Source organism: Vibrio sp. CUB2 (assembly GCF_001557945.1).
GTDB classification, from domain to species: domain Bacteria; phylum Pseudomonadota; class Gammaproteobacteria; order Enterobacterales; family Vibrionaceae; genus Vibrio; species Vibrio owensii.
Genome location: NZ_LNRB01000019.1, coordinates 1 through 100,021, shown reverse-complemented (window position 1 = coordinate 100,021; position 100,021 = coordinate 1). Strand labels below are relative to the sequence as shown.

At 45.7% G+C, this 100,021-nt stretch carries 85 protein-coding genes, 2 tRNA genes, 2 rRNA genes and 1 riboswitch; of the genes, 56 read left to right on the top strand and 33 right to left on the bottom strand.

From position 1 onward, the window contains the following. The first annotated feature begins 167 nt into the window (after positions 1-167). Both rrf and ATB78_RS23540 read left to right on the top strand, forming a co-directional pair. A 5S ribosomal RNA gene (gene rrf, locus ATB78_RS23545) occupies positions 168-284 on the top strand. A 69-nt stretch (positions 285-353) separates the two neighbouring features. Next, positions 354-430 (top strand) — tRNA-Asp (locus ATB78_RS23540). Positions 431-1,325: 895 nt separating this feature from the next. Here the strand turns inward: ATB78_RS23540 and ATB78_RS23535 are convergent. Further along, positions 1,326-2,651, bottom strand: coding sequence for a sodium:proton antiporter (locus ATB78_RS23535; protein WP_009707674.1), 1,326 nt, complete (start codon positions 2,649-2,651; stop codon positions 1,326-1,328). A gap of 189 nt (positions 2,652-2,840) precedes the next feature. Between ATB78_RS23535 and metH the strand changes: the two genes are divergently transcribed. Then, on the top strand, positions 2,841-6,521 hold the full coding sequence (metH, locus tag ATB78_RS23530) for a methionine synthase (RefSeq protein ID WP_061010778.1): 3,681 nt from the start codon (positions 2,841-2,843) through the stop codon (positions 6,519-6,521). 67 nt (positions 6,522-6,588) lie between these two features. Here metH and lysC read toward each other — a convergent pair whose 3' ends face one another. After that, on the bottom strand, positions 6,589-7,941 hold the full coding sequence (gene lysC / locus ATB78_RS23525) for a lysine-sensitive aspartokinase 3 (protein ID WP_038896949.1): 1,353 nt from the start codon (positions 7,939-7,941) through the stop codon (positions 6,589-6,591). Positions 7,942-8,064: 123 nt separating this feature from the next. Then, positions 8,065-8,243, bottom strand: a riboswitch (Lysine riboswitch). Positions 8,244-8,466: 223 nt separating this feature from the next. Here lysC and ATB78_RS23520 point away from each other — a divergent pair. Further along, entirely contained in the window at positions 8,467-9,588 is a 1,122-nt protein-coding gene (locus ATB78_RS23520; protein WP_061010776.1) for an alanine--glyoxylate aminotransferase family protein, read from the top strand. Positions 9,589-9,644: 56 nt separating this feature from the next. On the opposite strand, the gene ATB78_RS23515 is transcribed toward ATB78_RS23520, so the two are convergent. The 4 genes from ATB78_RS23515 to ATB78_RS23500 all read right to left on the bottom strand — a co-directional run bounded on the left by ATB78_RS23515 (position 9,645) and on the right by ATB78_RS23500 (position 16,137). Continuing rightward, complete coding sequence (locus ATB78_RS23515) at positions 9,645-11,429, bottom strand: PglL family O-oligosaccharyltransferase (RefSeq protein ID WP_061010775.1); 1,785 nt, start codon at positions 11,427-11,429, stop codon at positions 9,645-9,647. 67 nt (positions 11,430-11,496) lie between these two features. Beyond that, positions 11,497-14,319, bottom strand: coding sequence for an excinuclease ABC subunit UvrA (gene uvrA / locus ATB78_RS23510; protein ID WP_061010773.1), 2,823 nt, complete (start codon positions 14,317-14,319; stop codon positions 11,497-11,499). A 138-nt stretch (positions 14,320-14,457) separates the two neighbouring features. Then, positions 14,458-15,330 carry a UTP--glucose-1-phosphate uridylyltransferase GalU gene (gene galU / locus ATB78_RS23505; protein ID WP_061010771.1) on the bottom strand — a complete coding sequence of 291 codons (873 nt, stop codon included), beginning with the start codon at positions 15,328-15,330 and terminating at the stop codon, positions 14,458-14,460. A gap of 162 nt (positions 15,331-15,492) precedes the next feature. After that, entirely contained in the window at positions 15,493-16,137 is a 645-nt protein-coding gene (locus tag ATB78_RS23500) for a LuxR C-terminal-related transcriptional regulator (RefSeq protein ID WP_005438104.1), read from the bottom strand. Positions 16,138-16,430: 293 nt separating this feature from the next. On the opposite strand from ATB78_RS23500, the gene ATB78_RS23495 reads away from it, so the two are divergent. The 26 genes from ATB78_RS23495 to tldD all read left to right on the top strand — a co-directional run bounded on the left by ATB78_RS23495 (position 16,431) and on the right by tldD (position 47,383). Next, on the top strand, positions 16,431-16,970 hold the full coding sequence (locus ATB78_RS23495) for a single-stranded DNA-binding protein (protein ID WP_005438106.1): 540 nt from the start codon (positions 16,431-16,433) through the stop codon (positions 16,968-16,970). Between the two features lie 247 nt (positions 16,971-17,217). Next, positions 17,218-19,227 carry an RNase E specificity factor CsrD gene (csrD, locus tag ATB78_RS23490; RefSeq protein ID WP_061010770.1) on the top strand — a complete coding sequence of 670 codons (2,010 nt, stop codon included), beginning with the start codon at positions 17,218-17,220 and terminating at the stop codon, positions 19,225-19,227. An 11-nt stretch (positions 19,228-19,238) separates the two neighbouring features. Continuing rightward, positions 19,239-20,687 carry a hypothetical protein gene (locus ATB78_RS29900; protein ID WP_061010768.1) on the top strand — a complete coding sequence of 483 codons (1,449 nt, stop codon included), beginning with the start codon at positions 19,239-19,241 and terminating at the stop codon, positions 20,685-20,687. Next, positions 20,684-21,334 (top strand): type II secretion system protein GspM, encoded by a 651-nt coding sequence (gspM, locus tag ATB78_RS23480; RefSeq protein ID WP_061010766.1) that lies wholly within the window; start codon positions 20,684-20,686, stop codon positions 21,332-21,334. Before ATB78_RS29900 ends, gspM begins: the two co-directional genes overlap by 4 nt. Then, complete coding sequence (locus ATB78_RS23475; protein WP_041060965.1) at positions 21,327-21,656, top strand: hypothetical protein; 330 nt, start codon at positions 21,327-21,329, stop codon at positions 21,654-21,656. The genes gspM and ATB78_RS23475 overlap by 8 nt, the downstream gene beginning before the upstream one ends. Positions 21,657-21,676: 20 nt before the next feature. Then, positions 21,677-23,311 carry a pilus (MSHA type) biogenesis protein MshL gene (gene mshL, locus ATB78_RS23470; RefSeq protein WP_038896958.1) on the top strand — a complete coding sequence of 545 codons (1,635 nt, stop codon included), beginning with the start codon at positions 21,677-21,679 and terminating at the stop codon, positions 23,309-23,311. A gap of 43 nt (positions 23,312-23,354) precedes the next feature. Then, complete coding sequence (locus tag ATB78_RS23465; protein ID WP_061010764.1) at positions 23,355-24,200, top strand: AAA family ATPase; 846 nt, start codon at positions 23,355-23,357, stop codon at positions 24,198-24,200. Further along, positions 24,185-25,282 (top strand): tetratricopeptide repeat protein, encoded by a 1,098-nt coding sequence (locus tag ATB78_RS23460; RefSeq protein WP_061010762.1) that lies wholly within the window; start codon positions 24,185-24,187, stop codon positions 25,280-25,282. The genes ATB78_RS23465 and ATB78_RS23460 overlap by 16 nt, the downstream gene beginning before the upstream one ends. Further along, the gene (locus ATB78_RS23455) at positions 25,279-27,003 is read left to right on the top strand and encodes a GspE/PulE family protein (protein WP_061010760.1); all 1,725 of its coding nucleotides are present in this window, start codon (positions 25,279-25,281) and stop codon (positions 27,001-27,003) included. Before ATB78_RS23460 ends, ATB78_RS23455 begins: the two co-directional genes overlap by 4 nt. 8 nt (positions 27,004-27,011) lie before the next feature. Next, positions 27,012-28,235, top strand: coding sequence for a type II secretion system F family protein (locus tag ATB78_RS23450; protein ID WP_061010758.1), 1,224 nt, complete (start codon positions 27,012-27,014; stop codon positions 28,233-28,235). Between the two features lie 4 nt (positions 28,236-28,239). Beyond that, positions 28,240-28,701, top strand: a complete 462-nt coding sequence (locus tag ATB78_RS23445) for a hypothetical protein (RefSeq protein WP_061010756.1) — start codon at positions 28,240-28,242, stop codon at positions 28,699-28,701. A gap of 289 nt (positions 28,702-28,990) precedes the next feature. Then, positions 28,991-29,464, top strand: a complete 474-nt coding sequence (locus ATB78_RS23440) for a type II secretion system protein (protein WP_061010753.1) — start codon at positions 28,991-28,993, stop codon at positions 29,462-29,464. 70 nt (positions 29,465-29,534) lie between these two features. Continuing rightward, positions 29,535-29,765: an MSHA biogenesis protein MshA gene (locus ATB78_RS23435; protein WP_005432800.1), complete on the top strand. Its 231-nt coding sequence runs from the start codon at positions 29,535-29,537 to the stop codon at positions 29,763-29,765. Between the two features lie 118 nt (positions 29,766-29,883). Further along, positions 29,884-30,369 (top strand): type II secretion system protein, encoded by a 486-nt coding sequence (locus tag ATB78_RS23430; protein WP_061010751.1) that lies wholly within the window; start codon positions 29,884-29,886, stop codon positions 30,367-30,369. Then, positions 30,366-30,932, top strand: coding sequence for a type II secretion system protein (locus tag ATB78_RS23425; protein WP_061010749.1), 567 nt, complete (start codon positions 30,366-30,368; stop codon positions 30,930-30,932). Before ATB78_RS23430 ends, ATB78_RS23425 begins: the two co-directional genes overlap by 4 nt. Continuing rightward, positions 30,932-31,645, top strand: a complete 714-nt coding sequence (locus tag ATB78_RS23420) for a prepilin-type N-terminal cleavage/methylation domain-containing protein (RefSeq protein ID WP_061010746.1) — start codon at positions 30,932-30,934, stop codon at positions 31,643-31,645. Before ATB78_RS23425 ends, ATB78_RS23420 begins: the two co-directional genes overlap by 1 nt. Next, positions 31,635-32,069 (top strand): hypothetical protein, encoded by a 435-nt coding sequence (locus ATB78_RS23415; RefSeq protein WP_061010744.1) that lies wholly within the window; start codon positions 31,635-31,637, stop codon positions 32,067-32,069. The genes ATB78_RS23420 and ATB78_RS23415 overlap by 11 nt, the downstream gene beginning before the upstream one ends. Before the next feature lie 6 nt (positions 32,070-32,075). Then, positions 32,076-36,401, top strand: coding sequence for a DUF6701 domain-containing protein (locus ATB78_RS23410; RefSeq protein ID WP_061010742.1), 4,326 nt, complete (start codon positions 32,076-32,078; stop codon positions 36,399-36,401). Positions 36,402-36,553: 152 nt separating this feature from the next. After that, positions 36,554-37,597 (top strand): rod shape-determining protein, encoded by a 1,044-nt coding sequence (locus ATB78_RS23405; RefSeq protein WP_005381144.1) that lies wholly within the window; start codon positions 36,554-36,556, stop codon positions 37,595-37,597. Between the two features lie 147 nt (positions 37,598-37,744). After that, complete coding sequence (gene mreC, locus ATB78_RS23400) at positions 37,745-38,635, top strand: rod shape-determining protein MreC (protein ID WP_009707647.1); 891 nt, start codon at positions 37,745-37,747, stop codon at positions 38,633-38,635. Beyond that, on the top strand, positions 38,625-39,113 hold the full coding sequence (gene mreD, locus ATB78_RS23395; RefSeq protein WP_020195896.1) for a rod shape-determining protein MreD: 489 nt from the start codon (positions 38,625-38,627) through the stop codon (positions 39,111-39,113). The genes mreC and mreD overlap by 11 nt, the downstream gene beginning before the upstream one ends. 4 nt (positions 39,114-39,117) lie before the next feature. Then, positions 39,118-39,687, top strand: coding sequence for a Maf family protein (locus tag ATB78_RS23390; RefSeq protein ID WP_061010740.1), 570 nt, complete (start codon positions 39,118-39,120; stop codon positions 39,685-39,687). Between the two features lie 18 nt (positions 39,688-39,705). Continuing rightward, entirely contained in the window at positions 39,706-41,175 is a 1,470-nt protein-coding gene (gene rng / locus ATB78_RS23385) for a ribonuclease G (protein WP_005438152.1), read from the top strand. A gap of 11 nt (positions 41,176-41,186) precedes the next feature. Continuing rightward, positions 41,187-45,065 carry a YhdP family protein gene (locus ATB78_RS23380; RefSeq protein ID WP_061010738.1) on the top strand — a complete coding sequence of 1,293 codons (3,879 nt, stop codon included), beginning with the start codon at positions 41,187-41,189 and terminating at the stop codon, positions 45,063-45,065. A gap of 39 nt (positions 45,066-45,104) precedes the next feature. Next, the gene (locus ATB78_RS23375) at positions 45,105-45,926 is read left to right on the top strand and encodes a carbon-nitrogen hydrolase family protein (protein WP_061010736.1); all 822 of its coding nucleotides are present in this window, start codon (positions 45,105-45,107) and stop codon (positions 45,924-45,926) included. Between the two features lie 11 nt (positions 45,927-45,937). Further along, positions 45,938-47,383: a metalloprotease TldD gene (tldD, locus tag ATB78_RS23370; protein WP_061010734.1), complete on the top strand. Its 1,446-nt coding sequence runs from the start codon at positions 45,938-45,940 to the stop codon at positions 47,381-47,383. Between the two features lie 168 nt (positions 47,384-47,551). Here the strand turns inward: tldD and ATB78_RS23365 are convergent, their stop codons facing one another. Continuing rightward, positions 47,552-48,928, bottom strand: a complete 1,377-nt coding sequence (locus ATB78_RS23365) for a PhoH family protein (protein WP_005438161.1) — start codon at positions 48,926-48,928, stop codon at positions 47,552-47,554. A 536-nt stretch (positions 48,929-49,464) separates the two neighbouring features. On the opposite strand from ATB78_RS23365, the gene rapA reads away from it, so the two are divergent. After that, positions 49,465-52,374, top strand: a complete 2,910-nt coding sequence (rapA, locus tag ATB78_RS23360) for an RNA polymerase-associated protein RapA (RefSeq protein ID WP_061010732.1) — start codon at positions 49,465-49,467, stop codon at positions 52,372-52,374. A 98-nt stretch (positions 52,375-52,472) separates the two neighbouring features. On the opposite strand, the gene ATB78_RS23355 is transcribed toward rapA, so the two are convergent. After that, positions 52,473-53,738: a divalent metal cation transporter gene (locus ATB78_RS23355; RefSeq protein ID WP_009707642.1), complete on the bottom strand. Its 1,266-nt coding sequence runs from the start codon at positions 53,736-53,738 to the stop codon at positions 52,473-52,475. Between the two features lie 240 nt (positions 53,739-53,978). Here ATB78_RS23355 and rluA point away from each other — a divergent pair, with 240 nt between their 5' ends. Beyond that, on the top strand, positions 53,979-54,731 hold the full coding sequence (rluA, locus tag ATB78_RS23350) for a bifunctional tRNA pseudouridine(32) synthase/23S rRNA pseudouridine(746) synthase RluA (protein WP_061010730.1): 753 nt from the start codon (positions 53,979-53,981) through the stop codon (positions 54,729-54,731). Between the two features lie 32 nt (positions 54,732-54,763). Then, positions 54,764-55,726, top strand: coding sequence for a D-2-hydroxyacid dehydrogenase (locus ATB78_RS23345; RefSeq protein ID WP_061010727.1), 963 nt, complete (start codon positions 54,764-54,766; stop codon positions 55,724-55,726). A 65-nt stretch (positions 55,727-55,791) separates the two neighbouring features. Here ATB78_RS23345 and yjgA read toward each other — a convergent pair whose 3' ends face one another. After that, on the bottom strand, positions 55,792-56,319 hold the full coding sequence (yjgA, locus tag ATB78_RS23340; protein WP_061010725.1) for a ribosome biogenesis factor YjgA: 528 nt from the start codon (positions 56,317-56,319) through the stop codon (positions 55,792-55,794). Positions 56,320-56,429: 110 nt separating this feature from the next. Between yjgA and pmbA the strand changes: the two genes are divergently transcribed. Further along, complete coding sequence (pmbA, locus tag ATB78_RS23335; protein ID WP_061010723.1) at positions 56,430-57,773, top strand: metalloprotease PmbA; 1,344 nt, start codon at positions 56,430-56,432, stop codon at positions 57,771-57,773. Between the two features lie 83 nt (positions 57,774-57,856). Here the strand turns inward: pmbA and mgtE are convergent, their stop codons facing one another. From mgtE to ATB78_RS23280, 11 genes are all read right to left on the bottom strand, one after another. Next, positions 57,857-59,212, bottom strand: a complete 1,356-nt coding sequence (mgtE, locus tag ATB78_RS23330; protein WP_005432861.1) for a magnesium transporter — start codon at positions 59,210-59,212, stop codon at positions 57,857-57,859. A gap of 166 nt (positions 59,213-59,378) precedes the next feature. Next, positions 59,379-59,654, bottom strand: coding sequence for an HPr family phosphocarrier protein (locus tag ATB78_RS23325; protein WP_005442213.1), 276 nt, complete (start codon positions 59,652-59,654; stop codon positions 59,379-59,381). 2 nt (positions 59,655-59,656) lie between these two features. Beyond that, a complete protein-coding gene (gene rapZ, locus ATB78_RS23320; protein ID WP_061010721.1) occupies positions 59,657-60,520 on the bottom strand; it encodes an RNase adapter RapZ in 864 nt (287 codons plus the stop codon). Positions 60,521-60,534: 14 nt separating this feature from the next. Next, the gene (ptsN, locus tag ATB78_RS23315) at positions 60,535-60,981 is read right to left on the bottom strand and encodes a PTS IIA-like nitrogen regulatory protein PtsN (RefSeq protein ID WP_020195889.1); all 447 of its coding nucleotides are present in this window, start codon (positions 60,979-60,981) and stop codon (positions 60,535-60,537) included. A 2-nt stretch (positions 60,982-60,983) separates the two neighbouring features. Further along, a complete protein-coding gene (gene hpf / locus ATB78_RS23310) occupies positions 60,984-61,271 on the bottom strand; it encodes a ribosome hibernation promoting factor (protein WP_005432838.1) in 288 nt (95 codons plus the stop codon). A 24-nt stretch (positions 61,272-61,295) separates the two neighbouring features. Then, positions 61,296-62,771 carry an RNA polymerase factor sigma-54 gene (locus tag ATB78_RS23305; protein ID WP_005442216.1) on the bottom strand — a complete coding sequence of 492 codons (1,476 nt, stop codon included), beginning with the start codon at positions 62,769-62,771 and terminating at the stop codon, positions 61,296-61,298. A gap of 50 nt (positions 62,772-62,821) precedes the next feature. After that, positions 62,822-63,547 (bottom strand): LPS export ABC transporter ATP-binding protein, encoded by a 726-nt coding sequence (gene lptB, locus ATB78_RS23300; protein ID WP_005432855.1) that lies wholly within the window; start codon positions 63,545-63,547, stop codon positions 62,822-62,824. A 1-nt stretch (position 63,548) separates the two neighbouring features. Beyond that, a complete protein-coding gene (lptA, locus tag ATB78_RS23295; protein WP_005432860.1) occupies positions 63,549-64,043 on the bottom strand; it encodes a lipopolysaccharide transport periplasmic protein LptA in 495 nt (164 codons plus the stop codon). Further along, positions 64,024-64,587: an LPS export ABC transporter periplasmic protein LptC gene (lptC, locus tag ATB78_RS23290; protein ID WP_005436380.1), complete on the bottom strand. Its 564-nt coding sequence runs from the start codon at positions 64,585-64,587 to the stop codon at positions 64,024-64,026. The genes lptA and lptC overlap by 20 nt, the downstream gene beginning before the upstream one ends. Before the next feature lie 90 nt (positions 64,588-64,677). Beyond that, on the bottom strand, positions 64,678-65,649 hold the full coding sequence (gene kdsD / locus ATB78_RS23285) for an arabinose-5-phosphate isomerase KdsD (RefSeq protein ID WP_005436381.1): 972 nt from the start codon (positions 65,647-65,649) through the stop codon (positions 64,678-64,680). Positions 65,650-65,684: 35 nt separating this feature from the next. Continuing rightward, the gene (locus ATB78_RS23280) at positions 65,685-66,650 is read right to left on the bottom strand and encodes a calcium/sodium antiporter (protein ID WP_009707637.1); all 966 of its coding nucleotides are present in this window, start codon (positions 66,648-66,650) and stop codon (positions 65,685-65,687) included. A gap of 399 nt (positions 66,651-67,049) precedes the next feature. Here ATB78_RS23280 and mlaF point away from each other — a divergent pair, with 399 nt between their 5' ends. From mlaF to ATB78_RS23240, 8 genes are all read left to right on the top strand, one after another. Further along, positions 67,050-67,853, top strand: coding sequence for a phospholipid ABC transporter ATP-binding protein MlaF (gene mlaF / locus ATB78_RS23275; RefSeq protein WP_038896979.1), 804 nt, complete (start codon positions 67,050-67,052; stop codon positions 67,851-67,853). Beyond that, positions 67,843-68,634 carry a lipid asymmetry maintenance ABC transporter permease subunit MlaE gene (gene mlaE / locus ATB78_RS23270; RefSeq protein WP_005436385.1) on the top strand — a complete coding sequence of 264 codons (792 nt, stop codon included), beginning with the start codon at positions 67,843-67,845 and terminating at the stop codon, positions 68,632-68,634. Before mlaF ends, mlaE begins: the two co-directional genes overlap by 11 nt. Before the next feature lie 2 nt (positions 68,635-68,636). Then, positions 68,637-69,134: an outer membrane lipid asymmetry maintenance protein MlaD gene (mlaD, locus tag ATB78_RS23265; protein WP_005436386.1), complete on the top strand. Its 498-nt coding sequence runs from the start codon at positions 68,637-68,639 to the stop codon at positions 69,132-69,134. Positions 69,135-69,137: 3 nt separating this feature from the next. Beyond that, on the top strand, positions 69,138-69,776 hold the full coding sequence (mlaC, locus tag ATB78_RS23260; protein ID WP_005436387.1) for a phospholipid-binding protein MlaC: 639 nt from the start codon (positions 69,138-69,140) through the stop codon (positions 69,774-69,776). Continuing rightward, complete coding sequence (locus ATB78_RS23255; protein WP_039987857.1) at positions 69,776-70,096, top strand: lipid asymmetry maintenance protein MlaB; 321 nt, start codon at positions 69,776-69,778, stop codon at positions 70,094-70,096. The genes mlaC and ATB78_RS23255 overlap by 1 nt, the downstream gene beginning before the upstream one ends. A gap of 3 nt (positions 70,097-70,099) precedes the next feature. After that, positions 70,100-70,354 (top strand): BolA family iron metabolism protein IbaG, encoded by a 255-nt coding sequence (gene ibaG, locus ATB78_RS23250; RefSeq protein ID WP_005432865.1) that lies wholly within the window; start codon positions 70,100-70,102, stop codon positions 70,352-70,354. Positions 70,355-70,363: 9 nt separating this feature from the next. Next, complete coding sequence (gene murA / locus ATB78_RS23245) at positions 70,364-71,629, top strand: UDP-N-acetylglucosamine 1-carboxyvinyltransferase (protein WP_061010718.1); 1,266 nt, start codon at positions 70,364-70,366, stop codon at positions 71,627-71,629. Positions 71,630-71,776: 147 nt separating this feature from the next. Then, positions 71,777-72,502, top strand: coding sequence for a 1-acylglycerol-3-phosphate O-acyltransferase (locus tag ATB78_RS23240; RefSeq protein ID WP_061010716.1), 726 nt, complete (start codon positions 71,777-71,779; stop codon positions 72,500-72,502). An 85-nt stretch (positions 72,503-72,587) separates the two neighbouring features. On the opposite strand, the gene ATB78_RS23235 is transcribed toward ATB78_RS23240, so the two are convergent. From ATB78_RS23235 to arcA, 6 genes are all read right to left on the bottom strand, one after another. After that, on the bottom strand, positions 72,588-72,977 hold the full coding sequence (locus tag ATB78_RS23235; protein WP_005432832.1) for a RidA family protein: 390 nt from the start codon (positions 72,975-72,977) through the stop codon (positions 72,588-72,590). A gap of 166 nt (positions 72,978-73,143) precedes the next feature. Next, positions 73,144-73,605, bottom strand: a complete 462-nt coding sequence (gene pyrI / locus ATB78_RS23230; RefSeq protein ID WP_009707632.1) for an aspartate carbamoyltransferase regulatory subunit — start codon at positions 73,603-73,605, stop codon at positions 73,144-73,146. Positions 73,606-73,622: 17 nt separating this feature from the next. After that, entirely contained in the window at positions 73,623-74,552 is a 930-nt protein-coding gene (gene pyrB, locus ATB78_RS23225) for an aspartate carbamoyltransferase (protein WP_061010714.1), read from the bottom strand. Positions 74,553-74,641: 89 nt separating this feature from the next. Next, positions 74,642-74,767: a hypothetical protein gene (locus ATB78_RS30320; protein ID WP_005432831.1), complete on the bottom strand. Its 126-nt coding sequence runs from the start codon at positions 74,765-74,767 to the stop codon at positions 74,642-74,644. Between the two features lie 69 nt (positions 74,768-74,836). Further along, positions 74,837-75,841, bottom strand: a complete 1,005-nt coding sequence (locus tag ATB78_RS23220; RefSeq protein WP_061010712.1) for an ornithine carbamoyltransferase — start codon at positions 75,839-75,841, stop codon at positions 74,837-74,839. A gap of 157 nt (positions 75,842-75,998) precedes the next feature. Next, positions 75,999-77,219, bottom strand: coding sequence for an arginine deiminase (gene arcA / locus ATB78_RS23215; RefSeq protein ID WP_061010710.1), 1,221 nt, complete (start codon positions 77,217-77,219; stop codon positions 75,999-76,001). A 584-nt stretch (positions 77,220-77,803) separates the two neighbouring features. On the opposite strand from arcA, the gene rraB reads away from it, so the two are divergent. Then, positions 77,804-78,220 (top strand): ribonuclease E inhibitor RraB, encoded by a 417-nt coding sequence (gene rraB, locus ATB78_RS23205; protein ID WP_005432867.1) that lies wholly within the window; start codon positions 77,804-77,806, stop codon positions 78,218-78,220. Positions 78,221-78,391: 171 nt separating this feature from the next. After that, on the top strand, positions 78,392-79,192 hold the full coding sequence (locus ATB78_RS23200) for a hypothetical protein (protein WP_017187889.1): 801 nt from the start codon (positions 78,392-78,394) through the stop codon (positions 79,190-79,192). A gap of 16 nt (positions 79,193-79,208) precedes the next feature. Here ATB78_RS23200 and ATB78_RS28670 read toward each other — a convergent pair whose 3' ends face one another. The 5 genes from ATB78_RS28670 to pepA form a co-directional block, all read right to left on the bottom strand. Further along, complete coding sequence (locus ATB78_RS28670; protein ID WP_081096649.1) at positions 79,209-80,114, bottom strand: bifunctional helix-turn-helix transcriptional regulator/GNAT family N-acetyltransferase; 906 nt, start codon at positions 80,112-80,114, stop codon at positions 79,209-79,211. 114 nt (positions 80,115-80,228) lie between these two features. Beyond that, positions 80,229-80,627, bottom strand: coding sequence for a DUF2061 domain-containing protein (locus ATB78_RS23190; protein ID WP_005432839.1), 399 nt, complete (start codon positions 80,625-80,627; stop codon positions 80,229-80,231). A gap of 226 nt (positions 80,628-80,853) precedes the next feature. Further along, positions 80,854-83,712, bottom strand: a complete 2,859-nt coding sequence (locus ATB78_RS23185) for a valine--tRNA ligase (protein ID WP_042606443.1) — start codon at positions 83,710-83,712, stop codon at positions 80,854-80,856. A gap of 94 nt (positions 83,713-83,806) precedes the next feature. Beyond that, entirely contained in the window at positions 83,807-84,256 is a 450-nt protein-coding gene (locus ATB78_RS23180; RefSeq protein WP_005432852.1) for a DNA polymerase III subunit chi, read from the bottom strand. Between the two features lie 115 nt (positions 84,257-84,371). Continuing rightward, the gene (gene pepA / locus ATB78_RS23175; RefSeq protein ID WP_005432840.1) at positions 84,372-85,880 is read right to left on the bottom strand and encodes a leucyl aminopeptidase; all 1,509 of its coding nucleotides are present in this window, start codon (positions 85,878-85,880) and stop codon (positions 84,372-84,374) included. Between the two features lie 200 nt (positions 85,881-86,080). Here pepA and lptF point away from each other — a divergent pair, with 200 nt between their 5' ends. Both lptF and lptG read left to right on the top strand, forming a co-directional pair. Then, positions 86,081-87,181, top strand: coding sequence for an LPS export ABC transporter permease LptF (gene lptF / locus ATB78_RS23170; protein ID WP_009707625.1), 1,101 nt, complete (start codon positions 86,081-86,083; stop codon positions 87,179-87,181). A gap of 3 nt (positions 87,182-87,184) precedes the next feature. Further along, positions 87,185-88,255 (top strand): LPS export ABC transporter permease LptG, encoded by a 1,071-nt coding sequence (gene lptG / locus ATB78_RS23165; protein WP_005441983.1) that lies wholly within the window; start codon positions 87,185-87,187, stop codon positions 88,253-88,255. Positions 88,256-88,347: 92 nt separating this feature from the next. Here the strand turns inward: lptG and ATB78_RS23160 are convergent, their stop codons facing one another. Next, positions 88,348-88,827 (bottom strand): RDD family protein, encoded by a 480-nt coding sequence (locus ATB78_RS23160; protein ID WP_005441982.1) that lies wholly within the window; start codon positions 88,825-88,827, stop codon positions 88,348-88,350. A gap of 245 nt (positions 88,828-89,072) precedes the next feature. Between ATB78_RS23160 and ATB78_RS23155 the strand changes: the two genes are divergently transcribed. Together ATB78_RS23155 and ATB78_RS23150 are read left to right on the top strand one after the other, a co-directional pair. Next, positions 89,073-89,738, top strand: a complete 666-nt coding sequence (locus ATB78_RS23155; protein WP_045482459.1) for an SDR family NAD(P)-dependent oxidoreductase — start codon at positions 89,073-89,075, stop codon at positions 89,736-89,738. Between the two features lie 178 nt (positions 89,739-89,916). After that, positions 89,917-90,001, top strand: a tRNA-Leu gene (locus ATB78_RS23150). An 838-nt stretch (positions 90,002-90,839) separates the two neighbouring features. Here the strand turns inward: ATB78_RS23150 and ATB78_RS23145 are convergent. Then, positions 90,840-92,123, bottom strand: coding sequence for a carbohydrate-binding protein (locus ATB78_RS23145; RefSeq protein ID WP_061010707.1), 1,284 nt, complete (start codon positions 92,121-92,123; stop codon positions 90,840-90,842). A 247-nt stretch (positions 92,124-92,370) separates the two neighbouring features. On the opposite strand from ATB78_RS23145, the gene ATB78_RS23140 reads away from it, so the two are divergent. The 8 genes from ATB78_RS23140 to ATB78_RS23105 form a co-directional block, all read left to right on the top strand. Beyond that, positions 92,371-92,676 carry a PTS sugar transporter subunit IIB gene (locus ATB78_RS23140; protein ID WP_061010705.1) on the top strand — a complete coding sequence of 102 codons (306 nt, stop codon included), beginning with the start codon at positions 92,371-92,373 and terminating at the stop codon, positions 92,674-92,676. An 86-nt stretch (positions 92,677-92,762) separates the two neighbouring features. Then, positions 92,763-94,097, top strand: a complete 1,335-nt coding sequence (locus ATB78_RS23135) for a PTS sugar transporter subunit IIC (protein ID WP_061010703.1) — start codon at positions 92,763-92,765, stop codon at positions 94,095-94,097. 48 nt (positions 94,098-94,145) lie between these two features. Next, complete coding sequence (locus tag ATB78_RS23130; RefSeq protein ID WP_005441971.1) at positions 94,146-94,457, top strand: PTS lactose/cellobiose transporter subunit IIA; 312 nt, start codon at positions 94,146-94,148, stop codon at positions 94,455-94,457. A 10-nt stretch (positions 94,458-94,467) separates the two neighbouring features. Next, complete coding sequence (locus ATB78_RS23125) at positions 94,468-95,790, top strand: 6-phospho-beta-glucosidase (RefSeq protein ID WP_061010701.1); 1,323 nt, start codon at positions 94,468-94,470, stop codon at positions 95,788-95,790. Between the two features lie 17 nt (positions 95,791-95,807). Further along, positions 95,808-96,563 (top strand): chitin disaccharide deacetylase, encoded by a 756-nt coding sequence (chbG, locus tag ATB78_RS23120; RefSeq protein ID WP_061010699.1) that lies wholly within the window; start codon positions 95,808-95,810, stop codon positions 96,561-96,563. A 103-nt stretch (positions 96,564-96,666) separates the two neighbouring features. Next, positions 96,667-97,665: a LacI family DNA-binding transcriptional regulator gene (locus ATB78_RS23115; RefSeq protein WP_061010697.1), complete on the top strand. Its 999-nt coding sequence runs from the start codon at positions 96,667-96,669 to the stop codon at positions 97,663-97,665. 139 nt (positions 97,666-97,804) lie between these two features. Next, positions 97,805-99,055, top strand: coding sequence for an HD-GYP domain-containing protein (locus ATB78_RS23110; protein WP_061010695.1), 1,251 nt, complete (start codon positions 97,805-97,807; stop codon positions 99,053-99,055). Positions 99,056-99,556: 501 nt separating this feature from the next. Next, positions 99,557-100,021 (top strand): 16S ribosomal RNA (locus ATB78_RS23105); the annotation flags it as partial.

Below are 100,021 nucleotides of genomic sequence, written 5' to 3'. Positions count from 1 at the left end.
ACGTTGATAGGCAGGGTGTGTAAGCGTTGTGAGGCGTTGAGCTAACCTGTACTAATTGCCCGTGAGGCTTAACCATACAACACCCAAGGGGTTTTGATGGACTCAATGCAAGAACATTGAATGTGTATAAATAGAACTTAAAACAGCTTTCCGAATTAAAGAATTTGCTTGGCGACCATAGCGATTTGGACCCACCTGACTTCCATTCCGAACTCAGAAGTGAAACGAATTAGCGTCGATGGTAGTGTGGGGCTTCCCCATGTGAGAGTAGAACATCGCCAGGCTTGTATTTTATTTTCACTTTTTATGAAAAAGTGAAGACAAAAACTTAGACTTAAATGTCTAACCAGTGCGGAGCGGTAGTTCAGTTGGTTAGAATACCGGCCTGTCACGCCGGGGGTCGCGGGTTCGAGTCCCGTCCGCTCCGCCACTTATTTAAAAACCCAGTCTTCGGACTGGGTTTTGTCGTTTAAAAGCAAAGAAATTTTCCCTTTCAGGAAACTAGTCCCATAGCCACAACCCCGAACTAGACGTCCCCGCCGACTCTCCTATTTATTCCAGACTCCAGCAGAAGTGCTGGGGTCTTTCCGTATTTGCGATATTATTATGGTCTACGAGTAGTGAGTATTAATTGAGTGCAAGTTCAGTCGCTCTGCTACTTATTTAGATTATTTAGAAACCCAGCCTTTGGACTGGCTTTTGTTCTTTCTAGAGTATAATGACATTCCCTTTTAGGAAGCATATCCCCAAAAGACGTTCTCTTAGTCGAGTGCTCCTTCAAGCGTTTCCGATTTAATTTTTCTTACTCAGAAAAACACTAAATAACGATGTTAAAGAGCGCCTTGGACTTTTCGTATCTATGGGCTTGTTAATTCTCTAATAAAGCTTAGTTAGCATGTAATCTACGTTTCGGACTTATCAACTCATTTAGAATGCCCTATCTTAATCTAGTAATGATTTTGATGTTTGAGTCGATAAGCTCCATAGCTCTCGCTAGTCTCGTCTTCACTTATTCCTGTAAAGCAGGCCTTAATCAGAAGACCCTATATTCCATCATTCATTAACGGCTAAGCTTTGGAGTTGTTCTTATCGTATGGGGGAGGGAGAACTTCTTCTTTTCAATTTGGCAAGCTACTGTCGACTCTCCTCTTAGTGTTACATCGGTCTGTGTTCATGATTATGGATTAAGAAGCGCTGCATGAAATTACTAGAGCTAAGGGGGAGGGAAATAGGCTTTAGTTTATTGTTTTGGCTTTAGATACCCTAGATTTTAGGCATAAAAAAGGCAGCCAAATAGCTGCCTAGTTTGATAATTGTAGAAGTACTTACTCTTGAGAAGCTTTTGCTTCTTGTGGTTCAACTGAGCCTTCTGCTTCCATTTCTTTCTCAGCTTGTTTCGCTTTCTCGATCATTGGCGTAATGGTGGAGCCTTGAATCAGGATTGAGAATACGACCACCGAGTAGGTCATCACCATGATGATCTCTTTCACATCAATCAATTTCTCTGGAATAACCAAGATACCCGATGGGATTGATAGTGCCATAGCTAGAGCCAGACCGCCGCGCAAGCCACCCCAAGTTAAGATCTTGATAGACCAAGGATTATACTTTCTATAGCGCTTAAATCCGATGTAAGAAATGAACACGCTTAGATAGCGAGCAGCCAGCACTAGTGGTACTGAAATTGCCATCATGATCCAGTCTTCTTTGTGGAATTCGAACAGCAGCATCGACATACCAATAAGAAGGAATAGCACGCCATTTAAGAACTCATCGACCAATTCCCAAAAGTGGTCTAGATGATCTTCACTCTCTTTAGAGAAGCCAATAAAGCGTGTCCAGTTACCGATCATGATGCCCGATACCACCATTGCAAGCGGACCCGAAACATGAAGGTATTCAGCAAATGCGTAACCAGCGGTTGGCACACCAATAGTAAGCAATAGCTCCATTGAGTGGTCATCAGTAGCGCTGATTAAGTAGTGGAAAATAAGACCTAATACGAAGCCATAAACGATGCCACCAATCGCTTCTTGGACAAATAGAAGTGTCACACTACCAACGGTAGGAGCTTCAGTACCGAAGGCGATGGTGAATAGTGTTACGAAAATTACCAGACCAAAGCCGTCGTTAAACAGAGATTCACCTTCGATCTGTGTAGAGATTCGTTTTGGTGCATTAAGCTTTTTAACAATGGCGAGTACTGCAATCGGGTCGGTTGGGGAGATAAGCGCTCCGAAGAGCAGACAGTAGACGAGGTCAAATTGAATGCCGATAACTTGGCAGAAGCCGTAAAGTACAAAACCGATAAAGAAGGTTGAGAAGAGTGTTGCACCTAAAGCGAGTACAGTGATTTCCCATTTTTGATCTTTGAGGTTAGGGAGTTTGATACCCAAACCACCGGCAAAAAGTAGGAATCCGAGGATACCTTTAAGAAGAAAATCCTCGAAGTTAATGCTGGTAACCGTTTCGGTCGCTATCTCGGTGAGATGAAACCAATCATTTTGACCTGCGATTAGAATGAGGAGTGAAAGAATCATCGAACCGGCAGTGATTGCGATGGTGGTTTGCATCTTTCCTATCTTACTGTTTACAAAGGCAATAACCATTGCCGCTGCAGATAGAAAACATAAAGTATGATAGACCGACATAGAGCTCTCTATTTGTAACATTTTATGAATGGAATTCTCGGACGATGTTGACTAAATAGCAAACATTTTTTCGAGATTATTTTGTAACTCGACGGAGACAAAATAATCAGTAATTCGCATTTTAGACGTCTAGACTCCTTTAATTTGTGTGATAGGATGGAGAGATAACTAAAGGAATGAGGCTGTACTGTGGGAAGTAATGTAAGACAACAGATTGAAGCTCAATTAAAGCAACGTATCTTGCTGATCGATGGTGGTATGGGCACCATGATTCAGGGATATAAACTTGAAGAGCAAGACTATCGAGGAGAGCGCTTTGCGGATTGGCATTGTGATCTAAAAGGCAACAACGATTTGTTGGTGCTCACTCAGCCTCAATTGATTAAGGAAATTCACAGCGCTTACTTAGAAGCAGGCGCTGATATTCTTGAAACCAACACCTTTAACGCGACGACGATTGCGATGGCTGACTATGAGATGGAAAGCCTGAGTGAGGAAATCAACTTTGCCGCTGCAAAGCTTGCGCGTGAAGCCGCTGATGAGTGGACGGCAAAAACGCCAGAGCGCCCACGTTATGTCGCGGGTGTGCTTGGTCCAACAAACCGTACTTGTTCTATCTCCCCTGATGTAAACGATCCGGGCTATCGTAACGTCAGCTTCGATGAGCTTGTTGAAGCTTATTCAGAATCAACTCGAGCGCTGATCAAAGGTGGCTCTGACCTCATTCTGATCGAGACTATCTTCGATACACTTAACGCGAAAGCTTGTGCCTTCGCGGTTGATAGCGTCTTCGAAGAACTAGGCATCGAGTTGCCAGTTATGATCTCCGGTACCATTACCGATGCTTCTGGACGTACGCTTTCTGGTCAAACAACGGAAGCCTTCTATAACTCTCTTCGTCATGTTAACCCTATTTCATTTGGTTTGAACTGTGCGCTTGGTCCTGATGAACTGCGCCCGTACGTAGAAGAGCTTTGTCGTATTTCGGAATCTTTTGTTTCTACTCACCCAAATGCGGGTCTACCGAATGCATTTGGTGAATATGACCTTTCGCCAGAAGATATGGCGGAACACGTTAAAGAGTGGGCGGAGAGTGGTTTCCTCAACCTAATTGGTGGTTGTTGTGGTACCACGCCAGAGCATATTCGCCATATGGCAATGGCAGTTGACGGCGTGAAACCTCGTGATTTGCCTGAGCTTACGGTTGCTTGTCGTTTATCCGGTCTTGAGCCTCTTACTATTGAAAAAGAGACGCTGTTTATTAACGTAGGTGAGCGTACTAACGTTACTGGTTCTGCTCGATTTAAACGTTTGATCAAAGAAGAGCTCTATGATGAAGCGCTAGAGGTCGCCCGACAACAAGTTGAGAACGGCGCTCAGATTATCGACATCAACATGGATGAAGGCATGTTGGATGCAGAAGCGTGTATGGTTCGCTTCCTCAACCTATGCGCATCTGAGCCTGAGATCTCCAAAGTGCCTATCATGGTCGACTCTTCTAAATGGGAGGTGATCGAGGCGGGTCTGAAGTGTATTCAGGGCAAGGGCATCGTAAACTCTATCTCTTTGAAAGAAGGTAAAGAGAAGTTTGTTGAGCAAGCAAAACTGATTCGTCGATACGGTGCCGCAGTTATCGTTATGGCGTTTGACGAAGTTGGTCAGGCAGAAACACGTGAACGCAAGCTAGAAATCTGTACTAACGCTTACCGTATCTTGGTTGATGAAGTCGGTTTCCCACCAGAAGATATCATTTTTGACCCGAACATCTTTGCAGTTGCGACGGGTATCGAAGAGCACAACAACTACGCCGTGGATTTCATCGAAGCGGTTGCAGACATCAAACGCGACTTACCTCACGCGATGATCTCTGGTGGTGTGTCTAACGTTTCCTTCTCATTCCGCGGGAATAACTACGTTCGTGAAGCGATTCATGCGGTGTTCCTATACCACTGTTTTAAAAATGGTATGGACATGGGCATCGTGAACGCGGGTCAGTTGGAAATTTATGATAACGTTCCAGACAAACTGCGTGAAGCGGTAGAAGATGTGGTTCTTAACCGTCGTGATGATTCGACTGAGCGACTACTTGATATAGCCGCAGAATACGCTGGAAAGGGTGTCGGCAAAGAAGAAGATGCTTCTGCACTAGAGTGGCGTACTTGGGCGGTAGAAAAACGTCTAGAGCATGCGCTGGTTAAAGGTATTACTGAGTTCATTGTCGAAGATACCGAAGAAGCTCGCCTTAATGCCTCTAAGCCACTTGAAGTCATTGAAGGTCCATTGATGGACGGCATGAACGTGGTGGGTGACTTATTTGGTGAAGGTAAGATGTTCCTTCCTCAGGTAGTGAAATCTGCGCGTGTTATGAAGCAAGCCGTAGCGCACTTAGAGCCTTTTATCAATAAAGAGAAGCAAGCGGGTTCTTCCAACGGTAAGATTTTGTTGGCTACGGTAAAAGGTGACGTGCACGATATCGGTAAGAACATTGTTGGCGTGGTTCTACAATGTAACAACTACGAGATCATCGATCTTGGCGTCATGGTGCCATGTGAGAAGATCCTCAAGGTAGCCAAAGAAGAAAACGTCGACATTATTGGTCTTTCTGGTTTGATCACACCGTCTCTCGATGAAATGGTGCATGTCGCGAAAGAAATGGAACGTCTTGATTTCGATCTTCCACTTCTGATTGGTGGTGCAACAACATCCAAAGCGCATACGGCGGTTAAGATTGAGCAGAACTACAAACATCCAGTGGTTTACGTCAATAACGCTTCTCGTGCGGTTGGTGTATGTACATCATTACTTTCAGACGAACTTCGTCCTGGCTTTGTTGAGAAGCTGGACGTGGACTATGAACGCGTGCGTGATCAGCATAACCGTAAGAAGCCGCGCACTAAGCCTGTTACTTTAGAAGAAGCAAGAGCGAACAAAGTTGCGATTGATTGGGATAAGTATACGCCTCCTGCTCCTGTGAAGCCGGGCATCCATATCTTTGATGACTTTGAAGTGTCTACTTTGCGTAAGTACATCGACTGGACACCTTTCTTTATGACTTGGTCATTAGTCGGTAAATACCCAACAATCTTTGACCATGAAGAAGTGGGTGAAGAGGCGCAGCGCCTGTACAAAGACGCTAATGAGTTATTGGATCGTGTTGAGCGTGAAGGCTTACTCAAAGCGCGCGGTATGTGTGGTCTGTTCCCTGCTGCAAGCGTGGGTGATGATATTGAAGTTTACACCGACGAGTCGCGAACTGAAGTGGCGAAAGTGCTGCACAATTTGCGTCAGCAAACGGAGAAACCGAAAGGCTTCAACTACTGTCTGTCTGATTATGTTGCACCGAAAGAGTCTGGTAAGCGCGATTGGGTTGGTGCTTTTGCCGTAACTGGTGGTATCGGTGAGCGTGAACTTGCTGACGAATACAAAGCACAGGGTGATGATTACAATGCCATCATGATTCAAGCGGTAGCGGACCGTCTGGCGGAGGCATTTGCTGAGTATCTACATGAGCGTGTGCGTAAAGAGATTTGGGGTTACGCTGCGGATGAAGCTCTGTCGAATGAAGAACTGATTCGTGAGAAATACCAAGGTATTCGACCTGCTCCGGGCTATCCAGCATGTCCAGAGCATACTGAAAAAGGACCGCTTTGGGAGCTGATGAATGTTGGAGAAAACATTGGCATGTCACTGACATCGAGCTATGCGATGTACCCAGGTGCATCTGTATCGGGTTGGTACTTCTCGCATCCTGATTCTCGTTACTTTGCGATCGCTCAGATCCAAGAAGATCAGCTGCAAAGCTATGCTGATCGTAAAGGCTGGGATAGGATCGAAGCGGAAAAATGGTTAGGTCCCAACATTAACGGTTAACCAAACCGTCTTGAAACTAAAAGGGCTGCAATTTGCAGCCCTTGTTTATTAGTGAATGAAAGCAGTCTTATTGTTCAAACAACTCGGTATGCAGTTTTTGAATCGCTTGGCGAGATACGGACTCGTGAACAAGGAAGCACAGGTTATGTGGGCTTGCTCCGTAACAGATCATACGTAGGTTGAAGTCTTCTAACGTGCCAAATACTTGCTTCGCATAGCCTTTGCTTTCACTCATGTTGTTACCAATCAGAGCGACGAGACATAGGTCGTGTTCCACTTCTACTTTACACAGCTCTTCAAGCTCTTCACGCGCGGCTTGTGGTAACTGAGGAGCACCGCCAGACGTGTCTGTTTGATCAAGAGTGAGTGACACACTGATTTCAGATGTAGTTATCAGATCTACTGAGATTTTGTGCTTCGCTAGGATCTCAAATACTTTCGCTAAGAAGCCGTACGCGTGGAACATGTTAGCACTGCGTAATGTCACCATGGTTTGGTTGCAGCGCAGAGCAAGTGCTCGGAATAAAGGTGAGCTCTCTACTTGGTGGCGAATCCATGTACCGCCTTTTTCTGGCTCTTTAGATGACCCAACAAATACCGGAATGTCGTGACGAAGAGCTGGAACCAATGTTGAAGGGTGCAGGATTTTTGCGCCAAAGTTTGCCATCTCTGATGCTTCGCTAAAGCTGATCTCTGGGATTGGCGCTGCTTTTGAGGCGATACGTGGATCAGTGGTGTAGATGCCCGGAACGTCGGTCCAAATCTCTAGACCTGCAGCTTTCACGCCTTCTGCAATGAGTGCTGCACTGTAGTCACTGCCGCCACGGCCAAGCGTAGTGGTATTACCTTCTTCATCTGAACCAATAAAACCTTGGGTGATAACCACGTATTCTTGGCAAAGTGGGACTAACTTTTCTTGTGCTAGTTGTGCAATGGTCTCGACATTAGGTTCAGCTCGACCAAAGTTTCCATCGGTTTTTAGCACATCGCGAATATCAAAACGAATCGCATTCACACCACGCTCTCGCATTAATTGAGCAAGGATATGAGTCGACATTAATTCACCACAAGCGACTAAATGATCGGTCAGTTTGGTGCTTGCTTGGATTGAAGCGGCCTCTGCCAAACTTGTGACGGTATCAAGAATCGAATAAACCTCTGCCGCAGCTTCGGTTGCGTCCTCAAGTTGCGACAGAATCGATTCGTGGATGCCTGCTAGTTTCTGAAGTACTTCCGCACGATGTTCTTGGTCTTGAACACCATTTGCCAGTTCAACCAATAGGTTAGTGACACCTGAGCAAGCGCTGCTAACCACAAGGCGAGTATTTGGGTTGTTTTCTATAATAGTGGAGCAACGGCTCATTGCCTCAAAGTTGGCAACACTGGTTCCACCGAATTTTGCTACGTTAAATGCGCTCACTGCGTTCTCCCACGACTTCCTGAAAAAATTACAACAATTAATAGGTTGCCTAATACATCCAATGTTTGGTGAGGAAAGGAACAGAGCAAATAGAGAGGTAGTTAGAATGTAATTTGAAAATTTACCCTCAGAAGCTCTTCATCATACGGCGCTGATGACAGTTGATGGGATTCAACCCAAGTCAACCGACAAGTCAAATCCTGCAACTTTGACTTACCTCGGCACTACTCCCCCTGAGTGATTGGTATTGGAATTGCGGCTCCACAAATCACCTGCCTGGGCAGTGCTCCTCTTCTGCATAAAGCTTAAACATTGAACGGTTTTGCTGTCATATTGTCAACCAATATCTCAACCAGATTGAAAGTTTTTATTAACGAATTTGTGACAGTGGTTTGACCTCTATACTTAGGGCTAATTGCCGATAGAGGAAAAATCTATTAGGGTGAAAACTTCGATACCTGAGCCAACCTTTTGAATAGAACTTTTATAACGCTCAGGATGAATGACTGCAATCAAGGAGCTGACATGCCGATCCAAAGCTTTATTCCCCCACACCGTATTTTGATGGGACCTGGTCCATCTGATATTTCACCTCAGGTTTTGCAAGCACTAAGCCGCCCAACAGTTGGTCACCTAGACCCACTTTTCATTGCCATGTTGGATGAGCTCAAACAACTGCTTAAGTACGCTTTCCAAACGGAAAATGAATTTACCATCGCAGTTTCTGCGCCGGGCAGTGCGGGCATGGAAACGTGCTTCGTTAACCTGATAGAAAAGGGCGACAAGGTCATCGTCTGCCGCAATGGTGTTTTCGGTGAGCGTATGCGTGAAAACGTGGTTCGTGCTGGTGGTGAAGCGGTTGTCGTCGATGATGAGTGGGGAACCCCTGTATCTGTCGATAAAGTTGAAGAAGCATTAAAGCAGCACCCTGACGCGAAGATTCTTGCTTTTGTTCATGCAGAAACATCGACAGGCGCGGTAAGTGATGCACAAGCTCTGGGTCTACTCGCGAAGCAATACGGTCTGTTATCGATTGTTGATGCTGTGACCTCGCTTGGTGGTGTACCTCTTAAAGTTGACGAGTGGCAGTTAGATGCAGTGTATTCGGGCAGCCAAAAATGTCTTTCGTGTGTTCCAGGTTTATCGCCTGTGACGCTTTCTCCGGCAGCTATTGAGAAGATTCAATCAAGAACGACACCGGTTCAAAGCTGGTTCTTGGATCAAAGCTTAGTATTAGGTTACTGGAGTGGAGAAGGCAAACGCAGCTATCACCACACGGCGCCAGTGAACAGCTTGTATGCTCTGCATGAAGCTCTACTTATCCTTAAAAATGAAGGTTTAGAAAATGCATGGGCGCGTCACCAGTTAATGCACGAGAAGCTCAAAGCCGGTCTGCAAAAACTAGGCTTTGAATTTGTGGTAGAAGAAGAGTATCGACTACCGCAATTGAATGCGATTTATGTCCCTGAAGGAATTGATGAAGCAAAAGTGCGTAATCACTTACTCGCAACCTACAATCTAGAGATTGGTGCAGGTCTTGGTGCACTGGCTGGTAAAGCATGGCGAATTGGTTTGATGGGCTATGGTGCTCGACCTGAAAATGTAGCTTTGTGTTTGCGAGCTTTAGAAGAGTCACTGACTGAATAAATCGACTCGGTAATGAGCTAAAGAAAAGCGAAGGTTATTCCTTCGCTTTTTTGTATTTATTGCTCAGCACCTGAAGTCGGTGTTGGTGAAGCAGATATGGCTTGAGAAGGTGGCTGATAGTTGACGCCACTGAAATCAATTTTAGGGAACAGGAACTGTGCCTCTGCACGAATTTGTTCTGCCTTGCTTGTGTCATCCAACCCTTGATATGCCAGTATCAAGTTGTTGTAAAACGCTGGGCGTGGCTTGTCTTTAATGATTTCCAAAGACCAATCAATGTAAGGCTGAATCAAAGTTGGATCTTGCTTGTATAAACCGATGTTTAAGAAAGTACTGTATACATCCCAGTCGAAACGATCTTTCCAAACCACAGGGTTCGTCACTTGATTCAAGATATCCGGGTTGGTTGGGCGCGTAGTTTCAAACTTGGTTAAGACATAGTTAGTGTGCAATGCGCTAACCATATAGAAAGTAAACACTGCTGGAATGACTAGGCTACATACTCGCAATAAACTTTTGGTTACTTTGCTAAACGGTGCTTGGCGGTAACGAGAAACACGTTGGTCGACCCAATACAGCAGAATCACAAAGATCAGCCAATGCACCAATGAATGATAGAAGGGGTATTCTAATTGTGAGTGCAGCACGATTGGAATAAACAGAGCCAACAGTGCTAATCGAGTACCGCGTTTAGCTTGGTAGATGCGATATAGCACTAGCGCGATTGCCAAAAAGATCCCCAGAATTGGCAAAAGTCCGCCTTCTACCGCCCAGTACAACAACTCATTGTGTGGGTGATCCATCGATGGCAAGCCCGCAGGATAGCTTTCATTAAGTGCATGCTGACGTGCCGTATATAGCATGTATTCTGACTCAAACTTGCCGTAACCATAACCAGTGAATGGCTTCTCAATCACCATATCTAAGGTTTGAGGGAAGGTATAGGCACGTGGTGATTCCATGTTCACTTTTTCACTGGCTAATCCGCTTCCATCGGGAAAGGCTATCTGCATGATCACAATAGATAAAGCTAAACCTGTTGCCATTACGAGTGCCCAACGTACGAACCTTGCTTTGGTGGCGAAGCGGTACATATACGGAATAACTAATAAAATTGCGATGATAGAAGCAAGCCATCCCGTTCGAGATGCCAAGGCGACAATCAACGGTAGAGTCAGTACTGGCACAGCATAAAGCAGATAGATATCGCTAAGTTTACGCGAGTATTTATAAGGTTGACGGACAAGCAGGTAACTTGCGATAACTAAACCAGTTGCAAGGAAGCTCGCCATGACATTAGGTTGTTGGAAGATGCCATAAGGGCGGTTAGCGATTGTGTCATATCCAAATACGTTTCCTGGTTTAAGGTAAAGATATTGCGTTAAACCGAAAATCGCTTCGATAACGACGGCAAGCACAATAAACCACAATAACCGTTGACGATGCTTGTTACTGAAATGGAATTGCTGCAGCACGATGAAGAACAACATGCCGCACCACAGACCAATCAGCTTATTTGCCGCAAGCGCACTATCCGCATTGGGGTAGAAGATAGGCAGCGTCATGATGATACAGCTGATCAACAGACCAATTGTTAATTTGGAGTAGCGTAATACACGATTGGTCGCAAGTTGGTAGCAGCCAATACCAAGTGCAAAGCTGAACGCAATCCACGTGGTCGCATTAAAAGATAGTGCTAGTCCAGAGCCACCCGGATTAGGCATGAAGAAGTGCATCGCCAGCAGAAAGAGTGCTGCTAACGCGATGAGAAACTTGCGGTTAAGAGGAACTTGCACTTTACCTGGAGAAAGCTTAGTTCCACTGACGTGTATAGTAGCCATAGTTATTGTGTTGTTTTGAATGAAAAAAGACCAGCAATGGCTGGTCTTTGTACTTTACCTGTTTTTTCTACTTCAACATAGGCTTAAGGAAGCGAGCTGTGTGCGAACCTTCGATCTGAGACACATCTTCAGGCGTTCCTTGTGCGATGATTTCACCGCCGCCTTGTCCGCCTTCGGGACCTAAGTCGATAATCCAGTCTGCTGTCTTAATCACATCGAGGTTGTGCTCAATGACAACAACAGTATTCCCGTGGTCGCGCAGACGGTGCAGTACGGTTAATAATTGCTGGATATCGTGGAAGTGTAGACCGGTTGTCGGTTCATCCAAAATGTATAAGGTTTTTCCTGTATCACGCTTAGACAGCTCTCTAGCCAGTTTCACACGCTGAGCTTCACCACCTGACAGCGTAGTTGCTGCTTGACCTAAGCGAATGTAAGACAAACCTACATCCATCAGAGTTTGCAGCTTACGAGCAATCGCAGGTACTGGATCGAAGAAAGTACGTGCATCTTCTACCGTCATTTCCAGTACTTCATCAATGGTCTTGCCTTTGTAACGTACTTCAAGTGTTTCGCGGTTGTAGCGTTTACCTTTACATACATCACAAGGAACGTAGACGTCAGGTAGGAAGTGCATTTCTACTTTGATTACGCCATCACCCTGACAGGCTTCACAGCGACCACCGCGTACGTTAAAGCTAAAGCGCCCCGGTTTGTAACCACGAGATCGCGACTCTTGCGTGCCCGCAAACAGTTCACGAATCGGAGTAAAGATTCCAGTGTAAGTGGCTGGGTTTGAACGTGGTGTACGACCGATAGGGCTTTGGTCAATGTCGATCACTTTATCGAAGTGCTCTAACCCTTTGATTGCTTTATATGGTGAAGGGTGGGCCGTTGTTGCGCCATTCAACTGGGTATGAGCAATCTTAAAGAAGGTATCGTTAATCAGCGTTGATTTACCTGAGCCAGATACGCCGGTAATACAACTGAACAAGCCAACAGGAACGGAAAGGTCAACATTCTTTAAGTTGTTACCTGTCGCGCCAAGTAGCTCAACGGTTTTCTTTGGATCGCGTGGTGTACGCTCTTTTGGTACCGCAATCTCTTTCGCGCCACTGAGGTACTGACCAGTCAGTGAGTTTGGATTTGCGATGATCTCGTCCATCGTACCTTCAGCGACCACGTTACCACCGTGTACACCTGCACCTGGACCGATATCGATCACGTGATCAGCACAACGAATCGCATCTTCATCGTGCTCAACTACTAACACTGTGTTACCCAAATCTCTTAGGTGGGTCAGGGTTTTCAATAGGCGTTCGTTATCACGCTGGTGGAGGCCAATCGATGGCTCATCCAGTACGTACATAACACCTACTAAACCGGCACCAATTTGGCTCGCTAGGCGAATACGTTGAGCTTCACCGCCTGATAAGGTTTCCGCGCTGCGTGATAAGTTGAGGTAGTTCAAGCCTACGTTAACTAAGAACTGCAGGCGGTCGTTGATTTCCTTCATCACTTTTTCAGCGATCTGGGCGCGTTGACCTTCTAGCTGCAAGGAGTGGAAGAATTCCAATGCGTCGGCAATGCTGAGTTCAACAATCTCCGGTAGCGTCGTATCAGCAATAAAGACGTTACGTGCTTCTAGACGTAGACGTGTACCGCCACAGCTTGAGCAGGACTTAGTAGAGATGTATTTCGCAAGCTCTTCACGTACCGAGTTAGATTCGGTATCGCGGTAACGGCGTTCAAGTGTATTCAGGATCCCTTCAAAAGGATGGCGCTTAACGCGAATGTCACCACGATCGTTAATGTACTTAAATTCAACTTCAGTACGCCCCGATCCTTTGAGAATGATGTCTTTGGTTTTCTTTGGTAGAGAATTAAACGGTGCGTGAAGATCGAAGCCGTAATGATCCGCCAGCGCTGTTAGCATCTGGAAGTAGTAATAGTTCTTTTGATCCCAACCGCGAATCGCACCTTGTGCCAAACTCAGCGTTTCATCTTGAATGACTCGGCTTGGATCGAAATATTGCTGTACGCCCAAACCATCACAAGTGCCACACGCGCCAGCAGGGTTGTTGAACGAGAACAAACGAGGTTCTAGTTCCTGCATGCTGTAGCCACAAATAGGACAAGCAAAGTTGGCTGAGAAAATCACTTCTTCACCGTCGCCATCCATTGGTGCAACAACCGCAATACCACCAGAAAGCTCTAGCGTGGTTTCGAACGATTCAGCTAAACGTTGCTGCAAATCTGGGCGAACTTTAAAGCGGTCCACAACGACTTCAATAGTGTGTTTCTTGTGTAGCTCTAGCGGCGGTGGATCAGAAAGGTCACAAGTTTCACCATCGATACGTGCGCGGATGAAACCTTGAGCAGCTAGGTTCTCTAGCGTTTTAACGTGCTCACCTTTACGCTCTTTCACGATAGGAGCAAGCAGCATCATTTTGCTGCCTTCTGGTAACTCTAATACTTTATCGACCATCTGGCTGACAGTCTGCGCCGCAAGAGGTGTATGGTGCGTAGGACAGCGAGGCTCACCAACGCGTGCATAAAGCAGACGTAGGTAGTCGTACACCTCAGTAATAGTACCAACGGTAGAGCGCGGGTTGTGTGATGTTGATTTCTGCTCAATCGAGATCGCAGGAGATAAACCTTCGATGTGGTCAACATCTGGTTTTTCCATTAGAGACAAAAACTGACGTGCGTAAGCTGATAGCGATTCTACGTAACGTCTTTGACCTTCAGCGTACAAAGTATCGAATGCGAGAGAGGATTTACCAGAACCACTCAAACCAGTAATGACAATCAGTTTATCGCGGGGGATAGTGAGGTTGATGTCTTTGAGGTTATGGGTGCGGGCACCACGAACTTCTATTTTATCCATCGTTTTTGCTCTATGTATAACCAAGTGACGCAAGTATTACATAGTGTGAGAAATGTGCAAAGAAAATACTGGACAAAAAAACAGTAAACAAAAAGCCCAGCATTAAGCTGGGCTTTCTCATCAATCAGTTTGAGTTGGTTACGCTTCTTTCTTAGTTGCGTGTTTGCCTAGCTCAGACTTCTTTTCGTCTTTTAGGTACAGGTTTTCGAAGCAGTAGTTTGTTGCTTCGATGTAGCCTTCTACGCTACCACAGTCGAAACGCTGACCTTTGAATTTGTATGCCAATACACAGCCCGCTTTTGCTTGTTTAAGCAGTGCGTCAGTGATTTGGATTTCGCCGCCTTTACCTGGTTCTGTGTTTTCGATCAGCTCGAAAATATCTGGAGTCAGGATGTAACGACCAATGATCGCTAGGTTGCTTGGCGCAGTGCCTCGTTCTGGTTTCTCGACCATGTCGTCTACACGGTAGATGTCATCTTTGATCATCTCACCAGAGATTACGCCATATTTGTGAGTTTCTTCTTCTGGAACTTCTTGAACAGCAACGATTGAACAGCGGAACTGTTTGAAGAGCGCTACCATTTGAGCCAGTACGCCTTCTTGTTCATTCACACAAAGGTCATCAGCCAGTACAACAGCAAATGGTTCGTCACCTACAAGTTCACGACCAGTTAGGATTGCGTGACCTAGACCTTTCATTTCGCGTTGGCGGATGTAGGTGAAGTTTGCAGAGTCAATGATTTCACGGATATCAACCAACAGTTCTTCTTTGTTTGTACCGCTGATTTGGTGCTCCAATTCGTAGTTTTTATCGAAGTGGTCCATGATTGAGTGCTTACCACGGCCAGTCACGATACACATGCCGTTCATGCCAGCTTGGATCGCCTCTTCTACACCGTATTCAATCAGTGGCTTGTTCACTACAGGCATCATCTCTTTAGGCATCGACTTGGTCGCAGGGAGGAAGCGCGTACCATAGCCCGCTGCAGGGAACAGACATTTTTTAATCATCGGGGGAATATCCTTTCTCATTTTTTAATCAAGAATCTGGGCATCACTTTAACACGAGAGATGCATATGAATCATGAATTAAGTAGGAAAAAATCTGAGAATCGGAGCCTAAAGAAGCATGAGCAACTAATGTCTTTGTGAATTTGTGTCGCGCATCTAGTTTTATGACATCAGATTTTGGTCAGCCCAAGCAATGGCTTGTACGCGGTTTTTTACCGAGAGCTTCTTAAAAATTTGATACAGGTGTGACTTGATGGTGAACTCACTAACGAACAACTCTTCCGCCATTTGATTGTTCGATGCCCCCGCTTGAAGGCAGCGTAAGACTTGCAGCTCACGAATGGTCAAATCGACGGTGGCTGGCGCTGTGTGGGTACTGATGACATTGCGATAGTAATGCAGGAGTTGGCTGGTCACATTGCGAGGTAACCAGTTCTGACCGTTTACGATCTCTTTTAAACCCTCCCCAATTTGTTCTAAAGAACTATCTTGGTAGAAAATGCCTTTCAATTGCCCAAATGTCAGTAATTCATCCGTAGTCAAACGCTTTGGCACATTGAACACCACGGTTTCAAAATTTTTCCAGATCAACGGCAGATTTTTGATCGATTGAACCAGTTCTTTGTGTTCACTAAAGTCGATCAACAAGATTTTATTGCGGTGTTTCGGGTTGGCTTCCATCAAAGCTTGAGTCGAAATGACAGGGATGTTGATGTCAGTGTATTTTTCCAGAGCTTCGACCTTTTTCGCTGCATCATCTTCCATGCTGATCAGAAAAAGTTTTCTCGCATAAGCCGATTTTTTCACGCGCCTTAATCTCCTTGAGTAAAGTTTCTTGAGTTCGAAAACGCGGATACGTTGGCATCAATCATCACTCAGAGCTATAGGAAGGGAGGAGAAATGCGTTGAGATTCAAAGGTTCGCGAAACGATGTCTGCAAAACGAATCAAAAATGCTACGCCTAGAGGTTGAAGTGAGATTTCGATTCCACCAACTGTTGTCACAGAAGACAATGGGGATTAGGCTTTAATCAAAACATCAAAGCGTGTATTCTTATGCGCTAAAATTTTATATAGATCCAGAGTGAAACGGAGCACATCATGGCCAGCCGTGGAATTAACAAAGTTATTTTGGTGGGGAATCTAGGTAACGACCCTGAAATTCGTTACATGCCTAATGGCGGTGCAGTAGCAAACATCACAATTGCAACTTCTGAGTCATGGCGTGACAAAGGGACTGGCGAACAGCGTGAGAAAACAGAATGGCACCGTGTTGTGTTATTCGGCAAACTTGCTGAAGTAGCAGGTGAGTACCTACGTAAAGGTTCTCAAGTTTACGTTGAAGGCCAGCTTCAAACTCGTAAATGGCAAGACCAAAGTGGTCAAGACCGTTACTCAACAGAAGTTGTTGTTCAAGGCTTCAATGGCGTAATGCAAATGCTTGGTGGTCGTGCTCAAGGTGGCGCACCTATGGGCGGTGGTCAGCCACAACAGCAACAACAAGGTGGTTGGGGTCAGCCTCAACAGCCAGCTCAGCAGCAGCAATACAATGCTCCTCAGCAACAACAACAGGCTCCGCAGCAACCACAGCAGCAATACAACGAGCCACCAATGGACTTCGACGACGATATCCCGTTCTAAGTCGATTCAGTATTGAGTTTAAAAGGCCGCGAATTTCGCGGCTTTTTTATTATCTTCGCGCCTATATCGTGGGCTCAATCATTTCAATTTGTAATTAAAAGACAGTAACGCTCAAATATCGAATGATGTTTTGTTTCTTTCCGCCTCAGCTTCTCACATTCACACGAATGCGATTGTTTACTGAACGCTTATCAAGTATAAATATTTCAACAAGGTATATGATGAATAGAAAAGGAATTTGGTATTCATGAGGTATACCCCAACTCTTAAGCTAAGCACGCGGCTGGTGGCCTTTGTCACCATGATCGTTATTTGCGCAATGTTTATCTTGTTTGTCGGTGGCACCCTCTCTTTCAAACGACTAGGACAAGAGTATCTCAACCATTATTTGGAAGGGATCGTAGAAGTTGTTGATAAGGAGATGGAGGATCCTGACGCAGCGTATTCGATGCAACGTTGGATGCCAAAGATGCTGCAAGCAAGCAACATTGTTGAAATGACGCTCTCAACCAACAATGCTGTGGTTTATCGCTTCAAAGATACTTCCCATAAGATGGATAATTCCGTTTTGTTTGAGCACGAGTATCAGCTTAATCATAACCAAGATTACACCATCTATTTCAAAGCCATTCCTCCGTATCTAGGCTACGGTTATTCGATGCAAGCACTTTGGTCGATCACGCTAGCGGTCATTTTGATCATTTTCTGTTTAATGCGTGGTGTTAAATGGCTCAAAGAACAGCTAGCAGGATCGGAAATGCTTGAAGAGCGTGGACGCATGATCCTCGCGGGGCGAGTCGAACAATACGCCAAAGGTGATGAGCGAGAATGGCCATATACAGCTAGTGAAGCGCTAGATGTATTGATCGAAGAGCTTCAAGATGCGCGCCAAGAGCGTAGCCGCTTTGATACCTTTATTCGTACTCAAACCTTTCTTGATAAGCTCACTGGTACTGCAAATCGTGTGCTGTTTGATAGCAAGCTTGAATCTGCTTTGTTGGAAAGTGGTGCTCGTGGTTCAGTGATGCTGATTCGTATCCAAGATTGGAAGTCTGTCGAAGAAGAGCAAGATAAACAAACTTGTGATGAGTTTATTGTTGAAGTGGGCAGTTTGCTTTCAAACTTAGTTCAGCGTTATCCCGATGTTGTGTTCTCACGCTACTACAATGCTGATTTTGCCCTGTTCTTACCTCATCAAGCGGCAAAAGATGTCGCAAACTTGGCGTCTCAATGTATTCGCCAATTAGAAAAGCTTCATCCGCCTTACCCTCTCGATTCTGACAACTGGTGTCATATCGGTATCACCATGTACAAAGAGGGCGAACGTCATAGCCAAATCATTGATGAAGCTGAAACCGCATTGCGTAGTGCTCAGTTACAGAATAATAACAACTGGAGTCGTTTTAAGAAGTGGAACCACGACGAAGAAGCTCGCGGTAGTGTGAGATGGCGTACGCTATTTGATTCAGCACTCACACCTGAAAATGTGATACTCTACGCACAATCGGCCTATTCAATAAGTGATGTGGCGCATAAAAAACCATTACATGAAGAGTTAACATGTCGGATTCGCGATCCGGAAAATGGCATTGTTAAAGCGTCTCGCTTTATTTCTGCTGTTCGACAAGTTGGCTATGAAGCACAAATGGATCGCGCTGTTGTTCATAAATTCTTAAAAGATTTTAAACATAGCTTTGATAGTTCCAAGTGTTATGTCGTTAATCTGCATGTTGTGCCTTTTGGCCATCGAGAATACTTCAAATGGTTCCGTGATGAACTCTTACAGTTGTCACGTGAGCAAAGAAAGTGTCTCATTTTTGAGTTTGTGGAAGCACAATTTGTAAGACACTTAGACTTTATGCGACCAGTCGCTAAAATGCTGGCCGGTTTAGAATGTCACGTCATGATTGGGCAAGCGGGACGCACGATCGTTAGCACCCATTATTTAAAAGAAGTAGACATTCGTTACCTTAAGCTTCATCGCAGCTTGGTAACAAAAATCGATCAGAGACATGAGAACCAGTTGTTTGTTCGCAGTATGTTGGGTGCGGCCGCAAACAGTAAAACAAAAATAATAGCAGTGGGAATTGAGAATAAGCACGAATTGAACACCCTGAATGAATTAGGGGTTCATGGCGGGCAGGGACGTTATTTCTCTCCAGAAGAGCAGTATCTACCTAGATCCAAACCAACGGTCATTTCTCAATCTGAATCTCAAGTAAAATTGGGACGCAGAAATCGCTGGCGAAAAAAATAAAGATAATAATCATGGATTTTAAAGCAGTACTCGATAAGCTCAAGCGGTCATCGGTTGGTGGTCGTACGTGCTTTTTGGTCATTCAGCCAGACGCAGTTTATTTATCATCACCAACGAAAAGCAGTCGACCATCCAAATTTGAGATCACAGAATCAAATTGGGAACGAGCTTGTGAGCAAGCACTCAGTGTTGCTGCCAGTTCTTACGACTCGTTGGCAGTTGTGCTTTCTCACAACTATTACCAGATGTATCAGATCGACAAGCCTGCGATGCCGCGCAATGAGTGGCCGTCGGCGTTGCCGTTTCTGTTAAAAGAACTTATTTCTGAACGTGCTATCGACATTATTGCCGATGCCGCAGAGTTACCTAACTCAAATAAAGTTCAAGCTTATGTGCTTTCGCGCAAAATCCTCGACAAGATCGTACTGCTTGCAAACCGAGTTCAATTAACGCTTGAAGCAATCATTCCTGAAGATGATATCTGGGGGGATACCTCTGGTGAGCTAGGCAACTTCCTACTTCTACAACGCAGTGCGCGTGGTCACTTCCGTATTAGCGCATTCGTTGAGCACACTATTGCTTTCCATCGTTCTATTCGCAGTGTCACGCCTCCATTAACAGGTGTGCCGTCAAGCGACCTACAGATGGATAGCCTATCGCTTGAACTACAACGATCGATAGATTACCTCTCTTCTCAACTGCGTCATGTCCAATTGCATCAGCTTAAGGTCTGTTGTGATGATGAAGATGAAAAAGAATTGGTGGAGTCGCTTAACTATCGTTTAAGCACCAAAGTTTCGCCTTTGCTTGCCGAGGAGCATGAGCTATCAGGTCATGTATTGGCTGATACGGCATTAGCAACATCAAGTGCTCGACGTGTCAATCTCTACCCTGATTTTCTAAAGCCGAAGAAGAACCTGCTTACGTTAAAAAACGTCGCTATCTCTTGGGGTGTCGCTGCCGCGTTGATTTTCTTGTATTACGGTTATGTCACTTGGCAGAGCCAAGGCGTTGAGGATGAAATCGCGATTGTTAAAAGTCGTGGCGATATCATGAAATCAGAGCTGACACGCCAGCAAGCTAAGTTGCGTAAACACCAGCCGGATACCAACAAGTTGGCGGCGAAAGCACGTTTAGAGCGTGAGGTGAAAGCAAAACGTGACTCACTAAAAGCGGTCGGAAAATATGATGATTCACAACGCACTGGATACTCCGGCGTGATGGAATCTCTTGCCAAGCTTGGCAGCAATAACATTTCTTTGTCTGAAATTCGTATCGACAATACGACTTTAGATCTCAAAGGCTTGGCTCGTTCGCCAAGCTCAGTCCCAAACTGGGTGAGTCAATTTAAGAATGAAATAAGCCTTGTTGGACGTACTTTTGATGATGTGAAGATTGGTCGTAACGAAGACAACATTGTGACCTTTGAATTGAAGACGCGTGGAGACAAAGAGAAATGAACGAATTCTGGTCCTCGTTAAAAGAGCGCTTCGATGAGATGAGCGCACGAGAGAAGGTATTGATTGCCTTGTGTGGTCTTGTCACAGTCGTAATGCTGCTGTTTACCTTGGTGTTAGAGCCGAAACTGAATGAAGTTACCAGCAATGATAAACAGCTACGTAACTTAAAGCAGACTAATCAACAGACTGAAATCGAGATCTTACGCATCCAAGCGCAATTAAAGAAAGATCCGAACGCTGAGATTGATCAGGCTATTTCTCAATTGCTAACCGAAAGTCAGCACCTATCGATGCAGCTTTCTGAAATTATTGAACACTTGATTACGCCTTCTCAAATGGCGAACTTGTTAGAAAGTGTATTGGAGCAGCAAAGCGGTATTCATTTATTGTCACTTCAGACATTGCCTGCGGAGCCGATAACAGAAGATAAAGAAGCGTCGCAATACTCAGGTTACTACGTGCACCCAGTTCGAATGGAACTTACCGGTGACTACTTTGCAATTGCTAATTACCTAACAAAACTTGAAAGCTTGCCTGCAAGTTATTACTGGCGAAGCTTCAGCTACAAAGTCGAAGATTATCCAAAAGCAAAACTTGTATTGGAAGTCTACACCCTAGGTTCACGAGAGGAGTTTATTGGTGGTTAAGAAACTCATTATCTCATTGGCGCTTGTTTCTATTGCAGGCAGCTGTTGGGCGAACCAAGACCCAACTGCGCCGCTGGGCTGGACGAAACCAGCTACCGAGCAAGCAAAGCCAAAAGCGAAACAATATCGTCTGCCAACACTGAATAGCATCGTTTGCAAGCCAAACACGCCCTGTGTAGCGATTTTGGACGACCGTATTGTTGAGCCTGGGGCAAAACTTAATGGCTACCGAGTAGCTAGCATCAACAGTGAATTTGTAACTTTAAAGCGTGGTAACCGTCAGTGGAAGCTAGAGCTTTTTGGTTTAAACGTAAAAAAATAATAATCAGAGCCTGATCAGATATGCGCAAATTAGTTGTAGGAATTGTGATTGCTTCCTTAATGGGTTGTTCTATGGGTCACCGCGATCCAGTAGAAGTGAAGCAAGCACTGAATGAATCTATCAATGAAGCAAACAGTCGTGCCCTAGAAGACATTCCATCTTCAGTGGAAGCCGATCTTATGCCAAACCTAGACGCCAACATGTCGTCTCAGCAAGGAACATTGAAGCGTTTTAGAATCCAAGCCAACGCGGTTGAGGCGCGTAGCTTTTTTGCTTCTTTGGTTAAAGGCACCGAATACAGCGTGGCGATCCACCCTGCGGTACAAGGCAATATTACCGTAAACCTTTCTGATGTGACGCTAGATGAAGTGCTGAATGTTGTGCAAAACATGTACGGTTATGACGTCGTGAAGTCGGGTAAGGTAATTCAAATCTACCCAGCAGGTATGCGTACCGTAACAATCCCTGTGGATTACCTTCAGTTCAAACGTTCTGGTCGCTCGCTAACAAGCATCGTAACCGGCTCTGTAACCTCAGCAGGTACATCAAACTCAGGCGGCAGCTCTGACGATTCTGACTCTTCAGATTCAAATAACAACAATGGTGATAGCTCAACAACCTCAACGGGCGGCACTCGCATTGAAACCATCACTGAAAGCGATTTCTGGCCAATGCTACAGCAAGCGGTGGCTAACCTAATTGGCTCAGGTAAAGGCCAAAGCGTTGTTGTGACCCCACAAGCTGGCGTGATCACTGTGCGTGCTTTCCCTGATGAAATTCGCGAAGTTCGTGAGTTCCTTGGTGTATCGCAAAAGCGTATGCAGCGCCAAGTGATTTTAGAAGCGAAAATCTTGGAAGTGACATTGAGCGATGGCTATCAACAGGGTATCAATTGGTCAAACATGTCAGCCTCAATTGGTAACTCTGGCAGCGTTGTCGTGGATAGAAACCCAGTAACTCTGCCTTTGGATGCGATTGGTTCATTGCTAGGTGGACAGACGAATGTAACGTTTTCTGATGGTAACTTTGAAGCAGTGATGAACTTCATGGCTACGCAAGGTGATTTGAACGTACTATCGAGCCCGCGCATTACCGCGGCAAACAACCAGAAGTCCGTGATTAAAGTGGGTACTGATGAGTATTTTGTAACTGAGCTGTCGAGCAATGCAGGTAACGGTGAGAACTCCAATGCCGTTCCTGAAGTTGAGTTGACGCCTTTCTTCTCTGGTATTTCTTTGGACGTTACTCCGCAAATCGACGACAAAGGTAATGTGTTCCTGCACGTTCATCCTGCTGTCATTGAAGTAGAAGAAGAGATTAAAAACCTAAACTTGGGCGGTGATTTCCAAAACATTCAGTTACCTCTAGCTAAAAGCTCAATTCGTGAATCTGACTCTGTAATTCGCGCAAAAGACGGTGACGTAGTGGTGATTGGCGGCTTGATGAAGCAACAAAACCTAGAGCAGGTTTCGAAGGTTCCTTTCTTAGGTGATGTGCCTGCGCTTGGTAATTTATTCCGTAACATCAATAACGTAACGCAAAAAACTGAACTGGTTATTCTGCTTAAGCCAACCGTTGTTGGCGTGAACACATGGCAGAAAGAGCTAGAGCGTTCACGTGACTTGTTGCAAGAGTGGTTCCCTGACGCTGAGTAATCGGTGTTAGAACTGTCGTTAAACGTGGTTTTGTGATTCGACTATGTACTTGTCGCATTTTGGATTTCGAGTTCAACCTTTCTCACTGACCCCTAATACAGAAATGTTTCTGGGGTTAGTGCCTCACTACGAGGCCATTCAAACCATTATGGCTGCAGTCAAAATGGGGGAAGGGGTGATTAAAGTGACCGGAGAGGTTGGCACGGGCAAAACCATGGTTTGTCGTAAGTTAATCGAGCAAATTGAATCTGAAGTTGAACTCGTTTACTTACCCAACCCCGCTCTAAATGGCGAGCAGTTACAGTTTGCGGTCGCTCGTGAGTTGGGTATTGAAGATAGCGATCCGCTCAAGGTGGTTTCGCTGATCCAAGAGCGTTTAATTCGAATTCATGCGGTAGGTAAAAAGACGGTACTGATTGTTGATGAAGCACAGGCATTGTCATCAGAAGCTCTGGAAACGCTGCGTTTATTCGGCAATTTGGAAACGGAACAAGACAAGCTGATACAACTGGTCTTGTTTGGTCAGCCTGAATTGGATGAGCGACTTGGCACTCATGAATTAAGACAGTTCCGTCAGCGAATTACGTTTAGTTGCCAGCTTCGTCCTCTCTCGATTGAAGAGGGCGTCGCCTATATCAACAACCGTTTAGACAAAGCAGGAAATGGTGCCCATATCTTCTCGATTGAGCAGAAAAAAGCTATTTGGCGTTCGGCGATGGGTATCCCTAGATTGATCAACCAAATCAGCCATAAAGCCTTGCTGACGGCGTTTAATGACCGTTGCACCTTATTAAAGAATCAACACGTTTACGTTGCAATGCATGACACCTTTGATGCGCGTAAACCTAAGTTTAAAACTCCCAAATTTTGGGGATGGAGCCAGCCTTGAGTGCCATCAATAAAGCATTATCAGAACTTGCTGAAAAAGAATCGCCTTCTGCACTAACGAAAGCAGAGATTCCAAGTATCACACGAAGCAAACCGTGGCTGTGGCTAGTGGGTGGCTTCTCATTGAGCCTTGCTGTTGGAGGTTGGGCGGTCTCTCAAGGTCCGGCACCGATGGAAGACATTACATCTTCATCGAACATTTCAATGAATACCGTCAGTGTTGATAACTCACCAATCATGGCAGTGAATCACTCACCGACCAGCAAAGTGACGCCTCAGTTAGATAATGTGGTGTACACGCAAAGAATTGAGAAACCAAAGGTAACGGTTGAGCTGCCTGTGGCGAAGCCCACTCCGCAAGCAGAGCAATTCACTGCTAACGCAGAAGTGAACCAATCAGTAGAACAACCGATGTTGTTGGCGAGCGTGAATCAGAATGTGAATACCTCGTCGAATGTGTCACAAGATAGCTCAATGCGTATTGAGCAAGTTGAACTGACGCACCAACAGTTAGCAGAAAAAGCATTAGCACGTGCAGATAAAGCCATGGATGCGAATGATATGAAGACGGCTTTGTCTGCATTCGATGAAGCACTTCGCTATCAGCCAACGAATTTAGAGGCCCGTCAGAAGTTAGCGGCGTTGTATTTTGGAAAAGGGGATACGCGCAAAGCTTATGAGATATTACAGTCGGGCATCACACTAGACACCAATAACCAAAGCCTACGTCTTGCGCTATCAAAACTGTTGATGAAAGCGGAGCAAGCTGAAGCAGCATTAAGCCCACTTGTGCATCTACCGCCAGCACCAAGTCGCGAATATTTAGCCATGCGAGCCGCGTTGGCCCAAAAGCAAAAGCAAAATGAAATTGCTTTGGAAAGTTACCAACTATTGACTCAGCGCGAACCTGAGAATGCGCGCTGGTGGCTTGGTTTGGCCATTCAACAAGAGCGAGCATTAGCTTTCACTCCGGCGATCGCTTCTTATAAGCAAGCGCTGGGCAAAGTCGGTATTTCAAATCAATCTCAGGCATTTATTCGTGATCGCTTGAATATCTTAAAACAACTGGAGAGTGCGCAATGAAGATTCAGTTGAGAAAACGCTTAGGCGATCTGTTAATTGAAGAAGGTATTGTTTCTGAAGACCAAGTTCAGCAGGCGCTGAATGCTCAGCACAGTACTGGTCAAAAGCTGGGTGATGCGCTGATTGATCTTGGGTTTATCAGTGAAAAGCAGATGCTTGAGTTCTTGTCCCAGCAGTTGAGCTTGCCCTTAATTGATTTGAGTCGTGCTCCTGTTGATGCCGATGCGGTGCAAATTCTCCCAGAAGTACACGCGCGTCGTTTACGTGCCATGGTTGTGGCCCGTAATGGTGACACATTACGTGTTGCGATGAGTGATCCGGCGGACTTGTTTATTCAAGAGTCGCTGATGAACCTTCTTGGTCAATACGACTTAGAGTTCATCATCGCACCAGAACGCCAGTTAGTAGATAGTTTTGACCGTTATTACCGTAGAACCAAAGAGATCGCTTCGTTTGCAGAACAGCTTCAAGCAGAGCATCAAGACGTTGAAGGCTTCGACTACGGAATTGATGAAGGTGACAGCGAAGAAGTTACCGTTGTTAAGCTGGTTAACTCCATGTTTGAAGATGCGGTGCAAGTCGGTGCGTCGGATATTCATATCGAGCCCGATGATAAAGTGTTGCATTTGCGTCAACGTGTCGATGGTGTTCTTCATGAAACACTTCTAAACGAGGTGAACATTGCCTCAGCGTTAGTATTGCGTCTAAAGTTGATGGCACATCTCGATATCTCTGAAAAGCGTTTACCTCAAGATGGTCGTTTTAATATTAAAGTTCGTGGTCAATCGATTGATATTCGTATGTCGACGCTACCGACGCAATACGGTGAATCGGTAGTAATGCGTTTGCTAAACCAATCTTCTGGTTTACGTAAGCTTGAAGATTCCGGTTTGCCGCCTGAGCTACTTGCTCGTCTTCGTCGTCAGCTTTCTCGCCCACACGGAATGATCTTAGTTACTGGCCCTACAGGCTCCGGTAAAACCACCACGCTTTACGGTGCGTTGAGTGAATTAAACGAACCGGGTAAAAAGATCATCACCGCAGAAGATCCGGTGGAGTACCGCTTACCGCGTATTACACAGGTGCAGATCAACAGCAAGATTGATCTAACGTTTTCTCGCGTGCTACGTACCTTCCTACGTCAAGACCCAGACATCATCCTTATTGGTGAGATGCGTGACCAAGAAACGGTTGAAATTGGCCTTCGTGCTGCACTGACTGGTCACTTGGTATTAAGTACCTTACACACCAATGATGCCGTAGACAGTGCGCTGCGAATGATTGATATGGGGGCTCCTGGCTATTTGGTAGCAAGTGCTGTTCGTGCGGTTGTGGCTCAGCGTCTTGTTCGTCGTGTCTGCCCAGATTGTAAAACCACCGACGTGCTCGATGAGGCTCGTCAGCAGTGGCTTGCTGGGCGCTTCCCTAATCAAGTAGGGCAAACTTTCCATAAAGGTGCTGGTTGCCAAAACTGTAACCTAACCGGTTATCGCGGCCGAGTTGGTGTGTTTGAGATGCTTGAGCTTGAACATGAAATGATGGACAAGCTACGCGCGAATGATGCCGTGGGCTTTGCTCAAGCAGCACGCCGCTCAGAAAACTACAAGCCGCTATTGGCTTCTGCGATGGAACTTGCGCTGCAAGGCACTGTGAGTTTGGACGAAGTCATGACCCTGGGCGAAGGGGATGCTTCTGGTAAAAACGACCCAATTTTCATGTAGGTAAGTGAATGCCAACTTTTCGTTATCAAGGCCGCACTTTAGACGGCTCATCAACCAGTGGCAAAGTCGATGCGGTGAATTCCGAAGCGGCAGCGGAAGCATTGATGAATAAGGGGATCATTCCTCTAAACCTGCGATTAGAAAAAGAAGCGGTTAAAAGCAAAGTCAGCTTATCCAAGTTACTCGTGCCTGCGATTCCGCTTGAAGTGATTATCCTGTTTTCACGTCAGCTATTTAGTTTGACCAAAGCAGGCGTGCCATTGCTACGTTCAATGCGTGGTCTGCTGCAAAACTGTGAGAACAAACAACTTAAAGAGGCGCTTGAAGAAGTAGTCGCGGAATTGAGTAACGGCCGCGGCCTTTCCTCTGCGATGCAACCACATACCAAAGTGTTTAGCCCGTTGTTCGTTTCGATGATCAACGTTGGTGAAAACACCGGTCGCCTCGATCAAGCCTTGTTACAGCTAGCAAACTACTACGAACAAGAACTGGAAACGCGTAAGCGCATCAAAGCAGCCATGCGCTATCCAACTTTTGTGATCGTATTTATCACTATCGCGATGTTTATTTTGAACATTCTGGTTATCCCAGAGTTTGCTTCCATGTTTACACGCTTTGGTGTTGAGTTGCCGCTGCCTACCAGAATTTTGATCGCGACGTCGAACTTCTTTGTGAATTATTGGGGTTTGCTGATCGCGGCGATCATTGGTGCGTTTATTATTTTCAGATCTTGGGTGGCCACAGCTGACGGTCGAGAGAAGTTCGACAAACTGCGTTTAAGACTGCCTATCGTCGGCGATATCGTGAACCGTGCTCAGCTTTCTCGTTTCTCAAGAACGTTTTCGTTGATGTTGAAGTCCGGTGTGCCGCTTAACCAATCATTAGCTTTAGCTGGTGAAGCGTTAGGTAATAAGTTCTTAGAGAACCGAATTCTAGAGATGAAAGCGGCGATTGAAGCAGGTAGTACCATTTCAGTCACGGCAATCAACAGTAAGATTTTTACGCCTCTGGTTATTCAGATGATTGCGGTTGGTGAAGAAACGGGTCGTATCGATGAACTGCTATTGGAAGTGTCGGACTTCTATGACCGTGAAGTCGATTACGATTTGAAAACCCTAACCGCGCGAATAGAACCGTTACTTTTGGTCATTGTTGCAGGCATGGTTATGGTGTTGGCCTTGGGTATCTTCCTGCCAATGTGGGGGATGCTGGACATCATCAAAGGCGGCTAACGGCGTGGTCGAAAATCAAAGTCGAGCGACACTGATTCTAGCGGGTGTCGTCGGTATTATTGTGCTGGCAGCATTTATGCAAAAGTTGAAACCGATAGAGCAAGAAGCGCAAGCAACAGGAGCGAAACTTGCCAAGGTTTGGATGCAAGATAGCGTGCAGCGATACCACCAAGCATGGCTCGTCCATGGAGAGCCTAAGTTGCTGTTAATGGATGGTTTTGAGCTTAATATGACTGAAGGGGGCTTAGTGTCACCTTTCAGAACAAGCGGTGCACTCGATTGTGACTATTGGCTGACGGTCCATTACCCGCAACGTAAAATTATGGCGAGCGAGTTGTTAGAAATTCGTGGGGCAATTAAAAGTAATAGTTATACATGTAACTATACTTATGAAAATGGACAGAGAGTTGTTGTTATATCAGACGCTAATTACCTGAAAATAGACGTCGAAATGTCGGCGGAGTGAATTTTTTGACACTTAAGTACTATAAATAGGAATGAAAGTCGGTATAATGCAAACATTACCATAAGCAAAAGGTTGTAATAAAAAGTAAACCAAACTTGGGATATCTTTTTTGCACGACTTTAACTTAATAATGGCGAATCGTCATTCTGCTCAAGCGGTAGAAAAAGGGCTCAATGGATAAACCTTGGTTTATTGTTGAGATGCCACACCGTTTTGACATTATCCAAAATGGTCGCATGACCGATAAACTTTGCAGTCACTCTGCATGCTTACATAGAGAGAGTAAACAATGAAAAGACAAGGTGGTTTCACCCTTATCGAATTGGTAGTGGTAATTGTAATCCTAGGTATTCTAGCGGTAACTGCAGCACCACGTTTCCTTAACCTGCAAGATGATGCTCGTGATTCAGCACTTGATGGCTTGAAAGGTGCTATGACTGGTGCGGCTGGCATTACTTACGGTAAAGCAGCAATTGAAGGTCAAGAAGCTGCCGCTGACGGTGCAATTAGCATTGGTTCATCAACTCTAGGCCTTACTTACGGTTACCCGGACGCTACATCTGCAGCACTATCACTAGTTGTTGATGGTTTGTCTGAAGACTGGGTTGTAAAGCACTCTGTAGACACAGGCGCGAATCCATACATTTCATATGGTTTCGATAACTACGATTCGAAATGTGTGAAATACAGCCAAGCTACAGGTAAAGATACTCCTGCGACAGTTGTTGTTACTAGCACTGCTACTGAATGTGGTTCAAACTAACATTCTCAGGATAAAGGCCAGCTAGTCTGGCCTTTATCTCTTTATTTTGATTAATCTCGGAATAGTTCATATGCGTAAATCATCGGGTCTTAGTGCAATAGAGTTTGTGGTTGTGCTGATTATCTTAGGTGTTATCGGTTATGTGGTATTACCAAGATTTATCAGCTTTGAACCAGAAACTTACGAAGCAAAGTGGGAGCAAACCAAGCAAACCGCTGAGCACGTTTCTGAGACGCTAAGCAACAAAGAAACTTACGATCGAATTGAAGAAGAATTGGAGCGCTCAAAAGGAGAGAAATGACCTTTGGCGGTTATTTGTACACTTGCTCACAGTTCGAATTTAAAACTTATAAACCTATCATTATTCTCATAATTTCATCGTATACTTATTTCGCTTGTCCTAAGCCTAAGGTTGGGTTATGAAAATTCGCAGCTCTACATTAGGGTTTACATTAATGGAGCTGATCCTAGTGATCGTCCTCCTTTCCATTCTTTCTCTCTACGCTGCTAGCCGCTTTATGGGCAAAGGTAGTGTCTCCGCGTTTGCGCTTCAAGAGCAGGCTATTTCAGTGATTCGCCAAGTACAGGTGAATCGTATGCAGTCAAATACCTCAACCACCAATGATAATTTTCAGTTACAAGTCTCTTCTAATTGTATTGGTTCAGTGGAGGCATGTTCATTAACTGGTAGTGCGAAAGAGGCTCGAAGTGATTTAGTTGAAGATGACTCTGCAACGTTCAGTTTAACTGGAGCAACAAGCCCAATTAGCTTTGATTTGTTAGGGAATCCATTGAGTGTTGCTTCTGGTGGCGTGTCTATTCTTATCCGTGATGTAAACGGTCAAAGCCAATGTCGAGTGCTGATTAACTCTCAAGGTTATGTCTCTGAGGGTTCATGCTCATGAGAAAGCAACTCGGTATGACCTTAGCTGAAATGATCATTGCTATTGTCCTGATGGGCATAGCGATGGTTGCGTTTACCTCCTTTCTCGTACCTCAAATTCGCGACTCTGCAATGCCACATTACCAAACCCGAGCAACCGCGCTTGGGCAAAGTTTTATGTCGCAAATTTTGGCGCGCGGTTTTGATGAGAACAGCGACTTTGATGGCGGTCTATTACGTTGTGGTGAGGATTCGACTTCCTGCACTTTACCAGCCAATCTTGGTCCTGATTCTGGTGAGTCTATCCCCGAAAACTTTGACGATGTAGATGATTACATCGGTTGTTGGAGTACACCAACGACGGCGAGTCAATGCCAAGGGACGAACCGTGGCAATATCTCAGATATTTTGGGCACAAGTAGTGAAGACAAGTACCGAAACTTCCGAGTTGAAGTTGGTGTGGCATATGACAATCTGACAGCAACACCACCGACAGGAATCACTAACTATAAAAAAGTCACGATTACGATTTTTGCTAGTAACGCTCAAGCTCTGACATTAACTGCAATAAGAGGTAACTACTGATGAAAATTCGTGGTTTCACCTTAATGGAAATGATCGTCACCATCGTGATCGGCAGCTTCATCATGCTTGGTATTGCGGGTTACGTGCAACTAGGTATGAAGGGATACGCAGACACGATTGACCGCCAACGAATGCAAACGCAAGCGCAGTTTGTGCTAGAGAAAATGTCGCGAGAAATTCGTCACGCAGTCCCAAACAGCTTTCATGTCCCTACCGGAACGATTAACTGCTTGGAGTTTATGCCGATTGAATATTCTGGTTTTTACACGCTGACGAATAACAATTTAGAGTTTCTGCTAGGCAATGACTCTACATTGAATCCTATTCCAGCGGATCGTTGGATGGTGATCAATCCAAGCCGCTATGAAGATTTGCAATCTGCCTCTCCCCAGAGTTTGGCGGTTGGCAATCTAGCGAAAACTGGTGATGTTTTTGTTGTCAGTGGTGCAGCTAGTGCGATTGGAGGGTCTTCCATTTCTAGCCGTCATTATATCTATCAAGATAACTCTGAAGTTCGTTATTGCTTCGACAATGGTCGAATCATACGGAATGATATTACGGTCGCGGACAGTGTAGATACTTCCGCTAGCGATATGCATTACCTCGAGCCAACACTTCAACGTGGCGGTATCGTGCATATCAATTTAGAGTTCACTCAAAATGGGGAGCGTAGTGTTTACCAACAAGACGTACAGGTGCTAAATGTCCCATAAAAAAGCTCAGCAAGGTAATGTCCTGATCGTCGTATTGTTCGTCATTATTGTGATGGGTTATCTAGCCGCATCTTTAATGAAGGTGAGTTGGTCAAACCAAAGCACGTTAACCAGAGAATTCTTAGGAACGAAAGCTTGGTTTATTGCGCAATCTGCCAATGAGTGGGCACTAACTCAGCTTTATCCTTTAAACGACACTACTCCAGATGTGGCCGATTTTTGTGCCAATACGGTAAGTGGCGCTACACCAAATGTTACGCAAGGCACTGGTTGTCAATTACGTGCTATGACATGTTCAAACATTGGTACCTTTAACGCAGGTACCTCTGAAGCTGAATCTCTATTTAGGGTGCAAGCCACAGCAATTTGTGGTTCCGGGGTTGCACAAGTACAGCGACAACAAGAGATTTGGGTTAGGGAGTAAATAATAATGAAAAAACTGTTTAATTTGGTAGTGGCTACCATTGCTTGCTTACTTGTATTTCCTGCTTTCGCTGGGACGTGTGAGTTTTGGGGGAATAAAAGCTTTGAAGTTACTTTTGATGTCGTAGGTCCTGCGCATAATAGTTATGTGCTTCTTGAGCACAATGGTAATCACCCTGATGAAGTTCTTTGGTACACAACGGACCGTCTTTCCAATTCAAATCATTACTTTTATGAACCAAACTTGTTAGAAGGTCAGCGTTATAATATTCGTATTGACTACTCTGTATCATCTGCGACCCTGAAGTATTACCGCAAGTTTGCTAGTGAGAGTCACTGGCTACTTATTGAAACCCAATCTGGCGTTGATTTGAAAAATGGTAAACTTTCCCTTGTTCATTCTGGCAGCCCAAGCAACGTAGATTGTGGTGATGGTGACGAACCTAACCCTGTTGAGCCTGAAATCCCTGATAATGTCTGTCAGTATTTCCCAGAACCGATTCAAGGTATGAAAGGCGTTACAAATAACACTCTTGTTGTGCCAAACAAATCTGCGCGGGCGTTAGGTTGGTCAGAAGACTACAAGGCTTATTATACTGTTACAGATAAACAAGATTTATTTCGCTACTCAAGCTCAATGCCTACTCCGAGACAATCAAAATTTATTCTGGCGGGCTTTGACACGGTGAGTCAATTGGATGCTCAAGATCGTTTATATATGGAGCCAATGTGTGACTCAGATGCTGGCTGTGATGTGGGTAATAAAGATGGCTACCTAGAAAGCCGAAAAGCGAATGAACCACTGGGCGTGGCTACCAACTTTGGCGATGGTACATTACGTATTACTGCTGAAAATATAGGACAGATTTGTTCTAACAATAGTCTTTGTCGAGCTAATACGTATTCAGTTGATGGAAAAACAGGGATCGAAATTCAAGTTACATCGAATTTAGATACGCTAGATGTAAATCAATACAACTCACCTTATGATCAAGTGAAAGTCATTCTTCCAAATCAAACTAATATCAAGAAATTAGTTATGGAGGTCGGGACAAATGATGATGTGCGCCTAGTGATTCCCGAAGATGCAGAGGTAACTCTCGGGCAATGGAGTCATACTGGGCATGGTAAGTACACTTTTTTCAACCAGTCGAAAATCAATGTCAGTGGGGATTCTGTAATCTTCAATAACCCTATTGCGATAACTACTCATTACTATGTAACGATTTATGCTCCTGATGCGAACATAATTTTCAAAACTCGCAACCCTGATTTTTATGGCTTTGTATTAGCAAATCGCATTAGTTTTGAGAACCCAATAACTGTTCATGGCTCTGTGACGTCTCGACATCTAACCATGAAAAACGGTGTAGTTATTAAGAAGCCAGATTACTCTTGTCCAGTTCAGCCTCCAGTCCAACAGTGTAATCTATTACCGAAGGAAACGTTTAGCTCATCTAATGTAGATAACTGGTCTGTTATTGGTTACGGCAGCAGTGTTAAGCCACAAGTAATTAATGGGCGCTTCAGGTTAAATGATAATCGTGCTCGTCAAGCTACGGCTTCGGCATACAATTACTTGTTCCCATCCAAAGAGAATTATCTAGAAATAGAGTTTGATCACTATGCGTATGGTAGCTCTCGTAATGGTGCCGACGGTGTAGCTCTCGTGATTTCTGATGCTAATGTTCCTCCCCAAACAGGAGCGTTTGGTGGTCCACTAGGCTACGGTATGAAATTGAGAAAAAACCACTCACACGAAGTCTCACAAGATGTTGAGGGCTTTGCTGGTGGTTGGTTGGGTATTGGTATCGATGAGTACGGTAACTTTTATCGAGAAGGTGGAGAAAATCTAGCTCGCAATGGTATTCCTAACAATGTTGGTATTCGGGGCGCTGGTTTAAAAGATAGTGATGGGAAATGGTTACGCGGATATAAATACATTAAAGGTCAGCAGTTTAATGGTGATTTAGATAATCGTAAAAATAAGCGCCATCGCTATAAAGTTATTTTAAATTCACGAAAATCTGGCGTTATTACACTTTCTGTTCAACGAAAAATCAAGAATGGGCAGTGGAGTACGGTTATTCGTGACTTTGACGTCTTAACTGAGGGAGGTTTTAATTATACTCCGGAAAACTTCCGTATCTCGGTTACAGCCTCTACTGGTGATTATACTAATACTCACGAAATGGATAACTTCCAAGTTTGTGCTGATAAATACCAAAAAATTACGGACGGTATTCATCACTTTGAGTTTGATTACGCAGGGACAGGAAGTATTTGTCAGGCCTCTGAAGTTACGCTTCGTGCCTGCATGGATGAATCTTGTTCAAAAACTTATCCTTCTTCAATATTGAATGCGAATCCAGGAGCTGTAGTTGATCCAGTGACGGTCTCCTTGTTACCTCAATCTGATTCTCTTGTGGCATGGGAAGGTGGCGATCATGTTACGTTCTCTGACTCAGTGTCATTGAAGTTACAAGCATTCCAATCAGGCTCCGCAAAGCTTGGGATTGCAAGTAGCTCGGTTCCGCAGTTTGGTTTTGACGGTGCGAAGTGTCGTATCGCTGGTGGTCCGCTATCTGAACAAAACTGTAATATCTTGTTTAACTCTGCTGCATTAGGGGTCACTGTGCCGGATAAAGTCGCAGGTAAGCCATTCTTTAACACTGACGGAGATGCATTATATAGCAACCAAAGCTCACCATATTTAGAGTTTTGTAGCTTGCCAAGTCAGCAAGGTGGTAACGGCGAAAATCGAGATGTTCAGCTGTCTATCGAAAGAATAGAGCCGAAAAGTAACGTAGTATCAGTACCAGCTTACATTTCTTTCAAAAAACGAGATGGTAAGTTCAGTGATGAAGTTAGTGTTGGAACAACTGATGTTGATATCGCAAATGTTTATTTTAATAACCAAGGTAAAGCATATTTTAACCTGAGATACCCTGAAGCTGGCAAGGTTGCGCTGAAGGCAAGAATTAAAGATGAAAGTGATTCCTTGGGCCAGAATAGCTTTGTTAGTTTCCCTGCATACCTGACGCTGTCAACTGATGGGGGACTATGTAGTTCAGGTTCTTGTTCTCAAGGTTTTGTGGCTGCTGGTGAACCTTTCGATATGTTCGTAACAGCGTATCAATTTGGCGGAGCATTGGCGAAAAACTATCAGCAAGAAGGGCTATCTGTCGCTCATAAAGTGACTTATCCAACGACTGGCGCTTTGTCAGTCGGGGTTTTAGGTAAGGACGTGTATGATCATGATACGCCAACAAATGCAAAAGATTCAATTGAGCAAAGTGTTTCCGAGGTTGGGGCGTTTGAGTTTACAGTAACGCCACCAGAAACCTACTTGGGTAGTAAAGCATTTGTGATTGAGCCCGCGAAAGGAGTCATTGGTCGATTCTACCCTAAATACTTTAAAGTTTACCCAGATGAAAGTGTGGACTGGGATTATCCCAATGCGCAGAGCTTTGCTTATATGAATCAGCCGTTTGGAGTGAGTAAGTTCTATGTTGAGGCTCTAAACGCGGGGAAAGGTGCTTTAACTAACTACACATATTTTGATGACTCTTTACTGGCAAAGTTCAACCTATATGAGAATGGGGCGTACACGTCTCGTTTCTCTTCTGTTAAGACGTACAGCGGAGCATGGAAGGAAAACTCAGGTAAGTCGCTCGCGGATTCTAGAAGTGTAGGTATTTATACGGGCTCAAGTAGTGATGGTTTGTTTGTAGAGAAGGGAAATGGAGCTCATTACCCTGATGGGCCTTTCAACCTGTTTGAGCAAGGTAAGGACACATTAATTTCAATCACAGGCTCAAGTGCTAGTAAGGATCCTGTGACGGTAATCGAGAGTGATTCTGTTTTGGCTCCACAACCCGATATCCGCTTCGGTCGTGTCGACCTAGATGATGTTGGCGGTAACCAAGGTACGACATTGCGAGTACCACTTCGAGTTGAATACTGGAATGGCAGCCGTTTTATCGCCAACTCTGATGACAGTCAAACTAGTGTACTTGGGGAAACTGAAGATAGCTCTCAGGTACATATTTGGCCTACAGATAATACTGCTAAAGTTGTTTCTCTAGGGGCTGGTGGTCGAGTTAGTTCAGGTTATTCTCGTTCAGTTACTGCAATGGAGGCGGAGTCTTACCGTCAACAAACTCGTGTGTGGCTTCAGCTTGATGGTGTTCTAAATGCAATCCCATGGCTCAAATACGACTGGGATAAAGATGGCTCAGAAGAAAACCCATCATCGGTCGTCACGTTTGGTATTCACCGCGGTAATGACCGCGTGATTTATCGGGGTGAACCGGGGTTAACCGGACAATAACAAACTTCGGTTTCTTGCGTTAAGTAAGGAAACTGCAAGAAATTGAGGCTTTCTGCTCATGTTTGTGTACCAATGCCTTGCTGTGACAGCGAGGCATTGGTACATTTAGGACAATTTTTGTCTTCTAAATTTTTGCAGGATGAGCGAAGAATATGTTTAAAAAACTTCGTGGCATGTTTTCTAACGACCTATCTATCGATTTAGGTACTGCCAACACTCTAATTTACGTAAAAGGACAGGGCATCGTCCTTGATGAACCTTCTGTAGTTGCTATTCGCCAAGATCGTGTAGGTTCTGCAAAAAGCGTTGCTGCTGTAGGCCATGCGGCAAAACAGATGCTTGGTCGTACGCCGGGCAACATCTCAGCAATCCGTCCAATGAAAGACGGCGTTATCGCTGACTTCTACGTAACAGAAAAAATGCTTCAGCACTTCATCAAGCAAGTGCACGACAACAGCATCCTTAAGCCAAGCCCTCGCGTATTGGTTTGTGTTCCTTGTGGTTCTACTCAAGTTGAGCGTCGTGCGATTCGTGAATCTGCACTAGGTGCTGGCGCGCGTGAAGTTTACCTAATTGACGAGCCAATGGCGGCGGCAATCGGTGCTGGCCTTCGCGTATCTGAGCCAACAGGTTCTATGGTGGTCGATATCGGTGGTGGTACAACCGAAGTTGCGGTTATCTCACTAAACGGTGTGGTTTACTCTTCTTCTGTACGTATCGGTGGTGACCGCTTTGATGAAGCTGTGATCAACTATGTACGTCGTAACTACGGCAGCTTGATCGGTGAAGCAACGGCTGAAAAGATCAAACACGAAATCGGTTCTGCTTACCCTGGTGATGAAGTTCAAGAGATCGAAGTTCGCGGTCGTAACCTTGCAGAAGGTGTGCCACGTAGCTTTAGCTTGAACTCAAATGAGATCCTAGAAGCACTGCAAGAACCACTATCTGGCATCGTATCTGCAGTGATGGTTGCTCTTGAGCAATGTCCACCAGAGCTAGCGTCTGATATCTCTGAAAATGGTATGGTACTAACAGGTGGTGGTGCACTACTGAAAGACCTAGACCGTCTACTAATGGAAGAAACTGGTATTCCAGTAGTTATCGCTGAAGACCCACTAACGTGTGTGGCTCGTGGTGGCGGTAAAGCTCTAGAAATGATCGACATGCACGGTGGCGATCTATTCTCTGAAGAATAAAATGCAGGGTGAAGTCCACATGGGCTTCACCTTCATTTCCGCTCTCTGTAATTTCAATCTGCTCCATACCAAGAATCCACTTACATTAGATTCTCTGGTTGCCAAGTAAGGCTCAATAATCATGGTAGCAATCAGGTTAAAAACAAGATGAAACCGATTTTTGGCAGAGGTCCATCTCTGCAATTACGTCTGTTTTTTGCTGTCATCGTGTCGGCGAGCTTGATGCTGGCTGATAACCGTCTAGATACGTTTTCCAACGTCCGATACCTATTGAACAGTATGGTTGCGCCAATTCAATACGCAGCTAATTTGCCTCGTAGCATGTTCGATGGAATGTTCGAGAGTTTAAACACTCGTCAGGCACTGATTGAAGGCAATCGCAGTTTGAAGCGAGAAGTGCTTCGCCTGAAGAGCGAGCTGATCTTGCTCGACCAATATAAAGAAGAAAACCAACGCCTGCGTAAACTGCTCGGCTCTTCATTCGTCCGTGACGAAAAGAAAGTCGTTACAGAAGTGATGGCTGTAGATACCTCACCGTATCGTCATCAAGTGGTGATTGATAAAGGTCGTATTGATGGTGTTTACGTTGGTCAGCCTGTTATTAACGAGAAAGGCATCGTTGGTCAGGTAACGTTTGTTGCAGCGCACAACGCACGCGTATTGTTGCTAACAGATGCGAAAAATGCGATTCCTGTTCAAGTGATTCGTAACGATATTCGTGTGATCGCTTCCGGTAACGGTGAAGTGGATGAAATCCAACTGGAACACATCCCAACCAGTACAGATATTCAAGTGGGCGACTTGCTAGTGACGTCGGGGCTCGGTGGTATTTACCCTGAAGGCTACCCAGTCGCAACCGTCACGAATGTCGATCATGACACTCGCCAAGAGTTTGCATCGATCAAAGCGGAACCTGTGGTTGAGTTTGATCGCCTGCGCTACTTGCTGTTGATCTGGCCGAATGAAGACCGTCAACACAAAGTACTGCAATCCAATGTCGAAGAAGGTTCAGAGCAAGAGGTAACCGATGGCCAATAGTGTATTTAGAAGCCGAATGGTCATCGGCGTTAGCTTCTTTGTTGCGCTAGTCTTACAAACTATTCCATGGCCGGGCGTGCTCGATTTGCTGCGTCCGTCATGGCTATTTCTAGTGGCCTGTTACTGGGTGTTGGCATTGCCTCACCGTGTTAACGTCGGTACCGCTTTGATCTTAGGTTTATTGTGGGACATATTGATTGGTTCTACGCTCGGTATCCGAGGGATGATGATGTCGATCATTATCTACTTAGTAGCCTTGAATTTCTTGGTGATTCGTAACATGGCGCTTTGGCAACAATCTATCTTGATTGCCTTTTTTACCGTGCTACTGGAACTTCTCATATTCTGTGGGGAATATTTGAACCAAGACGTAGTATTTAATCCATTATCTCTGTGGACAGCGGCAATAAACTGTATACTTTGGCCATGGATGTTTTTACTTATGCGACGCGTCCGTCGCGCATGGCACGTAAGGTAGCGTTGTGAAAAAGGGCTTATCCCTCGTTCTCGCATCGGGTTCTCCGAGAAGAAAAGAGTTGCTTGCTCAATTAGGTTATGACTTTGATATTGTGCTTCCTGATATAGAGGAAGCCAAACAAGACCACGAGCAAGCAAAAGACTATGTTTTGCGTCTCTCTCTGGAAAAAGCTCAAGCAGGCTTAGCGATGGCTAAGCCTGATTCCGTTGTATTGGGCTCAGATACCGTGGTGGTATACGATAACCACGTGTTAGAAAAACCTAGAAATTTCGAAGATTCAAAACGCATGCTCAGCAATCTGTCCGGTCGTCAACATCAAGTGATGACAGCTGTGAGCATCGTATCAAAAGAACAACAACATTCAGTGGTCGTTATCACTGACGTGTGGTTCAAAACACTGACTGAAGAAGAAATAGAACGATACTGGCAGTCAGGGGAACCATGCGATAAAGCTGGAAGTTATGGTATTCAAGGACTCGGTGGGCGTTTCGTCACCCGAATCGAAGGCAGTTATCACGCCGTAGTAGGCTTACCTTTGTTCGAAACCGATCAGCTAATTCAAGAATTTTTATAATTGTTTTGAGGTGTGCACATGAGTGCAGAATTGCTGCTAAACGTGACCCCGAGTGAAACTCGTGTGGCCATGATTGAAGGTGGAGTACTACAAGAAGTTCATATAGAACGTGAATCGCGTCGTGGCATTGTTGGCAATATCTACAAAGGCAAAGTGAGCCGAGTATTGCCAGGCATGCAAGCGGCGTTTGTTGATATTGGTCTTGATAAAGCGGCGTTCTTACACGCGTCAGATATCGTTCCACACACCGAATGTGTGGCAGAAAACGAAAAGCAACAATTCCAAGTTCGTGATATTTCTGAATTGGTTCGCCAAGGACAGGACATCGTTGTGCAAGTGGTGAAAGACCCGCTGGGCACGAAAGGCGCACGTCTTACAACCGATATCACCTTGCCATCACGTTATCTTGTCTTTATGCCAGGTGCTAGTCACGTCGGTGTCTCTCAGCGTATTGAAAGTGAAACAGAACGCGAGCGTTTAAAGAAAGTTGTCAATCACTACTGTGATGAGCATGGTGGCTTCATCATTCGTACTGCCGCAGAAGGTGCAGACGAAAAAGAGCTTTCTCAAGATGCGGCATTTTTGAAGCGTTTATGGCTGAAAGTCATGGAGCGTCGCTCGAAATATAAAACGCGTTCTACCTTGTACGGTGAGCTAGGTTTAGCACAGCGCATTCTACGTGATTTTGTTGGCACTGAGCTTGACAAAATCATGGTCGACTCTCGCCTTGAATACGAGAATCTGAAAGAGTTTACCTCTGAATATGTGCCAGAGTTGACTGAGAAGCTTGAACTGTACGAAGGCGATAAGCCTATCTTCGATATGTACGACACAGAGAACGAAATCCAACGCTCTCTGGAACGCAAAGTCGAGCTTAAGTCCGGCGGCTACTTGATCATCGATCAAACGGAAGCCATGACTACGGTCGACATCAATACCGGCGCGTTTGTTGGCCGTCGCAATCTAGAAGAAACCATCTTCAATACCAACGTTGAAGCGACGCAAGCAATCGCACGTCAACTTCGTCTGCGTAACCTTGGTGGCATCATCATTATCGACTTTATCGATATGGCATCGGATGAACACCGTAAGCGCGTTCTAAGCTCTCTTGAAGCAGCACTGTCAAAAGACCGAGTGAAAACCAACATTAATGGCTTTACTCAACTAGGCTTAGTGGAGATGACTCGTAAGCGCACGCGCGAAAGTATTGAACATATCTTGTGTTCAAGCTGTCCTACTTGTGAAGGTCGCGGCAGCGTGAAGACTGTCGAAACTGTGTGTTACGAGATCTTGCGTGAAATTACCCGTGTTAACCGTGCTTACGATGCGGACAACTTTGTTGTGTACGCGTCACCGTACGTTGCGGAGACACTACTGGGTGATGAATCACACGCATTGGCTGAACTCGAAGTATTTATTGGTAAGCAAGTTCGTATTCAAGCTGAACCCCTGTACATACAGGAGCAGTTTGACGTCGTCATGATGTAATTGGAAAATTTGTGAATTCTGGTTTTAACCGTTTCGGGCGTTTCTGCGCGTGGACTTTAGTTACTCTGTTGGTGCTTCTGGCCATCTTAGTAACCACACTGCGCGTAGCATTGCCACAACTTAACCACTTCCAAGATGAGATCAAAACCTGGGTCAAACAAGGCACAGGTTTTGACTTTTCTATTACCAGCGTTGCTGGTTCTTGGCGTAACAGCCATCCCTCTATCGCCCTGCAAGGTTTAGAAGCGAATCTGCCGAATAATCAAGACGCTCGTTTTGCAGTGGATGAAATCCATATTGAATTCGATTTGATTCAATCTCTTCTGAGTTTTAAACCGGTTGTCGCTGATTTAACGATCGACGATTTAGCGTTAGACATCCGCACCGTCGACCTTCTGTCGAAATCAGAAGACAAAGAGCCACAAGCGAATGTCAGCAAAAATGAAACTAAGCTGATAGATCAATTAGACTCCTTATTGCTGCGTCAGTTTGAAGACTTCACCATCACAGATTCTCGCATTTGGTATAAATCCGTTTCAGGCGAAACACGCCGTTTGGACATCGAGCAATTACGTTGGAGTAACCAAGGTAAGCACCACTTAGCTGAGGGCACGGTAAGCATTGCGGACGCCAGTCTCAACTCATTGTTAGTACGTGCTAACTTCAAAGATTACGGTTCGCTGCGTGATGTGTCGGGTGAGTTTTATGTCAGTGCGAAAGACGTCTCAGTTACACCTTGGCTAACCACTTACATGCAAGATGAGTCTGGCGTTGAGTCAGGCAAAGTCAGCTTAAACACTTGGCTGACTCTTGATCGCAGCCAGCCAAGTTATGCCTATGTTGACTTACAACCTTCCGAGCTAGTGTGGGACGAAAATGGTCGTCATGATCTGCTATTAGAGTCTGGCATTTTTAAGCTGTCTCCCGATAAAGAAGGCTGGAAAGTAAATGGTCACTCACTGCAAATCCGCACGGATGATAGACCATGGCCAGAATTGGATGTCGCCTTTGATTGGCAACCGGATGGTTGGTTACTCAACCTTTCCCAATTAGATATTGAAGCGTTAACACCACTGGTTAAGTTGGCGCCAAAGTCTGAGTCCACTACCGATTTACTCAACAAGCTTGCACCAAAAGGACGAGTGGAAGACATTCGTCTATCAATGAATGGCGGCTTAGATACCTTGCGTTACTCTGCTGAGTTAGATGAACTGGGTTTAACACAATGGGAACTGCTTCCTGGCTTTAGTCATGTGCAAGGTAAAGTATCGGGTAACTTAGAACAGGCAAAAGCGAAAGTTACCGTTATTGATGATGTCTTCCCTTATGGAGATGTGTTCCAAGCGCCACTGAACATTAAGCAAGGTGAAGTCGACATCATTTGGCAGCAAGATGAAGATGGCTGGCGTTTGTGGTCCGATAAAGTGACGGCGGCGACACCTGACTTACAAGTGCTGGGGGCATTCCGCCTCGATTTCCCGAAAGAGCAAAGTCCATTTCTTTCGTTTTATGCCGAAGCTGACCTCTACAACGCAGGTGAAACATGGCGTTATCTTCCGACTTTAGCGCTTGGGCAAGATCTCACGGACTACCTATCTACCGCGATTCAAGGTGGTAAGGTCAATACCGCAAAACTGCTTTGGTATGGCGAGTTGGCTGACTTCCCATATAAAGAGCATAACGGCATGTTCCAAGCATGGGTTGGATTGAAGAACGCGAAGTTCAGCTTTGATACTGCATGGCCGACCATCACAGATTTACAGCTCGATTTGTTGTTTGAAAACGATGCCATGTACCTAGATTCGAAATCTGCCACGCTAAATGGTGTGAAAGCGAAGCGAATCACGGGGCGTATTCCCGAGCTTGCGGAAGGCGGCCATATCGAGATCGAAGCGAAAGCAAGCGCACCGGGTAATGAAGTGCGCGACTACATGATGGCAACGCCATTAGTTGACTCTGTTGGCGCTGCGTTGACCGCGCTGCAAGTCAGTGGTCCGGTATATTCTGAGTTCCAACTCAATATCCCGTTTGACTCAGACCGAGATGCGAGAGCTTGGGGTTACGCCGATCTTAAGAACAATCGCGTAGATATCGATGCGCCGCCGATGACGTTAGAAAATGCGACAGGGCGTATTAAATTCGATAACGATGTAGTGACCACATCTGGCTTGTCAGCGGAACTGTTGAAGCAACCAATCTCACTGGATTTCCGAGGTGAGAATGCTGAGCAAGGTTATAACGTGACCATCAATACCCTTGGTGATTGGGAAGTGAATCCACTTAAACCTTACCTAGGCGAGCGTTGGTTAAGTTTGGTTTCTGGCCATGCGCCGTGGCAAATGGACATCGACCTACAACTCAACGATGTTGGCTTTACCTACCAAGTCGACGTGCTTGCTCAGCTTAGTCAGCTTGTGAGCGAATACCCATATCCATTGGCGAAAAAACGCGGCGAGAAAGGGCAAGCGAAACTGCAAGCTTCTGGCAACCAAGAAAGCATCTCGGCTCGATTACAAATCCCTAATGCGAAGTACCAGACGGAAATCGATATCTCTGGCGATGTACCTCAGTTAACCGCGACTAATCTGGTTATTGGCAATGGTGGTTTCAAGATAAGCCCAGTTGTGGGGCATGATGCTTCGATTCGTTTAGATGACTTGAGCCTCGATAAGTGGGCGGACTTAATGCACGTTCCACAAAGTACGACGCAATCAGTATTGTCGAGTATGAAAACGCCGACGATTCCGTTGCCAACGCGCGTCAGTATGGATGTGCAAAACCTAGAGCTCGGTGGTATTGAGTTCCACGACGTCGACTTAAATGCGCGTAAGAAGAACCTAAGTTGGCAGCTTGAAGTCGATAGCCAAGAGGTGAAAGGTAAAGCCAATTACCTCAAACCGTATGATCTGTCTGTTTCATTGGATCACCTGCACTTGTACATTCCGGGTTTCGATGAGATGACCAAGGAGCGTAGTTCTCTGTTTGCTAGCGAAGATCAAACTGCGCCACTTATCTCAAACTTTGACCGCAAGTTCCATGCAGAGATGCCAAACTTAACGCTGAGCATCGATGATTTTTGGTTGCAAGGTTACAAGGTCGGTAAGGTGAACGTGGATGTTGAGCGTGGTAACAACCGACTTGAATGGAAGAATGTAAACTTTAGTAGTGGTCAGAACCGTGTTGATATGAGTGGTTGGTGGGAGCTGACGAAAGAACGCAGTCATTCAAACCTGACCATGAAAGTGAAGGGTGAAAACAACAGTGACTTAATGGAGCGATTTGGTATCACTTCAGGTATCCAGCAAGCACCGTTTGAAATCAATGCCAACCTTGATTGGGATGGTGCGCCTTGGTCGATGAAAACGCAAAGTTTGCAAGGGGATGTCTCTACCGAGTTTGGTAAAGGCGTGATCACCGAAGTGAGCGGTGCGGCGCGATTACTGGGTCTGTTTAGTCTTGATTCGATCATTCGTAAGATGCAGCTCGACTTTACTGACGTGTTCGACAAAGGGATGGCATTCAACTCAATTACGGGTACAGGCAAAATCCAAGATGGCGTGTTTATTACCAACGATATTGTGATGGATGCGTTAGCCGGTGAGATGAAGATCCGCGGCATTGCCAATATGAACACACGTTTGGTGGATGCGGAAGTGAACTTCACTCCGGATATTACTTCGGGTTTGCCAATGTTGACGGCCTTTGCGGTAGCGCCTCAAACGGCATTGTATGTACTGGCTATTTCGACGGTTATCTCTCCTGTAGTGGAAGTCTTTACACAGGTAAACTACGAGGTGAAAGGCCCGCTAGATTCACCTACCGTAAAAGAGATTTCACGCAGCAAAGGTGAATACAAGTTGCCAGAAAAACTGCGTGAGCAAGCGAAGTAATTACGCGGCCAGTCTTCTGACGAACAAGGAATTGAATACATGGAACGTGTTGGCATCATTCAAATGACATCGGGTCCAGATATCGAGGAGAATCTGGACTTCATTGCCAAGCAATGTGCATTGGCTGCTGAGCAAGGTGTGAAGCTGGTTGTGACGCCAGAAAACGCTACGCAGTTTGCTAACCGAGAGGCGTACCACCAGAACGCAGAAACTTTAGGTGACGGTCTAACTCAACAGCGTTTATCAGATATCGCACAGCATAACCAACTGACTTTAATCGTGGGCAGCATGCCGATTCGTACTGAACAAGGTGTGACTACCACAACATTGGTTTTCTCACCGCAAGGCGAGTGTATTGCTCACTACGATAAGCTGCATATGTTTGATGTGGATGTCGCTGATGGGCACGGCAGTTATCGTGAGTCGGATACTTTTACCGCAGGTAATCGCATCGTGACGGTAGATACCAATATTGGTACGGTAGGCTTAAGTATTTGCTACGACGTACGCTTTCCTGAATTGTTTAAAGCGCTACGCTTAGCAGGAGCACAAGTTATTGTGGTGCCCGCTGCGTTTACCGCGGTGACGGGGCAAGCGCATTGGGAAGTATTGCTTCGAGCACGTGCGATTGAAACCCAATGTTGGATTCTAGCCTGCGGGCAAACGGGGACGCATCCGTGTGGTCGCCAAACTTGGGGACACTCCATGGTGATTGACCCTTGGGGGCGCGTTCACCAACAATTGAATGACCAAGTAGGATTGTTGGTGGCCGAGATAGATTTGTCACACAACCAGCAAGTAAGGCAGAATATGCCGCTGACTCAACACAGTCGCTTTCAAAATGAATTGAAACGGAAATAAAAGAGCTAACTATGAGCATAAACCAAATAGAACAGGCACTCCTTGCCCCAAACGGTCTGACAGAGCAAGACATCGCTGACACACTAGCGAGCATTGCGACGCGCCAGATCGATTATGCGGACATTTACTTTCAGTCCAGCTGGCACGAGTCTCTGGTTCTAGAAGACAGCATCATTAAAGATGGCTCTTTCAATATTGACTGTGGTGTCGGTGTACGAGCAGTCACAGGCGAAAAAACCGGTTTCGCCTATTCAGACCAAATTCAACTGGACGGTTTGAAGCAAAGTGCGATTGCAGCGCGTGGTATTGCGCAGCAAGGTCAAAATGGCAAAGTGCACGCATTTAAACGTTCTGATAACCAAGCTTACTACGATGCGGTAAACCCACTAGCGAGCTGGGAAAAGCAACAAAAAACTGAATTGCTATTGTCTCTCGATGCGTACATTCGTACTAAAGAGCCAATGATCAAAGAAGTGTCGATCAGCATCAGTGGTGTCCATGAGCAAATGTTGGTTGCTGCAACCGACGGTACTTACGCTGGTGACATTCGCCCGCTTGTTCGTCTTTCAATCAGTGTTCTTGCTGAAAAAGGTGATCGTCGTGAACGCGGTAGCGCTGGTGGCGGTGGTCGTTTTGGTTACGACTTCTTCCTATCTGAAACAAACGGCGTCAAACAAGCCTTCCAATTCGCTGATGAAGCGATTCGTATGGCGCTAGTGAATCTAGAAGCAGAAGCGGCACCTGCAGGCATGATGCCTGTGGTACTAGGCTCTGGCTGGCCGGGCGTGTTGCTGCACGAAGCGGTAGGTCACGGTTTAGAAGGGGACTTCAACCGCAAAGAGTCGTCAGTGTTCTCTGGCAAGATGGGTGAGCAGGTAACGTCTCCACTTTGTACTATCGTGGATGATGGCACGCTAAAAGATCTGCGTGGATCATTGAACGTCGATGATGAAGGTGTGAACGGTCAATACAACACGCTTATCGAAAATGGTGTGCTGAAAGGCTACATGCAAGACAAGCTAAACGCACGCTTAATGGGTGTAAACCCAACAGGTAACGGTCGCCGTGAGTCTTACGCGCATCTACCAATGCCACGTATGACTAACACTTACATGCTACCAGGTGAGCACACGCCAGAAGAGATCATCTCTACGGTGAAGGAAGGTCTGTACGCACCAAACTTCGGTGGCGGTCAGGTGGACATCACTTCTGGTAAGTTCGTGTTCTCTGCATCGGAAGCGTACTTGATTGAAGATGGCAAAATCACTCGTCCAGTGAAAGGTGCAACGCTTATCGGCTCTGGTATTGAAGCGATGCAGCAAGTTTCTATGGTGGGTAACGACCTAAGCATCGACAGAGGCGTTGGCGTGTGTGGTAAGGCGGGTCAAAGCGTACCAGTTGGCGTTGGTCAACCAACATTGAAGCTCGATTCAATCACCGTGGGTGGTACTGAGTAAGCATTAACTACCAATTAGCTATGACGTTAAAGATCGTCATTCCCTACCGCGACGAAGGAGCGATGATAGGGAATCTCGACTTTTACCCTAGAGCATCAAACGTTAAGCTATTAAAGAATAAAAGAGCGCTCATTGAGCGCTCTTTTGTTTTTAGGGGGAGGGGATTCGCTATAGGTTCTCTTCAGCAAATTCAGCCAAGCGGCTGCGCACCACACCATTTAGGTGAATATTGGCGCTGCCTTCAAAGTTCTTGAAGCGTTCAACCATATACGTCAAACCAGACGTCACTGGGGTTAGGTAGTGGGAGTCAATTTGAGCCAAGTTACCCGAACACACAATCTTAGTGCCTTCACCACAACGGGTGATGATGGTTTTGATTTGTGAAGCGGTTAAGTTCTGACACTCATCTAGCAGAACAAATGCATTCTGGATCGAGCGGCCACGCATAAAGTTAATCGACTTAAACTGAATGTTGGCTTTATCGCAGATGTACTTCATCGAACCTTCGGTGCAATGGTCGTTCTTGTGCAGTGCTTCCAAGGTATCGGTTACCGCTGCTAACCAAGGCATCATTTTCTCTTCTTCCGAGCCCGGCAAGAAGCCAATCGACTCACCAATGTCTGGCGTGTTTCGCGTTACGATAATCTTATCGAACATGCCTTTTTCAATGGTTTGTTCCAATGCAGCTGCCATAGCAAGGAGCGTTTTACCACTACCTGCAGCACCGGTCAGAATCACCAAATCAATATCTGGATCGAGCAGGGCATCCATCGCCATGCCTTGATAGATATTCTTCGGTGTAATGTCCCAAGCGCGGCGATGCATCATGCGCTCACGGCTGAGGTCGAGCAGGGTGAGCTTATCCTCATTGATGGTTTCTACTCGGCCTACAAAATCACTCTCTTCATCAATCACGTATTGATTAATAAAGGTCGGGTCGAACGGTTCGCGGCTGAGTTTATGGAACGTTTTTCCACCTAGCGCATAGCTCTCAACTTCATCCACGCCACTCCAAAAATCGCCTTCACGTTGTTGAAAGCCCTTGGTGAGGTATTGGATATCATCAATCAGTTGGTCCGTACGATAGTCTTCAACAAAACGCACGCCAGCGCCTTTGGCTCGCAAACGCATGTTGATGTCTTTGGTTACGAGCACGACTTCGCGTGGTGCGCGTTTGTTTTGCAGATAAAGCACCGCATTGAGTATGCGGTTGTCACCGGCTTTGTCGGCGAAGGCTTTGACGGTTTCCTGCAATTCGAAGTCCGCCAAAATAGAGATGGTGCCTTGGCTTGGGTTGTCTTTAGAAACGGGAATGCCTTCTGAGATTTCATCTGGCGTGGCTTCTCTAAATAAATCCTCCAAAGCGCGAATCGCAACGCGTGCATCTCGTGCAACATCACGTTTGCTGTCTTTGATTCGGTCGAGTTCTTCCAACACAGTCATTGGGATGACGACATCGTGTTCTTGGAAAGAGAAGATGGCGAAGGGTTCATGAAGAAGAATGTTGGTATCGAGTACAAACAGTTTCCGATCGGTATCGCCCATAGCGTCTCCTTGCCGCAGTGCGGCTTTGCTGGCTAGTAGTTAAGAAGGAACAGACTTCCTAACTCTGATTGCTTGCAATAGAGGTTGTCGGGCAATGTCGGTTAGTGCGCAACCGAGTAGCAAGACAACTTACTGCAAACCCGTGTTGATCCTAATCGTGTACTTAATGCGCTCAAATCATGCACCATGACTCAAAGCGCCCCTCAATAGAAGTATACGTAATATTTACTTCTTACAACTTAATAATTGTCATGAGTTTTTTACAATTTGATTGCATTCCTAATTCAGGAAAAAAAGTTTGCCCTCTGGGCGGTTTCGGCGTGACCTAAATCACAGCTTCAAGTAAGATTAGCGACCTTTTTCTGCGTATAGGCGACGCCCGATTTATCATGTTTAGCTGGCTTAAAAATGCACAGCACAAAGTGGCATGACAAGCACGATTGGCATAGCAGAAGCCAGAATCAGATCTAAACTAATATCCATGCCCATCGGGATGGGTAGAGACCAACAAGAAACAACAACGAGGTAGTCAATTCATGACATTTGCTTTGGGGCAGCGCTGGATTAGCGATACGGAAAGCGATTTAGGTTTAGGTACCGTAGTAGCAATGGATGCTCGTACTGTGACATTGATGTTTGCAGCATCAGAGGAAAACCGAGTTTACGCACGTAACGATGCACCAGTTACCCGAGTAACGTTCAACGTCGGTGATGTCATCGATTGCCAAGAAGGTTGGTCATTAAAAGTTGAAGAAGTACTGGAAGACGAAGGTCTATACACCTATTTCGGTACTCGTGAAGACACGCAAGAAACGGCGATCGTGCTGCGTGAAATCTTCCTAAGCAACCACATTCGTTTTAACAAACCGCAAGACAAGTTGTACGCAGGTCAAATCGACCGCATGGACAACTTCGTACTTCGCTACCGTGCGCTACAAAACCAATTTGAACAGCACAAGAGCCCAATGCGTGGCCTGTGTGGTATGCGCGCAGGTTTGATCCCGCACCAACTTTACATCGCACACGAAGTCGGTCGTCGTCATGCGCCGCGCGTATTGCTAGCGGATGAAGTTGGTCTTGGTAAAACCATCGAAGCGGGCATGATCATCCACCAGCAAGTACTGGCGGGTCGTGCGGAGCGTATTCTTATCGTGGTGCCAGAGACACTGCAACACCAGTGGCTCGTTGAGATGATGCGTCGTTTCAACCTGCACTTCTCTATCTTTGATGAAGAGCGTTGTATTGAAGCGTTCGCAGAAGCAGAAAACCCATTCGATACGCAGCAATACGTATTGTGTTCACTGGATTTCCTACGTAAGAGCCGCAAGCGTTTTGAGCAAGCGCTAGAAGGCGAGTGGGATCTATTGGTTGTCGATGAAGCGCACCACCTAGAGTGGAGCCAAGACAAACCAAGCCGCGAATACCAAGTGGTAGAAGGCTTGGCAGAACGCACTGCGGGTGTACTATTGCTAACGGCAACACCAGAACAACTTGGTCGTGAGAGTCACTTCGCTCGTCTACGTCTGCTAGATCCAGATCGCTTCTACGATTACGACGCATTCGTTGAAGAAGAAGAGCAATACGCACCTGTTGCGGATGCTATCACGTCGTTATTCTCTGGTGAGAAACTGCCTGACGAAGCGAAAAACCAAATTACTGAACTGCTTTCTGAGCAAGACGTTGAGCCGCTATTCCGCATTATTGAAAGCGACAGTGATGAAGAAGCGAAAGCGTCAGCACGTCAAGAGCTGATCGACAACCTGATGGACCGTCACGGTACTGGTCGCGTTCTGTTCCGTAACACGCGTGCTGCAATCAAAGGCTTCCCGAAGCGTAACGTACATCTGATGCCAATGGACATTCCGCAACAGTACACCACGTCAATGCGTGTATCAGGCATGATCGGTGGCAAGATGACGCCAGAAGCTCGTGCGGTGAAGAACCTTTACCCAGAAGAAATCTTCCAAGAATTTGAAGGCGAAGATTCAAGCTGGTGGCAATTTGATTCTCGTGTGAACTGGCTGCTAGAAAAAGTAAAAGAGAAGCGCAGCGATAAAGTATTGGTTATTGCTTCTCGTGCAAGCACTGCGCTGCAACTTGAGCAAGCATTGCGTGAGCGTGAAGGTATTCGTGCAACTGTATTCCACGAAGGCATGTCGATCCTTGAGCGTGACAAAGCGGCTGCTTACTTTGCACAAGAAGAGGGTGGCGCGCAGGTTCTTATCTGTAGCGAAATCGGCTCAGAAGGTCGTAACTTCCAGTTTGCTAACCAACTTGTGATGTTCGATTTGCCGTTCAACCCAGACTTGCTAGAGCAACGTATTGGTCGTTTGGACCGTATCGGTCAGAAGCGTGATATCGACATCCACGTGCCTTACCTAAAAGGTACATCACAAGCGATCCTTGCGCGTTGGTTCGATGAAGGTCTAAATGCGTTTGCTGAAACCTGTCCAACAGGTCGCGCGGTTTACGATAAGTACTCTGATGCGCTGATTGAAATGCTGGCGTCTGGTGATGTTTCAAACCTTGATGAAGTGATTGAAGAATCAGCGAAGATGAACAAAGAGCTGAAATCACAACTTGAGCAAGGTCGTGACCGCCTGCTAGAAATGCACTCAAATGGCGGCGACAAAGCGCAGCAAATCGTTGAGAAAATCGCATCGACAGATGGCGATACAAACCTAGTGACATTCGTGTTGTCTCTGTTCGACACCATTGGTTTGAACCAAGACGACAAAGGCGAGAACGCACTTGTGGTGACGCCATCTGAGCACATGATGGTACCAAGCTACCCAGGTTTGCCATACGAAGGCGCGACAATCACGTTTGACCGTGATACTGCGCTGTCTCGTGAAGATATGCACTTCATCAGTTGGGAGCACCCAATGATTCAAGGCGGTATCGATCTACTGATGAGCGAAGGTGTGGGTACCTCTGCGGTTTCTCTACTGAAGAACAAAGCGCTACCTGTGGGCACTATCCTACTTGAACTGGTATACGCGGTGGATGCACAAGCACCGAAACGCAGCGGCATTGCTCGTTTCCTACCGAAGACGCCAATTCGCATGATGATGGATGCTCGTGGTAACGATCTGTCTTCTCAGGTTGAGTTTGAAGGTTTTAACCGTCAGCTTAGCCCGGTAAACCGTCACCTAGGCAGCAAGCTAGTGACATCAGTACAGAAAGACATTCACAGCCTAATCGAAGCAGGTGACGCATTGGTTGAGCAGAAAGTGGAAGAAGTTCGCAAGCAAGCGCATCAAGACATGCAACAAAGCTTGAATGCAGAGCTTGAGCGTCTACAAGCACTGAAAGCGGTTAACCCGAACATCCGTGATGAAGAAATTGAAGCGATTGAAGAGCAAATCAAAGAGCTAACAGGTTACATCAACCAAGCTCAGGTTCAGCTAGACTCGCTACGTCTGATTGTGGTCAGCCATAACTAATCAGCGTTCATACAAACGAAAAAAGGTCTTCAATTGAAGACCTTTTTCTTTATCTGAGCTTTGTTTACCTACGGGCTAAGTTAGTCGCTCGCAGATAATTACATCAACCACTTCCACCAAATAAACAGCGCTAAGAAGCCGAATAAGTAAATCAACCCAGCAATCGACAACCACTTCAATTTACGACCCAATGCCAATGGCTTAGGTAAGTCCGTTTTACTCACTAGAATGTAGTTCAATAGCGCGAAAAACGGTGTCGTCATAAATGCCAGCACCATGGCAAAGTCCAACATTGGCAGCAGTGCCGAAGCCCAGAACACAACAATACCTAAAGCTAGTAGCGATACGATCAGCATGATCGCAGACGTCGCTTTCGGATCGGTTTCTGGCTGTGAGCGCAGCAGGCGCTGAGAGTCTGAAATGACACGTGAGTAGCCATCAATCACTGTAATCGTACTACCGAAGATACAGAAGAACGCAATCACTGCAATTAGGTAACGTGACCACTCACCAATGGTCGAAGCGTACAAGCCAACAAGTTGGTGAGAGAAGCCAACTCCTGAGCTCTTAAGCTCGATGCCCGAGCCGTGTAGCATCAACGCACCTAGCGAGACAAACACCAAAGCCAATACCGCCGTGCCAATGTAGCCGACGTTGAAATCAAACAGGGCCGATTTTGCAGTAACTTCTTGTTGGCTAGTTTGGCGCTTTAACCACGCAGACGTTAAACAAGAGATTTCGATTGGAGCAGGCATCCAGCCCATGGTCACAACGATAAAGCCGATTGCTGCAATTGACCACGGAGAAGGGGATTCAAAGTTCGCAACAGGCTCTACAGGGTTACCAAATGCAATCGCCACCGCCAGCAAAGTCGCAATGGTCAGTACCGTCATGATGGCTTTAGAGAGTGTATCTAGCGCTTTGTAATGACCAGCAAATAGGATCACCAAGCACGTGACCAATACGATGATGCTGAGTGATGCCATCGACAATGAAAATGGAATGAAGTAGCCCAATAAGCTAGCACTGAACATCAACAGGGCTGCTGTATTGATTACCGCTGAAACAGCACTAAGAAACAAGAACAACCACAAGTATGGGCGACCAAGCTTTGCATAGCCTTCAACCAGAGTTTTACCTGTGCCCATGGTGTATTGCACGCCTGCTCGGAAGAATGGGTATTTAAAAAGGTTTACCAGCAGGATGAGCGCCGCGAGTTGCCAGCCGTAGATCGCCCCGGCTTTGGTGGATGCAACAAGGTGAGAACCACCGACGGCAGCTGAGGCCATGAGAATACCAGGGCCAAGGGAGCGGAAGAATTGCGAGACTTTGGATTGGGGTTGATCGGATACTGCGGATTCCATTTATTATTGTCCTTTTTGTGTCAACTAGTGCTTATAAATAACATTACCGCTCAGCTTGTCAATTTATATTTACGAAGTGATTTTTTTAATTTTTCTCTTCGTTATTGACTTGGTTGTTTTTGTTATTTCTAAAAGTTATATCGATGGTAAAAAGAGGCAGGATTTAAGCGATTTTTCTGCATGCATCTTTGCATCTCTTGGGTATAATCAGCGCGTTTTTATTCTGTAGAGATCCAGCCCATGGCAATGCTTGAGTACAATCCACCAACCGACCCTTGGATTGATGTCGTTTTTGAAGATGAGCAAATTTTGGCGGTAAACAAGCCATCTGGTTTGCTTTCTGTGCCGGGGCGTCTTGCTGAGCATCACGACAGTATGTGGAGTCGCTTAACCGAGCAATACCCAGACATTCAAGTCGTGCATCGTTTAGATATGTGCACTTCTGGCTTGATGGTACTCGCTAAAAACAAACGTGCAGAAAGTGCGTTAAAAAAGCAGTTTCAATACCGATTAACGCATAAGATTTATTACGCGCGCGTTTGGGGACATTTAGAGCAAGAAGAAGGTGAAATCGATCTGCCGTTGATTTGTGATTGGCCGAATCGTCCATTGCAGAAAGTGTGCTTTGAAGATGGCAAACCTTCTAAGACGCTGTTCCAAGTAGCGAAGCGAGAAGAACATCCAGATGGTTCAAAGACGACGATTGTACGTTTGTTGCCGAACACTGGTCGCTCACACCAATTACGAGTTCACATGCAAGCATTAGGTCACCCGATTGTGGGCGATGAGTTTTACGCAACTGAAGAAGCGAAAGCCTTCTCTGAGCGCCTTGAACTGCATGCCGCTGAGTTGAGCTTTTACCATCCGAAATGCCATTGGCTGCGCAGCATCTTTGTTCCTTGTGATTTTTACCCGGAAGCGGAAGCGATGATCTTTGACTATTTCGACCCAGCGCGTAAATTACCAGATTACAAAACACTGCCTCGCCCATAAATTCATCTTTAGGCAGTGAACAAGGAGTTGTTATGTCACTGCCTAAAGTGGTCTTCCTCGACCGCGCGACCATCCCTGCTCAAATTCAAATACCTCGTCCAAGCTTTGCCCATGATTGGGTAGAATACGATCTGACTTCTTCTGAACAAGTTGTTGAGCGCCTTTTTGATGCGGACATCGTGATCAGCAACAAGGTGGTGCTCGACCAATCTGTTCTCATTCAACTTCCTAACCTCAAGATGATTGCCGTCGCAGCAACGGGCTTTAATAACGTCGATGTAAACTACTGCGCCGAGCACAACATCGCGGTTGCCAACGTGCGAGGTTATGCGACTCGGTCTGTACCAGAGCACGTTATTGCAATGCTGTTTGCTTTGCGTCGTAACTTGTTTGGTTATCATCAAGATATTGCTGCAGGTGAGTGGCAACGCAACAAGCAGTTCTGTTTCTTTACGCATCCGATTGGAGACGTTGCAGGTAGCACCTTAGGTTTGGTTGGCAGCGGCACATTAGGTCAAGCAACGGCAAAACTGGCAAAAGCATTAGGTATGAATGTGTTGTTTGCCGAGCGTAAAGGCGCAACAGAGTGCCGAGAAGGCTATGTTTCTTTTACCGAGATGTTGGAGCATGCGGACGCCATCACTCTGCATTGTCCACTGAATGATGAAACACGGAATTTGATTGGTGAGGCAGAACTCAAGCTGATGAAGCCTACATCGATTTTGATTAATACCGGACGTGGCGGCTTGGTGGATGAACAAGCTTTAGTGGATAGCTTAAAACACGGTGAGATCGCAGGGGCAGGGTTTGATGTCTTTACCCAAGAACCAGCCGATGAGAGTAATCCGTTGATTGCCAATATGCACTTGCCGAATCTATTGCTGACGCCACACGTTGCCTGGGGCAGTGATTCATCGATACAGCGTTTAGCTGAGATCTTGATAGAGAATATTAACGCCTTTGAACGTGGCGAAAGCCTTAATCTTTTGGCGTAATGCCAGAAATTAGGCATGAAAAAAGCAGACACAAAGGTCTGCTTTTTACTTTCTTAAACGCCGAATTAAATTTCTTCTTCTTCGTGCGCTTTTAGAATTTGGAAGATTTCGCGGTAAGATTTTGCTGGTTTACCGGCTTTCTTCTCTTTCGCTGCTTGGCGAGCAAGTTGGCGTAGACGCTGACGATCCGCTTCTGGGTACAGTTCCATCACGTCATCAATCGCTTTATCGCCTTCTTCTACAACACGATCACGCAACGCTTCTAGCTTGTGCAGAGCGGCTGTCGCTTGTGAGTACTTGTTGCGGACTTTGTCCAGTGCCGCTTGAATTGGCTCTGGATCTTCGTAACGCATTAACTTACCGATGCGTTGCAGTTGACGACGGCGTGCTTCGTTTTTAAAGCGCTGCGCATCAGCAATTGCTTCGCGTAGGTCTTCGCTCAATGGAAACTTTTCGAGAACTGCTGGCTTAAGGCCGACAAGCTCTTCGCCAAGCTTTTGCAGCTCTTCCATGTCTCGCTTCATCTCGGATTTACTTACCCAGATGATCTCTTCTTCTGGTTCCCATGGCGCTTTTTGATTCTTACGTGCCATTTCAGTTGCCTGTGTTTTGATTAATATTATGACTATTTTAACAAGAATCGTGGGGAGAAAGCGAAATTCTTGTTATTCTATTGTACATCGAATACATGATGTGAAAGACAATGGATATTAAACAGCAGGTTGCTGAGCAACGTACCGAGCTAGAACAAGCCGTTTCACGTGCACTAGAAATCGCTGCGGCGAAGTCTGATGCCGCTGAAGTCGCAATCACCAAGAGCACGGGTTTGAGTGTTTCCACTCGCATGGGTGACGTGGAAAACGTTGAATTCAACAGCGATGGCGCACTGGGCATTACTGTCTACCGTGGTCAACGCAAAGGCAGCGCTTCCACATCTGACTTGAGCGAAGCAGCTATTGAGCAAACGGTATTAGCGGCGCTAGATATTGCTCAATACACATCAGAAGACCCATTCGCAGGTCCCGCTCCAAAAGAATACATGGTGAAAGAGGTGCCTGACTTAGACCTTTTCCACCCAGACGCACCCGATCCAGATTACGCTGCACAAGTTGCGATTGCTGCTGAAAAAGAAGCGCTGAACTACAGCGATGCGATTAAGCAAAGCGATGGTGCGAGCTACGACAGTCACTACGGCGTTAAGGTTTACGGTAACAGCCACGGCCTGCTAGCAAGCTACGCATCGAGCCGTCATAGCACCAGCTGTTGTGTGATTGGTGTAGGTCAAAACGGTGAGATGGAACGCGATTACAGCTACACCGTTGCTCGCCATCGTGACGATCTTTGGTCACCAAAAATGGTCGGCCGCAAAGCAGCTGAGAAAACCATCAGCCGCCTTGATGCGCAAAAGCTTAAGACTGGCAAATACCCAGTGATGTTTGCTGCGGACGTAGCGACAGGCTTGATTGGTCACTTAGTGATGGCAATCAGCGGTGGTAACCTGTACCGCAAGTCTTCTTTCCTATTGGATCACCTTGGTAAGCAAGTATTGCCAGAGTGGTTCAACATTTCTGAGCGTCCACACGTACTACGTGGCTTGGCTTCAAGCCCATTTGATAGTGAAGGTGTATACACACAAGATCGTGAAATCATTACTGATGGTGTATTGGCTACTTACTTGTTAACCAGTTATGCGGCTCGCAAGATGAAGATGGATCCAACGGGTCACGCTGGTGGCATCCACAACTGGTACGTGAACTCTACCGGTCAGAACTTCGAGCAAATGCTTAAAGAGCTGGGTACAGGTCTACTGGTAACAGAAACCATGGGGCAAGGCGTGAACGTTGTGACTGGCGATTACTCTCGCGGTGCAGCTGGTTTCTGGGTCGAGAACGGTGAAATCCAATACCCAGTGTCTGAAATTACCATCGCGGGTAACCTGAAAGACATGTTCAACCAGATTGTTGCTGTGGGTAGTGATGTAGAAACACGCTCGCAAATCCAAACGGGTTCTATCTTGTTGGATACTATGAAGGTTGCTGGTGAATAAGCTTGCTAACCGCTAGATACGAAAAAGCCTGATGTGTTCATCAGGCTTTTTTATTGCTCGTTATCAGCGGCTCACTAGAAAGACTAAATCATCAAGGTTGCGAGACCGAGGAAGACCGACAGACCAATCACATCGGTTACGGTCGTCAGCGCCATACCACCTGCGAGGGCTGGGTCGATGTTCATTTTCTTCAGTAATATAGGAATGGTAACACCAGCAACCCCCGCCACCAGTAGGTTGGTTAGCATAGCTGCTGAGATAATCCCACCAAGCATCCAGTTACCTTTCCAAGCAACCACAATACCACCGATGATCAGCGCCCACATAATGCCGTTCAGCAAGCCGATGGCGGCTTCTTTCATCAAGAGTTCGCGTTTGTTCGAGTCACCGATATGACCGAGTGCTAAGCCTCGGATAACAAGCGCTACAGTTTGGTTACCCGCTACACCACCCATAGAAGGGACGATGGTCATCAAAACGGCAATCGCTGCCATCTGATCGAGTGTGGCTTCAAACATGTTGGATACTGAAGCGGCGGCAAGTGCAGCAAGTACGTTGGCACCTAACCAGATACTACGTTTACGCGCCGATTTAACGACCGGAGCGAAGGTATCTTCGTCGTCGTCCATACCCGCCATACTCATCATTGAGTGTTCAGCATCTTCACGGATAACGTCGACTACGTCATCGATGGTGATACGACCGACAAGATGCTGGTTTTCATCCACAACCGGAGCTGATACCCAGTTACGACGTTCAAACAGGCTTGCTACGTCAGAGTCACTGGTATCAACAGTAATTGCATCGTCGGCGTCTTCCATCACTTCACTGACTTTGACATCAGGTTGCGTGGTGATCAGCGTGGTGATCGGCAGTTCACCAATCAGTTTGCTGTCATCATCAATCACGTACAGTGCATCGGTCGCTTCGGGTAGTTCGCCTTTCATGCGCAGGTAACGCAGGACTACGTCGACATCAACGTCACCACGAATGGTGATTACGTCGGTGTTCATCAGTCCACCTGCGGTATCCTCAGGGTAGGATAGGGCGGTTTCAACGCGCAGACGATCGGCGGAGTCCATCTGAGAGAGAACTTCACGTGAGACGTCGTCAGGCAAGCTACGCAGTACGTAAGCCACGTCATCGGTGTCCATGCCTTCTGTCGCTTCTGCAAGCGCTTCAGGAGCCATTTTGGACACAAGACTGTCTTTAACGTCTTCGTTTAGCTCGTCAAGAATCTCACCGTAATCTTCTGGGTCGGTAAGTTGCCAAAGAACCTCACGACTTTTACGCGGAGAGGCTTCTAAAAGGTGGGCAATATCCTCAGGCTCCATGTCCTGAAGTTGGCGACGAACATGGACGAAGCGGCCGTTTTCCAGCGCTTCAGTGACTTCTTGGAGGGCTTGGTGAGCTTGGTCGAATTCTATTTGCTCTGCCATTCATTCCTCCCAATTCCTGATATTTACAATGCTTTGAATAATAACTTAATTCTAGGCACCTTTTAATAACAACTTATGAAAGTCGACAAAATTATTTATCGGAATTTAAGTAGGAGGTGAAACTTATGTGGGATATCTGGCTAGAGATAATAAAAAAGCGAGTGAATCACTCGCCTTCATCAAACTTATCTTCAATCAAATGACAAACCGCATCAAGGGCTTGCTCAGATTGATCGCCGGTGGCGTGGATAGTCACGTATTGTCCTTGGGCGGATTCCAGCATCAGCAACCCCATGACGCTGTCTGCGGTCGCGGTTTTGTCTTCTTCGTTGTCGATGGTGATCACCGCATCGAAGCTTTGCGCCAGTTCTACCAGTTTAACCGCAGCACGGGCGTGCAAGCCTAAGCGGTTTTGGATCAATACTTTACGACTTATTTCCACCGTTATTCCTTAACGTTCTTTTCCAATGAAGTGTGGCGAATTTGTACTTGATGGCCTTTATCAGCGAAGAACTCACCGATTTTTTGCGTGAGATAAACCGAGCGATGTTTGCCACCAGTACAACCAATCGCAACCGTTAGGTAGCTGCGGTTGTTTTTCTCTAGCAGTGGTAACCACGTCTCAATGAAGCTCTCAATTTGGTATTTAAGATCAAGTACAGACTGGTGTTGTTCTAGGAAAGCACCGATTGGCGCATCTAAGCCAGTCAGTGGGCGCAACGCAGGCTCCCAATGTGGGTTTGGCAAGAAGCGCACATCGAACACGTAATCGGCATCAGAAGGAAGGCCGTATTTGAATCCGAATGACTCAAACACCATGACTAAGTCTTTGCGATCTCGGCCCTGAACACGCATACGGATCGTTTCGCTGAGATCATGCAAAGATTGTCCGCTGCTGTTCAGCACTAAATCAGCGTGTGCTTTGAGTGGCATTAAGATCTCTTGTTCAAGCTCAATGGCTTGATCAAGCGACAATGACTGACTACCAAGCGATAACGGGTGAATCCGTCGTGTTTCACTGTAGCGAGTAAGGAGCGTTTCTTTATTCGCATCTAAGAACAGTATTGTTACATCCAGTTCAGCTTTCAGCTTCTCTAGGGTGGTGTTCAGTTCTTTGAGTTTCTTAGGAATGTTTCGAATATCAATGCTTACTGCAACGTTCTGTTTGCTCTCTGATACAGATTGAACAAACGCGTCAAGCAAGTTTACTGGTAGGTTGTCTACACAGTAATACCCCAAGTCTTCTAGTACGCGCAGGGCAACACTCTTCCCGGCACCGGAATGCCCGCTAACAACGATTAATCGCATGGTGATCGTCCTGATTACTGATGAATCATAATGTCGTAGAGTTCTTCATCACTCTGAGCGTTACGCAGGCTCTTTAGCACTTGCTTGTTGCTCAGGCGTTCTGCCATAGAGGATAGTGTTTTGAGGTGCTCTTTGCACTGTTCTTCTGGAACAAGAAGAGCAAAAAGAAGGTCGACAGGTCGGTTGTCGATAGCATCAAACTCAATCGCCTCGTCACATTGCAGTAATACGGCGATGGCTTTGTCGCTAGATTGCATTCTTGCGTGAGGGATAGCAATACCGTTGCCGATACCCGTACTACCCATTTTTTCTCTGCTGAGCATACACTCAAACAGTTCTGTAGAATCTTGACCCGTGTTCTCAGCAACAATTTGGCTGATCATTTCTAGGGCACGTTTCTTACTTGTACAATGGACTGCACTTTTGGTGCAGTCCAGTGACAGTATCTCGCTCAATTGCATGATTAATGACTGTTTAGTTTTTCTTTGTGCTTGTTAAGTTGACGAACTAATTTATCCACCAGCGAATCAATTGCTGCATACATACTTTCGTCGTTCGATGACGCGTGGATTTCGCCCTGATTGATGTGGAGCGTAGCTTCCGCTATTTGGTTGAGTTTTTCAACTTTTAGTACGACTTGGACTTGGTTAATGTGGTCGAAGAACCTTTCGAGCTTCTGAAACTTAGATTGAACATAGTCTTGCATTGAATCGGTAAGATCAACGTGATGGCCTTGAATATTGATTTGCATAGACTTTCCTTTTCAGTTGGTGCCTTAAAGTAGGCGTTTACGCTGACTTGAAGGGGCGATACCCAAGGATTCGCGATATTTCGCTATCGTTCGTCTCGCGACTTGAATCCCTTGGTCAGCCAGAAGAGCAGCAATCTTGCTATCACTCAGTGGTTTAGCGGTATTCTCCGCTGCGACCAGCTTCTTGATAAGAGCACGAATTGCTGTGGACGAACATTCTCCACCATTGTCTGTACTAACATGGCTAGAGAAGAAGTACTTCAATTCAAAAATGCCACGCGGGGTATGCATAAACTTCTGTGTTGTCACACGAGAGATTGTCGATTCATGCATGTCCACATCCAATGCTACATCGTTTAGTACCATTGGTTTCATGGCTTCTTCACCATACTCGAAGAAATCTTGTTGATGTTCAACAATACATCTTGCAACTTTGAGAAGCGTCTCGTTTCTGCTTTCTAGGCTCTTAATCAGCCATTTTGCCTCTTGCAAATTGCTGCGAATGTACTGGCTATCCGCACTGTTGCCTTTGCCTAGTTGCGCATATTGTTGATTTACTTTTAGTTTCGGAATGCTGTCAGGGTTAATGGATACAGTCCACTTACCATGATCTTTAAATACGGACACATCCGGAATGACGTATTCAGTGTCATCAGGTGTGATGCGGCTGCCTGGGCGAGGGTCAAGTTGTTGAATCAACTTCAATACTTCACGCAGGTCCGCTTCTTTAAGCTTAGTCTCTTTGATAACAAGCTTGTAGTCGCGATTACCAAGGTGATCGATATGATCGCTAAGAATCATCTTTGCTTCAGCAAGCCACGGCGTGTCTTCAGGGAATGTCGCCAGTTGCAGTAACAAGCACTCTTGTAGGTTGCGAGAAGCAACGCCAAGTGGGTCAAACTGCTGAATACGCTTACGTACTGCTTCTACTTCGTCCAACTCCACTTCTTCGTTGTCGAAGCTCTCGTGAATTTCTTCAGGAGAAAGGGTTAGGTAGCCGTAGTCGTCGATGGCATCGATGATGGCGAGGGCAATGGTGCGGTCGGTTTCACTGAAAGGTGTTAAATCTAACTGCCACATAAGGTAGTCATGCAGCGATTCGGTAGTTTCACCTTGGTAGACAGGCATGTCGTCGTCAAGCGCTAGGCCTGTGCTGCCGGTGTTTGCGCTGTAAACGTCATCCCAAGTGGTATCGATTTCTAGCTCAGAGCTGATTTCTGATTTCTCAATCACATCTGAACTGTCTGGCAGATCGGGCTCTGAGGCATCGTTGGCTTCGTTCGCACTGTTATCAGCAGATTCAGACGCTGATTTGTCTTCACCGTTTGCTTGAGGTTCTTCGTGGCCTTCTTCAACTTCCAGTAGCGGGTTGGAGTCAAGTGCTTCTTGGATTTCTTGTTGAAGATCGAGCGTCGACAATTGCAACAAACGAATCGCTTGCTGCAGCTGCGGCGTCATGGCTAACTGTTGACCTAGCTTGAGTTGTAATGAAGGTTTCATTCAGTGTTACTTACCTTGTAATGCTCAGAATCTTACCGTTCCTAATGTAATCATAGACGGAATTGTTCGCCGAGATAAACTTGTTTCACCTGTTCGTTATTGAGAACTTCATCCGGAGTTCCCGATGCAATTAGGTGTCCTTGGCTTACGATATAGGCTTTTTCACAAACGTCCAAGGTTTCGCGAACGTTATGGTCAGTGATTAACACGCCAAGGCCGCGATCGCGCAAGTGTTCAATGATTTTTTTGATGTCGTTAACCGAAATTGGGTCAACACCCGCGAACGGTTCATCCAACAAAATGAATTGAGGGTTAGCGGCCAGTGCTCGGGCGATTTCTACACGGCGGCGCTCACCACCTGATAGTGCCATACCCGCACTGGTGCGTATGTGCTGTATGTGGAATTCTTCCAACAAATCTTCAAGCTTATCTTGGCGTTCTTCTCGAGTAAGCTCTTGGCGAGTCTCTAAAACAGCCATGATGTTGTCTTCTACCGACAGCTTACGGAAGATCGATGCTTCTTGTGGCAGATAGCCAATACCTAAACGTGAGCGGCTGTGCATCGGAAGGATACTGATATCTTGATTGTCGATAGTAATGGTGCCTTCATCACGTGGCACCAAACCCACAATCATGTAAAACGATGTAGTTTTACCCGCACCGTTTGGACCCAAAAGACCAACAATTTGGCCAGACTCTACTTCGAGACTTACATCGGTAACGACCTTGCGCTTTTTGTAGCTCTTCGCAAGGTTCTTTGCGCTCAGTACTGCCATATTAGTTCTCGATTTGGTTCGGTTGTAGGATGGTGGTTACGCGCTCATCCTTCGAGCTGTCAGCGACTAGCTTCTGTTGACCAATTTGGTAACGAATCGACGAACCTTTGATGGTATTGCCGTCTTGTGCCAGTTGCGCTTGACCTTTCATGGTCAATTCATCAGTAGAGATGCGGTAGTCTAACTCAGTTGCTTGGCCGCTTAGCGTTTTGCCATCGTCCATCAACTGAGAAAACGTAGCAGGCTTACCAAATGCTTGGATCTGCTTGATAGACTCGGTCTTAGGATCGCGAGTCACAACGATTCTATCAGCATCGATATTGATGCTACCTTGCTTAAGCGATACATCACCTTTAAAGATGACCTGGTTACTCTTCATGTCCACCTGTTGGGTGTCTGAATTGATGTAAACCGGCTGTTGAGTATCCGACTTAAGTGCTAACGCTTGTGGCGCTGCTAAAACCAATGCCAGTAGGCTAAGGTGTAACGGTTTCATATCGACCTTGAACTTCATCAGTCAGAGTCGCAGTGTGAGCTTTTAAGTTGCCCTGCATTGCGCCTCCGGTAGTTTCAAATTGCGGTCCAACCAACATCACTTGTTGATCGGCTTTAAAATCACGATTACTTAGATTGATGACCAGTTTGTCTGTTGCCATGGTGTCGAAACTCGCATCAGGCAATAGATTCTGCATAAGTACTTTGTCGTACAAGGTCAGAATTTGGTCTTCATCTAGTACTGCTCTTGTTGCAGTAACTTTCCACTCCACAACGCTACCTTCGCGGTAAACCATCAGTGTTGGGCTTTTAAAAATCGTGTCTCCACTCTTGGCATAGTGATCCAAGTTGGTGGAACGGATGATGTAACTGCGGACACCATCTTCACCATAAGTGATATTTTCTAGTCCAGTACCACTGAACATAGGCAGTTCTAAATTTGGTGCTACTTGGATATCTTCATTACCTTTTGGCGTGAGTAGGTAATAACCACACCAAGCGACAACAAAAACCAAGAGCAAATAAATAAGGCGAGTAAAACTCATAAAATAAAGGCCTTTATCTTAGCTCAGTACTTCCCTGACCATTGCCTTAATCTGTTAAATCAAATCGTTAAGTCTTTTGGAGGCGCGATCTTACATCACGCCTGCTTTAAGTAAATCATGCATATTGAGTGCGCCAACAATTTTATTGTTATCGCACAAGATCAGAGCATTGATGTTCTTGTCTTGCATTAAGTTTAGTCCTTCCACAGCCAGCATTTCTGGGTGCGCGGTGGTTGGGTTCTTCGTCATTACATCACCGATTGCTGTGGTATGGATATCAATGCGTTTGTCCAGAGTACGGCGTAAATCACCATCGGTGAATATACCAAGCATAGCATCGTGCTCATCGACAATAGCGGTCATACCCAAGCCTTTTTCAGAAATCTCGAGTAAGGCGTCACGAATCAGAGCGTCCGGTGATACTTTTGGTAGTGCATTACCGAAGTGCATTATATCAGACAGTTTAAGCAGCAATTTTCTTCCCAGTGCACCGCCAGGATGTGACAAGGCAAAGTCTTCTGCTGAAAAACCACGAGCTTGCAATAGCGCAACCGCAAGGGCATCGCCCATTACTAACGTCGCTGTTGTGCTGCTTGTCGGAGCAAGGCCCAGCGGACAAGCTTCTTTAGGGACTGTAATTTGCAAATGCAGATCGGACAGTTTCGCCATATTTGATTCTGGCTTGCCTGTCATACTGATGATTTTGATGTTCAGGCGTTTCAAAACTGGGAATAGAGACAAAATCTCATGAGACTCTCCCGAGTTTGAAATCGCAATAACAATGTCACCAGCGCTGATCATGCCTAGGTCACCATGCGCAGCTTCGCCAGGGTGAACGAAAAATGCTGAAGTGCCAGTGCTTGCAAGGGTCGCAGCAATTTTGTTGCCGATATGACCTGATTTGCCCATGCCCATTACGACAACTTTGCCGTTATTGGAAAGAATCAATTCGCAAGCTTGCTCAAACTGCGCGTCAAAGTATTGGTCAAGTTGTTGTAAGGCCGTTACTTCGATATCGAGAACTTGTTTAGCAGCAGCGCGAAAATCAAATTGAGTGGACATATCAGTGCTCCAATTTGTCTTTACTTATTATGTTATTAAGCGGCCATGTTTGCGAATAGGTACACTTGGTAAGCCAAGAAACACACAAACAGGATGCCACCTTCAAGGCGGTTAATGCTGCGTGATTTACCAAGACACATCGCTACCAAGAGTAGAGATACACCTAGCATCACCCAGAAGTCACGACCCATTGCGTATTCGCTCAAGGTTGAAGGGTTAATGATGCCTGGCAGGCCCATTACCGCAAGAATATTGAATACGTTTGAGCCGATGATGTTACCCACAGCCATGTCGTCTTCGCCTTTTAGAACGCCAGCAAGAGAAGCAGCAAGTTCAGGAAGACTTGTACCAATGGCAATGATGGTTAGGCCGATAACGAGATCACTCATGCCGAAGTACTTAGCAATAACCACGGCGTTATCAACCAGCATGCTTGCTGCCAAAGGAAGCAGTATCAAGCCAATCACTACCCACATAACGGCTTTTGAGTTGCTCACACCGTCTGGAACTTCAGACTCTTGCTCATCAACGAAAGCATCGCCCGCTTTTTGTTCTTTGCGGCTGATTTGCAGCATGGCAAATAAGAAGCCACCAAACAAAACAAACAGCAGTACACCTTCGTAGAAACCTAGATGACTGTCCCAAAGTAAAATACCCGCTAGAACCGTCACTGCTATCATCAAAGGCAGCTCACGACGAATAACGGCAGAACTGATAGAAAGTGGTTTAATTAGGGCTGTAATACCTAGGATCAGAGCGATGTTGGCAATGTTTGAACCCAGAACGTTACCTACAGCAGTGTCGGTTTTGCCATCCCATGCTGCAGTCGCAGAAACCATCATTTCTGGTGCCGAAGAGCCCATTGCTAGAATGGTCATACCGATCACTAGAGGTGAAATACCGACGTTGCGGGCCAGAGCGGCAGAACCAAAAACAAGTTTATCTGCACTCCAAACAAGTAAAACAAGACCGACGATAAGCAACGCTACGGCTTCGAGCATGATGATTCCTAAGTAATAAAATAAGTGAAATGAGTAACCGCTAATTTTGACCTTTTGCGGCCAAAAATGGAAGATAAACAACAAATAAATTAAAGGTTAGTAACGAAATTGTGTTTAATTGTTGCTCATATACTCGTCGTTCAGAATACGGTTAATCTGGCATGGGATATAAACACCTTCCTGTCATTTCGTCATAATTTATGAAGAATTGCTTGAATTTCGCGGGCTTTATTTAATTGAACAGTGCTTTTAATTAACGTTCAATGTGCTTATGATTGCAGCCTAATAAGTGTACCGAAGTCACTTTAGGATATTCTCGACGTAATATCTTGAAAACAATCGGGGTTGAGTTGGATTGCAACTCTGTGAGAACCGCTCACAAACAGTAGAAGAGATAGTATGTCGAACAACGATTTAGTTACCGTTAACAATCTCACTTTTTCACGCGGCGAACGCAAGATCTTCGATGGCGTTGATTTGCATGTGCCAAAAGGAAAAGTGACCGCCATTATGGGGCCGTCAGGGATTGGTAAAACGACACTGCTGCGCCTGATAGGCGGGCAGCTTTATCCTGAGCAAGGAGAGATCTGGTTTGATGGCGACAATATCCCATCACTATCTCGTAAAAAGCTTTATCACGCTCGAAAGAAAATGAGCATGTTATTTCAGTCGGGCGCTTTGTTTACTGACTTGAACGTGTTCGACAACGTGGCGTTTCCTTTACGTGAACACACAGAACTTTCTGAAGAATTCATCCGTACCATGGTGTTGCTAAAGCTTGAGGCCGTCGGCTTACGTGGCGCGGCAAAGCTGATGCCTAGCGAGTTATCTGGCGGTATGGCGCGACGTGCTGCGTTAGCGCGTGCAATTGCACTTGACCCTGACCTCATCATGTACGATGAGCCGTTTGTTGGGCAGGACCCAATCACCATGGGTGTGCTGGTTGAATTGATCAGTAATTTGAATCGAGCACTAGGTCTGACTTCAATTGTCGTTTCTCACGACGTTCCTGAAGTGATGAGTATTGCCGATTGGGTTTACTTGATGGCCGATGGCAAAATCATAGCCTTTGGTACGCCGCAAGAGCTGAGAGATAACCCTGATCCTCGCGTGCAGCAATTCTTAAAAGGTGAAGCTGATGGGCCAGTGCCATTCCGCTTCCCTGCTCAAAGTATCGAAAAGGACTTATTTGATGGCCGATAGCTTTATTCAATTTGTCGCTTCATTGGGAAGACGCACGCTCGCCATCTGTGAAGCGTTTGGTCGCGCGACTTTAATGCTCATTGGCGCCTTGGTGACTCGACCTCAGCCAATAAAAAACTTTCCGTTACTGATTAAACAGCTTTACTCGGTTGGCGTTCAGTCATTGGCGATTATCGTCGTTTCGGGTTTGTTTATCGGTATGGTGCTTAGTCTGCAAGGTTATGTTGTGCTGGTGGACTATGGTGCAGAGGGTAGCCTTGGTCAAATGGTGGCTCTATCGTTGCTACGTGAACTTGGCCCTGTTGTTACCGCACTTTTGTTTGCTGGTCGTGCCGGTTCTGCTCTGACTGCAGAAATCGGACTCATGAAAGCAACGGAGCAGCTTTCTAGTATGGAAATGATGGCCGTCGATCCACTAAAACGTGTTATCGCACCGCGTTTTTGGGCTGGTGTTATCTCAATGCCTCTATTAGCTATGATCTTTATGGCGGTTGGCATTTGGGGAGCTCAGATTGTCGGTGTGGATTGGAAAGGCGTAGACCACGGCAGCTTTTGGGCTGCGATGCAATCTTCGGTTGAATTAGGTCAAGACATCGGTAATAGCATGATCAAATGTATCGTGTTCGCGATTACCGTTACTTGGATCGCTCTATTTAATGGCTATGACGCTATTCCAACTTCGGAAGGGATCAGCCGAGCAACGACGCGCACTGTTGTGCATTCTTCTTTAGCAGTACTGGGACTAGACTTTGTACTGACCGCATTGATGTTTGGGAATTAATCATGCAACAAACACGTAAAACAGAATTATGGGTTGGCAGCTTTGTATTAGCAGGAATTTGCGCGATTCTTGTGATGATTTTTCAGGTTGCTGACGTAAAAAGCATTGGCTCTGGCAATACTTACACCCTGAAAGCCGAGTTCGATAATATTGGTAGTTTGAAAGTTCGCTCTCCAGTGAAAGTTGGTGGCGTTGTTATCGGTCGTGTAAGTAACATTACACTTAACCCTGATAGCCTATTACCGGTCGTGAGCTTGTCGATTAACAGCCAGTACAACCAGTTCCCTGAGACTTCTAGTGTGCAAATTTTGACATCAGGATTGATTGGTGAGCAGTACATTGGCTTGGTTCCGGGCTTTGTTTTTGACGATGAAGAAATGCTTGTTGATGGTGATACCATCGAAGACACCAAATCTGCATTAGTATTAGAAGACCTGATTGGTCAGGTACTGTACAGCATTGGTGGCTCAGGCGATTCTGGTGACACGAGTAAGGAATAACCCATGTTTTCTAGACTATTACTTTCATTCGTAGCGGCGTTTACTGCTTTTGGCGCAGTGGCAGCTGAAGTAGATAAAACTCAGCCATATTCAATGATGAAGCAGGTTGCTGAAGTGACGTTCGAGCGTCTGAAAAACGAGCAGCCGCAAATCAAACAAGATCCAAACTTGCTCAAAACCATTGTTGAAGAAGAGCTGATGCCTTACGTCAACGATCGCTATGCGGCATTGAAACTGCTTGGTCCAAACTTGAAAGGGGCGAAGCGTGAAGATGTGGGTGAATTCATCACAGCATTCCGCGCTTACTTGGTGACTTCATACGCGCAAGTGTTAACACAGTACACGGATCAACAAATTGAATTTGGCCCTGAGCCAAAACTGGACCCTTCTAAGCGCATTACGAGCATCAAAGTTGATATCATTGACGCGCCGCGTCCAAATATCAAACTTGAGTTCAAACTGCGTAAAGATAAGAAAACCGGTGAATGGTTAGCATTCGACATGGTTGCAGAAGGTATTAGCTTACTATCGAGCAAGCAATCAGAGTGGAATACTCAGATTCGCCAAGACGGTATTCTTGCGGTTGCAAAAGATTTAGAGAAACTGGCAGCACAGCCAATTCGCTTCGAGGCAGCAAAGTAATGGCGCAGTCTCATTCTCAGTGGCATTTACAAACAGACCTTCTTAAGCTTACAGGGGCGCTGGATCGCGATACAGTGCCTGCATTGTGGGCGGTGGCACAGCAATGGCAACCTTCTCAAACCGAGCTAGAATGCTCGCTCCAAGAGATTGAACGCATTGACTCTGCGGGAATGGTGATGTTAATCCACTTATTAGAGCATGCAAAAAAGCAAAACTGTCATATAATGCTCAGTTTCGTGCCGGCGCAATTGCGCACTTTGTTTCAGCTGAGCAACGTTGAATCTTTAGTGGCCAAACATATACAGAATTATCAGGGGTAAATTGTGGATAGCGCAAAAGTACAACAGTTACTAGAAGAAGCACTAAACCTTCAAGAAGTGCATGTAAAAGGTGAAGGTAGCCACTATGAGGTGGTTGCTGTTGATGCTTGTTTCGATGGAATGAGCCGCGTTAAGAAGCAGCAGTTAATTTACGGTCCTCTGATGGATTACATCCAGCGTAACGACATTCACGCGCTATCGATCAAAGCGTTCACTCCAGAAGAGTGGGCTCGTGATAAGAAGCTAATGTCGCTTTAAGGTTTATTGATGGAAAAGTTTCGAGTTATTGGGTCAGATAAACCACTGGTTGGTGAAGTGACCATTTCAGGTGCAAAAAACGCAGCACTGCCGATTTTATTTGCGTCTATCTTGGCGGAAGAGCCTGTAGAAGTGGCGAACGTGCCACACCTTCGTGATATCGACACAACCATGGAACTGCTTAAGCGTCTTGGCGCAAAAGTAAGCCGTAATGGTTCCGTTCATGTCGATCCAAGCAGTATCAACGAATACTGTGCTCCTTACGATTTAGTAAAAACCATGCGTGCATCTATTTGGGCGCTTGGTCCTCTTGTAGCTCGATTTGGCCAAGGTCAGGTTTCTCTACCTGGCGGTTGTGCTATCGGTGCTCGTCCTGTTGATCTACACATCACTGGTCTAGAACAGCTTGGTGCAACCATCACACTAGAAGATGGTTACGTAAAAGCGGAAGTCGATGGTCGCCTGAAAGGCGCGCACATCGTGATGGACAAAGTGAGTGTTGGTGCAACGATCACTATCATGTGTGCAGCAGCGCTTGCTGAAGGTACAACAACGCTAGACAACGCAGCGCGCGAGCCTGAAATCGTTGATACTGCAGATTTCCTAAACACACTTGGCGCAAAAATCTCTGGTGCGGGTACAGATACCATCACTATCGAAGGTGTTGAGCGTCTAGGTGGTGGTAAGCACAGCGTTGTGGCTGACCGTATCGAAACCGGTACCTTCCTAGTTGCAGCAGCGGTTTCTGGCGGCAAAGTTGTATGTCGCAACACCAATGCACATCTGCTAGAAGCGGTATTGGCGAAGCTAGAAGAAGCGGGCGCATTAGTAGAAACTGGTGAAGACTGGATTTCTGTTGATATGACTGGCCGTGAGCTGAAAGCAGTAAGCATTCGCACGGCTCCGCATCCAGGTTTCCCTACTGACATGCAGGCGCAATTCACGCTATTGAACATGATGGCGAAAGGCGGCGGCGTGATCACTGAAACTATCTTTGAAAACCGTTTCATGCACGTACCAGAATTGATGCGTATGGGCGCGAAAGCAGATATCGAAGGTAATACGGTTATCTGTGGCGACGTAGATTCTCTAAGTGGCGCACAAGTGATGGCAACTGACCTACGAGCTTCGGCAAGTTTGGTGATTGCAGGTTGTATCGCAAAAGGCGAAACCATCGTTGATCGCATCTACCACATCGACCGCGGTTACGACAAAATCGAAAATAAACTGTCTGCACTTGGCGCAAATATTGAGCGCGTGAGTGAGGCAGGTTAAACTGCATCGCAGTTGACCTAGATATGAAGAGAGCCGAAACTCAGGTTTCGGCTTTTTTATATCGCGCTTTCTGTCATAGTTCATGACTATGTTCAAAGAGACAATAATAGCTGTAGCTGGCGCAAAGCCGGTTCCTGGAGAACAACAATGATTGCACTGTTACGTGTATTTGCTGTCGCAATTTTCGCAATTGTGATGTTTATTGGTGGTTGTGGTTACTGCCTACTAAGCCCTCGAAACCCTAAGCACGTGTTCACCTTTGGTCGTCTATTCGGCAAGATGTCGCGCGTATTTGGTATCAAGCTTGAGCTGCGTCTTCCGGAAGATGCGTACTCTCGCGGTCAGCATGTTTACATTGCTAACCACCAAAACAACTGGGACCTTTTCACTGTATCTTCTGCAGTAACACCAAAAGTGGTAACAGTAGGTAAAAAGAGCCTAGCGTGGATGCCGTTGTTTGGTCAGCTTTACTGGCTAACAGGTAACATCTTGATTGACCGTGCAAACCGCTCTAAAGCAAAAGGCACTATCGACCAAGTCGTGGACAGCATCAAAAACAGTGATGTTTCAGTATGGATGTTCCCAGAAGGTACACGTTCACGCGGCCGTGGCTTACTGCCATTCAAGACTGGTGCATTCCATGCAGCTATCGGTGCAGAAGTGCCAATCATTCCAATCGTGTGTAGTTCGACAGACCATATCAAATTCAACCGCTGGAACAATGGTCATGTGATCATTGAGATGCTGCCACCAGTTAGCTCTGAAGGTTACGGTAAAGAAGGCGTACGTGAGCTAGCGAATATTTGCCGTGAGCAAATGAAAGAGAAGTTGGTTGAGTTGGATGAAGAAGTGAAACAGCGCAACGCTGCTTAAGTTTTACTGCGATATCATTACAAAAAGACAATAAAAAACGGGTAGCCTGAGCTACCCGTTTTTTTATGCTTGTCAGCAAGTGCAATTATTTGCGAACTGCAATTGCTTCAATCTCGATACCTACATCTTTAGGCAGACGAGCTACTTCTACACAAGAACGCGCAGGGTAGTTTGCTACTTCGTGCTCATCGAAGAACTTGCCGTAAACTTCGTTCACTGTACCGAAGTCGTTTAGGTCTTTCACGAATACTGTCATTTTAACGATGTCAGTCACTTTCAGGCCTGATGCTTCAACAACAGCTTTTACGTTCTCTAGAGATTGACGAGCTTGCTCTGCGATGTCTGCAGACACTTCACCTGTCGCTGGGTTTACTGGAATTTGGCCAGACGTTAGAACCATGTTGCCTAGATCTACGCCTTGAACGTAAGGACCGATTGCTGCTGGTGCAGACTCAGTGTGAAGTACTTTCGTCATTTGAATTGTTCCATCTGTTTAGGGGGAATAAAGAGTTTGCTCAAGTATCTTGAGCGTTCTTAAGAAGAATCAGTTTGCCTTTAAACATGAAGCACGTAAAGAGCAAAATACCCCGCATTCGCGGGGTATCAGTCAATTTATCGTTAGCAAGAATCGAAGCGAGAAATTAACGCTCAGTCACGATCTCACGTGCGAATACTTTCTCACAGTATTTACACTTCAGACGGATTTCTTCCTTCTTCTCGAACACTTGGAAGCTGCTTGCAACTGGCTCGTTGTGGGTAATGCAGTTAGTGTTTGGGCATTCAAACACGTTTTTAACTTGCTCTGGTAACTCCAGCGCTAGCTTCTTCACAACTTCGTAGTTTTCGATTTGGTTTACGGTCGCATGTGGTGCGTAAAGTGCCAACTTGTTTGCCTGCTCTTCGTTGATGAACACGTTCTCAATCTTCAGCAAGTCTTTATGACCGAGTGCCGATGAAGGCAGATTCAGACCGATGGTTACGCGTTGAGAAGAGTTGTGCATATCGAACAGCTTCAGCACCTTAATACCAATTTGTGCTGGAATGTGGTCGATTACTGTGCCGTTTTTGATTGCTTCAACCTGCAATTGAGTTTCTTTAGCCATGTTATTCTCTCCCTCGATTACAGTGTTTCGTTAAGAACCAGTGCCAACAAAGCTTGGCGTGCGTAAACGCCGTTTTCTGCTTGTTGGAAGTAGTAAGCGTGTGGTGTGACGTCGACGTCTGTGGTGATCTCATCCACACGTGGCAGTGGGTGCAGCACTTTCAAGTTCTCACGTGCACCTTCTAGTAGTGCCGCTGTTAGGATGTAAGCTGACTTGATGTGTGCGTATTCTGATTCATCGAAACGCTCTTTCTGTACGCGAGTCATGTACAAAATGTCTAGCTCAGGAATCACGCTTTCCATATCTGTGTGCAGGCTGTACTGGATACCTGCTTCATCTAGCTCTTCGCATAGGTAATCTGGCATCGCAAGTGCTTCTGGTGCAACGAAGAAGAAACGGATGTTATTGAACTTCGCCAATGCTTGCGTCAATGAGTGTACGGTGCGGCCGTACTTTAGGTCACCAACGAACGCAACGTTCAGGTTGTCTAGACGACCTTGTGTTTCCGCGATGGTGTATAGGTCGAGTAGAGTTTGCGTTGGGTGTTGGTTTGCGCCATCACCAGCGTTGATAACGGGTACGCCGTTAGAGAACTCAGACGCCAAGCGCGCTGTGCCTTCTTGAGGGTGACGCATCACGAATGCATCGACATAAGAAGAGATCACTTGAACTGAGTCAGACAGCGTCTCGCCTTTTTTCGCCAGAGAGGTGTTACCACCGTTATCAAAACCAATAACATCGCCACCGATACGTTGAATCGCTGTTTCGAATGACAGACGAGTACGTGTGGATGGCTCAAAGAAACAGCTCGCTACAACCTTGTTTTTAATCAGTTCTGGACGAGGTTCTTTTTTTAGCTGACCTGCAGTTTCTACAATCAGTTCCAGTTCTTCACGTGAAAGCTCTGGAATAGAGATGATGTGCTTCTGGTAAAGCGAGTTCGCCATGATCTTCTTCCCTATAACAGTGGTGACTATCCCCAAAATTACCCTGATGGAATTTCGGACATAAAAAAACCTCCCCAATTGGGGAGGTTTTAAAATTCAATAGAATTAACGAAAATAACAGCACGTAAGCGTAGTCGCTTAGCTAGAGCAAATCGCGTTTTTACGTCAGCAATCGGCGTGGTCATTTCGTAATCCTCAGACAAATTGCCGAGCATTATACGCTTAACTTTCGTGAGCGCAAGCGATTACATCATGGTTTTTGTTACCATTTTTAATGCTTTGGTTTAGCTACCTAACGTTGCCACCATCACGGCTTTAATTGTGTGCATGCGGTTCTCGGCTTCGTCGAATACGATAGAGTATTCAGACTCAAACACTTCTTCGGTGACTTCAAGCCCTTTCATTCCGTATTTCTCTGCTACCTCTTTACCCACAGTCGTTTCATCGTTGTGGAAGGCTGGCAGGCAGTGCATGAACTTCACATGAGGGTTGCCCGTTTGCTTAATCACATCCATATTGATTTGGTAAGGTGTCATCAGCGCAACACGCTCATCCCAAGCCTCAGCAGACTCACCCATCGAGACCCAAACGTCGGTGTATAAGAAGTCACAGCCTTTGACGCCTTCTTGAACGTTTTCAGAGAGCGTGATTTTCGCGCCGGTTTGTTGGGCAATTTCTTGGCAAGTTGTCACTAATGCTTCTTCTGGCCAGAACGCTTTTGGCGCTACAAGGCGGATGTCCATGCCCATTTTTGCTGCGCCAACCATGAGTGAATTACCCATGTTATTGCGAGCATCACCAAGGTAAGCAAAGGTCATCTCATGCAGTTGTTTCCCACGTCCGTGCTCTTGCATGGTCAGGAAGTCCGCAAGGATTTGGGTAGGGTGAAATTCATCCGTTAAACCATTCCAGACAGGTACACCAGCATAAGTACCAAGCTCTTCAACGATCGATTGACCAAAGCCACGGTATTCGATGCCATCGTACATACGACCAAGAACACGAGCGGTATCTTTCATCGATTCTTTATGACCGATCTGTGAGCCAGAAGGACCGATGTAAGAGACTTGAGCGCCTTGGTCAAAGGCCGCGACTTCAAACGCACATCGGGTACGAGTAGAAGATTTCTCAAAGATTAGTGCGATGTTTTTACCTTGAAGTTTCTTCTGCTCTGTTCCTGCATATTTAGCTTTTTTCAGCTCTGCAGACAGTTCGAGCAAAAACTGGATCTCTTTAGTTGAGAAGTCCAATAGCTTCAAAAAGTTGCGATTACGTAGATTGAAAGCCATAGCTCGTCCCTTAGGTCGTTTGGTTGATAAAGAATAAAAGCATTAAAACATATAAATGCTTTTATTGTGAATAATTATTTTAATTAAAAACAAAAAAAGGTTGATGCATTCACATCAACCTTAGTCTCAATTAGTTTTATTTGGTGGGAGAGGTTTCTCAAATATCGTCACGTTCGATTGGGCAACTCATACAACGTGCACCACCACGACCGCGACCAAGCTCGTTACCCGGAATAGTCAGGACTTCAATGCCAGCTTTGTCGTACTTCTCATTAGTGTAGACGTTACGTTCGTAACCAATCACAACACCAGGCTTCACCGTCAGTACGTTGTTGGCATCGTTCCATTGCTCTCGCTCAGCTTCGTAGCTGTCACCACCGGTTGTGATGATCTTCAATTGGTCTAAGCCAAGTGCCGATTCAATGGCATGCAGATAGTTGTGTGATGCTTCGACATGCATTTCACCGTTGCCTTTAGGTGTTAGGCGCCAAGTATCTAAATCTTTACGCATGATCTCTGGGTATACCGAGAAAGTGTCTACATCCATGTGCGTCATGACCGTATCAAGGTGCATGCACGAGCGGTGTTTTGGTAGGTCGATAGCAATCACTTCTTTCGCCTGACCAGATTTAAACAGGCTTGCCGCTAAGTTTTCTACACCTTGCGGGGTTGTGCGCTCAGACATACCAATTAGAACCGCACCTTTACCGATAACCAGTACATCACCACCTTCAACGTTAGCATTGTCGTAGTGCTGGTCTTCATCACCAAAGTAGTTAATGAAGTCTTGACCCGCGAAGGTTGGGTGCCAGCGGTAAATGGCGCGCAGATGGTTGGTCTCGCGTTGACGTGCAGGCATCATCATTGGGTTAAGAGAAACGCCGCCGTATACCCAGCATGACGTGTCACGGGTAAAGAGGTGGTTAGGCAGAGGTTCGATCACGAAATCCAGTGGGCGCTTCATCTTCGGCAGCATTGATGAAGATTTGATTGGCAGTTCGGAGTATGCCAAGCCACCAAGAAGAATGCTTGCTAGGTGCTCATCATCCATCTCTGCGAAGTACTGACGCAAATCACGAGCGAAAGTCGGACCATAACGGAAGTCAGAGATCTGAGTATTCAACAACCATTGCTTTGCTTCTGGAACCGTAAGGGTTTCAACCAGCAGATCATGAAGCAGTAGTACTTCGACATCTTGTTCACGCAGTGTGCGCGCAAATGCATCGTGTTCTTCACCAGCCGCTTCGACCGCCAATACGTCATCAAACAGTAGCTCATGGCAGTTCGATGGCGTTAGGTGGGTGAGGGCACGCTCTGGGCGATTTAATAGAACTCGTCTTAGTTGACCAACTTCTGATCCAACGTACAGCTTACTCATTTTGCATCCTTACAAATATTCCAGCCGTTAGTTATGACAAGCTTGATGCAAAGATGCAAGTCCTGGAACTTTGCTTATATATTGCAAAAATATCGTTTTTTGGCGTTATATTTTGTAAATAATCCCTCGGTGTATTTTAATTCTATATTTTGTTGTTTGTTCATGAGTTCTAAAAAGTGCGTTTTTATTCTCTTTCGTTCGAGAAAGGAGTCATACATCAATAGCGCATAAAAAGTGCATAACCATTCTGAAATATGCATTTTTTAGCTTTCTTTTATTCGTTAGGTCAGAATTACCGAGCCGTTGCTGTATTCACTCCAAGATCATAAACACGCAAACAAGCCTAAAATTACTCGTCTTAGGTTCGATTAGGATCTTCTGAATATTAAAGATTAGCCGTTTTTGTTAATTTTTTGTTTCTGTGAGCGGGGTTTAGATTTACGAGCAAAAATTATCATCAAGAATCACCGCAGTTTGGTGTTTGTTTGTGGCTTTTCATCGCAATCCGTGCCATATTTCACCGCATTAACGTACTCAGTTTAGAGTATAGTGTTTCCATCAAGTAACTAATCTGGAGCCAAAACATGTCTCACGAAGATGAATATCTATCAGTAGAAGAATTAATTGAGATTCAAAAGGAAGAGACTCGCGATATCATTGCAGCATTGCTAGAAGACGGCAGCGATCCAGATTCACTATACGAAATCGAGCACCACCTATTTGCTGAAGACTTCGACACGCTAGAAAAAGCGGTTGTTGAAGCGTTCAAGATGGGCTTTGAAGTTCTTGAAGCTGAAGAAACAGAAGATGAAGACGGCAACAAACTGCTTTGTTGTGATGCAACAATGGAATCTGCACTAAACGCAGAAGCGATTGATGCACAGGTTGAGAAACTGGTTCATCTTGCAGAAAAATACGACATCATTTACGACGGTTGGGGTACTTACTACGAAGGCGAAGATGCGCTTTACCCTGAAGAAGATGATGAAGACGAAGAGTAATCCTCTTATTCAATCTAAGAAGCCAGCGTTTATCGCTGGCTTTTTTGTGCCTTGAAAATGATAACCGCCGATGACGATAAATAATTCTCATTGAGTTTGTCTGCTTATAGCCTGTAACCCTAAGTTAGTTGTGTATATAATGCGTGAAAATTGATCTAGCTCAAGGTGTATATGCAACTCTCACTCGCCGGTTTATGGCAAGTCTCTCCACTGACGGACCTTTCTATCCCACAGGATGACATTACTTTCCCTGCTCCTTTGAGTCAGGTGTTGCCTGCAGAACTGACTGAAGAAGCGATTCGTCAGCAAGAGTGGCACCTGATGCACGACATTGAAGTGGACGAATCCATGATGGCATTCCCTGCGGTAGAAATGGTGTTGGGTGGTGTGGATTACCATGCAGAAGTGCGTTTGAACGGGGTAGCATTGTTTGACTGTGACGGTTCACAAAGTGTGTACAAAAAAGACATTCGCCCATTCATGCAGATGGGGCGCAACCGTTTTGAGATCCTGTTCCTTGAGGAAGAAGAAGATCTTCTGTTGGATGAGGATAAACCAGAGTTGTGCTCACTTGCGGACCATGAATACCAAAAGAGTGACGAGCGCTTAGGGGTATGGCAAGAACCGTACCTACAGTTTATTCGCAATGTGCGTTTAGATCGTGTAGCAACCGAGCAGATTTGGCACCACGGTGGTGGTTGTGAGTTTAAGGTAGATTTGTACTACCAAACTTTTGCGCCGGGTTTAGTATCAGCATCGGTTAAGTTTAATGGCATGACTTACCATATTCCTATTGATGTCCGAGCGGATCATGCGAGTGCTTTGTTCCAGATCGAAGCGCCAAAGTATGCCGATCTTAATGATCCCGATCCAAAAGATCTCTACGAACTCGTGGTGGAATTAGATGGGCAACGCCAAGCATTTACAGTGGCACTTAGCCAAGAGCTCTGTGTTACCCATCTTGTACTTTAAGTTTGGGGATAAAGCGCTATAACGTTTTAAGCATCACGACTTCACATGCATCATGCCCTGTTTGTCCTAGCGGGGCATCGAGATGCTCAAAGCCTAGTTTTTCATACAAGCCTACCGCTTCTCTTAGACATTCTGTCGTTTCTAAATAACACTGCTGATACCTAAACTGTTTCGCCAGTTGTAAGCTCAATGCGACGATGCGTTTGGCTAAACCGTGCCCTCGTGTTTGAGGTAAGAAGTACATCTTTTGCAGCTCACACACATTTGGCTCACCAGCTAATTGTGCAAAGCCGCCGCCGCCCACAATCTCGCCTTGGTATTCGACTACCCAGTAGGCTGCGCCTTGCTGGTCGTAAACCGAGTACATATCATCAAGCGTTGGATCGGCCACACCATAACCTTTGTCTGCGGTTAAACCGTATTCTGCAGAGACTTTACGAATCACGTCTGCAACTTGCGAGTTATCTGCTTTGGTAAGAGGTCGAAGAACGTATTCCTCAGCCTGACACACTTTTGTCAGCCCTTTTAGGTAAGTCTCCAGACCAAGTTTGAGTTGCTCTTGTTCGCTGTCATCCAGTTGGGTAAGCAGTTGTTCAAAGAAGCTGTTTTGCTGCTGGTCTAGTTGCGATAACGCCAGTTGCCCTTGCGCTGTAAGCGCGACAAGTTGGCTACGTTTGTCTTTTGGGTTTTCGATGCTCTCAACCAAGCCTAATTTAATCAGACCGGTAACGGTTCGACTCGCATTGGACTTGTCGACATTAAGCTGCTGTGCCAGTTGATTGATGGTCAACGGCTGCAGCTGGATTTCACCTAACGCGTGCGCTTGCACTGGAGTGAGAGCGACATCGCCGCATTGTTTATCGAGCATACCAAGCAATCGGACGGCTTGACGGGAATAGTGTCGAAGTTGACGAGCATTCATTATCACTTACCTCTAAAAATAAAGTTGCGTACCGCAATTAAATTAATTGCGGTACGCAACTTTGTCAATGGTAAATGTTATTTTGCTCGTTAGGAGGCGTATTAGCCTCCATGTTTAAGCGTGTTGGTGTAAACAGAATTGTGGTGCTTGGTTATCTGATTTACGCATCCATACTTTCTCGTGGAAGTAGTAAGCCACAGTGTTCAAGCTTGGCTCTAGCATCGCCATGATACCGCCGACAAACGCATCACCTGTTAGTAAGTAAACCACGCTAAACGCAACACTGAAGTGGATAGTGGCAAAGCTTGCGGTTTTTAATTTGGTCATCCACTGACGAGCTTTAAGCGCTGGGACTTTTGCCCATGCCTTTTCATGAAAGTAGAAAGCGACGGTGTTCACTGAAGGCTCAATCATGGCAATTAAACTACCAATTAGAATGTCGCCAGTAAGCACGTAAGCGACACTAAACGCGATTGTAAAATGGAGTGCTGCAAAGGTTAGTGTCTTTTTCATGATAATTACTCAATCGTTGTGTTGTTTCAATAGGTCTATTATTGAGAATTATTATCATTAAATCTAATGGGCAGTTAAGATTAGTTTGATAGGTAAAAGCTATTAAATAGGAGGGAAAGTAGGAGAGAAGAGCGAATATCTTGGAAAGCTTTCCGAGCGATAAAATGCAAAAAGGGTTGATGCTTTCACATCAACCCTTTGATTCTTTTACTCTAGTCTTTAGCGATTAAAGTGCAGCGATCGTTGTCTTCTGCTCTTCTAGCTTAGCTAGTGTCTCTTTGTAGCCTTCAAGCTTCTCACGCTCTTTAGCAACAACCGCTTCAGGTGCTTTCGCTACGAAGCCTTCGTTACCTAGTTTGCCTTCGATACGCTTGATTTCGCCGTGAGTTTTCTTGATTTCGCCATCTAGACGAGCAAGCTCAGCGTCTTTGTCGATCAGACCCGCCATTGGGATCATCAGCTCAGACTTAGCAACCAATGCTGTCGCACACGCTGGCGTTTCTTCGTCAGCAGCAAGTACGCGTACAGATTCTAGTTTCGCTAGAGACATCAGTACTTGTTTGTTTGCTTCTAGACGCGCAGCGTCTTCTGCGTTTGCTGCTTTCAGCATAACGTCAAGCGGCTTACCTGGGTTGATGTCGTATTCAGCACGTAGGTTACGGATGCTGGTAATAAACGCTTTCACCCATTCAATATCGTCTAGCGCTTCTTGGTTGAAGTTTGCTTCGTCGAATTGAGGCAGTGCTTGCAGCATGATTGTCTCACCTTCTACACCTTCAACTAGTGGCTTGATGCTTTGCCAGATAGTTTCAGTGATGTAAGGAATCACTGGGTGAGCTAGACGTAGCGTCTTCTCAAGAACCGTGATTAGTGTGCGGCGAGTACCACGCTGTTGCGCTTCAGTACCTTTCCATAGAACTGGTTTAGTTAGCTCTAAGTACCAGTCACAGAATTGGTTCCAGATGAATTCGTAAAGCGTGTTAGATGCCATATCTAGACGGAAGTTGTCGATATGGTTGTTGAACGCTTTCGCCGCTAGTTCAAACTGAGACTCGATCCACTTGTCCGCTAGTGAGTATTCAATCTCACCACCGTTGAAGCCACAATCTTGCTCTTCTGTGTTCATCATTACGTAACGGCTTGCGTTCCATAGTTTGTTACAGAAGTTACGGTAGCCTTCAAGACGCTTCATATCCCAGTTGATATCGCGACCTGTTGATGCCATTGCAGCAAGAGTGAAACGTAGTGCGTCTGTACCGTATGCTTCGATACCGTTTTCAAACGTCTTACGAGTGTTCTTCTCGATCTTCTTCGCTAGCTGAGGCTGCATCATGTTGCCACAACGCTTCTCTACTAGAGACTCTAGGTCGATACCATCGATCATGTCGATTGGGTCAAGTACGTTACCTTTCGACTTAGACATCTTGTCGCCGTTTTCGTCACGGATTAGACCAGTAACGTAAACTGTCTTAAATGGTACTTGTGGTTTGCCGTTTTCGTCTTTCACGAAGTGCATGGTCATCATGATCATGCGCGCAACCCAGAAGAAGATGATGTCGAAACCAGTTACTAGTACGTCTGAAGGGTGGAATACTTTCAGATCGTCAGTTTGCTCTGGCCAACCTTGAGTACCGAACGTCCATAGTGCAGAAGAGAACCATGTATCCAGTACGTCTTCATCTTGGTGAAGTTCAATGACTGACTCTAGGTTGTTGTTCTTACGAACTTCTTCTTCGTCACGACCTACGTAAACATTACCTTGGTTGTCGTACCAAGCTGGGATGCGGTGACCCCACCATAGTTGACGAGAGATACACCAGTCTTGAACGTCACGCATCCAAGAGAAGTACATGTTTTCGTATTGCTTAGGAACGAATTGGATGTCGCCGTTTTCTACTGCTTCAACCGCTGTTTTCGCTAGAGGCGCAGTACGTACGTACCATTGGTCAGTTAGCATTGGTTCGATAACCACGCCACCACGGTCGCCGTAAGGAACTTGTAGATCGTGATCTTTCACTTCTTCAAGTAGACCTAGTTCATCGAATTCAGCAACGATAGCTTTACGAGCAGCAAAACGCTCCATACCGTGGTACTTAGCTGGTAGCTCAGTGCTGTAAGCGTCGCTTGCTTCGCCGTTGGTGTTGAATACTTCAGAAGCGTCACGGATGTTCGCGTCGAAAGTCAGAATGTTGATCATTGGTAGCTGGTGGCGCTTACCAACTTCGTAGTCGTTGAAGTCGTGCGCAGGTGTGATTTTCACACAGCCAGTACCTTTTTCCATATCTGCGTGCTCATCGCCCACGATTGGGATGCGACGCTCAACGATAGGAAGGATGATTTCTTTACCGATAAGATCTTTGTAACGTGGATCTTCTGGGTTAACTGCAACACCAGTATCGCCTAGCATGGTCTCTGGACGAGTCGTTGCAACAACGATGTAGTCTTTGCCATCTGCTGTTTTAACGCCATCTGCTAGTGGGTAGCGGAAGTGCCACATGTTGCCTTTAGTGTCTTTATTCTCTACTTCTAGATCTGAAATCGCTGTGTGTAGCTTTGGATCCCAGTTAACTAGACGCTTACCGCGGTAGATTAGGTCATCTTCATATAGACGTACGAATACTTCTTGAACAGCGTTAGATAGACCATCGTCCATCGTAAAGCGCTCACGATCCCAGTCTACAGATGCGCCAAGACGACGAAGCTGTTTAGTGATAGTGCCGCCAGATTCGCCTTTCCATTCCCAGATTTTGTCGATGAAAGCTTCACGACCGTAATCGTGTTTTGTTTTGCCTTCTTCTGCAGCGATCTTACGCTCAACAACCATCTGAGTTGCGATACCTGCGTGGTCCGTACCTACTTGCCAAAGAGTGTTTTTACCCTTCATGCGCTCACAACGGATAAGCGTATCCATGATCGTATCTTGGAACGCGTGGCCCATGTGTAGGCTACCAGTGACGTTCGGTGGCGGGATCATGATGCTGTATGATTCTTTAGTAGTGTCACCGTGTGGCTTAAAGTAGCCTTTCTCTTCCCAAGTCTGATACAGAGCTTGTTCGATTGAAGTTGGGTTGTATGTCTTTTCCATAGCGCTCTTTTAATGGATACGTTGATGGTTGAATCTAAGTCAATCTTTATAAGTGAACTCTCTGAGTGGAGAGCTTAACTATAAGGATTGACCGTTAAGGATATTGAATTTCGATCGTTTGCAGTTGATAACCTGCCTGACGGTAAATTTTATACCTTTCTCTTGCGAGCTGTTTAGCTTTTTCTTCGCAAGGCACGAAGTCTACCACTTGAGCAAACTTGTTCGCAAAGGTTGTCTCATTTTCCGCCAAATTAATTACCAGCTGACGGTTCCAATTAGGTTTTACACCTTCATGGCCGATCTCAATATTGGTGGCGTACTTCGGTCCTTCGCCTACAAGATTATGTGCCATGAACTTGTCTGCATCAATTTGCCAAAAGGCTTCAGCGAGCTGCTCGGCATGCGGTTTGTCTTGGCAGTTCAGATATACTTTTGCGCCTTGGCGAGCAAAGTGCTGAGCCAAAAACACAATGTATTCTTCAAAGCCAGCCACCGTTGCTTGCGGGCTCTCTTCGTTAATGATGTAGAAGGTTGCAGTTTGCATCATTCTCTCACTTGCCGTTGGTCTCTTCCTGAAACCATATTAAATCCGATTTTCAATCAAGAAAATCGAGGTAATAAAAAAGGGCCTTGCGGCCCTTTTAGATGATGTTCAGAAATTACTCTTCTGTCTCTTGGCCGCTGCGGTTCAAAAGGAATTGGACAAGCATTGAGACAGGACGGCCCGTTGAGCCTTTCGCTGCGCCTGATTTCCACGCAGTACCTGCGATATCGACGTGTGCCCAGTTGTACTTTTTAGCAAACTTAGACAGGAAACAACCTGCAGTGATAGTACCAGCAGGACGACCACCGATGTTTGCCATATCAGCAAATGGGCTCTTCAACTGCTCGTGGTACTCGTCTGCCATTGGTAGACGCCATGCACGGTCACTCGCTTGCTCAGAAGCGTTTACTAGCTCATGAGAAAGAGGGTTGTGGTTAGAGATTACGCCGCTGATATGGTGGCCTAGCGCGATAACACAAGCACCCGTTAGCGTTGCAACGTCAACTACGCAGTCTGGTTCGAAACGCTCTACGTAAGTCAGTGCGTCACAAAGAACAAGACGACCTTCCGCATCCGTGTTCAGAACTTCTACAGTTTGACCAGACATGGTTGTTAGGATGTCACCTGGACGGTAAGCGTTGCTGCCTGGCATGTTTTCACAGCCTGCTAGAACACCAATAACGTTGATTGGTAGGTTTAGCTTCGCTAGCGCTTTCATTGTACCGAATACAGACGCAGCACCACACATGTCGTACTTCATCTCATCCATACCTTCACCAGGTTTTAGAGAGATACCGCCTGAATCGAACGTCAGACCTTTACCGACAAGTACGATAGGTTTTGCTTCTGACTCTGGGTTACCTTTGTATTCGATAATCGACATCATTGATTCGTTCTTCGAACCACGACCTACCGCTAGGTAAGATGTCATGCCCAGTTTTTCCATCTCTTGCTCACCAATGATCTTGGTGGTTACTGTTTCGTAATCGTCAGCAAGGCGACGTGCTTGAGAAGCAAGGTACGCTGGGTTTGCGATGTTTGGTGGCATGTTGCCAAGATCTTTTGATGCTTTCACACCAGACGCGATAGCTAGACCGTGAGTGATTGCTTTCTCACCTAGGTTTAGTTCACGACGCGTTGGTACGTTGAATACTAGCTTACGCAGTGGACGACGAGTTTCTGGCTTAACGCTCTTGAACTGATCGAATGTGTAAAGACCATCTTTAGTCGCTTCTACTGCCTGGCGAACTTTCCAGTAAGTGTCACGACCCTTAACGTGCAGTTCAGTTAGGAAACACACTGCTTCCATAGAACCTGTTTCGTTAAGTGTGCTGATCGTCTTTTGAATGATTTCCTTGTACTGGCGCTCGCCTAGCTCACGTTCTTTACCACAACCTACAAGTAGAACGCGCTCTGACAAAACACCTGGTACTTGATGCAGTAGCAGCATCTGACCAGGTTTACCCTCTAGATCACCACGGCGAAGTAGTGAACTGATGTAACCGTCACTGATTTTATCAAGTTGTTCGGCTACTGGAGAAAGGCGACGTGGTTCAAACACACCAACAACGATACATGCGCTACGTTGTTTCTCTGGACTGCCACTTTTAACACTGAACTCCATGCGTACTCCTACATCCTGAAGACAAATTGCTCTAAATGTTAGATAATGATCGCTTACTTGTTGAATTTAAGCTCAGGTCTTACCAACAGAGCTGATTTAAGCGCTAACATCTAGTTTATAATTTTTAAAAAAATAAATGGTTCAACGGGAAACTATAGTGATTCGACCAAAAAAACAAGTTTTGTATAGGTAATTTCAGCGTGATTATTGTTAGATATTTGATCCGCGAAACACTCAAGAGCCAATTTGCGATTTTCTTCGTGCTTTTTTTGGTGTTTTTGAGTCAGAAGTTTATCAGTGTTCTTGCTGACGCTTCGGACGGGGATATTCCTGCTGGATTAATTTTCTCAATTGTTGGTTTAAACATGCCAGCAATGGGGCTATTAATGCTGCCATTGAGTTTGTACATCGGCATATTGATCACGTTTGGTCGTTTATATGCAGAAAGTGAAATCGTGGTGATGAACGCGACAGGTATTGGGAATAAATTCCTAGTACAAGCGGCGTTGTACTTGGCGATCATTACTTCTGGTGTTGCGGCGTTTAACGCATTATGGCTATCGCCTTGGTCACAAGACCGTGTTGAGCAACTTTATGAGCAAGTCGCGGCAGAAAACAGTGTCGACTTATTGAAGAAAGGTCAGTTCCAAGGCACGCCGGATGGTTCTTCGGTTGTTTTCATTGATGACATTAAAGACAGCACGTTAAGTAACGTGTTTGTAGCACAGATGCGCCCACGTGATTCTATTTTGCCTAGCGTGATGTTCTCTTCTTCTGGTGAAGTGAAAGAATTGTCGGATGGCCGTCAGATCATCACCATGCATGAGGGGACGCGTTATGAAGGTGTACCGACTCGTGTTGAGTACATGGTGACTAAGTTTGATCAGTACGAAGGTGTGATTGGCCAGCGTGAGGTGAAGCAAAAAGGGCGCGACTGGGAAGCATACCCAACGGCGGACTTGATTGGCCATCCAGATCCTGAAGCGCAAGCAGAGCTGCAATGGCGTATCTCATTGTTCGTATGTATTCCACTATTAACGATGCTGGTTATTCCTTTATCCGCAGTGAACCCACGTCAGGGGCGTTTCGCTAAAATGGGACCAGCCATCTTGATTTACCTAGCGTACTTCCTTGCAATCAGTGCAACGAAATCGGCGTTAGAGGATGGTGCGATTCCTGCTGCTATAGGTATGTGGCCAATCAATGCAATGTTGTTGATAGTGGCTATCTTGGCAAACATGATGGACAGCGTTCCTGTTCGACGAATGAAAGACAAATTCCGCAAGAAGAGGCTCGCGTAAGCTGTGTTTAAACTCTTAGACCTTTACATCGGTAGAACGATCATCTCTACCACTGCCTTGGTTCTGGCGACCTTCGTTGGCTTGTCGGGCATCATCAAATACGTAGAGCAGCTGCGTAAAGTCGGCCGTGGTGCTTATGACTTAATGCATGCGCTTTACTTTGTACTGTTGAGTATTCCCCGCGACATCGAAATGTTCTTCCCAATGGCAGCGCTACTGGGTGCCTTGATTGGCTTGGGCATGCTGGCGTCAAGCTCTGAGCTTGTGGTAATGCAAGCAGCAGGCTTCTCTAAGTTGGACATCGGCTTATCGGTGCTTAAAACGGCCGTACCATTGATGCTTATCGTTATGACGTTGGGTCAATGGGGCGCACCAGAAGCGCAAAAGATGGCGCGTGATTTACGTGCGTTTGCTTTGTCTGGCGGTAGTATTGTTTCCGTTCGGGCAGGGGTATGGGCTCGTGATGCCAATGACTTCATTTTTATCGGTAAAGTAGAAGACGACAAACTCTACGGCTTGAACATGTGGCGTTTCGATGAAGATAAGAACTTAGACAAAGTTATCTTCGCAGAAGAAGTCGACTACCAACAAGATAACAATTGGTTGATGCGTTATGTGCAAATCACCGATATGGAAAATGAAAACGTCATTACTAAGCGCGATTTAGAGCAGATGGAATGGCACACCTCATTAGCGCCAGATAAGCTTGCGGTGGTAACGGTGAAGCCAGAAGAACTTTCTTTAAGTGGCTTGTATGACTATGTGACCTATTTGAAAGCGTCAGAACAAGATGCTTCACGTTATGAACTGGCATTTTGGCGCAAGCTATCTCAACCGCTCTCTATTGCGGTAATGATGCTGATGGCGTTGTCGTTTGTTTTCGGTCCATTGCGTAGTGTAACCATGGGCGCAAGAGTCCTTTCGGGTGTGGTCGCGGGCTTTACCTTCTACATATCCAGTGAGTTCTTTGGACCTCTTACCTTGGTATACGGCATTCCACCAGTGTTCGGTGCATTGGCTCCTAGCTTGGTGTTCCTAGCAATCGCGGTATCCTTGCTAAGAAGAAAACTGTAGGCTTTCAAAAGCGATAAACATAAAAAAGGAAGGCACAGTGCCTTCCTTTTTTCTATTCTGTTTACGCTGTTTACGCTGTTTACGCTGTTTCGCTATTTTGCTTTCGGCAAGACAACGACTTCAGTTTTTGCCCAGATATCGTGGAAGCCACGTTTTTGTGGGTCGATTGGCACAGTTAAGTTAGCCAAACCAAAGCCCGACGTACCCAAACGAATTAACGCCTGAGTGACCGTAATTGGTGCACCATCCTTACTGTTACGAATTTGCATTTTCCAAGCTCGCATCCCTAAGGTTTGTCCTGCTCGAGTCCAAAAGAAGACAAAGAAATATACCCAGACTGCCGCCAGGTAGAATGTAAACAGTGGGCTTAATACAGGATGTTTTCCTAGCATGTCAGCTGCATCCGCATATTCCCCGTAGCTCAGCAATCCTGCTGCATTCAGCGCAAAGACGATTGCCATTACAACACCTGCAGCCATCATTTCAATCGCCAAGATAATCAGCGTGTCGTAGAACAACGCCGCTAATCGACGAAAGAAGCCTGCTGGTGGAAGAGTTGTAGAAGTCGTCATAGTTCCATCACTTACCTTTAAAATTGTGCGTCAGGATATAGATTCCGCTTGTTGGTGAAAAGAGAGCTAACGCACAGAGTCTCTAATTACGAAGAAATCACCGTAGCAGAAGACACTTTATATCCATCCTTCCACTTAACAAAGCTATCCAGTTCAAACTTCGCGCTACCCAGCCTGTGAAATCATCAAACATACGGTACCTTGCTGAGTTAACGAAATTACGAATGACGTGATAGAGGTACAAGATGATCGTAATTACTGGCGCGAGTAGTGGCTTAGGTGCGCAGTTAGCCAAGTTGTATGATGCTCAAGGCGAAGAAACACTGTTAACTGGACGCAGTGAAGAGAAGTTGGCGACTCTTGCTCAACACCTCTCCAATAAAGCGCAAACGCGCAGCTGTGATTTGGTGGATACATCCCAAGTCGAGAATTTGTTTGATGAGCTGCCTAAAGCGCCTTCTACGCTGATTCACTGTGCGGGAAGTGGGTATTTTGGTTTATTAGCTGAGCAAGACCCACAAGAGATTCAAAAGCTGATTGAAAATAACCTCACTTCGGCGATTAATATCCTTCGAGAGTTGGTCAAACGTTATCAAGAGCAGCCAGTAAATGTTGTGATGGTGATGTCGACAGCAGCACAGCAAGCTAAGGCACAAGAATCGACCTATTGTGCGGTGAAGTGGGCTGTCAAAGGTTTGATTGAATCCGTTCGTATGGAGTTAAAAGGCAAACCAATGAAAATTATCGCTGTGTATCCCGGAGGTATGGCGACGGAATTTTGGGAGACGAGCGGTAAGTCTTTAGACACCAGTAGCTTTATGAGTGCAGGTGATGCAGCGACGATGATTCATGGTGCGCTTTCTAATATTGGTAATGGTTACGTTTCGGATATTACCGTTAACCGTTTATAGGGCTAAAGGGGGAGGCCTTGTTACCAAGTTAGATGGCAGACTGAACTGTGATGAGATCTCCTTTGTCACACTTTGTGGCGAAATTATCAGCAAACGATAGTTATTTAAGGTTTTTCTGCTTGCGCAGGTCAAAAGCTTACGTATAATGCCAACCATCAAAGGGCAATAGCCCAGAGATGCCGGTGTGGTGAAATTGGTATACACGACGGATTCAAAATCCGTTGCCTTCGGGCGTGGCGGTTCAAGTCCGCCCACCGGTACCATATTTTAAGACAGAGCCTCGACGAAAGTCGGGGCTTTGTTGTATCTGGGGTTTGTGAATTCAAATCCAGCATGGCGGCAGGAATGCCTGTCCAATCAAGTCACCCACAGGTACCATACATAGAAAGGTCGCTTTTATAGCGGCCTTTCGTCGTTTTGAGCGTTTGGAAATGGCGGGAGAAGGTTAGCGTTGCCTTCGCGGGGGCGGCAGGAGTGCCTGTCCAATCAAGTCGCCCACCGGTACCATATTCTAAGACAGAGCCTCGACGAAAGTCGGGGCTTTGTTGTATCTGGGTTTTGTGAATTCAAATCCAGCGTGGCGGCAGGAGTGCCTGTCCAATCAAGTCACCCGCCGGTACCATATATAGAAAGGTCGCTTTTATAGCGGCCTTTCGTCGTTTTGGGCGTTTGAAAATAGTAGAAGAATGCTAGTTAGCGTTGCCTTCGCGGTGGCGGCAGGAATGCCTGTCCAATCAGCTCCGCCCACCAGTACCATATTCTAAGGCAGAGCCTCGACGAAAGTCGGGGCTTTGTTGTATCTGGGGTTTGTGAATTCAAATCAAGCGTGGCGGCAGGAATGCCTGTCCAATCAAGTCACCCACCAGTACCATATATAGAAAGGTCGCTTTTATAGCGGCCTTTCGTCGTTTTGGGGCGTTTGGAAATGGAAGAAGAAAGTTAGTGTGTCTTCGCGTTAGCAGTAGGAATGTTTGTCCAGTCAGGTCGGTATGCCGATACGGTAGCTCAAGGCGGTGCCTCGAAGTTTCTGATTCCTCAAAGCAAAAAAAGCGCGAGGGGTATGCCTCGCGCAAACTACTACATGGTGATAGTAGGAACAGCCTATAGAGCTGTGAACAAGGTGTTCTGTGTATTCGGAGTCCAGTCTGCTTGTGATACGTGCGGTACGTTGATTAGGTAGCGCAGACCTTGGTAAGTCACCACGTCGCCTGCTTCATAAGAAACGTTAAGTGTCCAGTTGGTAGCGGGATCTGCATTGGTCCAAAGGCTAGAAGTAGAAGATGGTGCCCAATCTTGTTGCGCGATGTGTGCTGTCACGGCTTTGTAAACAGTGCCAGAATGCGTTACGTAATCACCAGCAGCGTATGCATTGCCGACCTGCCAAACCGGCGTGTAGTTATCAATGGTATCGAAGACGTAACCTGCTTCTTTAGCGATTCGAAGGAATTTTGCTAATTTAGGAAGGTTTTGAGTCGCCCCCATACCACGCTTGCCATCTTCGTATAGGAATTCATGTGTTAGAACCACGACTTTGTCAGCATGCAAAGGCGTGCCACAAGGGAAGCCATGGGCTTTTGAGTTGATCGGATTGATCGTTGTTGGTGCGCAGCTGTTTAATGCGGCATCAACGTAGCCAAGAAATGCTTCTGCTTCCGTTAAACTGTTAGCTGGCATTGGAATTCCCCAGTTTTCTGGTGCCCAATCTACATCCCAGCCATGCGTTTGATATCCTTTATTCGCCAAGATGTTTTGCACTTCGATAGAAGCTTTTACACTGTTTGATGGATTATCTAGATCGCAGACATAGCCAGGTTCCCAAGGCTTTAAATCATCAGAGGTTGCACATAATCCGTCGGCTTTAAAATCTTTTGTGATACGCCAGCCATTGGTATAAGGCAAGCGAGCCAGCTCTTCGCCAAGGTAGTTCGGGTAACTGTTGATGTTAGGCAGGTATCTCTCAAACACGACTAAGTTATCTGCAAATGTCGAAGCATCGTAAACAGGATCTTGGTAAGCATTGATTTGGTGATCGCCGGTTGCATTACATTCTGCACCACTCGTTGGGCCAAATTCATCAACACAGTTGTGCACCATATGAGCATAGCTATGGTTCGCGACGACATGCCCTGTATCAAGCGCCAGTTTCAAAGCTTCCAATGCGCGATCTTCGTTCTCATCACCAATGCCATCTAAGTGCCAAGCATTAAAGTAAAAAGTGCCTTTAACGCCTTGTTCATTAAGCACATTAATTACATCAATAGAGGCATTAATAGGACCGTCATCAAAGGTCAAATATATCGTGCCTTTTGGTGCAGCTTGGGCAAATGAAAATTGAGATAGCGCAGTACCTAAAAGTGTAACCATAGCCAGTTTATTTAATTTCATTTTCTATTCCTTTTTAGAAATTAATTATGACGTTGTCAGTAGTAATATATTGATAGTTATAAATATAAGTTAATGCATTTGTTATTTTGTTGGCTTTTATCCTAGACCTAAATAATTAATAAAAAATAGGCTGTATTTTCTAAAATGAGATTTGCTTCACGAACAATGCAACCGGTTGCGCTTTTTTGCGTTGGTTATTTTTGCTACAGTTTTTGTAGATTGAAATTTACACAACGGGAGTAAGGCTATGAAAAAAATTCTTTTGTGCTGTAGTGCTGGGATGTCGACCAGTATGTTGGTTAAAAAAATGGAGCAAGCAGCTGAAAAACAAGGCGTTGAATGCAAGATAGATGCGCTATCAGTGAATGCGTTTGATGAAGCGATTAAAGAATATGACGTCTGCTTGTTGGGGCCACAAGTGCGATTCCAACTAGAAGAGCTTCGCAAAACAGCAAATGAACACGGCAAAAATATTGAAGCGATTTCCCCTCAAGCTTACGGAATGATGAAAGGGGAAGAAGTATTACAACAAGCATTAGAACTTATTAACTAATTCAATAATTTAAATAAAAGTAAGAATTTTAACTGAATATAAATATTCGGTACGGAATTCTTTTGTCTGAAATAAGGATGGAATCTATGAAGCTTTATGATGCGATTATCGGAATCGTCGAAAAGCATATAGCCCCAATTGCGGCTAAAGTGGGTAATCAACCTCATGTTAGAGCAATGAGAGACGGATTTATTGTGGCAATGCCGTTTATTATTGTCGGCAGTTTTATCTTAATTTTTGCGTTTCCCCCATTTGCTGAAGGTACCACATTTACTTTAGGGCAAATATGGTTGGATTTCGCGACAACGCATTTCGATACCATAATGATGCCCTTTAATATGTCTATGGGGATCATGACCATATTTGTCTCGCTTGGGGTCGCCTACAGTTTGGCGAAGGCGTACAAAATGGACGGTATTACCAGTGCAGTTTTGTCACTCATGAGCTTTTTATTGGTTGCTGCTCCTGCCAAAGATGGCGCTTTAGCGATGAATCACATGGGAGGAACAGGGATCTTTACTGCGGTTATGTGTGCTTTTTTTTCAGTTGAACTGTACCGATTTATGAAGAAGCATAACATTACTATTCGTATGCCAGAGCAGGTACCGCCAGCTATCGCTCGTTCTTTTGAAGTTCTACTGCCAGTCTTGGCAATTTTCATTACGCTCTATCCGTTGAGTATTTTTGTTCAAACTCAATATGACATGTTGATCCCTGATGCCGTGATGGCAATGTTCAAACCATTGATCAGCGCTTCTAATACTTTACCAGCGATTATTGGTGCGCTGCTTGTGTGTCAGTTGTTGTGGTTTGCAGGTATCCACGGGGCTGCAATCGTTGTTGGTCTGTTATCCCCAATCTTCTTAACTAACATCAGTGCGAATATTGATGCGTTTGTTGCTGGTCAACCTATTCCAAACGTTTTCACTCAACCTTTCTGGGATTTCTATATCTTCATTGGTGGTTCGGGTGCAACGCTGGCGCTAGTCTTGCTGATGTCTTTCAGCCGTTCAGCGCACCTTAAAAGTATTGGTCGCATGAGTGCTGTTCCGGGGTTCTTCCAAATCAATGAACCAGTCATTTTTGGTAGCCCTGTAGTGATGAACCCAATTCTATTTATTCCATTCGTATTTGCTCCAATCTTGAATGCATCCATCGCATATTTTGCTGTGCATCTTGGTTTTGTTGGTATGGGTGTCGCGACCACGCCTTGGACAACGCCTGCGATTATTGGTGCGTCATGGGGAAGTGGTTGGACATTCTCACCTGTTTTGTTGGTGATTGGCCTGCTTATTCTTGACCTCTTTATTTACCTGCCGTTCTTCAAAATGTTTGAGAAACAGGTACTTGAGCAAGAATTACCGACCAATAAAGAGTCCAAAGAAGCAGAGCAGCCTTCGGGTGAAGGCGTGACAGCTTAACTATTAATTGGGCTGTGACTTGGCAGCCCTTTTTTTCGGAGAGAAGACATGGAACAAGAATTAGTTGTTATGGAAATCATCTGCAATGCTGGTGAGGCTAGAAGTCTAAGTTACGAAGCGTTACGTCTATCGAGAGAGAAAGACTTCGTTGCCGCAGAGGAAAAGCTTTCTCAAGCTAGAGAGTGCATTAACAAAGCACACTTGATTCAAACTCAATTGATCGAAGAAGACCAAGGAGAAGGCAAAGTACCAATGACGTTAGTGATGGTACATGCTCAAGACCATTTGATGACCACAATATTGGCGCAAGAAATGGCCGTTGAAATCGTCGCGCTGAATAAGCAACTCGCTGAGAAGTAAGGAAGCCATTATGCCAAGAGATGCAATCAAGCTTGCCATTATTGGTGGCGGCAGCAGCTATACTCCGGAACTGGTAGAAGGGGTGATCAAACGCTTGGAGTTTTTACCAGTCAAACAGATGCACTTTGTGGATATTGAAGCAGGCGCTGAGAAGCTAGAGATCATCAAGGGCTTAGCTCAGCGTATGGTGGATAAAGCTGGTGCAGATATTGAAATCAAAGCTGGATTTGACCGACGTGAGGCGATTAACGGAGCCGATTTTGTTATGACTCAATTCCGAGTCGGTGGTTTAGCTGCACGAGCTAACGATGAGCGTATCCCAATTAAGTACGATGTCATCGGTCAAGAAACAACAGGCCCTGGTGGATTTGCAAAAGCATTACGAACTATTCCCGTGATTCTGGATATTTGTAAAGATATTGAGGAGCTTGCGCCAAATGCTTGGATGCTGAATTTTACCAATCCAGCAGGTTTAGTCTCTGAAGCGGTGAGCAAGTATTCTAAGGTTAAGAGTATTGGTTTGTGCAATGTCCCTGTCTCGATGGAGATGATGATAGCTGAAATGATGGAGTGCGAGCCGAAGGAGCTTCAACTCGAGTTTGCAGGCTTGAACCATCTTGTTTGGGTGCTAAAAGCTTGGCTGAAAGGCGAAGACATTACTCAAACGGTACTAGAGAAAGTCGGCGACGGTGCCAATTTCAGTATGAAGAACATTTGGGAAGAACCATGGGATCCTGCATTTCTGAAAGCGTTAGGCGCAATACCATGTCCTTATCATCGTTACTTCTACCAAACCGACGCGATGCTAGCAGAAGAAAAGCAAAGTGCAGGGGAGCAGGGGACACGTGCTGAGCAGGTGATGGAAACAGAAAGTGCACTCTTCAAACTTTACCAAGATCCAAATTTAGACCACAAACCCAAGGAGCTAGAAGAGAGAGGTGGCGCTTATTACTCTGATGCTTCTTTGAATCTTGTGGATTCGATTTACAACAATCGTAACAGTATTCACGTTGTTAATGTGCTAAATAATGGTGCAATCAATGACTTAGCTGATGATGCTGTTATTGAATGCAGTGCCGTTATCGGAAGTTGGGGGGCAAAACCTCTGGCTGTTGGTAATTTATCTACCAATATCAGTGGATTGCTCCATCAAGTAAAAGCCTATGAACAACTCGCAATAGAAGCGGCGGTTGAGGGGAGTTATGAAAAAGCCTTAATGGCATTAACTAACAACCCGTTGGTTCCAGACATTGGTCGTGCGAAATCCATCTTAGATGAAATATTGGAAGTGAATGCGCCATACCTGCCGCAGTTTAAACTGACGACTTTGTAACTCGAGGAACATCGCGAATGAAAGTGATTTTTAACGCAGATGATTTTGGTTTAACTCAAGGTGTAAACAACGGCATTATCAAAGCGCATCAACAGGGGGTTGTGCTATCGACAACCATGATGATGGGTATGGACGCAGAGCAACACGCTGTTGAGTTAGCGAATCAGAATCCGAACTTAAAAATTGGCGTCCACCTTCGTTTTACCGCTGGGGTTCCTTTAACTGGCCATCCAAATCTTACCAGTGATGGGGAGCAGTTTGTTTGTTTTAATGAGTTGTGGAAGAAGCGTGATTTCCAAGAAGAGGCGGTTTACCAAGAAGCCGTTGCTCAAGTTGAGCATTTTCTTTCATTGGGATTACCGCTTAGCCATATAGATAGTCATCATCATGCTCATACTCATCCTCAATTATTGCCAGTGATTCAAAGAGTGGCAGAGCAGTATCGAGTACCGTTGCGTGGTAGCGGTTTGTGTCATATCGACTGTGATACCACGTATTATTTTACCGATGAGTTCTATGATCAGGGAGTGAGTTTAGATGGTGTTATGGCGCATCTAAAAAGTCTCAAGTCTCAATATGATGTGGTTGAAGTGATGTGTCACCCTGCTGATGTCGATCAACACTTATTGTCTATCAGCGGCTACGCCCTGCAGCGAGAGTTAGAACTTCAGGTGCTGACCTCTCCAATATTAAAGCAAGAGCTGGCCGAGCACGGTATGAGCATCACGGATTATTCGACTCTCATTTCTACTCGTAAATTTGCCAGTGTATGATTAAGGCTGCCAGCATCGCCCCCCTACACACCTTACGATTTGCTGGCAGTCACTTTCTGGTATTGTCTCCATTAACAAAAAGCAGTTGGATTGAATAAGCACGATGGCAAGGATTAAAGATGTCGCTGAACTTGCGGGAGTAAACCGCTCTACCGTTTCTCGCATTATTAATGGAGAGGGGAAGTTCAGAGAAGAAACAAAGAAAAAAGTTGAAGCTGCGATGGCTGAACTTAACTACCGCCCAAGTGCTATTGCCCGTTCGCTTGCAACTTCATCTAGCAACATGGTTGGTTTGTTAGTGACATACTATACTGGTGGATTCTTTGGTGAGATGATGGAGCAAGTGCAGACCGAATTGGACATGCATAAGAAGTTCCTAATTACAGCGCAAGGGCACCATTCGGCGGAAGGGGAAAAGGAAGCCATTCAGCGTTTTAATGATCTGCGGTGTGATGGTTATGTGCTTCATAGCCGCTACCTATCTGATGATGATTTACGAGAACTCGCCAAGTTGCCAACGCCGTTTGTATTACTCGATCGTTATGTCGAAGACATAGAGGAGCGTTGCGTCACCTTCAACCATCATCACGCTAGTCGAATTGCCGTTGAGCATTTAATTGCTGGTGGTCATAAACATATCGCTTGTATTAGCGGTCCTTCTCAACGTCATAACAGTTTATTGCGAAAACTCGGCTATGTGGATGCAATGAAAACGGCTGGCATTAATATAGACGAAAGCTGGTGTGAAGAAGGCAATTACGGACGCCAAAGTGGTTATGATGCAATGGCCGCTATTTATCACCGCCATCCTGAAGTGACGGCTGTGTTTTCATGTAGTGAAGAGATGACGGTCGGAGCGATGCAGTTTTTGCATGAAAAGCGTATCCCAGTGCCGGAACAAATCTCATTGGTGAGTTTTGATAGTGTGGATTTGTGTGAAAGCTTATATCCAACGGTGTCTGCCGTACACTTCCCAATCAGCGAGATGGCTAGAGTGGCAGTTCAAACGTTAATGGGGTTAATCAAAGATCAGCAATCACACACCAAGCCGGTATTTGAAGCGGAGTTAAAACTACGCAAAGCGGATCGAACTCTTTTATAACCCTTCTTTATTACTCTCTGTGCGAGTTTGTTGATGACATGCACAGAGAAGCTTCATTCATCTCCCTTATTGATGAATTCATTTACAAAATCTACTAGTATTAGAGGCTTATCAATAAAGTCTTATCAGCAGTGGAACAGTGGCAGCAATTAAACTTACAGTGGATCGTATTCAGCCCGGGTTACATATCCGTCTTCCGCTAAAGTGGAACGATCACCCATTCCTACTCAATAGCTTCAAGATTAAAGACCAAGAACAAGTGGAGATGATTCGTCACCTTGGTGTGAAGTTTGTGTACTTTAATCCGGAACAAAGCGATGCATCTCCTCTTCCTGCGAATCAGCTTCAAGCCGAAGTAAAGAAAGATGATGCCTTAGATCTTGAGGCTCAAAAATTATGGCAAGAGAAGCAAAAACGAATTGAAAAGCTGAGCGCTTATCGTCGTCGCGTTATTCAATGTGAAAAAGAATTTGAACGATCACTCGCTCGAATGCGTTCTGTGATGACGAAAATTCGTAACCGCCCCGCAGATGCGGTAGGGGAAGCAAAACAACTGATCGACGACATCGTTGAGAAGTTAATGTGTGATGACAATGTGACTTTGCACTTAATGAACGGTAAGAATGAGTTCGAAGATATCTACTTCCACTCTCTTAACGTTGCCGTTATTGCGATGATGATTGGGCGAGCGAAAGGTTATTCTGCCGAGCAACTTAAAGCACTTTCGTTTGCTGCTTTGTTTCATGACATGGGCAAGATAAAAATCCCAACCGCTATATTAAGGAAGCAAACGCCACTGAGTGAGCCCGAAAGCAACTATCTAAAGCTGCACACCAAGTACGGCCTAGATATGGCTAACCAGATTGAAGATTTTCCTGAAAGCGCAAAAACCGTGATCGCTCAACATCATGAACTGCGCGACGGCTCTGGCTACCCAGAGGGTTTGAAGGGGGATGAGATTGATGAGCTCGCACAGGTGATTATTGTTGCTAATGCTTTTGACAATCTGTGTCATACCCCAATCGCTTCTGAACAGAAAATTCCATATACAGCACTTTCCCACTTATATAAGAACTGTAAGCACCTATATAAAGAAGAGAACCTTAATATCTTAATTAGGTTTATGGGCGTATTCCCTCCAGGGACGGTAGTTCAGCTTTCTAACAATATGGTGGGCTTGGTTATCTCAGTGAATGCATCTCACCTATTGTTCCCGAATGTACTGGTCTATGATCCTGCGGTTCCAAGAACGCAAGCGCCTATCATTGACCTCGCATCTAAAGATATAAAGATAGTTAATGCGATTCACCCGTCTAAATTGCCGGAAAAAATCAAAGAGTATCTTAATCCGCGCTCACGCATTTCTTACTTCTTTGATAGCGACGAGTAGTTATCCACAGCTTTTTGTGGGTAAATTGTAGAGATCCTGAGTGTTATTTCTGGGTAATTTTAAGGTTGGATGGAAAGTGTTCGCTTGGCATGTTTTTTTGGAAAAAATGCATTTTTAGTCTTGCCAAAGAAAATCTTCTCCCTATAATGCGCATCCATCGACACGGCAGACGCCACAAGGCTTCAGCGGAGTCGAAGAGGTGAAAAGCTTCTACGAAAATTAGTTGAAAAAAGTGTTTGACACTCTCAATTATCTCGCTAGAATGCACCTCCGCTTTGAGAGAAAAACTTCTTGATAAGCAAGCTCTTTAACAATATAGACCTATCAATCTGTGTGGGCACTCGTTGATGATAATCCAATTAGATATTTCTTTCTTAACGGAAAGCGGTATCAAATTAGGTTTCAATGAAACGAAGTGACCATTGAATCGAAAGATTCAGCACAGTCAATTCAAACATTACTTATGTAATGTTCAGTATTCATTGAGCCGAACAAAATCTTAAATTGAAGAGTTTGATCATGGCTCAGATTGAACGCTGGCGGCAGGCCTAACACATGCAAGTCGAGCGGAAACGAGTTATCTGAACCTTCGGGGGACGATAACGGCGTCGAGCGGCGGACGGGTGAGTAATGCCTAGGAAATTGCCCTGATGTGGGGGATAACCATTGGAAACGATGGCTAATACCGCATAATGCCTACGGGCCAAAGAGGGGGACCTTCGGGCCTCTCGCGTCAGGATATGCCTAGGTGGGATTAGCTAGTTGGTGAGGTAATGGCTCACCAAGGCGACGATCCCTAGCTGGTCTGAGAGGATGATCAGCCACACTGGAACTGAGACACGGTCCAGACTCCTACGGGAGGCAGCAGTGGGGAATATTGCACAATGGGCGCAAGCCTGATGCAGCCATGCCGCGTGTGTGAAGAAGGCCTTCGGGTTGTAAAGCACTTTCAGTCGTGAGGAAGGT

Excerpts from the sequence above, each read along its gene's own strand:
- ATB78_RS23535 (WP_009707674.1), bottom strand. The coding sequence starts at position 2,651 with ATGTCGGTCTATCATACTTTATGTTTTCTATCTGCAGCGGCAATGGTT.
- ATB78_RS23520 (WP_061010776.1), top strand. The coding sequence starts at position 8,467 with ATGCCGATCCAAAGCTTTATTCCCCCACACCGTATTTTGATGGGACCT.
- ATB78_RS23515 (WP_061010775.1), bottom strand. The coding sequence starts at position 11,429 with ATGGCTACTATACACGTCAGTGGAACTAAGCTTTCTCCAGGTAAAGTG.
- uvrA (WP_061010773.1), bottom strand. The coding sequence starts at position 14,319 with ATGGATAAAATAGAAGTTCGTGGTGCCCGCACCCATAACCTCAAAGAC.
- galU (WP_061010771.1), bottom strand. The coding sequence starts at position 15,330 with ATGATTAAAAAATGTCTGTTCCCTGCAGCGGGCTATGGTACGCGCTTC.
- ATB78_RS23495 (WP_005438106.1), top strand. The coding sequence starts at position 16,431 with ATGGCCAGCCGTGGAATTAACAAAGTTATTTTGGTGGGGAATCTAGGT.
- csrD (WP_061010770.1), top strand. The coding sequence starts at position 17,218 with ATGAGGTATACCCCAACTCTTAAGCTAAGCACGCGGCTGGTGGCCTTT.
- ATB78_RS29900 (WP_061010768.1), top strand. The coding sequence starts at position 19,239 with ATGGATTTTAAAGCAGTACTCGATAAGCTCAAGCGGTCATCGGTTGGT.
- gspM (WP_061010766.1), top strand. The coding sequence starts at position 20,684 with ATGAACGAATTCTGGTCCTCGTTAAAAGAGCGCTTCGATGAGATGAGC.
- mshL (WP_038896958.1), top strand. The coding sequence starts at position 21,677 with ATGCGCAAATTAGTTGTAGGAATTGTGATTGCTTCCTTAATGGGTTGT.
- ATB78_RS23465 (WP_061010764.1), top strand. The coding sequence starts at position 23,355 with ATGTACTTGTCGCATTTTGGATTTCGAGTTCAACCTTTCTCACTGACC.
- ATB78_RS23460 (WP_061010762.1), top strand. The coding sequence starts at position 24,185 with ATGGAGCCAGCCTTGAGTGCCATCAATAAAGCATTATCAGAACTTGCT.
- ATB78_RS23455 (WP_061010760.1), top strand. The coding sequence starts at position 25,279 with ATGAAGATTCAGTTGAGAAAACGCTTAGGCGATCTGTTAATTGAAGAA.
- ATB78_RS23450 (WP_061010758.1), top strand. The coding sequence starts at position 27,012 with ATGCCAACTTTTCGTTATCAAGGCCGCACTTTAGACGGCTCATCAACC.
- ATB78_RS23440 (WP_061010753.1), top strand. The coding sequence starts at position 28,991 with ATGAAAAGACAAGGTGGTTTCACCCTTATCGAATTGGTAGTGGTAATT.
- ATB78_RS23435 (WP_005432800.1), top strand. The coding sequence starts at position 29,535 with ATGCGTAAATCATCGGGTCTTAGTGCAATAGAGTTTGTGGTTGTGCTG.
- ATB78_RS23430 (WP_061010751.1), top strand. The coding sequence starts at position 29,884 with ATGAAAATTCGCAGCTCTACATTAGGGTTTACATTAATGGAGCTGATC.
- ATB78_RS23425 (WP_061010749.1), top strand. The coding sequence starts at position 30,366 with ATGAGAAAGCAACTCGGTATGACCTTAGCTGAAATGATCATTGCTATT.
- ATB78_RS23420 (WP_061010746.1), top strand. The coding sequence starts at position 30,932 with ATGAAAATTCGTGGTTTCACCTTAATGGAAATGATCGTCACCATCGTG.
- ATB78_RS23415 (WP_061010744.1), top strand. The coding sequence starts at position 31,635 with ATGTCCCATAAAAAAGCTCAGCAAGGTAATGTCCTGATCGTCGTATTG.
- ATB78_RS23410 (WP_061010742.1), top strand. The coding sequence starts at position 32,076 with ATGAAAAAACTGTTTAATTTGGTAGTGGCTACCATTGCTTGCTTACTT.
- ATB78_RS23405 (WP_005381144.1), top strand. The coding sequence starts at position 36,554 with ATGTTTAAAAAACTTCGTGGCATGTTTTCTAACGACCTATCTATCGAT.
- mreC (WP_009707647.1), top strand. The coding sequence starts at position 37,745 with ATGAAACCGATTTTTGGCAGAGGTCCATCTCTGCAATTACGTCTGTTT.
- mreD (WP_020195896.1), top strand. The coding sequence starts at position 38,625 with ATGGCCAATAGTGTATTTAGAAGCCGAATGGTCATCGGCGTTAGCTTC.
- rng (WP_005438152.1), top strand. The coding sequence starts at position 39,706 with ATGAGTGCAGAATTGCTGCTAAACGTGACCCCGAGTGAAACTCGTGTG.
- ATB78_RS23375 (WP_061010736.1), top strand. The coding sequence starts at position 45,105 with ATGGAACGTGTTGGCATCATTCAAATGACATCGGGTCCAGATATCGAG.
- tldD (WP_061010734.1), top strand. The coding sequence starts at position 45,938 with ATGAGCATAAACCAAATAGAACAGGCACTCCTTGCCCCAAACGGTCTG.
- ATB78_RS23365 (WP_005438161.1), bottom strand. The coding sequence starts at position 48,928 with ATGGGCGATACCGATCGGAAACTGTTTGTACTCGATACCAACATTCTT.
- rapA (WP_061010732.1), top strand. The coding sequence starts at position 49,465 with ATGACATTTGCTTTGGGGCAGCGCTGGATTAGCGATACGGAAAGCGAT.
- ATB78_RS23355 (WP_009707642.1), bottom strand. The coding sequence starts at position 53,738 with ATGGAATCCGCAGTATCCGATCAACCCCAATCCAAAGTCTCGCAATTC.
- rluA (WP_061010730.1), top strand. The coding sequence starts at position 53,979 with ATGGCAATGCTTGAGTACAATCCACCAACCGACCCTTGGATTGATGTC.
- ATB78_RS23345 (WP_061010727.1), top strand. The coding sequence starts at position 54,764 with ATGTCACTGCCTAAAGTGGTCTTCCTCGACCGCGCGACCATCCCTGCT.
- yjgA (WP_061010725.1), bottom strand. The coding sequence starts at position 56,319 with ATGGCACGTAAGAATCAAAAAGCGCCATGGGAACCAGAAGAAGAGATC.
- pmbA (WP_061010723.1), top strand. The coding sequence starts at position 56,430 with ATGGATATTAAACAGCAGGTTGCTGAGCAACGTACCGAGCTAGAACAA.
- mgtE (WP_005432861.1), bottom strand. The coding sequence starts at position 59,212 with ATGGCAGAGCAAATAGAATTCGACCAAGCTCACCAAGCCCTCCAAGAA.
- rapZ (WP_061010721.1), bottom strand. The coding sequence starts at position 60,520 with ATGCGATTAATCGTTGTTAGCGGGCATTCCGGTGCCGGGAAGAGTGTT.
- ptsN (WP_020195889.1), bottom strand. The coding sequence starts at position 60,981 with ATGCAATTGAGCGAGATACTGTCACTGGACTGCACCAAAAGTGCAGTC.
- hpf (WP_005432838.1), bottom strand. The coding sequence starts at position 61,271 with ATGCAAATCAATATTCAAGGCCATCACGTTGATCTTACCGATTCAATG.
- ATB78_RS23305 (WP_005442216.1), bottom strand. The coding sequence starts at position 62,771 with ATGAAACCTTCATTACAACTCAAGCTAGGTCAACAGTTAGCCATGACG.
- lptB (WP_005432855.1), bottom strand. The coding sequence starts at position 63,547 with ATGGCAGTACTGAGCGCAAAGAACCTTGCGAAGAGCTACAAAAAGCGC.
- lptA (WP_005432860.1), bottom strand. The coding sequence starts at position 64,043 with ATGAAACCGTTACACCTTAGCCTACTGGCATTGGTTTTAGCAGCGCCA.
- lptC (WP_005436380.1), bottom strand. The coding sequence starts at position 64,587 with ATGAGTTTTACTCGCCTTATTTATTTGCTCTTGGTTTTTGTTGTCGCT.
- kdsD (WP_005436381.1), bottom strand. The coding sequence starts at position 65,649 with ATGTCCACTCAATTTGATTTTCGCGCTGCTGCTAAACAAGTTCTCGAT.
- ATB78_RS23280 (WP_009707637.1), bottom strand. The coding sequence starts at position 66,650 with ATGCTCGAAGCCGTAGCGTTGCTTATCGTCGGTCTTGTTTTACTTGTT.
- mlaF (WP_038896979.1), top strand. The coding sequence starts at position 67,050 with ATGTCGAACAACGATTTAGTTACCGTTAACAATCTCACTTTTTCACGC.
- mlaE (WP_005436385.1), top strand. The coding sequence starts at position 67,843 with ATGGCCGATAGCTTTATTCAATTTGTCGCTTCATTGGGAAGACGCACG.
- mlaD (WP_005436386.1), top strand. The coding sequence starts at position 68,637 with ATGCAACAAACACGTAAAACAGAATTATGGGTTGGCAGCTTTGTATTA.
- mlaC (WP_005436387.1), top strand. The coding sequence starts at position 69,138 with ATGTTTTCTAGACTATTACTTTCATTCGTAGCGGCGTTTACTGCTTTT.
- ATB78_RS23255 (WP_039987857.1), top strand. The coding sequence starts at position 69,776 with ATGGCGCAGTCTCATTCTCAGTGGCATTTACAAACAGACCTTCTTAAG.
- murA (WP_061010718.1), top strand. The coding sequence starts at position 70,364 with ATGGAAAAGTTTCGAGTTATTGGGTCAGATAAACCACTGGTTGGTGAA.
- ATB78_RS23240 (WP_061010716.1), top strand. The coding sequence starts at position 71,777 with ATGATTGCACTGTTACGTGTATTTGCTGTCGCAATTTTCGCAATTGTG.
- ATB78_RS23235 (WP_005432832.1), bottom strand. The coding sequence starts at position 72,977 with ATGACGAAAGTACTTCACACTGAGTCTGCACCAGCAGCAATCGGTCCT.
- pyrI (WP_009707632.1), bottom strand. The coding sequence starts at position 73,605 with ATGGCTAAAGAAACTCAATTGCAGGTTGAAGCAATCAAAAACGGCACA.
- pyrB (WP_061010714.1), bottom strand. The coding sequence starts at position 74,552 with ATGGCGAACTCGCTTTACCAGAAGCACATCATCTCTATTCCAGAGCTT.
- ATB78_RS30320 (WP_005432831.1), bottom strand. The coding sequence starts at position 74,767 with ATGCTCGGCAATTTGTCTGAGGATTACGAAATGACCACGCCGATTGCT.
- ATB78_RS23220 (WP_061010712.1), bottom strand. The coding sequence starts at position 75,841 with ATGGCTTTCAATCTACGTAATCGCAACTTTTTGAAGCTATTGGACTTC.
- arcA (WP_061010710.1), bottom strand. The coding sequence starts at position 77,219 with ATGAGTAAGCTGTACGTTGGATCAGAAGTTGGTCAACTAAGACGAGTT.
- rraB (WP_005432867.1), top strand. The coding sequence starts at position 77,804 with ATGTCTCACGAAGATGAATATCTATCAGTAGAAGAATTAATTGAGATT.
- ATB78_RS23200 (WP_017187889.1), top strand. The coding sequence starts at position 78,392 with ATGCAACTCTCACTCGCCGGTTTATGGCAAGTCTCTCCACTGACGGAC.
- ATB78_RS28670 (WP_081096649.1), bottom strand. The coding sequence starts at position 80,114 with ATGAATGCTCGTCAACTTCGACACTATTCCCGTCAAGCCGTCCGATTG.
- ATB78_RS23190 (WP_005432839.1), bottom strand. The coding sequence starts at position 80,627 with ATGAAAAAGACACTAACCTTTGCAGCACTCCATTTTACAATCGCGTTT.
- ATB78_RS23185 (WP_042606443.1), bottom strand. The coding sequence starts at position 83,712 with ATGGAAAAGACATACAACCCAACTTCAATCGAACAAGCTCTGTATCAG.
- ATB78_RS23180 (WP_005432852.1), bottom strand. The coding sequence starts at position 84,256 with ATGCAAACTGCAACCTTCTACATCATTAACGAAGAGAGCCCGCAAGCA.
- pepA (WP_005432840.1), bottom strand. The coding sequence starts at position 85,880 with ATGGAGTTCAGTGTTAAAAGTGGCAGTCCAGAGAAACAACGTAGCGCA.
- ATB78_RS23160 (WP_005441982.1), bottom strand. The coding sequence starts at position 88,827 with ATGACGACTTCTACAACTCTTCCACCAGCAGGCTTCTTTCGTCGATTA.
- ATB78_RS23155 (WP_045482459.1), top strand. The coding sequence starts at position 89,073 with ATGATCGTAATTACTGGCGCGAGTAGTGGCTTAGGTGCGCAGTTAGCC.
- ATB78_RS23145 (WP_061010707.1), bottom strand. The coding sequence starts at position 92,123 with ATGAAATTAAATAAACTGGCTATGGTTACACTTTTAGGTACTGCGCTA.
- ATB78_RS23140 (WP_061010705.1), top strand. The coding sequence starts at position 92,371 with ATGAAAAAAATTCTTTTGTGCTGTAGTGCTGGGATGTCGACCAGTATG.
- ATB78_RS23135 (WP_061010703.1), top strand. The coding sequence starts at position 92,763 with ATGAAGCTTTATGATGCGATTATCGGAATCGTCGAAAAGCATATAGCC.
- ATB78_RS23130 (WP_005441971.1), top strand. The coding sequence starts at position 94,146 with ATGGAACAAGAATTAGTTGTTATGGAAATCATCTGCAATGCTGGTGAG.
- ATB78_RS23125 (WP_061010701.1), top strand. The coding sequence starts at position 94,468 with ATGCCAAGAGATGCAATCAAGCTTGCCATTATTGGTGGCGGCAGCAGC.
- chbG (WP_061010699.1), top strand. The coding sequence starts at position 95,808 with ATGAAAGTGATTTTTAACGCAGATGATTTTGGTTTAACTCAAGGTGTA.
- ATB78_RS23115 (WP_061010697.1), top strand. The coding sequence starts at position 96,667 with ATGGCAAGGATTAAAGATGTCGCTGAACTTGCGGGAGTAAACCGCTCT.